The sequence below is a fragment of the Arthrobacter sp. MYb227 genome, assembly GCF_002975435.1.
GTDB lineage: Bacteria > Actinomycetota > Actinomycetes > Actinomycetales > Micrococcaceae > Paeniglutamicibacter.
Genome location: NZ_PCPT01000003.1, coordinates 281,027 through 396,369, shown reverse-complemented (window position 1 = coordinate 396,369; position 115,343 = coordinate 281,027). Strand labels below are relative to the sequence as shown.

Below are 115,343 nucleotides of genomic sequence, written 5' to 3'. Positions count from 1 at the left end.
ACAAGTGAGGCGTCGTTCTCATCACTCATCGCGTCGCCGCCGGCGGGGGCGATCACCCGCCAGGAGACGTTGCCGGTTTCCCCATGGGCACCTGCGGCAAGCTGGGTGCCGCGGTGCCCCTGGAGAATCGGCGGGGAGGCGGGGGCATCAAGAATTGAGTAGTAGATTGCTGCTACCCGCCGCTTGGTTCCAACCCCGGCGATTCCACCATCATGATCGGCATGTTGGTGTGTGATGAAAAGTGCTGCAATCTCGTTGACCCGTAGCCGCTGCAAGCACGCATCAATGTCTTGCGGTTCACGGCCCGTGTCGATGACTATGGCTCGCCCGTCACCGGTATTGATCACGATTCCATCTCCCTGCCCCACATCGCAGGCGACAATCAGCCAATCGACCCGCGGCATGGGGAACAGGGCTGTCACCGGCAGCGTGAGGCCCATCAATAGTCCGACGGTGAGCGCTTGGACACCCGAAGGTAGTTTTGCGTGCCAGGTTCCTTCGCGCCCAGGCGCATAACCGAGCGAAAAGAAGACAGCAATGAAAATCCCCCAAGCTAACGCCAATCCCACAACGCCTACCGGCCAGGGCCGCAGTGCACCAGGTAAGGCCGCGACCCACATCCCCATGCTTCCCACCCATGTGGCGGGAATTCCTCCGGCCCACAGCAGGGCCATGCCGAGCGGTGGAAGCAGAGACAGCAGTATGACAGCTGCGGTGCCAGTTATAGTGATCCACGGGATCAAGGGGGCAACCAGCAGGTTTGCCGGCACCGAGTAGAGCGAAAAGGTCGGGCTTAGGCTCACCAGTACCGGCAGGCAAGCGATCTGTGCGGCAAGCGCGATCGCTATGCCCTCGGCCAAAAATTCGGGCAGCCTGCGTTTCAGGGATACCGCTAGTTTGCGCCCAATCATGACGATACCGGCGGTTGCCAGCGCGGAGAGTTGAAATGCGGCTTCACCGGCCAGATAAGGATCTGCCACAAGCAAGATGACAACCGCCAAGCACAAGGCGGACAGGGCGTTGCGTCCGCGCGATGAATGTACGGCGAACGCGGCGATACCACCCATAACCGCCGCGCGTAGCACGCTAGGTTCGAAGCCGACAAGCATCACAAACCCTGCCAAGGCCGCGAGCCCGCAGATGAATGTTGCACTGCGCGGAACTCCGGCAAAACGCAGCAATAAGGTCACCACGCCCAGCACCATTGCACAATTTGCGCCGCTAACCGCCGAAAGATGAGAAAGGCCCGAGGCCTTCATGGCATCGCCGAGCTCCTGGCTTTGCCCGCTGCGATCCCCAAAGACCATCCCCGGAAGTAATGCGCGGCCGGGGTCTGGGAGCACCTGGGCAGCCCGAATAAAGGTGGAGCGCAGCCGGGCGTCAAGAGATGCTGGTTTCTGCTCATCAATCAGGCGCACTGGAGTTATTGCTGTGAGCCTGAACCTGTTTCGTTGCCCAACCGGCGTCGCTTGAAAACGAGCCAGTACTTCAATCGTGCTGTCCCTGAGCGGTGGTGCAACGGTGGGAGCTTTCTCCTGCGGATAATTCAGTACAACGTGGACGTTGAGCCGAACCCACGTATCCCCAACCTTGATCATTTTCAGTGTTGCCTGAGCCCTGTAGGAGATCTTCTCTTGGGCTCCTTCGGAAAACTTATCGATGACGGTTCCCTGCTGTGGGGTTTGCTCCAAGACCAGTTGCACGCGGGCAACGTCAGATTTTTGTAGCGTCGAGCTCAACTGGTTCGGAAGGAGCGTTGCACCGCTCAGCAACATGTGGACCAGGACCAGTCCGGCTGCAGCACACATCAGAGCCGGTGCAGCGAAAAGTGGAGTGCTCTGGGTGCCAAGTACTCCATGGCGTTTGCGCAGCAGGAGCATGACGGCTATCCCCGCCAGTATGAGGCAGCCAACTGCCAGTGTTGCTTGCCGGGTTTGCTCGATGCGCACACCGAGCAGTGCCGCGCTCCAAGCCCCTATCAGTGACCACAAGCCGCGCAGGTCAAGGCGTAACGGCGCTATAGATGCTTCTGAAGGCAGCACGGAGAGGGAGGTAAGCTTTTTTATTAGTGTTTTGGGGATTCGATCATGCCCCGGCAGTTTTTCAAGCACTGCCAAGAGTGCCGCCTTGGGGTTTTGCCTAAGGCTCACTTGAACTCAACCCGGTCCCGAATCTTGCCCAGGAGTGCCGGGCCGATGCCGCTTACAGCATCGAGTTCCACCACGGAAGTGAACGCTCCGTTGCTTTGCCTAAAGTCAATGATGCGCTGGGCGAGTGCCGGACCAATGCCCGGCAGCACCTGTAACGCCGTGCTGTCGGCGGTATTGATATTGATTTTTGAACCACTCGCGTCGGGTTGACCTTGCGTAGAAGCATCGGATGCTGGTGTTGTTTCAGATGCCGGTGGATCTGGGACCGCGGCTGCGGGGAGTGGGTTTTCTCCACGTTTGGGGATGCGCACCTGTTGACCATCGGTGACTTGAGCCGCAAGGTTGATGTTCTCCGGTGCTGCATTGCTGTTCAATCCCCCGGCACTGGATACTGCATCGCGAACCCGCGAACCGGGCTCCAGCTCGTAGACGCCAGGGGTCTTGACCGCACCGATGACGTGAAGAATCAACTTGTCTGTTGGTCCCGAGGCGCTGCTGCCAGATGGCTCGGTGTTGAGTTGGGTGGTCCCGGTGGCCGCTGGCTTATCTGTGAAAGAGTCTGGGGAACCTTTACCCTGGGGTGCCGCCGGTGCCGATGATAGTTCAACGCTTTGTACCTCAAGTGGTCCATCGGGCGGCGGGTTGAAGAGCAAAGAAATAGAAATCCAGCTCAGGATTCCGATGACCAGTACGATGACTGCGGACCTGCCAATAAGCACGCGCAAGCGCCCCGGCACCGGTGCCGGGATGGAAGGTGCCTCATCGTTGGCCCAGTCGTGCCTGCCCATGAATCTAGTTGAACTCACCATGGGGGTGCTTTGCTGGCGAGTGCTCAGGACTGTGGAGAACTAGGCGTGCTGTGCGGAGAAGCCGGGCTGATTCAACGTAATTTCATACACATGCTGTTGCCAAGCGTGGTTCAAAATAGTAGCCAATGGCATGGCACCAAGAATCACACACCAGTAAAGTGCGCTTAGCTGTGTGGCGAGGGAGTCTCGGGTTCAGACAGGGACTCAGGATCAGCCACGTCGGCAGTTCCATGCTTGGCCCGCGGTTCGCGGCGGGCCGGAGCACTTCGACTTCTGGGTTCGGGCTTCACCGCTGCAGTTTTGGGAGTTGGTTTTGGATCTACGGGTGGTGGTGGCGGGGTACCGCCGGATATCGCAACGGCTAGTACCCCGGCACCCGTGTGTGCTCCAAGCACCGCGGGAACCGGAACGCTCAGTACCTCGGTGCGTGAAGCACCGGCGAGTTCGTGAACGATTTCTTCGGCGGCCGATTCATTCCCAAAATAGTGCACAGCAAGGCGCGCCTCGGGCCCACGCGCTTCGGCCTCGGCCCGTGCAATGGCAACCAACCGGGCCAGTGTGCGAGCGTGCGAACGGATCTTTTCGGTGGCTACGATATGTCCATCGCAGACGCTCAGGATGGGTTTGACGTTGAGCAGCGTGCCTAACATCGAGGCAACCGCGCTAATTCGCCCACCGCGGCGCAGCTGCTCAAGTGAAGGCACGGCAAAATAGACGTGATTTTTCGCTGCGTGCTGCGCCATCACGGTGAGCTCTTCGATGCTTGCTCCGGTGGCGGCCGCCTGGACAACATCCATCACCGCGAAGCCTTCGGCCAACGCGACGGTGAGTGAATCGATAACGGTAACCGGGACCGGGGATTGTTGGGCGCCGAGCCGCGCGGCATCAACGGTTCCAGACAGGGCACCGGAAAGGTGGATGGAGATGATCTGGGTGCAGCCAGCGGCGGCCAGATCCTGGTAGGCACGTAGCATTTGGCCCGGTGCCGGACGTGAAGTGCGTACGGCTTTGCCCATCGCCAGCCCCAGGGCTAGTTCGGTGGGTACATCGTCGGTGCCCTCGGAGAAAATCTGGGTATCGATCATCACTGGCATGGGTACCACACGCAAATAGTGTGCGTGCTCTTTGACCCAAGCTTCGGGAAGCGCGGCAGCGGAGTCAGTGACAACACCGATGGGTGCGGGAAGAACCGTTTCTGAGGGTTCGGCGCGTTCGATGCGCTGACGCAGTTTGCCCACCCAGGCCCCCGGGCGTTTGGGCCAGGGGGCCTGGGTGGGCAACTGGTCGGCGTTCATAGTGCTAGGTTACAGGCTCACTAGGAAGCCGGTACCACGTTCACCAATTTCGGGGCACGCACGATGACCTTGTTGATCGCCGCGCCGTCGAGGAAACGGATGACCGATTCGTTGGCTAGTGCCAGGGCTTCAAGGTCTTCGGCGGTAATGTCTACCGGTACCTCGAGGCGAGCACGGACCTTGCCCTTGATCTGCACTACCGCGGTGATTGTATCTTCCACCAGCAGCGCCTCGTCAACTACCGGCCAACCGGCGTTGGCGATGGCTGGCTCATGACCAAGTGCTGCCCACATGTCTTCTGCCGTGTAGGGGGCGAAGAGCGAGAGGATGATTGCGGTTGCCTCGGCGGCCTCGCGAACGGCTGGATCCGCGGCGCCAGCGCCGGAGTCGATCACCTTGCGGGTCGCGTTGACAAGTTCCATGGCCTTGGCGATGACGACGTTGAACTTGCCGCCTTCGAGCAGGTTCGCCGCCTCATGAACCGTCTTGTGGGTCACGTGGCGCAGGGCTTTGTCTCCGGCGGCCGGATCCACGCCGGGCTCCGAGGTGACATCCTGAGCCACGCGCCAGGCGCGAGCCAAGAACTTCTGCGAACCACCCGGGGAAACATCCGCCCAGTCAACATCGTCTTCCGGAGGGGAAGCGAAGATCATGGTCAGACGCACCGCGTCAACGCCGTACTTATCAAGCTGCTCGCCAAGATCCACGCCGTTACCCAACGACTTGCTCATGGCCTTACCGCCATTGAGCACCTGGCCCTGGTTCAACAGGGCGCTGAACGGCTCCTGCACATCGATCAGGCCCAGGTCATAGATGACCTTGGTGAAGAAGCGCGAGTAGAGCAGGTGCAGGATCGCATGCTCAACGCCACCGACGTACTGGCCCACCGGCATCCAATCGCGCACGGCCTTGGGGTCAAACGGACCCTCGGTGAAGTGCGGGGAGACGAAGCGCAGGAAGTACCAGGAGGAATCCACGAAGGTGTCCATGGTGTCGGTATCGCGCTTGGCAGGTGCCGCACACTTCGGGCACGGCACGTTGACCCAGTCGCTGGCCGCTGCCAACGGGGAAGTGCCCTTGGGCGCCAATTCTTCGCCACGCAGGTTATCGGGCAGGCGCACCGGCAGCTGATCATCCGGAACCGGGACTTCACCACAGGATTCGCAGTGGATGATCGGGATCGGGGTGCCCCAGAAACGCTGGCGGCTCAGCAGCCAGTCACGCAGGCGGAAGTTGACGAACTTCTCGCCGGTTCCGGCAGCCTCAACAATTTCAATGGCCCGGGCAATGCCCGCTTCCTTGGGCAGGCCGTCGAGCTCACCGGAGTTGACCAGAGTGCCTTCTCCGGCGGTCGCGACACCGCTGATTGCCGGGTCTTCCTCGCCGGTGTCAAGCACCACGCGGATCGGCAGATCAAAGGTGCGTGCAAAGTCAAGGTCGCGCTGGTCGTGCGCGGGCACGGCCATGATGGCACCGGTGCCGTATTCGGCCAGCACGTAGTCGGCGGCCCAGACCGGCAGCTTCGCCCCGTTGAGCGGGTTGATCGCGTAACGGCCGGTGAACACCCCTGTCTTTTCGCGCTCGGTCGCCTGGCGTTCGATCTCCGACAGCGCCTTGACTTGTTCCTGGTAGTCCTCCAGGGCCTGACGGTGCTCGTCGGTGACCAGTTCGTTGGCCAGCTCGGCATCGGCAGCGACAACAAAGAACGTTGCCCCATGCAGGGTGTCCGGGCGGGTGGTGAAGACCGTGGTCTTGTGCGCTTCTAAGGTGTCGGTGGCTTCGATGATGAAGTCAACGTGGGCGCCCTCGGAGCGGCCAATCCAGTTTTTCTGCATGGCAAGCACGCGCTCGGGCCAGTGCCCGTGCAGCTCTTCCATGTCATCGAGCAGGCGATCTGCGTAGTCGGTGATCTTGAAGTACCACTGGTTCAGCGACTTCTTGGTCACCAGGGTGCCGCAACGTTCACAGGCACCGTTGACTACCTGTTCGTTGGCCAGCACGGTCTGGTCCTTCGGGCACCAGTTCACCGGGTGGTTCTTGCGGTAGGCAAGGCCCTTTTCGTAGAAGCGGGTGAACAGCCACTGGGTCCAGCGGTAGTATTCCGGGTCCGAGGTGTGCAGGCGGCGATCCCAGTCGGCGGAGATCGCGTAGCGCTTGAAGCTGGCGGCCTGAGTGTCGATGTTCTTGTACGTCCACTCTTTGGGGTGCACGTTGTTCTTGATAGCTGCGTTCTCGGCCGGCAGGCCAAAGGAGTCCCAGCCGATCGGGTGCATGACGTCGTAGCCCTGCTGGCGCCAGAAACGTGAGACGACATCTCCCATGGCGAAGGCTTCGGCGTGACCCATGTGTAGGTCGCCGGAGGGGTACGGGAACATGTCTAGGACGTAGCGGCGTTCCTTGCTGCCATCATCTGTGGGGGTGAAGACACCTAGCTCGTCCCACACCGGGGCCCACTTGGCTTCCATCTCCTGGAAGCTGTAGGCCGCTGCGGTGGACTCGTGGTCCGCGGTTTCGGTGCCGGTAGGCTCAGTGCTCACTATCGTGTTCGCCTTCTTATTCATCGTGCGCGTATGTTGGAACGTTGTTGGGCATGCTGTGGTGGTGCGAATGCGTCAAATTCATTATTTTGAGCCAAGTCGTGACACACAAAAGCCCCTTGCATGCAAGGGGCTGGCCGTACGGGTGTAAATCCCATACGGCTAGGTTAGCAAAAGCTCAACGTTCATGTTTTACAGTGTATCGCAATGCAAATACATTGCCCCACTTGATCATGCGGCCCCCGGAGACGATAGCTGATGTTTAGATGGAGAATCGACCCGAAGAAACCCGAAATGCTTTGCGGATCCGGCAAGAAGGCGTTCACGGGGACAGCTGAGGTATTCCAGTCAACGGCTACCATTCCCTGATGGGTTTGCCGAGAAATGGTTCAGGCGCGATCGTAGGTGAGAACGCGAACGCCCGAGTCGAGCAATGTCTCTGCAACCGGCTGGAACATATGGGGCTGGAAGGGGCCGTTGAAGAGAGGTATTCCAGATCCGATGATGGACCGGTTCTGTTTCAGTACGAGTCGGTCGATTTCTGGCAGCAGGGAGTGGGCCAGTTTGCCGCCTCCCACCAGCCACAGGTCTTTGCCTTCCTCGGCTTTAAGTGCGCGGACGCGTTTCTGTGCGTTATCACGGACAATCTCGATAACCGGGTTCTGACTTTTTAGTGTGGTTGAAAAAACGAGGTGGCGAAGGTGTGGGTACGCGTCGGTCATTCCAGCTGCAAGCCCGATCTCGTACGACACTCGTCCTTCCAAGACGGTGTCGAATACCTTGTGGGGGCCATCGATGCCCATCGCGGTACGTGCAGGCCCGGGGAGCGTTTCGGGGTACTGTCCGATGATGAATTCGATGACATCGGGCGTGAGCGGAAAGTAGTCCGCACCGCTTGGATCGTCGCCGTTCGGGCCAGCGATATAGCCGTCAAGTGTTGTAGCCACGTAATACACGAGTTTTCGCATGGTTATCCATTCGTGAGATGACGAGCGTGCCACCACAAGCATGCCAAGAGCGTCGAGCCGAGGTCAATGAAAACATGAATAAACGATCATTGTGGATGGCATTCTAAATACTTTATGCACCTTTCGCAGCCGGAACGTCACGGAAACTGACAGCCGCTGAGACTTGCCCAAGTCATGGATGCATCACTGAAGCTCAAGCGGATAGGAGTCACCCTTCTGCCCCACGCGCAGCAATGGCATATCCGGTGCTTGTAATTCACGAGGTGCGTGGGTGACTACCGTTTCCGCCGAAAACATCGTCCAGAAGAGCAATGAACGGCCACCGTACGGCACACATCGAATCAAGGGGCCACGGCGCGGGCACTGCTGGTGCCCACGACCAATAGATCAAGGTGTTGAGAAAAATAGTCGCCTGTAGTGGAAGCCGCAGACTCGGATCCACTACAGGCTGGAGGCATAGCTATGGGTTGCCTAGCGTACGTCCTCATCAACCCAGTCGAAGGTGCGGGTCACTGCCTTCTTCCACAATCGCATTTGGCGTTCGCGCTCGGCCGGTTCCATGGTTGGTTCCCAACGTTTGTCTTCGGACCAATTAGCACCCAGCTCCCCCAGATCCTTCCAGAACCCCACGGCAAGACCCGCGGCGTAGGCGGCACCCAGTGCCGTGGTCTCGGTGACCCTCGGGCGAATCACCGGAACACCCAACAGATCGGCCTGGAATTGCATCAGCGCATCGTTGGCAACCATCCCGCCATCGACTTTCAGCTCGGTCAGGGGCACCATGGCATCGGCGTTGACCGCATCGAGTACTTCGCGGGTTTGGAAGGCGGTTGCTTCAAGTGCGGCACGGGCAATGTGGTGCTTGTTGGCAAACCGTGTCAGCCCGACGATGGCACCTCGGGCGTCGGAACGCCAATAGGGTGCAAAGAGTCCGGAGAATGCCGGGACTATATAGACCCCGCCGTTATCGCTGACTTCCGCCGCAAGCGCCTCGACCTCGGGAGCCGTGGCAATCATGCCGATGTTATCGCGCAACCACTGGATCAGTGATCCGGCCACCGCGATTGATCCCTCAAGTGCATACACCGGGTCCGCGTCGCCGAGCTTGTAGCCCAATGTGGTCAGTAGCCCATTACTGGAGCGCACAATTTCGGTTCCGGTGTTAAAGATCAGGAAGCAGCCGGTGCCGTAAGTATTTTTGGCATCCCCGGCGCCAAAGGCGGCCTGGCCGAAGGTTGCTGCCTGCTGATCCCCGAGGATCCCAGAAATGGGTACCTCGCGCAGAAGCTGGGAGGAGTGCACATGTCCGTAGATTTCGGAGGACGACTTGATGGCCGGCAACATGGATGCAGGGACACCGAAGTCGGCGAGGATTTGTGCATCCCAGTCAAGGGTTTCTAGGTCCATGAATAGGGTGCGCGAGGCGTTTGTGACATCGGTGATGTGCACGCCGCCATCGGTTCCTCCGGTCAGATTCCAGGTGACCCAGGTGTCGGTATTGCCAAAGAGTAATTCTCCGGCTTCGGCTGCCTCGCGGGCGCCTTCCACGTTATCGAGGATCCACTTGATTTTGGTGCCGGAGAAGTAAGGGGCCAGCGGTAGTCCGACGCGCTGCTTGTAGCGGTCGATTCCTCCGTGCCCGGCAAGCTCGTCAACCATGTGCTGAGTGCGGGTGTCTTGCCAGACAATGGCGTTGTAGATTGGCATCCCGGTGCGTTTGTTCCACACCACCGTTGTTTCGCGCTGGTTGGTGATGCCCACCGCGACGATGTCGTGCCGGGTGAGGCTGGCACCGGCAAGGGCCACGGCGATGACCTCGCGGACGTTGTTCCAGATTTCGTTGGCATCGTGTTCAACCCAGCCGGCCTGCGGGAAAATCTGTTGGTGTTCCATTTGGCCGGTGGACACGATGGTGCCGTCGTGGTCAAAGACGATGGCACGGGAGCTAGTAGTTCCCTGATCGATGGCGATGATGTACTTGGACATGTGCGTTGGTCCCTTTCAACGACGAGCCGGATCCGACCCTGCCTGGTGTATGCCTGCCCCGGAGCCGAGGCCATTCTCGGTGCTGGGTAGGTGAACTACTATGTGGAAACTCTATAAGAGTGTGTAGCGAAGCTGCGTTATTGCTTGTTATGGGGGTGTTAGAACATGGCCATGGCGCCGAGTCCACCGAGGGTGCCACCGGTGAGTGGACCGAGTACCGGAACCCACGCGTAGGACCAATCGCTGGACCCCTTGTTCTTGATCGGTAGTAATGCATGAATGATTCTGGGGCCAAGATCTCGGGCCGGGTTGATCGCATACCCGGTGGGTCCACCCAGTGAGGCGCCAATGCCCACCACGAGCAGAGCCACGGCCAGCGGTCCAAGTCCATGCGGTGTGGTGCCAAATCCGGCGATGACGAGCACCAGCACGAACGTTGCGATAATTTCGGTCAGTAGGTTCCATCCGTAGTGGCGGATCGCCGGGCCGGTTGAGAAGACCGCAAGTTTCAGTGCCGGGTCTTGCTCGGCATCAAAGTGTTGTTTGTAGGTCAGATAGCACAGCAGCGCGCCGAGCATAGCGCCGATGAATTGGGCACCAAAATAGCCGAGGAGCACAGCAAGACTTTTTGCCACTCCCGGGGCGAACTCGGCGGCATCTGCATTGACGAAAATGCCGAGGGAAACCGCGGGGTTTAGGTGGGCCCCGGAGGCCGCGGCCACCCAGACACCGGCGAATACCGCCAAGCCCCAGCCGAAGTTGATCATGAGGGTACCGCCACCGTTCCCCTTGGTCTTGGCCAGCAGGACGTTTGCAACTACACCCCCACCCATCAGGATCATGAGCATGGTGCCCAATATTTCGGCGGTGAAAACCTGCACTGTCATGGAACGTGTTCTTTCGTATGTGAGATACGGAGGGAAAACCTTGTTCTGCCCCCCCACGGGGCAGCGGACCAGCCGCGGGTCGAGACGCATAGCTGAGGCGGCAGAGGCACAAAACTATTTTTTGGCGCACGCTAGCCACAATGATTTTCGAGAAGATGTGAGTGATGATGCTAAGAGCATGAGCACAGGTACTGGCACAGAACTGCTGCTCGCGGTCCGTGACCCGCGTAGCCGGGCTTGCTAGGCGGTGCGAGTCACCGGTTGGTGGGTGCGCCAGCTACCCTCAGGCGTGCCTGATGCCCCCACCAACTAGCGGAAGGCATTAGGCATGTGCCTGGGCAAAGCGCACACCATGTTCCTGCTCCAATACGCGGGTGCATTCGGTGATCTGTTCTTGGATCATTACCTGATCCCAGCCCAGCGCTGGTGCAAGAATTTCAGCGCAGACAGCCATGAGTTCCTGGGTGACAAGCCCCCGGAATGCCAGCGAGGTGCGTCGAATGAACACGTCAACCAGCGTGCCAAGCTGTTCGTGGGCCGCCAAGTAAAGCAATTCCGCTGCCGAAAGTTCGCTGCTCTGCTCGAGCACCGGATCATTGTCGCCCATGATTGCCAACACATCATCGGCGCGGCTACCATAACGCTCAAGTAGCACCTCAAGACGATCGCGGCTTGCCCGATCCGTCCTGGCCGCAAGCCATGCATTTTGTTCCTTGAGGCTGTTCGGGTAGTTTTTACCCCCACCGATTGCTACGCCGCGGGTGCTCTTTTCTTGGGTAACACCCAACTCGCCGAGTACCTGCTGGCCCAAGGTTTCGGCCAACGCGCGGAAAGTAGTCCACTTGCCACCGACAAGCGAGAGCATGGTGGTGTCGCTGGCCAGCTCGGTGCGCTCCACCCGGTAGTCGCGTGAGACAAAGCCGGGGGCCGTGTCATCATGCCGTGGTAGCGGGCGAACACCGGAGAACTTGTACACAATCTGTTCTTCGGTCACCGTAATGCGGGGGAAGACATGGTGGATGAGGTCAAAGAAGTAGCTGATCTCCTCATCGGTGCATCGCGCGGGGACATTCATATCCGCGTTGATATCTGTGGTGCCAACCAGCACGCGATCTCCCATGGGGTAGATCAGGACGATGCGACCATCTGAATGCTCAAAGAAAATTTCCCGCCCCGCACACGCGGCAAGCAGTTCCGGGTGATCCAACACGATGTGACTGCCCTTGGTCCCACCCATGAAATGGCTCGGGGTGCCGATTGCCTGGTTGGTCAGATCCACCCAAGCACCTGTTGCATTAACAATCACCTCGGCAGCAAAAGTGAATTCCTCACCCGTGAGCTCATCACGTAGGCGTGCACCGGAAGCATCATGGCCCACCAGGGAGACATAGTTACTGGCGCGAGCCGCAGCATGTGACTCAAGCCCATCACGGAGCACATCGAGGGTGAGCCGCTCGGGGTTGTGGACCGAGGCATCAAAGTAGGTTGCCGTGTATTTCACATCATCGCGTAGCTGCGGCAACTCGGCCAGCGAGGCCTTGGCCCCACGGAACTTGTGCCACGGAGTGTTGCGCGTCGAGCTTCCGGCACCGGCAAAGATGTCATAGAGCACCAACCCGGCCTTGATCAGCACGGCACCACGCTCGGTGGGCTTACCCGACTTATGTGTCAAAAAGCGTATGGGGGCAGACAAGATCCCGGAGAAGGTAGAAAAGATTGGGATTGTCGTCTGCAACGGCTTGACGTAGTGCGGGGCAATCTCCAGCAGCGAGTTACGTTCCTGCACCGATTCGTGCACCAAGCGGAATTCACCGTTCTCCAGATAACGGATACCGCCATGGATCATATGCGAGGAAGCACCCGAGGCGCCCTGACAATAGTCCCCGCGTTCAACGAGGGCCACATCAACGCCCTGCATGGCAAGGTAGCGGAAGGTGGCTACACCGTTAATTCCACCACCGACAATGAGCACCTTGGCTCCGGGGCGTTCGCGCAAGGCAGCGAGTTGTGAACGATGATCGGTTGCGGCTTCCACTGTGAGGCCCTTCCATGGTGCTTAGATACGTGCTTCAAACTTCATCGGTATCCGGTTACGATGCGACACCATCAACCCTTCACAAGGCAGGAAGCGCTTGATCCTGCCAAGCCTCCAAGGGAGGAAGGCGCATCGCACCGGATACGAGTTAGTCTGGTCAGTGCAGCACACTCCCGTCAACCTAAATGCACATATGTGCACGAAAGGCCGTTTCGGTATATGAAACAGCACCTAACCACCGACTTTTCCACCACCCCCGGTGCAAAAAACGTGCATACCAAACCCCCCGCCGGAACAATCAGCCACGCGGTTCCCCGCGAACGCGACGCACTACGTGCCGCCCAGCTCTACTACCTCCAACACCTCACCATGGAAGCCATCTCCAAGGAGCTCGCCGTCTCGCGCTCCACGGTCTCGCGCCTGCTCGCCCACGCCAGGCGCACCGGCCTGGTCACCATCGAAATCAACGCGGTAGGTGCCAAAACCCCGGTACTCATCCAAGAACTCGAACGTATCTTCGAAATCAATGTGACGGTAGTACCCACCGATGGATCCCTCGGAGAACACGAAATCCTCGACCGCGTCGCCTCGCACGCCGCCCACGTCCTTTCAAACCTCGTCTCCTCCGGCATGACGGTCGGCATCGCCTGGGGATCGACAATCCAAGCACTCTCCAACGCACTACCCCGCAAACCCACCCACGACACAGTCATCGTCCAACTCAACGGCGCAGCAAACCCACAAACCACGGGACTCACCTACGCCTCGGACATCCTCAAACGATTCGGCACCGCCTTTACCGCCCGCGTCGAACAATTCCCGGTCCCCGCCTTCTTCGACCAAGCCAGCACCCGCGAAGCCATGTGGCGCGAAGGCTCGGTCCAACGCGTGCTCAAAATCCAGGAGGGCATGGGACTGGCGGTCTTCAGCCTCGGCACCACCGCCGCCGCAGTCCCCTCCCAGGTCCACCGCGGCGGCTACCTCACCACCACGGAAGACCAGGCCCTCCGCGCCCACGGAGTCGTCGGAGACGTAGCAACCCGCTTCTTCGACGCCCTGGGCAATGACGAAGGCATCGAAATCAACGAACGAGCCACCGGCCCATCCCTGCACAGCCTGCGAGCAATCCCCCGGCGCCTGTGCATCGTCTCGGGCCGCGGTAAACTCAGCGCCCTACGCGCGGCGCTCGCCGGAGGGCTGATCACCGACCTGGTCCTCGATGAGGGAACCGCACTTGATCTGCTCAATTCCCCCGGCTAAGACTTCTACCCCCTCGCCTGCGCATCCTCTTGTAGAGCGTGCCACTAGGCTAGATACATGCACGCCCAGCCCTTTGCGCCCACCCGCCCAGCTCTTCGCAGTACTCATCAGATTCACGGTTCTACCGTGCAATGTTGGACATACCTTGCCCAGCAACCCAGTCGCGGAGTCATCCTGGCCGTGCATGGGTTCCGCGGGGATCATCACGGGCTGATTCGCCTCATCGAAGAACTGCCTGCCTACACGGTGATCGTTCCGGATCTTCCCGGTTTTGGCACCTCGACACCCTTTGGTGCCGCGGCAGCGCTGCATGACGCTTCAGTACCTCTTGACGAGGGCATCCCGGCACATGACGCGGTGGGTTACGGCCAGGTCATTGCCGCGTTACGCGAAGACCTGGGGCTGGATGAGCAGACCATTTTGCTGGGCCACTCATTTGGTTCAATCGTCGCCTCGGACTACTTAGCCAAGTATCCCGCTCATTTTTCGCAATTGGTGCTGATCAACCCCATCTGCGAGCCGGCACTTGAAGGTGACCAAGCGCTGATGTCCAAGGCAGCTGGCCTGTACTACTGGGCCGGTGCCATCCTGCCCAAAAAACTAGGTGAGGGCCTGTTGCGCTCACGCCTGATCACCGATATCACCTCGCTGGCAATGCTCAAATCTAAGGACCCGGCGATGCGCCACTATGTCTTTGATCAGCACCGGCGGTATTTCTCGGGCTTCACCTCGCGTGCCACGTTACGCGAGGCCTACGGTGCCTCAATCACCCAGACGGTGCGCGATGTCGCGGCACGTATCAATAACCCGACGTTGCTGGTGGTGGGCGAAAAGGATGAGCTGGGCTCGATTCCGGCACAAAAGGCGCTTGCCCGCAGCTTCCCACGCGGTCTCATGCGGGTCATTGCCGATGTCGGACACCTGATTCACTACGAGAAAGCCCCCGAGGCCGCCGCGCTGATCAACGAATTCCTGACCACCGAGAACCCGTGGAAACCCAAGGGAATGCCCCGGATTCTCCATACTCGGCCCTCACAAAATCTGGGCGACTAGAGGTCCTTAGAGGACCTCAATGAAAGGTGCCGCGGCATGGCGCAACGTCATGGCGTTGCGGACGGAATCTTCAACAACACCCAAGATTTCCAACGACTGGTAAAACTCTTGATCGTGCTCGGCAAGTCGATGCAGCTCGGTCATGCGTTCACGCATTTTGGCTTCAATATCGGTGATTGTCGAAGCGGTCCAAGCGGGTACTACCCACGCTCCCCACAATAATCCGCCCCCGTGCTCGAAGACCGCTCGAGTCAGCTCGGGAGCCGAGTACACGAGCGTTTGTAGCTGCATATTGTTCACGTAGCTACACAACAACTGTGGTTCGTCCTGGTCCAACCTGTCCGCGGCATAATCCGGCCAGTCAAAGTCAATCGCCAACACATCTGGGTACTGCTTCGGTCGCTCAGGAGCAGACTTGTGATGGCTGGTGAACCTCACAAGCCTACTAATGACGTTTGTGTAAGACCGCGTACGCACAGGAGCCCACGTAGCGCTTGGATCTGCTGCTGGATTCTCCATAAACACAGTGTAAACCGCCGGGAGGTGCTCTTGAGCCCCAAGGATCTTTGAGCTATCCGGTGGTGCCGCGCCGCCGCACATTTCAGCGGACTAGAGGATCCCGTCCGGGTCGATGCGAATCGCGAGGATCGGCTCCTTGGCGGCGCTGAAGGTGGCACGCACGCTACGTAGTTTCTTGGTCACCATCGAGCCATCGGCATAGGAATAGAACAGTAGCCAACGGTGCTCGGCATCATCTTCCAGCACCGGACCATGCACACGGACCTGATCACCAAAGTTCAGCGCCTCGATAAACTTATCGGCGGTCACCGCCGGACCCTGAATCAACGCGGTACGCACCGCGGGAGGCAACTGCAATTCCCGGCGTTCGGCAAGCTCTGCATCGGCATATACCCCCGCATCAAAACGAATCAGCGCACGAGCTGGCTCACTTGGATCTCCGGCCAACACCACGGTACCGCCGCCGGGAACTCCCGGAGCACCCTGAGTACCGCGCGCCAAAGAGGCGGCGCCCATCCAACGGTTGAGTACCTCTTCGCCGGTGCGTAACGCCTCACGAGAAAGCATCCGGTCCCCATCGAGCAGCAGCACCGCCGCATACCCATGCTCGGCCACCGGTTCGGCCCCCGGGGTGGCGACGATCAACGCCGGAATATCCGGCACCTCGAAAATCGGTTTGGCGCCGGTGGCAGCAACAACGTTCACATTCGGGAAGGCACGGCCAAGCTCCTCTACGGTCCTATCGGCACCAATACTCGCGGCACGCAAACGCATGAAACCGCATTCGGTGCAGGACCAGCCGGCTGCAACCTTGCCACACCAGCCACAGGAAGGAGCCTCACGCGCGTCCTTGAGCGCCAGCGGACCTGTGCACTCTTGGCAGCGTGCCGAGGTGCGGCAACGTTCGCAACGTAGCGCCGGCATAAAGCCGGTGCGTGCCACCTGAACCAGCACCGGACCGTGTTGCAGCGCTTTTTTTGCCTCGCGCCAAGCAGCCGCCGGGAGCCTGGCGGCGTGAAGGAGCGGGTCACGGTTTTGCTCAAACTCATCGCTTGCGGCAATCACGCGCGGGGCATGAGCACGCAAGAGAACGCGGTTTGCCTTCAGCTCGGTGGCCCAATGACTACGAATCAACCGTTGGGCCTCGGCACTGCGCCCCGGTGCTGCCACCAGCATGCCGACCTTTTCCACCTCGCTGCGTAGTAGTAAAACCTCGCGGGCATGGTGGTAGGGGGCGCGCGGTTCGGCATGTGAGGCATCGGCATCGTCCCAAATCATTGCCAAGCCCAGATTTTTGACCGGAGCAAATGCTGCATTTCGGGTGCCAACCACCAATTGCGCGTGCCCGCGGGCGGCCTTGAGGAAGTTCCGGTAGCGCGGGGTTTGCCCGTCCTCGGCGCTGAGCCGCACATAACCGCCGGTGCCCAAGCGTGCATCGAGCAGCGTGCACAGCCGGCTCAGATCACGTGAATCTGGAACCACGATCAATGCCCCGCGACCGGATTCCATAGTTGCAAGCGCCGCCTCAAGCAGCAACGCCGGCCAATGGCCCGGCCGGTTGGGAATCGCACTGAGTACCGCGCGCGGAGAGTTACCGGCGGCTAATTCCGCGGCAAAATGTGCGCCACCCTCGTATTCGGCAAGCGAGGGGCTGTGTAGCGCGTCAAGCTGTTCGGGCCCACCAACACCGGAAATTGAAGACTGCTCGCCCCGCGCGGCCGGCTGGCTGGCACCGGGTTCCTGGGCGGGTTGTGTCAGAGGTGATTCGTGCTCACCGACTGGCTCTATCGGGGTCTTATGTGTGGCCTGAGCGGTTGCGTGATGGCGCTGCTTGCTCTCTTCAAACACTTCTTTTTCGACCCGAGCCATGCGTGGGGGGACCGCGGCCCGCAAGACGTCCCACAAGGTTCCGGCGTAGCGTTCGGCCACCGCGCGTGCGGTGGCAAGTACCGGGGCACTGAGTACCACTTCGGGTGAAACTACGGCGCGCAATGGCTGCAATTTGATCCCCGGCTCACCATGTTCCAGGCGTTCGGTGATGAATCCCAGAAGTTCTTGCCCCGCAAAGCGGACCTTGACCCGCACCCCGGGGTGCGCATCCGCATCGAGCTGGACCGGCACTAGATAGTCAAAGGGTCTATCCAGATGCGGTATTGATGATTCGATCACGACGCGGGCCACCGGTAGGTGGGCAGCCATGTGTGGGATGCCGGGCAGCTCGGTACTCAGATCGAATCCTGCCAGCAACGAAGGCTGATTGATCTGGTTCACGGTGCTTGTACATCCCCTTCCAAGGACTTGGTATTCTTCTTCACTCAGATTCTGACACGCGGCACCGACCAATGGGCAACACCCTGGGGGCCATGCACCGCCAAAAGTGCTGCGGATACGGCCGTGGCCTCCAATCACGCTTGCTTTACCAGCGTGAGTGGAGGCCACCAAAACGTACGTCACAAGGGTGCAGCAAACACCTCAACCGCGTCCCAAGGGGACGCGGCAGCTCACGCACTGTGTATTAGGCGCCGAAGTAGGCCTTCAGTGCGTCAACACGGTCAAGTGCTTCCCAGGTGAAATCGGCATCTTCGCGACCAAAGTGGCCGTGCGCAGCGGTCTTCTGGTAAATAGGGCGCAAGAGGTCGAGGTCTTCAATGATGCCCAGCGGACGCAGGTCGAAGACCTCATTGATGGCGGCGGTGATCTTCACCGGGTCAACATTCTCGGTGCCGAAGGTCTCCACATACAGTCCCACCGGACGAGCAACACCGATGGCGTAGGCAACCTGGACCTCGACGCGGCGAGCAAGACCGGCAGCCACAACGTTTTTGGCAACCCAACGCATGGCGTAGGCAGCCGAACGGTCAACCTTGGACGGATCCTTGCCGGAGAATGCGCCGCCGCCGTGGCGGGCAAAACCGCCGTAGGTATCAACGATGATCTTGCGGCCGGTGAGGCCTGCGTCGCCGACCGGGCCACCGATAATGAACGGGCCCGACGGGTTCAAGATGATACGCGTGTTGGTGGTATCCAGCGGGGCGTTGGCCAGCACCGGGGTGACCACGTGCTCCAGCAGCCCGTCCTTGAGGTCTTCAAGGGAGAATTCGGCCGCATGCTGGGAGGAAACCACGATGGTCTCCACCGAAACGGGGGTGTCTCCGTCGTAGCCGACGGTGACTTGGGTCTTGCCGTCCGGGCGCAGCAATTCCAGCAGGCCGGACTTGCGGACCTGGGTGAGCCGCTCGGAGAGGCGGTGCGCCAGGTGGATCGGGGTGGGCATGAGGGTTTCGGTCTCGTCCGAGGCGTAACCGAACATCAATCCCTGGTCCCCGGCGCCCTGCGCGTCGCGCGGGTCAACGGCGGTGCCCTCGCGGACCTCCAGTGAGTTGAAGACGCCGTCGGAGATCTCCTGGGACTGCTGTCCGATGGACACCGAAACGCCACAGCGGGCACCGTCAAAGCCGTTGGCTGAGGAGTCATAGCCGATGTCCAGGATGGTGCGGCGCACGATCTCCGGGATCTCGACGTACCCGTTGGTTGTCACCTCGCCGGCAACATGCACCAGACCGGTGGTGGTGAGGGTTTCCACGGCGACACGCGAGTTGGGGTCTTGGGCCAACATGGCGTCGAGGATGGCATCGGAGATCTGATCACAAATCTTATCCGGATGGCCCTCCGTAACCGATTCGGAGGTGAAGAGGCGCAGCTGCGAGGATTCTAAAGTCACCTTGCTACTGTACCGTCAACTTGTCTCGCTGGCAGAGTCGCGACCCGAATCCGGATGGGTTGGATGAAGTGCGTATGAAGCGTTCGTGACGCGGGCGCTCATCCCCTATGACATTTCACGACGCAAGATGACGTGGCGGCAGTGCGTGTTTGCACCGCCGCCGCCGCGTGGCTTGCGGGACTTAGCGAGTCAGCGCCGCGATGACCGCGTCGATGACGGCGCGTGCAGCGTCGTCCTTGGAACCTGCAGCATGCACCGGGGCGCTGCCATCGGCAGCCAAGATGGTGATGGAATTCTCATCGGTGCCGAAGGTGAGGTTCTCCCCCACCTCGTTGACGACCAGCAGTTCGCAGCCCTTGCGGGCGAGCTTGGCGGCACCATAGTCAAGCACGCTATGTTCCGCGTCCCCGGTTTCGGCGGCAAATCCAACAATGAGTTGTGGAAGCGTGCCGGAGTCACCCTCGGTGGCGCGCTCGGCGACCAGCATGGCAAGAATATCCGGGTTGCGGACCAGGGTGATGACCGGGTCGGCATGCTCGTCTGACTTTTTGATCTTGGAGTCGAGGTATTCTGCCGGGCGGAAATCTGCAACCGCCGCGCTCATGATCAGCACATCTGCCCCGTGTGCCGCTTGATTGACGGCGACCTGGAGTTCGCGGGCCGTGGAGGCATGGCTCAGCTCGACACCCGCCGGTGCCGGTTGATCCATGTGGGCGGCGATGAAACGCACCTGGGCACCTTGGGCCAGCGCGGCCTTGGCCAAGGCGATGCCCTGCCGACCCGAGGAACGGTTGCCCAAAAAACGCACCGGGTCTAGCGGTTCGCGGGTGCCACCTGCGGAAATCGCGATGATCTTGCCAGCCAGCGGAAGCGCCGTGTCGAAGGAGCTACCCTCTGAGGCAGCCGCATCGTTCAAATAGGTGGAGGCCAGCGCAAAGATCTCTGCTGGCTCCGGCAGTCGCCCAGCGCCGGAATCCTTACCGGTCAGTCGGCCGACGGCCGGATCGATGACGTGCACGCCGCGTGCGCGCAGCGTTGCAACGTTGGCTTGGGTTGCCGGGTGCTCCCACATTTCGGTGTGCATGGCAGGTGCCATGAGAACCGGTGCGTGAGTTGCCAGCAGCGTGCCGGTGAGTAAATCGTTGGCCATCCCGGCGGCGGCGCGGGCCATCACATCGGCGGTGGCAGGAACGATGAGCACCAGGTCCGCTTCCTGGCCCAAGCGCACGTGGTTCACGGTGTCTACCGCCTCAAAGACGGAGGTGCGCACCGGGTTGCCGCTCAGTGCCTCCCAGGTGGCGAGCCCCACGAATTCTAGGGACGCCTCGGTGGGGATGACATCGACGTGATGCCCGGCCTCTTTAAACAGCCGTAGCAGCAAAGCTGCCTTGTAGACGGCGATCCCTGCGGATACACCAAGAACAATGCGCTTCACTGCTACCACCGATACTCTTCTTCGGAGCCGGCCAGCCCCCTTGCGGGCTCAGGCCCCCCGTTTAGTTGGATGGGCCTGGGCTAGCCCGGGGTTACTGCCTAGCGGAGTATTACTCTGCTACTTCTTCGATCTTCGTGACGTTGAGCAGGCCTTCGTTGATTTCGCGCAGGGCGATGGAAAGCGGCTTCTCATTCAGGCGAGTGTCAACCAGCGGGCCAACGTACTCGAAGAGGCCCTCGTGCAGTTGGGCGTAGTAGGCGTTGATCTGGCGTGCGCGCTTGGCGGAGTTGATCACCAAGGCGTACTTCGAATCGGTGGTGGTCAGCAGCGAGTCGATGGACGGGCTGATGATGCCTTCAAGGTTCGTGTTCACGAAGCCTCCAAATTAACTAGACGGTGGATCATTCGGGGGGGGTGCTGGCAAGATCTTTGCGTCGCCACTGGCACATGCTTCTAACACATACTCCTGTGGCGCACAAAAATCCCGCCGGCAAAAAACTTCTAGTGCTCGTGCGGGGTCAAACCCATGAGGGTAACCAGCTCGTTAGCCGCGCGCGAAATCTCGTCGTTGACGATGGTCACGTCAAATTCGGATTCGGCAGCAAGTTCTAGTTTAGCGGTTTCTAGCCGACGCTGCTGCTCCTCGGGTGTTTCGGTACCTCGTCCGATGAGTCGGCGCACTAATTCATCCCAGCTTGGTGGGGCCAGGAACACGAATTTTGCCTCGGGAAGATTCTCTTTGACCTGGCGGGCACCCTGCAGGTCAATTTCCAGCAGCACACGCTTTCCGGCGGCTACGGCCTCTGCAACCTTGGTGCGGATCGTGCCGTAGCTGTTCTGCCCGTGCACGACCGCCCACTCAAGCATTTGCCCGCTTTCGACAAGTTCACCGAACTTCTCGGGACCGACAAAGAAGTAGTGAACACCATCAACCTCGCCCGGGCGAGGATTGCGCGTGGTCGCGGAAACCGAGAGCCACACCTCCGGGTAATTGTCTCGAATGAAGGTCGAGATCGTTCCCTTACCGACCGCCGTGGGACCGGCAAGGACTGTGACCGAAGGATGGGCACTATGCGTCATGGTGTGCTTCATTACTCTTTCAATTTGGGAGGCGATTGCTGGAAATGTTCCACCAACGCGATGCGCTGTTTGCGCCCCAGTCCGCGCAGACGGCGGCTGGGTGAGATCCCTAGTCTATCGATAAGGGTGTGTGCACGGATTTCACCGACACCCGGAACCGACTCCAACAGGTCCATCACGCGTAGTCGTCCGATGGCCTCGTCGTCGGGTACTAGGTCTAGGACTTCGGTGATGCTGAGCTTGCCGGAGCCAAATTGGTTCTTGATCTCGGCCCGGCGTGTGCGTGCAGCCAATGCCTTTGCCCGTGCCCGGATACGATCCTCGTCTGAGAGTTCTCGCAGTACCATGCTCTTGCCGCCGTTCATCTGTAGGTTTCAGCACTAGGGCAGTACGCCCTGAACTGAAGATAACCAAATCTAGCCTATGATGCAATGGGTTTTCGGCCTGTGGCTACCACAAACACAAAAAAATAGCTGAAATCAGACGCGCCCGAGTGCGGGTGAGGTCCAATTGTTGGAAACCTCACGATTTTGGGTGTTCTCCCCGCACCGACCTGCATCGATGTGAACTTGGGGTAAAAATCCGTTGAACCGTTACCGCACCGAGCGAAAACATGCGGAAAACCGGGGAAGTTTGTGCATCTGGCACTGCGCTAATCAGCACTTGCGCAATGGTTCGCACCACCACGTTATAGCCCTAGCGGTAGCCGGGGGGTGAGCAAGCTCGCATCCCTTTCGGCCGCTGGTTTTCCCGCTCAGCTGAACCATGAATTTCCTGTGAATACGTGGCTGGGAAGTGAAAGCATGTATTGCAGGCCTCCGTAGTGGCCCGCCGGTAGTTCATGGAGGAGCATGCGCATGAGCCCGCGACACGCGGGACGGTGTTTTGGTGCGCCGGCGGGGTGCGAATCTTGCACCGAACTTAAAATAGCTGTGCGTCGGCAGTGATCCTGTTTTCACAGAGTCACTGCCGACGCACACATTGCACACCTGGCAGCTGGAGCCCGAGGCAGCAGCTGCCAATCGGCGCCTAGATCAGCGAGTCACGGGTGCGCAGTGCTGCATTGAGCAACGCCTTGGCATCCGGACCGGCCTTGAGGATATCGCGGCTTGAGGTGCCTAGCACCTGCGGCCAAAACGCCCCAAAGGCAGCCTTCATCTCAGCACCGGTTGCACCCTGGGCACCAAGACCCGGAGCCAAAATGGGAGCTGCGGAAGCTGCAAGATCAATACCCAGATCTTCAAGCGCCGCACCAACCGTGGCACCAATGACCAACCCGGTGGAGCCAAACGGCACCCCGGGAAGGTTCTCGGCAGCATTATCCGCACCAACAGCGGTGATAATGCGCTTGGCAACCGACTGATCGCCACCCACATGCTGAACCGCCTTACCCTCGGGGTTGGAGGTCAACCCGAGCACGAACACACCGCGGCCGGTGGCAGCGGCAAGCTCAAGCGCCGGACGCAGCGACTCGTAGCCCAGGTAGGGGCTCAGCGTGACAGCATCGGCGGCCAACGGGCTGCCCTCCCCCAGCCAGGCATCGGCGTAGGCGGCCATGGTTGAACCAATGTCTCCACGCTTGGCATCGGCAATGCTCAACAGGTTTGCAGCAGCCATGGCGGCAAGAGTTTCCTCAAGCACTGCTAGTCCGCGTGAACCGTGACGTTCATAGAGTGCAACCTGCGGCTTGAGCGCGGCAACCTGCCCGGCCATTGCCTCAACGACGGTGAGCGAGAAGCTGCGCAGCCCCGCCACGTCATCATTCAAACCCCACGCGGTCAGCAACCCGGGGTGCGGGTCGATGCCAACACACAGCGGACCGTGGGCGGCCATGGCCGAAGCCAGGCGCTGCCCGAAGGCGGCGCGCTGGCTCGGCGTGGTGCTGGTGTTGCTAGGCATTTGCTGCATCCCGTGCTGCGGTTGCTGCAATAAGCGTTTCGGCGTGCTCCTGCAGGGAAGTGACATCCCATTCGAAGTGACGCATGGCATCGATCGCTTGGATCGCTGCACCGAATTCGGCAACGGTGGTGATGATCGGGGTGCCCACCGAAACGGCTGCGGCACGAATCTCATAACCATCGCCGCGTGATTCGCCACCCGAGGGGGTGTTGAGGATCAACGCGATTTCACCGTCGGTGATCAGCTCGGCAATATTGCGTTCGCCTTCGAGCTCGCCCTCGTGGACCTTGCGGACCACGGTGGAGGGGATGCCGTTGCGGCGCAGCACCTCGGCGGTGCCACCGGTTGAGAGGATCTCGAACCCGATGTCTGCCAGGTGCTTGACCGGGATCACGATCGAGCGCTTATCGCTATTGGCCACCGAGACAAAGACCTTGCCGGACGTTGGTAGCGGCGAGTTCGCCGCGGCCTGGGACTTGGCGAAGGCGGTATCGAAGTACTTATCGATGCCCATGACCTCACCGGTGGAGCGCATTTCCGGGCCGAGCAGCGAGTCAACGACCTTGCCCTCCGGGGTGCGGAAGCGAGCGAAGGGAAGCACTGCTTCCTTCACCGAGACCGGTGCACCCTCGGGAAGGTTAGCGCCGTCCCCGGTTTCCGGCAGGATGTGGTGAACCGTGCGCAGGTGCTCGATCGACACGCCAACACCGATCATGGCCGCGGCCTTGGCCAGCTGCACGCCGGTGGCCTTGGACGTGAATGGAACCGTGCGGCTGGCGCGCGGGTTCGCCTCGATCACGTAGAGGATATCTGAGGCAAGCGCGAACTGGATATTGATCAGTCCGCGTACGCCAACGCCCTCGGCGATGGCACGGGTTGCCTCGACCACACGGTCGCGCACGTCCTTGCCCAGAGTGATCGGAGGCAGCACACAGGCGGAGTCACCCGAGTGAATGCCTGCCTCTTCGATGTGCTCCATGATGCCGCCGACATACAAATCCTTGCCGTCGAAGAGTGCATCGACATCAATTTCGATGGCATCTTCCAAGAAGCGGTCAACCAGCACCGGGTGATCCTCGGTGATCTCGGTGGCGTTGGCGATGTAACGAGCCAGGTTTGCCTCGTCGTACACGATCTCCATGCCGCGGCCGCCCAAAACGTAGCTCGGGCGCACCAGGACCGGGTATCCGATCTCATCGGCGATCTTCTTGGCCTCGTCGAAGGACACCGCGGTGCCGTTCTTCGGGGCGATCAGGCCGCCGGCATCCAGCACGCGCTGGAAGGCGCCGCGGTGCTCGGCCAAATCGATGGCCTCCGGGGAGGTGCCGAGGATCGGCACACCGGCATCGGCTAGTTCCTGCGCGAGCTTCAGCGGGGTCTGCCCGCCAAGCTGTACGAACACACCAAGCACGCCGCCGGTGGATTCCTCGGCGTGGATGACCTCCAGCACGTCTTCGAGCGTCAGTGGCTCAAAGTACAGGCGGGTTGAGACGTCGTAGTCCGTGGAGACGGTTTCCGGGTTGCAGTTGACCATGACGGTCTCGTAGCCGGCCTTGCGCAGCGCCATGGTGGCGTGCACACAGGAGTAGTCGAACTCAATGCCCTGGCCGATGCGGTTTGGGCCCGAGCCCAGGATGATGACCGATGGCTTTTCGTGCAGCGCGACCTCGGTCTCCTCATCGTAGGAGGAGTAGTGGTACGGGGTGAAGGCCTCGAACTCGGCGGCGCAGGTATCAACGGTCTTGAAGACCGGTCGGATGCCCAGCGCGTGGCGAATCCCGCGCACTACCGCTTCTGACTTGTGGGTCAGCTTGGCGATCTGCACATCGGAGAAACCGTGGCGCTTGGCTTCGCGCAGGACTTCTTCGTTAAGGTCCGGGTTGGAGCGGATCATTTCGGCTGTCTCGTTGATCAGCTGAAGCTGGTCAAGGTACCACGGGTCGATGGCTGTCTTCTCGAAGACCTGCTCGATTGACGCGCCACCGAGCAGTGCGCGCTGTACGTTGTACAGACGCTCGGTGGAGCCCTTGACCGAGTCCTCCAGCAGGCCCTCGATCTCGAAGTCCATCGGCTTGTTGAACTCGATTTCGGATCCCTTTTGCTCGAGTGAGCGCAGGGCCTTCTGGAATGCCTCGGTGAAGTTACGGCCAATGGCCATGGCCTCGCCGACAGACTTCATGGTGGTGGTCAGTGTGGCATCGGCGGCCGGGAACTTCTCAAAGGCGAAGCGCGGGACCTTGACAACCACGTAGTCAAGTGCCGGCTCAAAGGCCGCCGGGGTCTTGAGCGTAATGTCGTTCGGGATTTCATCAAGCGTGTAGCCCAGTGAAAGCTTGGTGGCGATCTTCGCGATGGCAAAGCCGGTGGCCTTGGAGGCCAGCGCCGAGGAACGCGAAACACGTGGGTTCATTTCGATGACCACGATGCGGCCGGTGTCCGGCTCGATGGCGAACTGGATGTTGCAACCGCCGGTGGCGACGCCTACCTCACGGATGACCGCGATGGAGATGTCGCGCAGCTTCTGGTATTCGCGGTCGGTCAACGTCATGGCCGGGGCCACGGTGATCGAATCTCCCGTGTGTACACCGACCGGGTCAAAGTTCTCAATGGAGCAGATGACCACGACGTTGTCGTTCTTATCGCGCATCATTTCCAGCTCGTACTCCTTCCAGCCAAGGATTGACTCCTCCAGGAGTACCTCGGTGGTCGGTGAGTACTGCAGACCCTGACCGGCAATGCGGGTCAGGTCCTCGGCGTTGTACGCCATACCGGAGCCCAGACCACCCATGGTGAAGGACGGGCGCACCACGACGGGGTACTTCAGGTCCTCAACGGCGGCGAAGGCCTCGTCCATGGTGTGTACGATGTGTGAGCGAGCCGATTCGGCGCCACAACGCTCCACGACGCCCTTGAACTTCTCACGATCTTCACCAAGCTCGATGGCAGCGATGTTCGCGCCGATGAGCTCGACGTTGTACTTTTCAAGTACGCCGGCCTTATCCAGGGCGATGGCGGTGTTCAGTGCGGTCTGTCCGCCCAGGGTCGGCAGGATGGCATCCGGGCGTTCCTTGGCGATGATCTTTTCCACGACCTCCGGGGTGATCGGCTCGACGTAGGTGGCGTCGGCGAACTCCGGGTCGGTCATGATGGTGGCCGGGTTGGAGTTGACCAGGATGACTCGCAGGCCTTCTTCACGCAGGACGCGCAGCGCCTGGGTGCCCGAGTAGTCGAATTCGGCTGCCTGACCAATGACGATCGGGCCGGAGCCGATGACCAGTACCGATTTGAGGTCTTCGCGCTTGGGCATTTACTTCTCTTCCTGGGTGGAGGCGGTGGCGGCGTTCTTGGCCGCACGCATATTGGTGATGAAACGATCGAAGAGGTGGGACGCGTCGTGCGGTCCGGAGGCTGCCTCGGGGTGGTACTGCACGGAGAACGCCGGAAGATCCAGGCAGTTCAGGCCCTCAACGACGCCGTCATTCAGGGAGATGTGCGATACCTCGACGCGGCCAAAGCGCTCCAGCGGAGCATTTGCTGCGCCTTCGCGGGGAGCATCGACGGCGAAGCCGTGGTTCTGGCTGGTGATTTCCACCTTGCCGGTGGCCTTGTCCATGACCGGCTGGTTGATGCCGCGGTGGCCAAAGCGCAGCTTGTAGGTGCCATAACCCAGGGCACGGCCCAGGATCTGGTTACCAAAGCAGATGCCGAAGTACGGGATCTTCGCATCCAGCACCTGGCGGACCAGTTCTACCTGCACGTTCGCGGTGGCCGGGTCGCCGGGGCCGTTGGAGAAGAAGACTCCCTGTGCACCGGTTGCCACAACCTCTTCGAAGGTCGCGTTGTACGGCAGCACGTGCACGCGCACGCCGCGTTCGGCAAAGCGCTGCGGGGTCATCATCTTGATGCCCAAATCGATCGCGGCCACGGAGAGTTCAACCTCGCCGGTGAACCCGTGATCCGCCGGCTCGACGGTGTAGGCCTCCTGGGTGGAGACCAGCTCGGAGAGGTTTAGTCCCTCCATCGATGGCTGCGCGTTGACCTGCTCAATAAGCTCGGTCACCGGGGTCGCGGCGGCGGCACCGGAGAAGATTCCTGCCTTCATGGCGCCACGATCGCGCAGGTGGCGGGTCAGCGCACGGGTATCGATCTGCTGGATGCCGACCACCTCGCCGTTGATGAGTTCCTCATCGAGGGTGCGCTGGGTGCGCCAGTTTGAGGGGCGGCGTGCGGCATCGCGCACCACATAGCCGGCGGCCCAGATGCGGGTCGATTCGGCATCCTCATCGTTGACACCGGTATTACCAATGTGTGGGAAGGTCTGCACAATGATCTGCTTGGCGTATGACGGGTCGGTGAGGGTTTCCTGGTAGCCGGACATACCGGTGGAGAAGACTGCCTCGCCAAAGGTGGTGCCGATGGCACCGTAGCTGCGGCCGCGGAAAACTCGTCCGTCTTCTAGCACCAAGAGTGCTGGCTCGGTCCTGAGTACTGCTGTCACTGGTTTTCCTTATCCTCGGCGGGTGGTAAATCTTCGGTGCTGCTTGTAGTGCTAGATCCGTGGCTCATCATCGCACTGATGGCGGAAACAAGCTGCGGTAATTCGTGGTGGTAGCGCGGGCGGAAGCCGGTATCGACTAGTTTTTCATCAAGCGCCCAGGTGATGACCAGTAGCCCGTCTTTTTCGACGAACTTTCCGGCCATTCCGCTGCTGCGACCCACTGCGCTCAGTGCCACGGTGGAGATGAACAGATCTGCTGCCCCGTGGCGTGCGAAAAGCACTCCCGCATCGTGAACCAGCAGCGTGGCATTACAACGAATGCCTAACTGGTGTGCGGCGATGCGATCGAGCCAATCTCCTGCGGTGGTGGTGCTCACGTACTGCCCCTCGGACGGGGGAATAAGCTGAGCGCCCAAGTTCTCCGGCGTGGCCGGTGGTGCGGGAACAGTTGACTGCCGGCGCAACCGATTGCGCCAGCCCAGCAGAATGAGCCCAATGCACACCACGATGACGGCGATGGTGATCAGGATGGCACCGGTGTATTCACCCATGCTTAGGCCGTCTCGGTGATGCGCGGTGTGGCAAGTTCACCATCGCGCACCGTGAGGTGGCCGTGGAAGAACACGTGAGTAACCTTGCCCGGCAATTCCAGACCCTTGAACGGAGAATTACGTCCCTTGGTGGCCATCGCCAACGGGTCAACAACCCAGCGCGCGTCGGCATCAACCAGGGTGATGTTTGCCGGTTCGCCCACCGCAAGTGCGCGGCCCTGATCTTCCACCCGGCCAATGGCAGCCGGAGTGGTGGAGGTGACGCGGGCGAAGTCGGCCCAGCTGATCAGCCCCGTTTCGATCATTGTATGCTGCACTACCGAGAGCGCGGTTTCCAGCCCGGTCATGCCCATGGCCGCTGCGGCCCACTCGCATTCCTTGTCCTCGGACGGGTGCGGTGCGTGGTCGGTGCCGATAATGTCGATGGTGCCATCGGCCAGGCCAGCGCGCAATGCCATGACGTCTGTTTCCGTGCGTAGCGGCGGGTTTACCTTGAAGACCGGGTCATAGCTCTTGACCAGTTCATCGGTCAGCAGCAGGTGGTGCGGGGTGACCTCGGCTGTCACATTCACGCCGCGGGACTTGGCCCAGCGGATGATCTCCACCGAGCCGGCGGTGGAAACGTGGCAGATGTGCAGGCGGGAGCCGACGTGTTCGGCCAGCAGTACGTCGCGGGCGATGATCGATTCCTCGGCGACCGCCGGCCAACCGGGCAGACCCAGCACCGCGGAAACTTCGCCCTCGTTCATCTGGGCGCCCTCGGTGAGCCGTGGTTCCTGGGCGTGCTGGGCCACGACGCCGTCAAACGCCTTCACGTATTCCAGCGCGCGGCGCATGATCAGCGGATCAAAAACGCAGATTCCGTCATCGGAGAAGACCCGGACCGCCGCGCGGGAATCGGCCATGGCGCCGATTTCGGACATCTGTGCGCCCTTCAGTCCCACGGTGACGGCACCCACGGGGCGCACATCTACCCAGCCCGAGCGTTTGCCCAGTGACCAGACCTGCTCCACCACGCCGGCGGTATCTGCCACCGGGTTGGAGTTGGCCATGGCATGAACTGCCGTGAAGCCACCCTTGGCCGCGGCACGGGTGCCGGTTTCTACGGTTTCTGCATCTTCGCGGCCCGGTTCGCGCAGGTGGGTGTGTAGGTCAACGAGGCCCGGCAGGGCAATTTGGCCGGCGGCGTCAATAATTGTGGCATCGGCTGCTGCCGGGTGGGCACCCGCGTCGGCACCCAGGGCCACGATGACCCCATCATTGATCAAAATATCTGCTGTATCGGCACCCAAGGGTTTGGCATTGCGGATCAGGTAGCTGGTGTTAGTGCTCATCGTTGACTCCCGTTTGTCGAAGGTTCTTAGAGGCCGGCGGGACGCTGCTGGTCCCCCGATAGCAGTAGATAGAGGACGGCCATGCGCACCGCAACACCGTTGGAAACCTGTTCAAGCACGGTGGAGCGTGGCGAATCGGCGGCGGCCGAGGAAATTTCCAGCCCGCGGTTCATCGGACCGGGGTGCATGATGATGGTGTGGCTCTGGCCCTGGGCATCGAGTGCTGCAAGCCGTGCATCGTCAAAGCCCCAGAGCCGGGAGTATTCACGGGTGTTGGGGAAGAACGAATCGTGCATCCGTTCGCCCTGCACGCGCAGCATCATCACCGCGTCGATGCCCCCGGCCAGGGTTGCATCAAGGTCGTAGCTGATGGTGCACGGCCAGACATTCGATCCGTGCGGCAGCAGCGTCGGCGGGGCGACCATTGTCACCTCGGCACCCAGGGTGCGCAACAGCCAGAGGTTGGAGCGGGCCACCCGGGAGTGCAGGATATCTCCGACGATGGCGACCTTCATGCCGGCCAGATCCGATCCCAGTGAGGTGTGATCGTGGATCTTTGACCAGTGGGTGCGCAGCGTGAACGCATCGAGCAGTGCCTGGGTTGGATGTTCGTGGGTGCCATCCCCGGCATTGACCACCGGGGCATCGATCCAGTCGGTGGCCGCAAGACGGGCCGGGGCACCGGAGGCACCGTGCCGGATGACCACCGCGTCGGCACCGATGGCCTGCAGGGTTTGGGCGGTGTCCTTCAGCGATTCACCCTTCGAGACCGAGGATCCCTTGGCGGAGAAATTGATGACATCGGCGCTCAAACGCTTGGCGGCCGCCTCAAAGGAGATCCGGGTGCGGGTGGAATCCTCAAAGAAGAGGTTGACTACTGTGCGACCACGCAGGGCCGGAAGCTTTTTGACCTCGCGGGTGCCAACTGCCGCCATTTCCTCGGCAATATCAAGGATGCGGATGGCGTCGGCGCGCGAAAGGTCCAGGGTGGAGAGTAGATGTTTCATGGCTTAGCCCTCAATGATGACTTCGTTGTTGTTTTCGCCGTCGATTTCAGCCACGTGCACGCGCACCTTTTCGGTGGTCGCGGTGGGAAGATTTTTGCCGACGTGATCGGCGCGAATGGGAAGTTCGCGATGTCCGCGGTCAACCAGGACGGCCAGGCGCACGATGCGGGGGCGACCAAAGTCGGCGATCGCATCGAGGGCGGCGCGGATGGTGCGTCCGGAATAGAGCACGTCGTCAACCAGCACCACGACCTTGCCGTCGATGCCGCTGGCGGGCAGACGCGTGGGCTGTGGGGTGCGGGTGGTTGAATGACGTAGATCATCGCGGTACATGGTGATATCCAGCTGACCGACGATGGATGCCGGGTCAAGGCCGGGTTCGGTGGCGGCGATACGCTGCGCCAAGCGCTGAGCCAGAGGGAATCCGCGGGAGGGAATGCCCAAGAGGACCAGGTCCTTGGTGCCCTTGTTCGCCTCGATGATTTCGTGGGCGATGCGGGTCAATACGCGTTCGATGTCCTCATTCGAGAGAACAATCCGGGCAGTCTTGGGCGCTAAGTTCGGTGCCGCGGTGGCGTCGTTACTCATGATGCGGCCTCCTTCCCCGCCTCACTGGACGGAATTTAAAGGTTGCTGACTCATTGGTGTGGGTCTTGCTACTCCATCAAAATTAGCACAGGGACCAAGCCACGTAGTCTTATGTGCATGAGCGTTACCTCACACCAGCCTGCCTCCTCCCCCGAACCATCCCCGCGCGACCCCTGGACCGGGACTGTTTCGGGGCCTCCGGGGTCCCCTGGCGGCCCCGGAAACCTGAGTAAACCGGCGCGTATCTCCCCGCTGGCGCTTGCCGCGCTGGTCTTTTGTACCGTGCTGCTGGCCGGGGTGGCGATCTTCCTGGCCAGCATCTTTGGGCCATCGACTCTCATCTGGCTAGGGTTCTTGGCCATGGTGCCGCTGGGACTATGCCTGGTGGGGTTACGTTGGGTTGATCGGTGGGATCCGGAACCGCGCAGCATGTTGGCCCTGGCGCTACTCTGGGGAGCCGGCGCCTCGGTGGCCGGGGCGTTGCTGGTGGGTGACACATTCACCGAACTCTTCTTCGAACCCGCCGGGGTCATGGACTTGGACCTCTTTGGGGCGGTGATTCAGGCACCGATCGTTGAGGAACTGACCAAGGGGGCCGGGGTACTGCTGGTGTTCTGGCTCAACCGTGCGCACTTTGATGGGCCCATCGACGGGATTGTCTATGGCGGGATGGTCGGTGCGGGCTTCGCCTTCACGGAGAACATCTTGTACTTCGGTTCCAGCTATGCCGAGGCCGGTGCCGCAGGAGATTTGGCCGCGGTCTTTGTGCTGCGCGGGCTCTTCTCCCCCTTTGCACACGTGATGTTCACCGCCTGGACCGGTTTTGCGCTGGGGCTTTGTGCTGTACGCGGGAATCGTCGCAGCTGGCCGGTGTACCTGCTGCTAGGGATTGTGCCGGCAATGTTCGGCCACTTCTTATGGAACGGCGGGGTGGGGATCTTCTTCGACTCGTTCCTGAGCTTCTACTTCTTGCTGCAGGTTCCGCTCTTTGTAGCATCCATTGTTGCCGTGGTGTTGCTGCAACGCGCAGAACTTCGACTTACCGCGCTGCGGCTTGCCGAGTATCAGCGTGCCGGGTGGTTTACCGAGGCAGAGGTTGCCATGTTTGGTACCCCGGCCGGTCGCAAGGCGGCCAAACATTGGGCCGCGGCTCAGGGGCGGGCAACTGCCATGAAGCAGTTCACGCGCACCGCGATGGATCTTGTCAGTGTGCGTCAAAGGATTGCCGCAGGGCATGGGGATGGACGTGATATTGCCCGGGAACAAGCGTTGTTGCATCAATCCTTCAGACAGCGTGCGCAAATGCTTGCGGGGCTTTAGGGTTCGCTGGCGCTTTAGAGCTCAGGGAAAGGCACGAATGATGTGCTTCTGGAAGCTGGCCAGCAGGCTTTGGCGCAGGGATTTTGCATGCTTGAACTCTGCGGTGTCGATCTCGGTGTGACGCCCGAGCTCATCGATGAGGCAGATGCATCCGCATTCGCGCACCCCCACAAGCCTGATAGTTGCCAAGTCGATGAATAGCGTTTTGTTTGGTTTCTTCTTCATCAAGTGGGTAGCAGTGAGGGTGAGTTTTTCCTTGGCGCTCCGATGCGCCCAGGAGACATGCTCGTCGGCACCCTCAAGGTGGAACACCGTGACGGTGCGCCCGTCCTGAGCGGGAGTGCGCTGCCAGATGGAGAAGTTATCGCGTTCCAAGCCCAGCGCTGCCGCCTTCTTGGGGCCGACCTTGGCATTATCGTCGTACGCCACCAACACGGTGGGCAACGCACGAGCCAGCACATCGGTCAACTGGTTGGATAAGTCGATGAGCGAGGTGTGCAGCATGTGGCTGCCAATGCTTTGCCTCTCCGGTCTCCGGCGCCCGGCCAAGTGATCTGCGGTGTAGTGATCGAGGTAGCTCGCCGCTCTGGGCTCATCGAACGCTAGATTGGCGGCCAGCACCGTGCGAGCAAAAGCTATCGAGTTGGTGCTAAACCCGTGCTCCGCGATGCGTCGGAATTCCAACACGCTGGCTTTGAGTACCGGCAGCGTATTCTCCGGTAGCGGATCAAGCACCAGATCGACGTGGCAGAAAGAGTCAACGGCATTGCTGTTTTCGAAACGTGTGACGGTGCCGGTGGGGTGCGTTGGTGCGGCGGACACGTGCACGTTGCGCAACGGATAGATCAGCTGCTCCACCGAATAAATGAGCCCATCGGTGGTGCGTAAGCTTTGCACCAGCTCATACTCCAGGGCAGCCGCCAGCAATGCGGCATAGCTGCCAGGAACCAGTAGGGATAGCGCGACGCCCTCCAACGGGGAGGCGATCAGCGTGGGGTTCTGTCGCGTTGGGACATGGGTGGGGCGGGGAAGCGGTGTTCCCGAGGGCAACTGAACATTGAGCTTGGCGGGTGGCCGTGCACTGAATGAGAGGGCCGCATGCCCGGTATGCAGCCACGTCCTAGCCCACGAGGTGGCCTCATCGTGCGTCAGGGCCTGCAGCGTTGGCGCATGTAGGTGGGCCAATCCCGGACCTTGGGCGCCAAACCGGTAGGTGAGCATCCCGGAGGTAAACTCCGTGTAGGCGTGTGGATTCTCGGCCTTGATGATCATCTTGGCCAGCGTAAAATCCCGCCGAGAAAGCTGCGCAAAGTTGCTGATGGTGTGGGCCAAGGCCTCGAAATAGGCCGCCACGTCCGTTGGGGAACCGGTTGCATGAAATTGCATGGATTCGTGATCAACCACTGCCCCGTGCGGTAGCGGGAAATGTTCCAGAGCACCCAGAATCATGTGTTCCACCAGGTGCGTCACGCCCAATAGTTCCATTGGTTCGTCCTGGGTGCCGACGGCAAAGCTGAGTGTTCCGGTGCAGATTTGTTCTGCGGCAGCGGACCCCGGGGCTCCACCGTTATCAATGGTGTGAAGCGGGATGCCCCGGTGGTCCGTGGTGATGATCGTTGCGCCACTACTGGCCGGTGTGCTGCTCATGAAAGATGATTCTTGCAGATGAAGCTGGCCTAAGGTGCCCCGGGGGTGTGTCTAGCAGCGCGTGTTGAAGCGTGGATGAGGTGAGGACCAAGAGCGTGGGCGCGGTAGAAATGAAGAACACCGTTCGGTGTGTCATACCGATGACACACCGAACGGTGTTGAAGTTTCCTGTTGAAGTTTCCTGCTGAAGTTTCCTGCACACGGTGGCCGAAGAGCTGGCCGAAGAACTAGCCGAAGAGCTGGCCCACCTTCGAGAGTGTGGTGATGACCCCGTAAAGCAGCGGGATTCCGACCAACGCCCAGCCGAAAATTACCTTTCCGGTGGCCAGTGTGGTGGGCACATCGTACGGATCAACGTTGGTGACCCGAGCTGCGGAATTTCCCTGCACGCCGGCGCCGGCATGGTGAGTTTGATCGGACATTTAAGCCTCCTGGGTGGCGCTGGTGAGTGCTGCTTCGGGTTCGTGATACTTGGAAGCCACCGGCTTGATCAGGGTGGTGGCGATGAATCCAATGATCAGCAACACCACCATGGTCAGCAGCACCGGCAGATAGTTTGAGGCCATCATCGTGCCGGGCTTGCCCTGCATATCAAGTAGCCCATTGACGATCAACGGTCCGGCAATACCCGCGGCAGACCATGCCGTGAGCAGTCGGCCGTGAATGGCGCCAACCTGGTAGGTGCCAAAGAGGTCCCTGAGGTAGGCCGGGGCCGTGGAGAAGGAGCCACCGTAGAAGCTGATGATCACCACGGCCATTGCCACGAAGAGCAGCATTGAGCTGCCGCCAAAGAATGCCAGCACCGTGTAGAACAGTGCGCCGACGCCCAGATAGACCATGTAGATGCGTTTGCGGCCGATGATGTCCGAGGTGCTTGACCAGATAAAGCGGCCGGCCATATTGCCGATCGAGAGCATTCCGACAAAGCCCGCGGCCACCGCGGCGTTGACCGCCGAATTACCATCGGCACCGCGGAAGAAGTCCTGAATCATCGGCGATGCCTGTTCCAGGATGCCGATGCCGGCGGTGACGTTCAGGAAGAGTGCCGCCCAGATCAGCCAGAAGGAACGGGTCTTGATGGCATTGGCCGCCGAGACGTGTGCGGTGGTGACCATGGCATCGACCTTGGTAGTGCTCGGGTTCCAGCCGCGTGGCTTCCAGCTGGCCGCGGGGACGCGAATATTAGCGACGCCGTACATCATCACAGCGAAGTAGAGGATCCCGAGGGTGAGGAAGAGTTTACCGACCGAGGAGCCCGAGGCAATCCAGTCGGCGCCATTGATCGCCGGGTTGAAGCCGTCGAAAAACTTCAGCAAGGCCGTGGACATCGGTGAGGCGATCAGTGCGCCGCCGCCAAAGCCCATGATCGCCATGCCGGTGGCCATGCCCGGGCGGTCCGGGAACCACTTCATCAGCGTGGAGACCGGGGAAATGTAGCCGATGCCCAGCCCGATACCGCCAATGACTCCGTAGCCAAGGTAGACCAGCCAGAGCTGCGAGGTGAAAATTCCTGCGGCGCCCACCAGGAAGCCGACACCCCAGAAGCTGGCAGCGACAAACATCGACTTGCGTGGACCGCTGCGTTCAACCCAGGTGCCCATGATCGCCGCGGAGAGTCCAAGCATCACGATGGCGATGGAAAAGATCACCCCGATGGCGGTCTGCGAGACCTCAAAGTGACCGATGAGTGCTGATTTGTAGACGCTGGTGGCGTACGCCTGACCAATGCACAGGTGCACTGCCAGGGCCGCCGGGGGAATGAGCCAGCGATTGAAGCCCGGAGGGGCGATGGAGGCGGAGCGGTCGAGCCAATTCAACGGTTTCTCCTCAGTGTCGATTTTTATGCCGAAAGTGATACCAGAAACAGTGACCAGTTAGTAAGCGGCGCTCGTGAAGGAACGTGTGATGAAACCGGCAACTGCACCCAAGCACACACTGTGCCACAGCTGACGATGAGGTTGTATCCCCCCGCGCCGGAATGTATTCACATTCCGGTTGCTGCGCCATAGTGTGGCGGATCGGCCGCCTGGGGGACGGCAAGGGATTTATGTTCGGAGTTTGGGAGGGGCATGGGGTTGGCGAGCCGCTAAATGTGGGCAAAGCAAAGCCGGTCGGTGATCCCACCTGAAGTGGGCTCACCGACCGGCTCCAGAAGCAGTGCCGCGTGCGGCTAGCTTCGGTATTCAAACATTGTGGCTAGGCCAGCAGCGTCGGCTTCATTTGCTGAATGCGTCCGAGCAGACCATTGACGAATTCGGGTGATTCATCGGTGGATAGCTCACGGACCAAGACAACTGCCTCCGCGACCGCTACACCATCGGGCACATCATCGTTGAACAGCAATTCCCAGACGCCAATGCGCAGGGCGGTGCGGTCAACGGTGGGCATGCGTTCTAGGGTCCAGCCCTTGGAGTAGGAGGAAAGGATCTCATCGATCCGATCCAGCTCGCCCATGACACCCTCGATGAGGGTGACGGTGTACTCATTGATCGTGATGTCAGTTGCTTCACGACGTAAACGCATGGCGGCCAGCGGCGAGACATCGCGCTGTTCGGCTTCGAAAAGAATGTCCAGTGCCCTGCGGCGGGCCTTGGCGCGGGCGCTCACTAGGAGACACGCCCCAGGTACTCACCGGTGCGGGTGTCGACCTTGACCTTGGTGTTCTGGTTGACGAACAGCGGCACCTGGATTTCCTTGCCGGTTTCCAGGGTTGCTGGCTTGGTGCCGGCCGAGGAGCGGTCGCCCTGCAGGCCCGGCTCGGTGTAGGTGATTTCCAGGGTGACCGATGGTGGGAGTTCCACGTACAGCGGTGCGCCCTCGTGCATGGCGATTGTCACGTTCTGGTTTTCAAGCATGAAACCGGCCGAATCGCCGACAACTGTGCCCGAAACGGTGAGCTGATCGTAGTCGGATAGATCCATGAAGACGAAGTCTTCGCCATCCTGGTACAGGTACTGGTAGTCGCGGCGGTCAACCGTTGCCGTTTCAATCTTTGCACCGGCGTTGTAAGTCTTTTCCAAGACACGGCCGGTGAGCACGTTGCGCATCTTGGTGCGCACGAATGCGCCACCCTTACCCGGCTTGACGTGCTGGAACTCGACGATGCTCCAGAGCTGGCCCTCAATCTTGATGACCTGCCCGTTTTTAATATCGGTGGTTGATGCCACGATCTACTCTTTTCCCGTATGCGCCCAATGCTGGCACGGCATTACTGCCGCGGCGGGCGGAGCCGCAAAATTGCGGCCGCCCGGGCGTGTTATCAAAAATCCAAGATCCAGTTTAGCGCACGTATCACTACGTGGACCCACTTTGCTTGGTGATCTAGCGGACGTAAGCCCCCCGGGCGCACAATGTTCTTGAGCCCGGGTGGCCGATGCATCGGCTAGAAAGTTTAGTTGCTCTCCGTGAGAGCCGTGCGGAATCTGTCCACACGGCTCTCACGGATCAAAGTTTTACGTCTACCACAAGGATAGTGCTTGTGTAGCTACTTTACTTATCGATGTTGCCCGGCCGGGCTTCGTCAACCAGTGGAAGTTCGGCAGTGGTCGGTGCCAAGGTTGCGATGCGTGCACTCAGCGCCTCGAGGCATCGACGTGAGGAATCGATCAACCGATCATCGGTGCCCTGAGCAATACGCAGGTCAAGGGCCTTGCGGAAGCGAGTTGCCGCGGCGCGCAGGTCACCGCTTTCCACGTAGGCCATGCCCAGGTGCTGCTGCAAGATCGCCTCGTGCGTGGTGCCGTTGAACTCGGTGAGCATGGCACGCAGGCGGTTTGCCGCACGCTTGGGATCTCCCGCGGCGCGAGTCAACGAGGTGTCAAGCACGCGCATGGCGAAGTTCTGCGGCTCATTGAAGCGAGTCTCGGCAATAAGTTCGCCTGCTGCACGCAGCTGACGGCGGGCCAAAAGGACCACTACCTGATCGGTTGCCGTGCCATTTGCAAGTGTTTCGTCGGCCAATGCTTCATCGGTAATGAGCTGGCTCATGGTGTGCAGGTCAAAACTCACACCCGGAATACCGGTTTCAATATTGTGTGTTGCCTTGCCCGGGATGCCTGCCGCGGGGATCTGCAACAACGCCTGAGTATGTGTGAGGCTACCGGTGCTGGCATGCTGTGCGGTGTCCGGTTGCTGGGTTTCCGTCGCGGCCTGACCGGATTCGTGCGATGAAGTGGTGATGTTCTGTGTCATTTCCTGGGCGATCATTCGGCAATCTCCTGGTAGGCGGCGAACAAGAGGGAAGTATCTGGGACATCGAGCATGCGTGGGCTGCCAATATCATCGAGCACTACAAAGCGCAGTAGGTCTCCGCGGGTCTTCTTATCGCGGCGCATGCCATCGAGCAGTGACTTCCAGCGATCTCCACGGTAGCTGGTGGGTAGTCCGAGGGACTTCAGGATTGAAATGTGGCGGTCTGCAACCTCATCACTGGTGCGGCCCACGCTGCGGCCCAGTTCTGCGGCAAAGGCCAAGCCGATGGATACTGCTGCGCCGTGCCGCATGGAGTAGCGTTCGGCCAACTCGATCGAGTGGGCCAGGGTGTGACCGTAATTCAGGAATTCACGCTGACCGTTTTCACGCAGGTCCGCCGAGACGACCTTTGCCTTGACCGCGATGGCACGCTCGATGAGCTCGCGCAGGCGGGCCGAACCGGGGGTAATAGCATCGGCGGTGTCTTCTTCAATGAGTTCAAGAATGCGTTCATCGGCAATGAAGCCGCACTTGACGACCTCGGCCATGCCGGTGACAAGTTCATTCTTGGGAAGCGTGGAAAGTGCATCGAGATCAACTAGGACCCCGGCCGGTGGGTGGAAGGCACCGACGAGGTTCTTGCCCTCGGCAGTGTTGATTCCGGTCTTGCCACCGACTGAGGCATCGACCATGCCCAACAGCGAGGTGGGGATGTGGATGACCTTCACGCCGCGCAACCAGGTTGCTGCAACAAATCCTGCGAGGTCGGTGACGGCTCCGCCACCCACTGCCACGATGGCATCGGAGCGGGTGAAGTCGTTCTGTCCCAGCACCTGCCAGCAGAAAGCGGCAACCTGAATGTGCTTGCCCTCTTCCGCATCGGGAATTTCAGCGGAGAACGATGCGTAACCGGCTGCGGTCAAATCTTCCTTGACGGTATCCCCGGTGGTGCGCAGGGCACGGGGGTGGATGACCATGACGCGCTTGACGCGTTCGCCAAGCAGGGCTGGTAGCTGCGCGAGCAGACCGTTGCCGACGATGACATCGTAATTCTCGGCCGGGGCCGATCCTGTGACGTGGATCGTTGTGGGCGCGGGGTTCATCGTTGGTCCTCCAAGTGCTGCGTAGCGCACATAAACCTTAGGCCCGCGTACGAGCGAAGGGTCCGGTGCGTGATTGAAAACGCGTCTCCCAAATCCGGGTGACTTTTAGCCGTTGAGCCCGGGAGTTTTCCGGGTCACCGGCTTTAAGCCTACGCGTTTGGGCACGCTAAAGGGTGTTTCAGTGTCCGGCATCACGGTAGGCGGTGATGATTGCCTCCGCGATTTCGGCGGGGTTTTGGGTGCGCACATCGAGCGTGAGATCGGCACAGCCCTCATAAATATGGGTACGCGTTGTGAAAATGTTCTGCCAGGTTTCTAACGGCGAGGGTTCCTGGGTTGTATCGTCCGGGGCACCGGCAAGTAGCGGGCGCACCACATCTCCGGCAATGCGTTTGGCAACGGTTTGCGCGTCAATGTACAGGTACACGGTGAACCCTGTGGCAAGGAGCTCACGGTTGTGCGGGGCGAGTACCGCTCCCCCGCCGCTGGCAATGACCAGCGGCGGAGTTGCTTCACGACTATCGCCTGCGGCGGCCGCCTGCCGCAACGCTTCGGACTCGAAGGCACGGAAAGCTGGCTCGCCACCTGCGGCGAAAATCTCCTTGATGGTTCCATGTTCTTGAACCACCAACTCATCGGTATCGATCATGGTTGTCCCAAGTTGCCGGGCCAATTGTGCGCCAACAGCGGATTTGCCGCTGGCCATGGGCCCGATCAAAAAGATCGTACGGCTCATGAACGACGTACCGAGTCCAGGGATTCGGGGATCGCATCTAGATAGGTAGTGAGGTTGCGTTTGACCTCGGTGACCGAATCGCCACCGAACTTCTCCAGCATGGCCTGGGCCAATACCAGGGCAACCATGGCCTCGGCGACAACGCCGGCGGCAGGAACGGCACAAACATCCGAACGCTGGTGGTGTGCGGTGGTGCCTTCGCCGGTGGCCGTATCAATGGTGCGCAGGGCGCGCGGGACCGTAGCAATCGGCTTCATGGCCGCACGCACGCGCAGCACATCGCCAATGCTCATGCCGCCCTCGATGCCACCTGCCTTATTGCCGGAGCGATCGATCACGCCGTCCTGCCCGCGCACGATCTCATCGTGCGCCGCCGAACCACGGCGGGATGCGGTGAGGAAACCGTCGCCGACCTCAACACCCTTGATGGCCTGGATGCCCATCAGCGCACCGGCTAGGCGCGCGTCAAGACGGCGGTCCCAGTGCACGTAGGAACCAAGTCCCGGGGGCAGGTTGTAGGCCAGCACCTCGACGATGCCACCGAGAGTTTCGCCCTCCTTGTGGGCCGCGTCGACCTCGGTGACCATGGCGGAGGACGTCTGTGCATCAAAGCAGCGCAGTGGATCTGCATCGAGGGCCACGACGTCGGAGGCCCGTGGCAGGGCAGAGCCTTCCGGGGAAGAAACTGTACCCACCGAGACGGTGTGTGAGACAAGCTCTACGCCAAGTTCGGCCAAGAAATTAGCCGCAACCGAACCCAGTGCCACGCGGGCAGCAGTTTCGCGGGCCGAAGCACGCTCCAGCACCGGGCGCGCATCGTCAAAACCATACTTCTGCATGCCGGTGAAGTCCGCGTGTCCGGGACGCGGGCGGGTCAATGGCGCATTGCGTGCCATCGAGGCCAGCTCTTCGGGATCAACTTCATCGGGGTTCATGACCTTTGACCACTTGGGCCATTCGGTGTTGCCGACCTCGATGGCCACCGGGCCACCCTGGGTGAGCCCGTGGCGGACGCCGCCGATGAAGGAGACCTCATCCTGCTCAAACTTCATGCGGGCGCCACGGCCATAACCGAGGCGGCGGCGTGCAAGAGCATCGCGCACATCCTGTGAGGAGATGGAAATGCCCGCGGGCAGTCCCTCAATAATTCCAACTAATGCGGGGCCGTGTGATTCGCCCGCCGTCAACCAACGCAACATGCACTCCATCCTGCCATGGACTAGGAGCCCGAAGAGGGCCTAGGTACGCCTACTGCGTCGCACATCACATTTGTGACGTGCTCCCAGTCGGCATCTTGAATTCGTGAAAAAAGTTTGACCTGTTCCAGACCCTGATGCACTAACATGCTCAGGCCGGAGACGACGGAGCCGCCTGCGGTTTCCCACGCGGTGGCCAAGGCCGATGGCCAGGGGTCGTAGGCAACATCCAAGAGGATCGCCCCGGGTTTAATGCTGGTCATCGCGGCCGCGGAGCTCCGGGGCGTCGAAGCCGCAGGCAGGCCCAAGGGATCCAGCCAGGTATCTGCAGCGCGCGGGGGCAACGTGGAAATCAAGGCATCGCAGTGCGTCAGGACCGGTGCCCCCTCGGTATAGGGAAGTACATTGAGCACCAGCCCCAGGGTCTGGGCCAAGGCGATCACCTCGGTGGCGCGCTGCGGGTTGCGCACCAGCAGCTCGACGCGGGATGCACCAAGCAGGGCGCACGCTTCAAGGGCGGCAAGCGCGGTATTGCCGTTGCCCAGGATGCCAAGCAACGGGCCTGGTTCCCCCGGGGTGGGGCGCGGTAGGGCCAGGGCACGCACGATGCCGTCGATATCGGTATTTTCCGCGGCCAAGCGCACCCCAGTGGAACTATGGTGCACCATGATGGTGTTTAGTGCGCCGAGCCGTTTGACCCGCTCGGAGGGCTCGTCAATGTAGGGAATCAACGCGTCCTTCATCGGCATGGTCACCGAGACACCGACCCAGCCGGGCTCGGTGCGTAGCCGCTGTGCGAAGTCAGCGGCCTGCTCCGGAAGGATATCGATTGCCGTGTAATCGATGGGTACATTCAGTTCCTTGTAGGCTGCGGCGTGCAGCAACGGGGAACGGGAATGGCCCACCGGGTGCCCGAGCACGGCTGCGCGGGCATCGGAGGGTACTACGTACTGTGTCACTTACATACATCCGTATTCGCCGCGCACCAGGCGCGGAATTCGTTCTGATTCACCAGGTGCTCACGGTAGGTTTTCGCGAACTTGGTTTCACCAGTATTGGTGTTCACCGTGACCCAGTAGTAATAATCGTTGGCCGTGGGGTTTGCTGCTGCCTTGAGTGCCGAATCGCCCGGGGAGCCAATCGGTGTTGGCGGCAGGCCCTTATGCACGTAGGAGTTGTACGGGTTACCCGCATCAACCTTTTCCGCCTTGGAAATCTGCAGCGTGTAGCGATTGAGCCCATAAATAACCGTCGAGTCGACCTGAAGCAGACCATTTGTCTCCGTGTTATTGGGGTGCAAACGGTTTTCCAGTGCTCCAGCAACCACCGCATAATCATTCGGGCGGGCTTCCGCCTGCAGGATTGAAGCGATTTTCAGTGCGCGGTAACCTTCTGTCGGATCGGTAATCCCCTGATCCTTCAGCGATTTTTGGGTTGCATCGACCATCATTTGAAGCACGGTCTTGGCATCGGCATCGATGGGGAAACGGTACTCCCCCGGGTGCAGATAGCCTTCGAGGTTTTTCGCCTCGGATTTAATCCCGAAGGTCTTGGGCTCGTTGGCAAGTTTTTGCAGGTCCTTCAGCGGCAGACCTGAACTCTTAGCGATTTCTTCAAGCACCGCTGGCATACGGACGTTTTGTTTGATGGCCACGTAGCCGACCTTTGGCGCACCATCACCAATCAGGATGGTTGCCGCGTCTAGGGCTGGCATTTGTTTGCGCAGATCGTAGGTGCCCGGGTGGATTTCACGGTTATCGGTTTCTACGAGTTGCACGGCCTCGGAAAAGAGTTTTTCGCTGGCAACGATGTCCTGGGCCACGAGGTTTTTACCGATCTGGTTGGTTCCCCAACCGGATTTAACCTCAAAAGTTACGGCATCGCCGCCGGGGCTCGGGTAGTCCGCGGGATTGAGTTTGGCTAAAACGCCCTGCAAGATCAGCACCACTGCGACGATGACCGCAATAAAGCCCACGATGACCGCTGCCATGACTCCGTTGCGGCGACGTTTGCGTGTTTTGCGTGCCGAAGCGAACTGGGCATCATCGGGAGTGGGGCCGGCGATAAAGAGGTTTTCGCGTGCCTGCGGATCTACCGGATCTGCAGCATCGTGCGCATAGTAGGCATCTTCAAAGTATTCGTGTTCGGCCTCAACGTCGGTGTGGGTCTGCTCCGTAGCGTATTGCTGGGCGGCTTCCTGGGCGAGTGCATCGGGGCCTTGGAATGTTTCGAAGGCCTCAGTGGCCGGGTCAAGTTCTGCTGGGTAGGGCTCGGGAAGTTCCTGTGGGTTGCCTCCAGCGGGTATAGCCTCCCTGGTGTCCTGAGTGAGCGCCTCGGGACTCGGCTGTGAAGCCGGGGCTGAGTTTGGGCTTGGTGCGACGCTCGCGGTGGTTTCCGCACTGGATACCTGCGGCCGGGATGTAATGCCGATGGGATGCGTGAGGATGTCGTTGAAGCTCATCGACTCGTGGTCGCGTGCATCCCAACCATCTGGCGCTCGCATGGCAGCGGAAGGCGCAGTATTTCTTGGTTCTGCTTGGGCCAGAGCATCGTGATGGATTTGCTTTTCTGGCTGCTGCACCGGCGGCTGGATTGGCTGTACCGGCTGGACCACGTGGGGCGGCGCAGTAGGAAGCTGCTGCCGAACCGGATCATCCGAGGACAGCTGATCCGTGGTTGGAGTGCTAGTCGAAGTCTTAAAGTGATCTTCGGGCGTGGCATTTTGGTCAAAAGGTGCTGCGGAAGAAGTCGGGGCAACGTTTCGTGTGGCGCTATCGGGACTTGTGACAGATTCCTTGATCGAGGATACCTGGGTCGTGGGCTGCGCTGTGTGTGAATCAGCGGTTGCTGAAGCAGGAGTTAGCGCACTTGACGACGACGCGGCACGTGCCGCACGGCGTGGCCCAACAGCATTTGCCCGAAGTGTCTCACGCACACGTTCGGCAGCGGCACGCTGAGCTTCCATGGCTTCCCGACGTGCACGCAGGGCTCCTTCACTGCTGGCACGCTGCGCCGCGGCGAAGGAACGACTGCGCTTTTCGCGAGTCGCTAATTCTTCCGGCGTTGGTACAGGTGCCGATGCGGCAGTACCGGAGGCTGCCGATTGCACAGCGTCGGGGGCGAGGTGTTCGAGCTGGCTAGCACTAGCTTGTGGCTCACCGGCGGCTTCTTCTGGCGTTGCGGACGAGGGCGCGGAAGCTGCGGTTAACGATGAGGACGCCGAGGCAGCCGAATCGGCAGAATCACTACCCGGAAGTGGCGCCTCCAAGCCTTGAGCCAGAGCTTCGGCTCTGCGGCGTGCCTCGCGTGCGGCACGACGAGGTGAGACCTCATGGTCCTTGCGCGTGGAATCGATAGACGATTCGTTAGTCATGCGGTGTTCTCCCTTGCCCGTAAGGCAACGTAGTAGCCGGGGGACGACGAAGGCCCACCTGTGAAGCTTATCTGCAACGTGAAGTGAATCTCAGAAGATTCTAAGTGTTCGAGCAGATCATTTGTAGCACGATTGCTGCCGCCTTGGGGGTCTTTGGCGACAGCCTTGCGAGTCCTAGAATACATCGCCAGACTTGCGATTACCCGGAGTAACTAGCTCACCGGGGGCATGTTGACCGTGCCGTCGCATTTCGAGCACTTGTTGGAGTATCTCTACCGCGGCGGCCTGATCAACGACCGCACGATGCTTGCGTCCATCCAAACCTGCTTGATGTAGGGAACGGTGGGCACTGACAGTTGTCAACCGTTCATCGACCAGTCGCACCTGGATGTGCTCCTGACCGGCGGTCACTAGTTGATTAGCCAATTCATCGGCATAATCCCGGGCCATCTGCGTTGAGGCGGTTTCACCACCGGACATGGACCGAGGGAGCCCAACAAATATTTGCTTAACATCGCGCTCGATACCGAGCTTGAGCAGCACAAAGATGTCGCTGTTCTTCTTGATATCGCGTTTAAGCGTCTTCACCGGGGTGGCAAGCAGGCCATCGGGATCGGACGCCGCGACGCCGACGCGGGCCATGCCCACGTCGACGCCCAGCATGACCCCGCGGGTGGGGTATGTTTCCGAAGTTATGACAGCTCCTGGATCGCGGCGCTCATGGCCTGCAACGCTGCGGGGATCTGTGTGGCATCCTGGCCACCGCCCTGCGCAACATCGTCCTTGCCGCCGCCGCCGCCGCCAAGAATCTTGGCTGCGGTGCGAACCAAGGCTCCCGCCTTCACGCCCTTGGCGCGTGCCGCATCGTTGGTGGCCACAAGCACCAACGGACGGCCATTAGACACGCCGGTTAGGGCGACGGTGGAGGCCTCCGAACCCAAACGATCACGCAGATCCAAGGCCAGGGTGCGCAGCGCCTCGGCGCTTGGAACCTCACCGGTATCGTGTGCCAGCACGCGAACTCCGTTGAGGTCTTGGGCCTTGGCTACCAGGGAGCCGGCCTGAGCCGCAAGCTGTGCCGTACGTAGCTTCTCAATCTCGCGTTCGGCCTGCTTGAGCTTGGCAACGGTTTCGCTAATGCGCTCATTGAGCTGAGCGGCCGGAACCTTGAACATTGAGGAAAGCTCCGAGACCAGGGTGCGCTCGGCGGCGCCGTGGCGGAACGCCTCCATGCCGACCAGTGCCTCCACGCGGCGGTTACCCGAACCAACGGAGGCTTCGCCCAACAAGGTCAGCGAACCGATCTGCGCGGTGTTGCCCACGTGGGTGCCACCGCAGAGTTCACGGCTCCATTCCCCGTTGATCTCCACCATGCGTACTGTATTTCCGTACTTTTCGCCGAAGAGGCTCATGGCTCCGGCGGCCTGCGCCTCGGCCAGCGGCATCACGTTGGTGAGCACCTGATGGTTATTGCGGATGGAGAGGTTTACTACCTCTTCGATCTCGTTGCGGGCAGCAGCGGAAAGTGCCTCGGACCAGGAGAAGTCAAAGCGCAGGTAGCCGGCCTTGTTGTAGGAACCGGACTGCAGCGCATCCGGGCCAAGAATCTCATGCAACGCGGCGTGCACTAGGTGGGTTGCCGAGTGTGCTTGTTCGCCGGAGAGACGGCGGGTGCGATCGACCTCGGCCAGCACCGTGGCGTTGGCCGGTAATTCGCCCTCGCGGACGATGGCCTGGTGCACGTTGAGTCCACGGATTGGGGACTGCACATCGAGCACCTCAAGCACGAAACCGTCACCGGTGATCAAACCAACATCGCCCGCCTGGCCACCTGCCTCGGCGTAGAACGGGGTAGCGTTGAGCACCAGTTCGATCTGCTGGCCCTGTTCGGCGACCTCAACCAATGCACCGTTGTGCACGATGCCGCGCACGGTAGATTCGCTGGTCAGCTCGTCGTAGCCGGTGAAGATGACATCTCCGGCATCGTGCAGCTGGGTGAAGACGGTTAGGTCGGCGTGGCCGGCCTTCTTGGCCTTGGCGTCCTTCTGGGCGCGGGTGCGCTGCTCGTTCATCAGGGTACGGAACTGGGTCTCATCGACAGCGAGGCCCGCCTCGGCGGCGATCTCCAAGGTCAAATCGATCGGGAAGCCGTAGGTGTCGTGCAGTGCGAAGGCGTCTTCACCGGAAAGTGCTGCACCCTTGGCCTTTGAAGCCTTCAGTGCATCTTCCAAGCGGGTGGTGCCCGAGGCAATAGTGCGCAGGAACGCGCGTTCCTCGGCGTAGGCGATGCGCGAGATGCGTGCGAAGTCGGTTTCGACGATCGGGTAGACGCCCTTCATGGCGTCGCGGGACTCGGGAAGCAGCTCCGGAAGGACGGCAGTTTCCACGCCCATCAGGCGCATGGCACGCACGGCGCGACGGATTAGTCGGCGCAGCACATAGCCGCGGCCCTCATTGCCCGGGGAAACGCCATCGGAAATCAGCATCAGCGAGGAGCGGATGTGGTCCGCAACCATGCGCATGCGCACATCATTTGCGTGGTTTGGATCGGCTGGGTCCTCGGTGGAGGTGTAGGCCTTGCCGGCAAGCTCCGCTGCTTTGTCGAGTACCGGACGGACCTGGTCGGTCTCGTACATGTTCTCGACACCCTGCAGGATCATGGCAAGGCGCTCAAGGCCCAGGCCGGTATCGATATTCTTCTTGGGCAGTTCGCCTAGGATTTCGAAGCTGTCCTTGCCGGTGCCCTCGCCACGCTGGTACTGCATGAACACGAGGTTCCAGATTTCGATGTAGCGGGTGTCGTCGGCCTCCGGGCCGCCCTCGATGCCGTACTCCGGGCCGCGGTCGTAGAAGATCTCCGAGCAGGGGCCGGCCGGGCCGGGCTGGCCGGTGGACCAGTAGTTGTCCTCCATGCCCATCTTCTGAATGCGTTCGGCCGGGATACCGATCTTGTCGCGCCAGATTTCCAGTGCTTCGGTGTCCTCGTGGAAGACGGTGATCCACAGGCGCTGTGGGTCAAGGCCGTAGCCGCCGTCTTCAAGGGAACTGGTCAGCAGCTCCCAGGCGTAGGAAATGGCGCCTTCCTTGAAATAGTCGCCGAAGGAGAAGTTGCCGGCCATCTGGAAGAAGGTGCCGTGTCGTACGGTCTTACCGACTTCTTCGATATCACCGGTGCGAATGCACTTCTGCACCGAGGTGGCGCGGGTGTAGGGGGCCTCTTCGCGGGCTGTCAGGTACGGGATGAACGGCACCATACCTGCAACTGTGAACAAGAGTGAGGGGTCTGAGGAGACCAAGGAGGCGCTGGGAACCGCGGTGTGGCCCTTTGACTCAAAGTAGTCGACCCACCGGCGTGCAATTTCCTGCGATTTCATAATTCCTCTTTTGGTCCCTTCGTGCTTACGGGGTAGTGCTGGTGCCTAGTTAGATGCGTAGATCTGCTAATTCACGTATTGGGTGTGTGACACCGTGAACAAGTTTAGTTGTGGTTTTGGCCGTTTGCCTCATCCAAGCCCAAGGCTTGGCGTAATTCTGTTTCGCGTTCGTTCATTCCGCTGCGGAATGCGTCGGCAACTTCATGCAATGAATCGGTGAGGCGACCTACCGTGCGGTTCAATCCCTCGGGTCCAGCGAGTGCCTTGGCTTCGCCGAGTTTGCGGGCTGCCAGGACGCCGACACCGATACCGATGCCGACCCAGAATAGCTTTTTCATCTGCGCTTCTACTTTCAGTGTTCAGTACCAGCCGCGTGTGGTGGCTGAGGAATCGGGTTTTTGGGTGCACTCTTCGAGTTTGCTCAAGAGTTTTAACAGCTTGTAGGAACCTTTAGTTCCCAGTGCCTTCTGCTTTGCCTGCCACTCATCGCCGTGGCTATCTGCGTGCCCGTGTCTGTGCGTGGTGCCGCAGTTTGCTGTGGCTAGAGAAAACTCACAGCGCAACGATGCATCATGCCGTGCTCATAGGCACGGGACAAACCGGTGGTTAGCGGCTGCGACGACCCTTGCCTGTGGTCTTGGTGCCCATGGCTGCCTTGACACCGGAGGTGAAAGCGGCGACCTTGATCAGTGGCTTGCCAAGTGTTGCCGCGGTGAGCGAAGAAAGAGCACTGATGTTGGCTGAGGCATCGGACACATTATTGGTGATTCCCTCGACCTTGCGCAACTGATCGTTGGTGGTAGCAACGGTGGTGGTGACCTCCGAGAGCAACGGCGTGGTGCCATCGGAAACGTCGCGAACCGCTGCACGCAGCTCATCAAAAACCTTGCCGAGCTTCCAGATCGGAATGGCGAGCAATGCAACAAGTACTGCAAATACCCCCGCTGCGATGAGTCCGGCGATATCCGACCCTGTCATGTGCTTTTCCTCTGCCGTTGGTGACGTGTGCGTTTCCACCTTACCGAATGGCGGGCACAAGCACAGAACTGGCCAGCTACGCGGTAGCTCCGATGAGTATCTTGGGCGTGTCGCACCGACACGATGCAAGTACTGGAGAAGACATGGAAAAGCACGAAGCCCGTGACCAATTTGGTCACGGGCTTCGTGTTGCACTGCCTTATTCGGGTGAGCTAAAAGCTCATCGAATTTAGCGTGCGTAGTATTCGACCACGAGGTTCTCTTCGCAGGTTACAGGAACCTCGGAGCGCTTCGGGCGACGAACAAGCTTGGCCTGAAGGGCTTCAAGCTTGACGTCAAGGTAGGCAGGAACTGCCGGAAGAACGTCGCGGTGAGCACCAGCGGCGGCAATCTGGAACGGGCCCATCTTTTCGCTACGCTCGTGAACGTGGATCAGCTGACCCTCGGTCACGCGGTACGACGGACGGTCAACACGTGCGCCGTTAACCATGATGTGGCGGTGAACCACAAGCTGGCGAGCCTGGGCGATGGTGCGGGCGAAGCCTGCACGCAGTACCAGGGCGTCAAGACGCATTTCCAAGAGCTCAACCAGGTTTTCACCGGTCTGGCCAGCGGTGCGCTTGGCTTCTTCGAAGGCACGGGTCATCTGTGCTTCGCGGATGCCGTACTGCGCGCGCAAACGCTGCTTTTCGCGCAAGCGTACTGCGTAGTCGCTGTCCTGCTTCTTGCGGGCACGGCCGTGCTGGCCCGGACCGTAGGGACGACGCTCCATGTACTTTTCAGCTTTAGGAGTCAGAGCAAGGCCGAGGGCTCGCGAGAGGCGAACCTTACGGCGGGCACGAGTGTTGTTAGCCACGAGTGTCCTTTTCTTTTTAGAGCGACTGTTATCTGGTCTGGCCTCCATGATGGAGAGTTGAGGGAAGCCGCATCCCTGGTCACTGCAACCCTTATTCCTCGCACCTTGGAACCCTGAAGTTCTTTGGTGAGTAGATAAGAGCTTGCCAGCCAAAGATCAATCCTACCAGCGTGAACTAATCGTTGGCGAACGTTGGGTGCTGGCAGTTTCAGTGAAACGGCACACACCGGGTATTAGCGGGCCGGTTCAATGATTTTCTCGACAAAACGTAGGCTGCCACGTGTGATCACACTATTTTCTGGAACGGAATTTGGCACGGATAATGCCACGGATGCGTTCTAGGCGCTCCCCAATCATGCGTTCGGCCCCGTTTGTAGTGGGCCGGTAGTAATCAACGCCCTGCAAATCATCTGGCGCATATTGCTGGGTGGCAATCGAGTGTGGGGAATCGTGCGAGTAAATGTAGCCCTTGCCATGTCCCAGTGCCGAGGCTCCCGCATAGTGTGCATCGCGCAGATGATTGGGCACGCCACGGCCTTTGCCGGCGCGTACGTCGGCAACCGCCTCGTTGATGCCGTTGTAGGCAGCATTTGATTTTGGTGCCGTTGCCACATGAACTACGGCATGGCCCAGGATGATGCGGGCTTCTGGCATGCCAATAAGTTGGACCGCTTGGGCGGCTGCGACTGCTGTTTGTAGAGCGGTGGGATCGGCCATGCCGATGTCTTCGGAAGCGCTGATCATGATGCGACGGCCAATGAAACGGGGGTCTTCGCCGGCCTCGAGCATTTTGGCTAGATAGTGCAGTGCCGCGTCAACATCGGATCCACGAATTGATTTAATGAAGGCGCTGATGATGTCGTAGTGCTGATCCCCGGCCTTGTCATAGCGTTGTACCGCGGCATCCATGGCACGCTCGGTGTGCTCCAGAGTGATACGAATCCGGGTGTCCTGAGGGGAATCCGGGCTGTCCGGCTCTTCCGCGCCGTCGGAAGGTGCTTGCCGCGTGTCATCATCATCGAGCATGTCCGTGTCGTCTGACTCGGCAGTGTTTTGCTCGGATTCGTGGGCTGCCTTAGCCGCAGCATCGGCACTCCAGGCCACTCCAGCAGCTGCTTCAAGCGCGGTCAGTGAACGTCGAGCATCTCCCCCGGCCATGCGAATGAGGTGGTCTAGCGCTTCGGGCCCCAAAACCAGCTCATCGTTGAATCCACGGGAGTCTTCAAGTGCCCGAGTGAGCAAGCTTTTGATGTCTGATTCATCAAGTGGACGCAGGGTGAGCAGCAGAGAACGGGAAAGTAGCGGGGAGACCACGGAGAACGACGGGTTTTCGGTGGTGGCGGCGACCAGCACTACCCAGCGGTTTTCTACTCCAGGCAGCAGTGCATCCTGCTGGGCCTTATTGAAGCGGTGAATTTCATCCAGGAAGAGCACTGTGGTGAAGCCGCGTAGGTCGCGGTCTTCGAGTGCCTGGTCCATGACGCGTCGTACGTCCTTGACCCCGGCGGTGATGGCACTAAGTTCAACAAAGCGGCGCCCTGGGGCACGGGCAATTACGTGCGCGATGGTGGTTTTTCCGGTACCGGGAGGTCCCCACAGAATGATGCTTGAGGGACCGGAGGGGCCAGGCCCATCGATGCCGGCGAGCTGGCGCAGCGGGGAGCCGGGCTTAAGCAGATGCTGTTGGCCGACCAGTTCTTCTACACTGCGTGGGCGCATGCGTACGGCTAGGGGTGCGCGGGGTCGCACATATTCGTTATTGTCGTTTTCCTCGTCGTCACCCAAGGCGCTGAGCAGATCGTTCACTCCCCCAGCCTAGTTCAGCAAGGCTAGATGTTTAGTCCGCAGCTGTTTTGAACGCTGGTTTGCCATGAAACTGTGGGTATGCGCAGGGCAGCCCCGCGGGCACGCTTGGGGGCGCGTCACCCGCGGGGCTGCTGGGGAAGAAATCTGATTGTTCTGTACTGGTGGCTGAGCTAGATCACTCGTCGAAGAGCGGAGGTGTGTAACCGGAGGTCAGAAGCTCCGGGTGCCAGTAGAGGTTTCGTTCTGGATCTCCTCGTGGGCGGCCGGCCCGAGCTACTAGGTAGGGCACACCGTCGATCATCTTCATGGTAATCAGCCCGGCATGAACCTGCAGATGATGGTATTCACAGATTAAAATGCCGTTGTCAACGTTGGTTTCTCCACCTTCGGACCATGGCTTCACATGGTGGGCTTCACTGGTTGCTGCCGAGCGATGGCATCCGGGCACGGTACAGCCACGGTCACGAATGGCTAGCGCTTTTCGTTGCGCCTTACTAAATCCTCGAGAGGTGCGTCCCAGATCTAGTAGCTCACCCTTAGTGCCAAGCACGGCCGGAATAATATCTGCGTTGCAGGCCATGCGTCTGACATTGGCTGCCGATATTGGCATTCCATGAGCGGTAATACCCGCCTTATCGAGCCGTCCCAAGAGGCTCAGGTAATCGATGGTGACATTGATTGTCGCGTGTAGCCCACCGGTTTCACTGAAAACGCCGTCGGTGCCGTTGAATGATTCAGCGTTGATTGCTGCTCCACAGAGCCAAATGATCACATCGAGTAGTAACTGGGCCTTAGTACGAGGGTCTTCGTCTGGAAGCGGTAATGGATCCGGTGGCATTCCAGTATCAAGTTGGCTTTGTGGGATCTGATCGTCGGGAAGCATCGGGTCGAAGCTCCAGTCTGGTGCCGGTGTTCCTACCGGCGTGTAGGTGGGTGTACCCGATGCTGTGGCTGCAAACGGTGATTTGGCGGTCGTGTCTTCTTTCTCAGGCGTCCTTGTGGACTCCGAGAATGGTGGACGCTTAGTGGAACGTGGGTTGATCACCACATCGCCGAGTGTTTGTAGAACTTCCGAGAATTGCGGGGAACAGCGCAAGAGGTACTCATCGCTTCCGTCCCGAAATCCTCTGAAATGGATTCCACGCCTAGCCAGGATTTCTTCCTCGGTCATGGGAGAGCCATCACTTGCAAGTACACCCTTCCAATCCCGGAAAGTCTTTGCGCAATCGCTCGGCTCACTATTCCTTGCCTGATGAGCCAGCGAATTTTCAATGGCTGTGCTCAGCTCCTGTGCATCGGTGCGATCTGCGAAACGTGGTTTGATTCCTTCGAGTTGCCCTGCGAGATTCGCAAGGTTTCCAACATCAGCGCTTCCATCTGCCGCTGCCTGGGCAAGAACCGGATAACTGGGACTATTGGATGCTTCTACTGCGGGGTCTGTATTTTCATGGGGTGTGGGAGCAACCAGCAGGTGGGCACCGGTGAGCCGGCGTTTGGCTTCATACGCTGAAATATGAAGGTGACCTTGGATGAATGCCTGCGGATTCCGGTACGGGGACATGCCCTTGCACAGCTGTTCGGCGGGTGCCTGGACGCTACCGTGGGCCAGTGGCGCGGGATCTTCAACCAACTCGTCGATTTGTTGAGCTACCACCGGATCCAGCCGGTGTACTTGGGAAAGCTCCGCCTGATGCGTCACCACTAGTTGCGCGTAGTTGATCGTCCGCTCGGCCTTTTCGAGTAGACCCATGAAAATTGCGCTGCCGGCAGCATCTAGAGAGGCCTCTTGCAGGTGTTCTGAGATTGCACGCACGCTGAGCACTGTTGAAGCCAGTTGGCTCAGCAGTCCAGAGACGGAAACAGTATCCGCCATATCGGTGTTCGTTTGCGTGCTCATGGAATTAGTGTGCTCTTTGGCGAGATGCAAAAAAGCAGAAAAACGAAATTGTGGGGGAAAGTGGATTTACGCTGTGGCGCTGTGTGGGGAACAGGACCAAGACCTTGGATAAAGTGTGAAAAGTGCAGGTAGCTGCGGAATCTCTGTAAAGTCGTTTGCTGAAGAGTTCGGCCATTGTGTCTTGGCACGGTGGCCAGTTATCGGTTGAAATTCCCTGTGGTCTTGACACATGTGTGTTCGGAGCGCGGCTGTAGCTAGAGAATTAAAAGGATGTCATGAAGGCAGTAGTGCAGGTTGTATCGCGGGCTTCGGTTGAAGTTGAGGGCGAGATCGTCGGAAAGATCGACGGACCAGGTCTTGTTGTACTCCTGGGGGTGACACATGAGGATACTCCCGCGTTGGCGGCAAAGCTTGCAGCCAAAATCTGGCGGTTGCGCATGCTTGAGCGTGAGAAATCGTGTGAGGATCTTTCTGCCCCGTTGCTGGTGATCAGCCAGTTCACGCTTTATGGCGATGTACGCAAGGGGCGCCGTCCGGGATGGACCAAGGCCGCTCCGGGAGCGGTGAGCGAACCGCTCTACGAGGAATTCATGACGCAATTGCGTGCCTTGGGTGCTCATGTGGAGTCGGGCGTTTTTGGGGCAATGATGGAAGTTTCGTTGGTGAACTCCGGTCCCTACACGTTGATTATTGATACCGACGAGCTTCCGGGCTAAGCAGTCGGTTGCCCGGCCGAGTACGGGTCAGTCATCGTCGGTGGTAGCCAGAATCCTGGCGTCCGCCTTGCGCTCACGTTGACGTTCATTGGTTTCGGCCCTGATCTGGGTTGGACGCAAAGTAAAGACGGTCAGGGCCACGAGGCCTAGCCAAATTACCGCTTGGATGACGAGCCAGGTAGTGATTGGTCCCTCGAACAAGACTGAGATGATATTGAAGCCGAAGAATGCAACAACAACGCTGAAGCCAACACGCCGTAGCAAGACCCCACGTTTAACCGGGGTGCGCAGGGTTGCAGCAAGTTGCGCGGCGAATACCTCAACGTTTCCGAACTCGTCCGAGGCTCCCCCATCGCTGGATTCACGGCGATGAGCCTGGGCTTCGGCCAGTGCAATTTGTGCTTGAGTACGAGTGAACAGGTAGCGGCCGCGCAAGAGGTTTGATGCGTGGTTGAAATAGCGTTCATCGTCCCACTCAGCATCGTCGATCAGCTCTCGTGCTTTCTCGTCGGGTAGCTTCAGCCCGATGGCCACCAAGATAAGGCCAACAAGGGGCATGACCCAGTTTGGGGGACCTGCAGCATCAAAATCTCCCAACGCCACCATGAGCCCACTGCTGCCGGCAAACCCGAGCAGCACAGCACCCCAAATGGCTAGTGCGATGCGAAGCCGGCCACGGGTGCGTAGCAACCAGCCCCAGAATGCAATACCCATAAGTACTGTGATCGAGACGAAAAGCAGAATAACTGGCCCCGCGTAGCTCTCATTCATCCAGCCGTCGCTGAACCCCGTCCAGATCCCCAGTAGAAGTAGCAACATTCCCAAACTTGCCAGTACGGTTCGTACCGCCCCATTAAACGTGTTGAAGATTAGTGCACCCTCTAAGACCTGAGGTGCAGCACGGTGGCGTTTGCCGGTCTTTCGCCCGTAGGCGTATGGTTCCCCGAAGAGTGCCGCGGCGTCTTGTCCGCTAGCGGTCATGCTTTCGCGGACAAGCGCCAAGTCCTTACTGATTGCCTCGACGGGAGCATCGGCGAAGACCATGGCCGCAGCAGCGGTTTCAGCCCATTCTCGTTGGGAATCGAGCCAGAGTTCCAGCTCCGCGTCCCAGAGAACTTTCTTGCGTTGCTTTTCACTCATGAGAGGTCCTTTTCAAAGTCGTTGGTCGGTATATTGCTGTGTGTAGGTCCTGCTGATACTTCAGATTCTTGATGGCTGCCGAATTATTGGCGCAGCACCGAGTCTTTAAAGAACGACCAGAGTTCGCGCTGTGCGGCTAAGTGGCCACGTCCGGTACCGGTGAGTGTGTAGACCTTGCGTCCTGGTGCCCCATCCCCTTCTTCCCAGAAGCTGTCCAACAGTCCCGCGGCTTCGAGCTTGAGTAGCGCCGGGTACAAGGTTGATCCCTTGATGGGTGAGAAGCCACGGGACTCCAACATTTGAGCTATCGCGTAACCGTGGTTAGGTCCCGCCTCGATCGCGTCCAACAAACTCATGGGCAACACTGCTCGCTGCCAGCTACCTGGATACTGCTTCTCCTCGATCATGCGTGGCACTCCCCCGGTAGTTGTGTGCGAGTGGCAGAGCTATTCCCGTCATATTTGGGTGGTTCTGTTGCCGAAAAGACCCTCACGTCGTGGCCTTTCTTTGGTGGTGAGTATGCTTGCCTGACGTACGCGGCGAAAAAGCGAACTAAGTCAAAAATTTATCTAGATAATAAATTGTAGCAAGGATATCCACATGTTTAAAGTGGGAATTAAATCGGGCTACTTTTGGTGAATTTCGATCCTTCGTCATGGTGTGTGCTCCTGAACCAGCTCACGAAAACAGGTCCTGCTGCAGCGTCCAGGCCCTAGGCACCCCAAATTAGCCGCACTTCCGCGTGTTTTAGGGCTAGCTAATCCCCCGGCAGATCCTGCTAGTGCGCTTAGGACGCTTCTGAGGGCACGCAAATACCGCTGAGCGCAGCTCCTGGATCCAGCTGACCGGTTAGGTAATGGCTTAAACAACAACAGGCGGGGAAGAAACAAGCCGATCCTTGAATGGATCTACTGCTCCTCCCCCGCCTGCGCGGGTTCAAACTAGTTACTACAAGTTAGAACGTGTGCCTGCTGGCGAAGACTACTTCTCTTCACCGGACTCGTTGGTTTCGGCCTTCTTGACCGCCGGCTTGGCATCCACGCCGGCTTCCTTACGCTGCTGCGGAGTGATCGGTGCAGGAGCAGCGGTGAGCGGATCGAAGCCGCCACCGGTCTTCGGGAAGGCGATGACGTCGCGGATCGAGTCCGAACCGGTGAGCAGCTGCAGCACGCGGTCCCAACCCAGTGCGATGCCGCCGTGCGGAGGAGCGCCGTACTTGAAGCCCTCGAGCAGGAAGCCAAACTTCTCCTGCGCGGCCTCGTCGTCGATGCCCATCATCTTGAAGACACGCTTCTGCAAATCGGCCTGGTGAATACGGATCGAGCCGCCACCGATTTCGTTGCCGTTGCACACGATGTCGTAGGCGTAGGCCAGGGCCGACTCCGGATCGGTGTCGAAGGTGTCCATGAACTCTGGCTTCGGGGAGGTGAACGCGTGGTGTACCGCGGTCCAGGCGCCGGTGCCAACTGCCACGTCGCCCGAGGCAACAGCCGCTGCTGCAGGCTCGAACATCGGGGCGTCGACGACCCAGACGAAGGCCCAGTCGCCTTCCTTGATCAAGCCGGTTCGGTGACCGATTTCAACACGAGCTGCACCCAACAAGGCGCGGGCCTCGTTCTTGTTGCCTGCTGCGAAGAAGATGCAGTCGCCCGGCTTGGCGCCGGTGGCTTCGGCCAGGCCGGCACGCTCAACATCGGTAAGGTTCTTGGCGACCGGACCGGTGAGCTCGCCATCTTCCTTGTAGAGCACGTAGGCAAGACCCTTGGCGCCGCGCTGCTTGGCAAATTCCTGCCACGCGTCAAGCTGACGACGCGGCTGGGATGCGCCACCTGGCATGACAACGGCACCAACGTGCGGGGCCTTGAAGACACCGAAGTTGGTGTCCTTGAAGAACTCGGTCAAGTCGCTCAGCTCAAGGCCGAAGCGCAGATCCGGCTTATCCGAACCGTACTTGGCCATCGCCTCATGGTAGGTAATGCGTGCGATGGGGGTCGAGATCTCAACGTCGATGAGCTTCCAGATGTCCTTGACCAGGGCTTCGCCCAGCGCAATGATGTCATCCTGCTCGACGAACGATGCCTCGATGTCCAGCTGGGTGAATTCCGGCTGACGGTCCGCACGGAAGTCCTCATCGCGGTAGCAGCGAGCGATCTGGTAGTACTTCTCAAAGCCACCGACCTGCAGCAGCTGCTTGAAAAGCTGTGGGGACTGTGGAAGTGCGTACCAGGAACCCGGTGACAGACGTGCCGGAACCAAGAAGTCGCGGGCGCCTTCCGGGGTGGAACGGGTCAACGTCGGGGTTTCAATTTCAATGTAGCCCTGATCGTGCAACAGGTTGCGCGCGATACGGTTTGCCTCGGAACGCAGACGGATGTTGCGGTTCGGGGTGGGGCGACGCAGATCAAGGTAGCGGTGGCGCAGACGCGCTTCCTCGCCGACCTCAACGTGCTCATCGACTTGGAAAGGCAACGGATCGGAGGTGTTAAGAACCACTACCTCATCGGCAAGGACCTCGATTTCACCGGTGGGAAGTGCCGGGTTTTCGTTGCCCTCGGGGCGACGCTCAACCTTGCCGGTAATCTGCAGCACGAATTCGTTGCGCAGCGGGTGGAAGTCTTCCTCATCGCGCACCACGACCTGCGCGAAGCCCGAGGCATCACGCAAATCAAGGAAGGCGACTCCACCGTGGTCGCGGCGGCGGGCCACCCAACCGGTGAGGGTGACTGTTTCTCCGATGTTCTCGGCGGTGAGGGTGCCGATCTGATGAGTGCGTAGCACTGCATTCCTTTCCAAAAAGGGTGCGAATTGCGCATATATCCCCGTCATTTCGCGCGCAGGTGGCGCAAAAAAGTACGAGGTGCGAAAAGTGAAGAATCTATGAGCGAGTTTACCGGCATGATTGCACCAATAAACCCTAAAAGTGCATTAGGTGTGCGCCGAGTCACGAAAGGATGGTTCACATGCCCATCCTTTCGTGACTCGCGGTACTTCGAAGTTAAGCCTCAAGGAGCGTTTCTGCTGACGAGATCAGGTTGTGCAGATCTTCCCCGGCCGGCGTCCAGCTAGCCGGATCGGCAACTTCCTGGGCTCCGGAACGAATGTCCTTGACCTCGTGGGTACCTTCTTCGGTGGTGAACCAGACAAACGGAATGCCACGCTTATCCGCGTATTTGATCTGTTTACCGAATTTCTCTGCCTTGGCGGCAACCTCGCAGGCAATACCGCGGGCACGCAACGCCGCTGCAACATCCTGAGCATCGTTCCACGAGTCATCGTTGGCCAAGGTGACAAGCACGGCCGAGGGAACCTGACGCGCAGCAACGGCCGTCTCTTCGGCGAGCATGCGTGAAACCAGACGAGTCACACCGATGGACAGGCCAACACCGGGGTAGTTCTTCTTGCCCTTGGATGCCAAGGACTCATAGCGTCCGCCGGAGCAGATCGAACCCAGAGACTCGTGACCCACAAGTACGGTTTCATAGACGGTGCCGGTGTAGTAATCCAGTCCGCGAGCGATCGAAAGATCCGCAACAACCTTACCCGGGGCACGGCGTACCGCTGCCTCGATGACTTGGGTCAGTTCGGCCAAGCCCTCTTCCATCAACGGGTGGGTGACACCCAGTGCGCGGACCTGCTCCACGAAAGAAACATCCGCGGTGCAGATTTGTGCCAGTGCCAAGGCGGCGGCGGCCTGCTCATCTGTGGCGCCGAGTTCGGTCTTGAGCAATTCGGTTACCTTGTCGGCACCGATCTTTTCCAGCTTGTCAATCGAGCGCAGCACCCCGGCGGTGTCTTCTAGCCCCAGCCCCAGGTAGAAGCCTTCGGCAAGTTTGCGGTTGTTGACGCGCAGGCGGAAGTCCCCGATGGGAAGTGCAGAGAGAGCCTCGGCAATGACCAATGCGAGTTCCACATCGTAACGGAACGGTAGTTCACCGTCTCCCACCACGTCGATGTCGGCCTGGGTGAACTCGCGGAAGCGGCCGTCCTGCGGGCGTTCACCACGCCAAACCTTCTGCATCTGGTAGCGGCGGAAGGGGAAAGGCAGGTGCCCAGCGTTTTCGACAACGTAACGAGCGAAAGGCACCGTCAAGTCGAAGTGCAGGGCCAACGCGTTTGGATCGTCTTTGGCGGTCTCTTCGGCCGCGAGGCGGGAAAGTCCGTAAACTTCCTTGTCGATTTCGCCCTTGCGCAGTAACTGGCCGACGGTTTCCACGGCGCGGGTCTCAATATTTGCGAAACCATGCAACTCGAAGATCCGACGCAGCGTGTCTAGTACATGCTGCTCCACCGCGCGCTCCTGTGGGAGCCATTCGGGGAAACCGGATATTGAGGCCTTGCGTGCCATGAAGTATGTACTCCTTGAGTCTTTGGGGATGGTAGAAACCAAAATGGTTACCAAGAATCGGCCGGTTCCACCCGCTCATAGCGGGGCTTACGTGGCCGGTCTTGGGAACAAGCAACCTTATAAGTCTAATCGCCAACTCGATGCGCCGAGGGCGAAACCTAGGGATCAGTTACTTCAATTTTGCTCTAGGAGTACCAACGGGCGCACCAACGCGGGTAAAGTGGCGGTGACAGTTGAGTCCCGGCGTACATTCCGGGGCCGATCCTTAGCGAAAGAGTTTCAGCGGTGACCACCAGTCAGCAATCCGACGACAATCTCCAGCCAGCAGTTGTGGCCGAAGAGCAGCAGCAAGTAGAGACCCCGGCAACGCCGGCGGCTCAGGAGGCTGCGCAGGCAGCGCCGAGTGAAGAAGTAGCTCCCGTAGCAGCCGAAGAAGTACCTGCTACCGAAGCCAAGCCTGTTCCGGCCCCAGCTCCAAGCCCCGTAGCGCCTGCTGTTCCACGCCCGGGTGCCAAGGGCGCTCAGGCCAAGACCAAGGCGCCGGTTCAAGCTCCGCCGACGTTCACCACCCCGTTGGAGGAAGCAGCTAAGTTTGGCCGCGTTTCCGAAGATGGCCACGTGTTCTTGATCGTTGCTGGCGCCGAACACCCCGTGGGTCAGTACCCGGATGCCACGGCCGAGGAAGCGCTCGCTTACTTTGTGCGCAAGCACGACGAGGTTGTCTCTGCTCTGATGCTGCTCGAACAGCGCGTTGCAGCCCTTGCTCCAAGCTCTGACATGAATAAGACCCTTGACACCTTGAGCGCCACGGTTGCTGAACGTGCCATGGTTGGTGATATCCCAGCGCTTGAGTCCCGTATTGAAGCAGCACGCGAGGCAGTTGCCGACCTCATCGTCACCGAACGCAAGGTCAACGAGGAACTGCGCGCCACCGAGCTTGTGGCCCGCGAGGCCATCGTGACCGAGGCCGAAGAACTCGCGGCCTTGGACCCAACCACGGTTCAGTGGAAGCAGGGTTCAAACCGCATGAACGATCTGTTCGATGCGTGGAAGAACGCCCAGAAGTCCGGTGTCCGTTTGGGTCGTACCACCGAAGATGCACTCTGGAAGCGCTTCCGCGGTGCCCGCACCACCTTTGACCGTCACCGTCGTGCGTACTTCTCCCAGCTTGATGCAACAAATGCTGATGCCAAGAAGACCAAAGAATCCTTGATTGCTCGCGCCGAAGAGCTTTCCTCGTCGACCGACTGGGGTGTCACTGCCGGTGAGTACCGCCGTTTGATGGATGAGTGGAAGGGCTCCAAGCGCGCCTCTCGTAAGGATGATGACGCCTTGTGGGCACGCTTCCGTGCAGCCCAGGATGTATTCTTCGAAGCTCGTGCAGCAGAAAACGCAGCAATCGACGAGGAATACTCGGCGAACCTTGTGGTCAAGGAGGAGCTGTTGGTTGAAGCCAAGGCCCTGCTACCAATCAAGGATCTTGCTACAGCCAAGAAGCTGCTCGAGTCAATTCGTGACCGCTGGGAAGCTGCTGGCAAGGTTCCACGCAATGACATGCAGCGCGTCGAGTCTTCGCTGCGTCAGGTCGAGGATGCTGTTCGTTCGGCAGAGGATGACCAGTGGCGTCGTTCAAACCCGGAGACCAAGGCACGTTCCAACTCCATGCTGACTCAGCTTGAGGATGCCATTGCCGGTCTTGAAGATGATCTTGCTAAGGCTCAGGCCAAGGGCGTAGAGAAGAAGATCAAGGCAGCCCAGGAAGCTCTGGATGCTCGTCGCTTGTGGCTCGAAACCCTGCAGAAGTCGGCAGCCGACTTCCAGTAATCCAGCCCTTAGGCTGAGCCTGCAACATCTTAGCTAAAGAACGCAACAAAAAGGTGTGGTCCCGTTCAATCCTCGTGTCAGAGGAACGAACGGGACCACACCTTTTTGCACAAACTAGTGGTTCAAGAAGTTATCCACAGATTTTTGGTTAACAGCCTCGGCAGCTACTTAAGCTGTAAGAGTTGGTGGATGGAAAAGCTATCGAACCAGTACCGGCAAAGTGCTCCCCCACAATCAGCGGATATTGCACAGCACCTTGTCATAGTCGGTGAGCCGTTTACCCGCAACGAGCTGCAGGCATTGCGTCTGCGTGGATTATTACGTGAGGTACTCCCCGGTGCGTATCTTCCGGGTTCCATTGCCGATGAAGGGGCCACCCGGGCCAAGGTTGCAGCAGGAGTTGCGGGAAGCTACCTCAATGAAGATAGTGCACTGTGTAAGCGAACGGCCGCCTGGATCTACGGGTGTGCCCCAAGTCCAACCGAGATTGAAATAGTCGTCCCGCGCTATCACCGGCCCTGCCCACCCACTTCGCGGATGATTCTGCGCATGAGTGAGGGACCAACCGGTGAAGAACACATTAGCCGGCTCGGTGGCGTCAAGGTGACCTCACCGTTGCGAACTGCACTGGATATTGCTTTCAGTTCCCAACTCGAGCAGGCAGCACAAATTCTAGAGGCCATTGATGCCTCGGCAAAGCTGAATTGCAGCTTTACCAAGATAGAACATCAGATTGCATTGGCGGCTCGCAGACCCGGGCGGATTAGGGCTCTTGCCTTGGTGCGCCGGCTTATAGCTGAAAAGCCAGCACACCAAGATCGAGAAGATGTCCGTGGCTACGAGCGGCGGTGCCCACCGGTGGTGCGGTAGACATCGTAGACGCCATCGATCCGTCGTACGGCGTTGAGCACGTGGTTCAGGTATTTCGGATCTCCCATTTCAAAGGCGAAGCGGGAGAACGCAACTCGGTCCTTTGAGGTGTTCACGCTGGCGGCCAAGATATTCACGTGATTATCCGAAAGTACCTTGGTGACATCCGAGAGCAGGGATTTGCGGTCCAACGCTTCAACCTGAATTTCCACCAAGAACACACTAGATTTGGTGGGAGCCCATTGAACCGCCACCACCCGATCCGGTTGAAGTTCAAGTTGTTTGAGGTTCACGCAATCGGCACGATGCACCGATACTCCTGCACCGCGTGTGACAAATCCCTTGATCGGATCCGGAGGTACAGGTGTGCAACAGCGGGCAAGCTTTGCAAGGACTTCCCCGGCACCCTGAACTACAACACCCGCATCGGAATCGGCGAGTCGACCCGGAACAGCGTAGATCGGAGTCGACTCGAGGGCTGCTTCAACGGTGTTTGCTTCGCCGCCAACCATCGCGGTGAGGTGTTCGATGACATTTTGTGCAGAAACATGCCCATCCCCCACTGCCGCATAAAGTGCAGCAATATCGTGGTGACGTAATTCTTGGGCAACAGCGGAGAGCACATCATGGGTCATGAGCTTCTGCAGCGGAAGATTGTTCTTCCGCAGCGCCTTGGTCAGCTGCTCTTTACCCTTTTCAATTGATTCTTCGCGGCGTTCCTTGGTGAACCATTGACGGATTTTATTTCTGGCCCGTGGGGATTTGACGAAGCCTGCCCAGTCTTGGCTGGGGCCGGCTCCTTCTGCCTTGGAGGTAAAGACTTCTACCAAGTCCCCGTGATGAAGTTCGGAGTTCAATGGCACCAATTTGCCATTGACCCGGGCACCGATAGTACGGTGTCCCACATCGGTGTGGACAGCATAGGCAAAATCAATCGGGGTGGAACCCACTGGTAGGGACATGATCTGTCCCTTGGGGGTAAAGACAAATACCTCTGCGGAGTTGATCTCATAGCGCAGCGAGTCAAGGAACTCGTTGGAGTCGCTGGTCTCGTTTTGCCAGTCCATGAGGCTTCGCAGCCAGTCCATCGACTGCCCGTCTTTTGCCTCAACAGCATTCACGGTTCCGCCGTGCTTGTACTGGAAGTGTGCGGCAACGCCGAATTCTGCGCGCACATGCATGTCATGGGTGCGGATCTGAATTTCTACCGGTTTACCCTCGGGACCAATAACCGTGGTGTGAAGCGACTGGTAGAGGTTGAATTTGGGCAAGGCAATATAATCCTTGAAACGCCCAGGTAGCGGTGTCCAGCGCGCGTGCATGAGGCCGAGCGCGGCGTAGCAATCCCTGACCGAATCGACAAGGACGCGCACGCCCATCAGGTCATGAATATCGTCAAAGTCTTTGCCACGCACGATCATTTTTTGATAGATCGAATAGTAGTGCTTGGGTCGCCCGCTAATTGTTGCCTTAAGCTTGGCTGTGGCTAGATCTTCACCAATAGCCGCTCGCACGGTGCTCAGGTATTTTTCACGTTCGGGTGTTCGTTCACCAACCATGCGAACGATTTCTTCATACACCTTGGGGTGTAGCGCGGCGAAGGACAGATCTTCAAGCTCCCACTTGACGGTGTTCATACCCAGCCGGTGGGCCAGCGGAGCAAAAATTTCTAGGGTTTCGCGAGCCTTCTTAGCACTGGACTCGGGGGAAACATAACGCCACGTTCGAGCATTGTGAAGCCGGTCAGCAAGTTTGATCAGCAGTACCCGGATGTCCTTGGACATGGCGATGACCATTTTACGCACGGTCTCGGCCTGGGCAGCCTCACCGAATTTGACCTTGTCAAGCTTGGTGACGCCATCGACAAGCTTGGCGATCTCTTCGCCGAAGTCGCTGGTCAGCTGCGCCAGTGAGTAGTCGGTGTCCTCGACGGTGTCGTGTAATAGCGCCGCGGCAAGGATTGCCCCGGTCATACCCATTTCGGCAAGAATCGTGGCAACTGCCACCGGGTGAGTGATGTAGGGATCCCCACTCTTGCGCTTTTGGCCCTCATGGTGATGCTCGGCAACTTCATAAGCCCGAATCAGCAGGTCAAGGTCTGCCTTGGGGTGCTGTGCCCGTACCGTGCGCAGCAGGGGTTCAAGAGTCGGCGGCTGGGCAGTTGCGCCTCTTCCAGCCAGACGGACAAGGCGGGAAATCGTTCCGCGCTTGGGTGGTGGACCCGGGGTCCCCGGCATCGTGACACTCTGGTTATCAGCCATGAAAAGTGTCTCCTCTCGAAATTGATGCGATTTTTGGGTTGACCAGTCATCGCGCGCTGCGCAGTTACCTCAGCTAAGCATTTATCCCCGAGGGGTGAATACCGATGAAACTACGTCTAATGCAAGGTTATAGCACTCGAGCATAAAGCAAGACGGCGAGGAGCTGGACGTTACGTCCAATTCCCCGCCGTGAGCATATTTTGATTTAGGCGCTTTGGCGCTGCAGTTCAATTTTCTTATTGTGTGCAAGCACATCGGCATCCTTGTGGCGAAGCCACGCGTACAGCGGAGCCTGGACAAAGACCGTGGCAAGGGTGCCAACGATGATACCGACGAACAATGCCAGAGACAGATCCTTCAGCGTACCCGCACCCAGCAGGTACGAACCGATGAAGAGGATCGAGGCAACGGGCAACACAGCAACCACCGAAGTGTTGATCGAACGAACAAGTGTCTGGTTAATACCCAGGTTCACAAGTTCTGAGAAACTGCGCTTATGTTGATCAACGAAGCCCGCGGTATTTTCACGGATCTTATCGAAGACCACCACCGTGTCATAGAGCGAGTAGCTAAGAATTGTCAGGAAGCCGATAATCGCCGATGGGGTCACTTCGAATCCGGACAACGCGTAGATACCCGCGGTAATGATGACAACCGTGAGCAGACCGATGATTGCGGCCAATGACATCTTCCAGGTACGGAAGTACAGGGCCATGAGCAGGGCCACCAGCACCACAAAAACAATCAGACCAATGAACGCCTGCTTAGAGACGTCCTGTCCCCAGGTGGGACCCACGAATGTCGAGGTCACATCGGCCTTGGAGACGCCGTAGGCGCTGGCCAGTGCCTCTGCGATCTGCAGGGTCTGATCATCGGTGAGCTTGTCGGTCTGGATGCGCATGGTGTTTGCAGCAATGTTTGTCACACGCGGGTGATGATCAGAAGCAATTGCCAGCACTGCATTCTCACCAACGGCCACGTCGGTGTGTTCCACTGACGAGACTGTAAATTCGGAGCCACCACGGAAATCAATTCCGAGGTTGAACCCACCCTTGACGATCGGGACGAGGATCGAGAGGACTACGAGTAGACCTGCGATGGCGAACCAGAGGTTGTGCTTGCCCACGAATGGGTAGGAGCGCTTACCTGTGTAGAGCTCATTGCCCCATGTAGCGAGATTAGCCATTTGATGAATCCTTCTGCGCGCTGTCGTCGTGCTTGGTGGCTCCCGAATGGGCAGCTGCCTGACGTCGTTCGGCGATTGTCTGACGTCGTTCGGCTTCCTTCGCGGCACTTGCATTCTTCTTGCCGCGAGCCGATTCGGCTTCGGTGCTGAAGCTGCGAATCTTTCCTGCGCCCTGGTAAAGCGGGACAACACCAAGCAGCGACGGGTCAAGACCCGAGAAGCGGTGTCCCTCGCCGAAGAACTTAGTCTTGGAAAGTAGCTGCAAGATTGGGTGGGTGAAGAGGTACACCACAACGATGTCAACGATTGCCGTGAGACCAAGGGTGAAGGCGAATCCACGAACGTTGCCGACGGCAACCACGTAGAGGACTACCGCAGCAAGAATATTCACTGCCTTCGCAGCAAGAATCGTGCGTTTAGCGCGCTTCCAGCCCATTTCAACGGCCGAGGGCAACGGACGGCCATCACGCAGTTCATCACGAATACGTTCGAAGTACACGATGAAGGAGTCGGCAATCAGACCAATTGAAACAATCAGACCCGCCACACCGGCAAGCGAGAGTCGGTAGTTCATACTCCAACCGAGCAGAACAATTGCAAGGTAGGTCAGCACACCGGAGGCGATCAACGAAAGTATCGTGACAAAGCCAAGCATCCGGTACTGGAAGATCGAGTAAATGGCCACCAAGAGCAGACCAATTAGACCTGCGATCAGACCGCCCTTGAGCTGATCGGCACCTAACGTAGCGGAGATCTGCTGTTCGGACTGGATATCGAAGCTAATGGGCAGTGCACCGAACTTCAGCTGATCGGCAAGTGCCTTTGAAGATTCTTCGGTGAAGTTACCGGAAATTTCTGCTCGACCATCGGCAATCACCGCATTGGTGGTAGGGGCCGAGATAACAGTTCCATCCAAAACAATGGCGAACTGGTTCTGTACGCCAGGCAACGAGATCAGTCGCTGAGTCACCTCGGCGAACTGCTTGGTTCCTTCGGGGTTGAAGACCAAGTTAACGACCCACTGACCGGTAACCACACCCTGCTGACCGCGGCCCATGGCAGAGGTTGCATCTGCAATGTTTGCACCGGGTACTTCAAGGGGACCGAGAATGTATTTCAAGCCCACACCGGGGCTGCAAGAAATCATTGGCTTATCGGCCGGGTGAACGGTGTCCGCGCCCTTGCCTTCTTCGGTCGGGCAATCATAGGCCTCAAATTGTTTGAAGAGCTCCGGAGTGATCCAGTTGGTATCCGAAGCATTCTTTGGTGCCTCGGTTGGCTTCGGCAGATCCGCTTCCGGGGTCAGCTGATCCTGAGGAGTTGCCTCATAAGCGCCGGCAACGATGACCGGGCGGAACTCCATATTGGCCGAGGCCTGGATGAGCTGTCGAGTGCGAGCATCTGGAACACCTGGCATGGAGACTACGACGTTACGACCCGATTGGGTGGTGATTTCTGCTTCCGAGACACCGGAACCATTCACCCGCTGGCGAATGATTTCCACTGCTTGATCGAGCTGTTCCTGAGTAGCGGCACCGCTACCTCCCTGCACACGTGGTGCAAGGATCATTTGTGTGCCACCTTCCAGGTCGAGGGCAAGTTTCGGGGCAAAAGTCGTCTTCGATCCGATCACTCCTCCAATGAGGACGAGTGCTGAGACTAGGAAGATAACGCCGAGCCATAGCAGGGCTTTGCGAGCCTGCTTGATCGGACCAGTAGTTGACATCGTGAGGCTTTCTGATTGTTGCGTCCGCTACGAGGCGCGAACGAAGACTCCGCGTAAAACCCGGGGTAGGAGACCTGTTGGTTTCTCTCAGTGCCCCGGGCCGCTTGGTGAAAATCGGTGTAATTCAGAGTGCTCACCCAATGCGAGTTGCATTGGTTTTCTTCCTCCACACCATTCACATAAATTGTTTGTAGGGCTTAGGCCTTCGGGCCGTTGTCCTCATTGTTGAGGCGACGCAGAGTTTCCTCGGCGGTTTCGTTGGCCAGCTCGGTTGTTTCGGCGCTCTCGGCCGAGGCCGGAGTCAACGATGAAATATCGTTTGGAACTTCGACAACCGGGGCAGCTGTCTCCGGAGGAACAACTTTGGCAACCGTCTGCGAGTGAACTGTGACGTTGCTACCTGGGGAAACCTCGAGAACGATCTTGTTCTCTTCGGTATTGATGCTCACAATGCGACCGAAAAGTCCGAACTGGGTCATGACCTCGGCACCGGGCGCCAGGTTTGAACGAATCTCTTCCTGAGCCTTGGCAGCCTTCTTACGGCCACGCATCATCATGAAGATCAGCAGACCAAAAGCTGCAAGCATGATCAACATGGTGGGGTCGAATGGGGCCTTGCCGGCTGCGGCCTGGGCCAAAACGTAATCGGTCACGAGTAAATACCTGTTTCTAAGTCATTGTCATCGGCGTGCATCTCTAAGCGTGATTACAGCCGGTGGGCCTAACCATCCTATCCTGCCAAAACGTAGAAACTGTGACCAAGCCCAACATTTGCACTGCGAATATCCTATGAATTCTCCATGCAAGTGACCGCGATTTGCTATAGCTAGGGGTTACTGCTCGTCTTCGTCATCGAGTTCATTAGCGGCCTGACCGGCGAACATTGCCTCGGCAGGCATACGAAGGCCCAGATGATCCCAGGCGGCAGCCGTGGCAATGCGGCCACGCGGAGTGCGACCCAACAGGCCCTCGCGAACCAAGAATGGTTCGGCAACTGTCTCCACAGTTTCGGTTTCTTCGCCCACGGCGATGGCAAGTGTTGAAAGGCCCACCGGTCCCCCACCGAACTTGGTGCACAATGCGAGCAGCACCGAGCGGTCCAAACGATCTAGGCCACGGGCATCAACTTCATACATATCCAAGGCAGCTGAGGCGGCGCGAGCATCAATGTTTTCGAGCTTATTCACCAGCGCCCAGTCTCGCACGCGACGCAATAGGCGGTTGGCAATTCGTGGGGTGCCGCGGGAACGGGAGGCGATTTCGTAAAACGCTGCCGAATTGACCTTCAGCGAGAGCATCATTGCCGAGCGGCGCAGGACAAGTTCGAGTTCTTCGACGCTGTAGAACTCGAGGTGGCCGGTAAATCCAAAGCGATCGCGCAGTGGTCCTGGCAAAAGTCCGGCGCGTGTGGTGGCGCCAACGAGCGTGAAGGGTGGAAGCTCCAACGGAATCGCGGTGGCTCCGGCTCCCTTACCGACGATGATGTCGACGCGGAAGTCTTCCATCGCCATGTAGAGCATTTCCTCGGCCGGACGGCTCATCCTGTGGATCTCATCGAGGAAGAGCACCTCGCCCTCGGTCAGCGAGGAAAGAATCGCGGCAAGATCTCCCGCGTGCTGGATTGCGGGACCCGAGCTAATGCGCAATGGGGCGTTCATTTCCGCTGCAATGATCATCGACAGCGTGGTCTTACCCAGACCCGGGGGGCCCGAGAGTAGCACGTGATCTGCAGTGCGTTCGCGGATCTTGGAGGCTTCCAGAACGAGTCCAAGCTGTTGGCGCACACGCGCCTGACCTACAAAGTCGTCAAGGTTCTTGGGGCGCAGTGCTGCCTCGAGGACGCGTTCCTCGGGCTCGGAGCCCGCATTGGTCAGGGTGCCTGAATCGTTCATGGTGATTTCTCCTAGACTCGGGTGCCGCGACCGAGTGAACGCAAGACTGCGCGCAGAATTTCGGGAACAATACCGCCGGCGATAATTGCCGGATCGGACTTCTCAAGGGCGGTCAGTGCCTTGTTTGCGTCCTTTTCGGTCCATCCAAGTCCGGTGAGCGCTTCAATAACCTGCGGCTCCCAGGACGGGGCAGCAACGGTTCCGGTAGTTGTGGGAGCACCCGTGGGGGTCAGCTTGCCGGAGAGTTCAAGAACAATGCGTTGAGCTCCCTTGGGGCCAATACCCGAAACCTTGGTGAAGGCCTTGGTGTCTTTGGTGCTTGCTGCCACCCGGACATCTTCCGGTGTGTGTACCGAAAGGATGGCCAGGCCCGTGCGTGGTCCAATGCCCGATACACCGGTGAGGATCTCAAAGACCTCACGCTCATCCCCGCTGGCAAATCCGTAAAGAGTCATGGAGTCTTCGCGGACGACCATTGAGGTGTGCACCAAGGCTTCACGTCCCACATGAAGCGTGCCAAGGGTTTGCGGTGTGGCCTGGATCAGCATCCCAAAGCCACCGACCTCGATGATTGCACTGTTCAGGTTGACCTGCGCTGTCACTCCCCTGAGCGTACTGATCATCTGTGCCGTCCTCCGAATTTTGTGGGGCTAGTCGAACACCAAAGCTCGACTATGCGAATATATCTACGAACAGCTTACCGCGTTTTATGGTCCGTTCGTGGCTTTGATCGCTTGAGGGTGCCGTGAGAGAAGCTGCAGGCGCCCACCTTCACAGTTCCCCCACGTGCGCTGCTACTTAGCGGGCTTTGACGCTGCGCGCTTTGGCCTCGGCGGCAACCCAGGCTCGCTGGGCCGGGGTGAGCCCGGAAGTTCCACTGCGGGGTGAGGAAGCCGAGGCGGCAGCACCAGCGGCACCGAATGCGGCACCACGCCACCCATGGGTAATGGCAAGGGCCGCGGCATCGGCAGCATCGGCGGGTGAAGGCGGTGCATCAAGACGTAAGATCTTGGCAACCATTTTTCCTACTGCCAGCTTATTTGCTGTACCAGAACCCGTAACCGCGGCCTTAACCTCGGTGGGAGTGTGTAACGCCACGGGAATTTCGCGGCGCGCGGCTGCAACAATGACAATTCCCGAGGCTTGAGCGGTGCCCATCACGGTGCTGACATTGAGCTGAGAAAAAACACGTTCGAGGGCAACAACATCGGGTTTATGCTGATCAAGCCAGGCATCTATGCCATCAGCGATGACCAGCAAACGCTGATCAAGTGGCGTGCCGGACTCGGTGCCGATGACCATGACATCGATGAGTGTTGCACGCCGATTAGGTTCGACGTCGACCACGGCCAACCCACAACGGGTCAGTCCGGGGTCGACGCCGACCACTCGTAGAGCCAAAGTGGATTAGTCCTCTTCGAGTTCTGCCATGACCTCGGCGCTGATATCAGCGTTCGAGTAGACGTTCTGCACGTCGTCAAGCTCTTCAAGCGCATCTGCTAGCTTCAGGAACTTGCGAGCCGATGCCGCGTCCAGATCCACATGCATTGAGGGTACGAATTCGACTTCGTCGGTTTCGTAGTCGATGCCGGCTTCTTCAAGCGCCGCTACAACTGCGCGCAGGTCGGTTGGCTCGCAGTGAATTTCGAAGGTGTCTCCGGCCTCCTTGATCTCATCGGCACCGGCGTCAAGGACGACCATGAGCAGATCATCTTCGGTAAGTTCACCCTTGGGCAGCGAGATGACGCCCTGACGAGCAAACATGTAGGCAACCGACCCGGGGTCAGCAACGGTGCCACCGTTGCGGGTGATGGCCAAGCGCGTCTCGGAAGCGGCACGGTTCTTGTTGTCGGTCAAGCACTCAACAAGCAGGGCCGAGCCCTGTGGGCCGCGAGCTTCATAAATGATTTCGGTGTAGTCGATGACTTCACCGGTCAGACCGGCACCACGCTTGATGGCGCGATCAATGTTGTCGTTAGGAACCGAAGTTTTCTTGGCCTTGGATACCGCAACTTCCAGGCCTGGGTTTCCCGCGAGATCTGCGCCGCCTGCGCGAGCCGCAACTTCGATGTTCTTGATCAGCTTGGCGAACGCCTTGGCGCGCTTGGAATCAAGAGCAGCTTTTTTGTGTTTGGTGGTTGCCCATTTGGAGTGGCCGGCCATGCTTTACGCATCTCCTCTAATGATGTGGATGAATAATTCGTGAATGCGGCGCTCACCGCTCACCTCTGGGTGGAATGAGGTCGCCAGCAGATTTCCCGAACGTACTGCAACAATTCTAGCTACCTGTTGGGCTTCTGTACTCACCGGCGTGTTGCTAGCCGGAATTGAAGCAAGGATTTCTACCGATTCGCCAACGCTTTCGACCCATGGTGCCCGAATAAATACACCGCACAGCGGTGCAACTTCAAGGCCCCGAGCCTGGCTGGGGATCTTTTCGAGCCCACGCACCACCAAGTCAACTTCGAAGGAATCTATCTGACGACCGAAGGCATTACGGCGCACCACCATCTCAATCCCGCCAAAACTCTGCTGCGGGTTGCCCTTAAGATCGCAGGTGGGATCGGCAATAGTGTCAGCAAGCATGATCATTCCGGCGCAGGACCCATAGACGGGAAAACCGTCTGCGATTTTGTCCTTAAGCGGTTCGGCAATCCCGTACATGCGCGAAAGTTTATCGATGACAGTTGATTCGCCACCGGGAATGATCAAGCCATCAAGGTTTTCGAGTTCCTGCGGCTTTTTGATGGGTATGGGAACCATGCCCAAATCATCGAGTGCTTGCAAATGCTCGCGCACATCGCCCTGCAGGGCTAGTACTCCTATTCGTGACACAGTGGTGTCGCTTTCTCGTACGTGTTGAGAGAATAATTTTCTGGCTTCGCTTCAGCCGCCGTGCAAGCTTAAACCCGTGAGGTGCCGGTCACTGAGAAAATGACGCGGCGCGTCGCACAAGGAATTCGCTACCGATCCTTCTCAGATCCTCATGGCTGGGGCAGAGTCCAGATCTTCGCCCCGTCATTGTCCGCTCCAAAAGCATTGACGGTGTCGGTGGTGCGTTTCAGGGACGCGGTATCCGCCTGTTTGTTAAGGCAATACCCCTCGGTTGCGGGCAAGGCGCACCAGCGTAGTGGCGCATTGGTCATGGTGTGTGGAGCCCAGCGCAGTTCTCCGGGTTCCCACCCTTCCTTGGTACGCACAAATTGCATGTTTACCGTGACGCCTTCACGGTTGAGTACGGTTTTGGTTGCGTGCTTGGCGACGGAATTGCCAAGACCGTAAACAATCCAGGTGCCCTTGTATTTCTCGATGGGTAGCACCGAGTGGGTGTGGTGGGAATAGATGAAATCGAATTCACCGCTGGCAGCTAAATCTCGGTAGAGCTTCTTCTGCCCGGTGGTTGGCCTGTTGGTGTATTCGGCACCATCGTGGATTGCGACTATGACAATTTCTGCCCCGGCAGCCCGTGCCGTCTTCGCGCGTTTGATCAGTGTTGCCGCATCAATTTTGTCATCGACGCGCCACGGTACATCCTCACGCATGCCATTCAATCCGTAGGTTCCGGCAATCACCGCAACTTTGGCGCTTCCCACCTGGGTGATCAAGGGCTTTGCTGCTTCCGCGGCGCTGGCATAGGACCCCGTGGCGAGCAAGTCCGCTTCCTTGAGCGCTTCAAGTGTTCGCAGCACGCCCTTCACACCGGCATCCATGGTGTGGTTACTTGCCGTGGTGCAACCGTCGTAACCAACGGCTTTGAGTGCGGGAATAATTTCTTGCGGAACCGTGAACATGGGGTAGCCCTGGTAGGGGCCATCCTTGGGTGCTAATGGTGTTTCTAAATTGCACAGTGAGAGGTCCGCCTGTGCCAGATATGGTGCTATGCCCGCGAGCTGGGGTGTGAAATCGAAGGAACCTTTGCCGTCCCGTTCGGCCTGCTCCCACAAGGCCGGGTGCAGCAAAATATCTCCGGCAACGGCGACCTCGATACACTCCTCCCCCGGGCAGCTTTCGTTTTCACCCTTGGGGCGTTCGGTCTCCGAAGAGTTACCTGTGGAGTTACTTGTGGTTGGTGCTGGCGGTGTTGAGGAAGGTTGTGGTGCACCGGTAGGGCTCTGGCTGGCGGGGTGAACCGATGAATCGGCAGCTGGGGTTGAAACGATTGTTGCTTCAGCTGGTGGCTGATTCGGTGCCGTGGTGCAGCTTGCAAGGATCACCGATAGCGCGGCAAGTGGCAGGATCGCAAGGGACTTTCGGGCAAGGACACCAAGGGCAGAAGGTTCAAGCATGTTAGAAAGCCTAACCTTGCCCGGCGTGTGGCGGCGCGGGATACACCTCGGCGCCCGAGCATATGACAAGCTTGGTGACATGCAGAATCCGTTGCTTCAGCCAAGCTCCTTGCCGTTTGAATTTCCTGATTTCCCTGCCATAACCGCAGCCCACTATCTTGAGGCTGTCGATCTGGGGATTTCGCAGCATGCCCAAGAACTGCGCGAGATTGTTACCAGCCAGGATGCACCAACGTTTGAAAACACCTTTGTGTCATTTGAACGTAGCGGCCAGCTGCTCCGCCGTGCCGCAATGGCCTACGGAACCGTGTTCTCGGCTCATGGAACCGATGACCTACGTGAAATAGATCCACGGCTTCAGTCCCTGTATAACGCACACCTTGACGCCATTTACCTGGACCAGGAACTTTTTGAGCGACTTGTGTCATTTGATGCCGCCGAACTAACGGGTGAAGATGCTCGGCTGGTCTCCGAGACACTTCGCACCTTCCGTGCGGCCGGTGCCGAACTCGACGAAGCAGCTAAATCTACGCTGCGCGAGCTCAACGGTAAGATCACCGATCTTTCCAGCGAGTATTCACGCAAACTGCTCGGTGCCATGAATGAGGCGGCAGTTTTCTTTGACAATGCCGAGGAGCTGGCTGGCCTGAGTGCCGGCGAGCTTGCCTCTGCTGCCATTGCAGCACGCGAGGCCGGTCATGCCTCGGGTTACCTTTTGACATTGGTGCTTCCAACATCTCAGCCGCTGCTGGCGACACTAGAAATAAGTGATTCTCGCCGTCGTCTTTTCACCGCATCGGTAACCCGCGGTCAGGAAGGCGAAAACCGCACCCTAGATTTGGCAGCCCAGATGGCTGCTTTGCGCGCCGAACGCGCCAAGCTTTTGGGCCATGCTACACATGCTGACGTGGTACTTGAAGGTGCAACAGCTCCCTCACTGAGCGCAGTGCGCGAACGACTTGCTCAGATGATTCCCGCTGCGGTACAGAACGCGCGCGCAGAGGCAGCCGAATTGGCCAAGATCTCCGGTTCATCAATCGAGCCATGGGATTGGGCTTACTACTCCGCGGCCGTGGCCAAGGAACGCTACACGCTGGATCACGGTGTGCTTCGCGCATATTTTGAACTCGACACGGTATTGACCGACGGCGTCTTCGCTGCGGCACACCGCTTGTATGGCTTGAGATTCACCGAACGCACGGATCTGCCGCTCTACCACCCGGATGTTCGTATCTGGGATGTTTTTAATGAGGATGGCAGCCAGTTGGGGCTGTTCCTGGGAGATTTCTTTGCCCGACCCACCAAGGCCGGTGGTGCCTGGATGAACTCTATCCGTGAATCGGTGGGGCTCTTTGGTGAACGTCCGGTGGTTACCAATACCCTGAACATTCCCAAACCTGCCGCCGGTGAACCCGCGCTTGCCAGCCTTGATGAAGTCAACACGCTATTCCACGAATTTGGCCATGCCTTGCACGGACTTTTCTCCGCCGGTGTTTACTCATCACTTGCCGGTACCTCGGTTCCCCGTGACTTTGTCGAATATCCTTCACAGGTCAATGAAATGTGGGCGTTGCACTCAGATATTCTGCCCGGCTACGCAAAGCACTTTGAGACCGGTGCTGCATTGCCCGATGGCACCGCACAAAAGCTTGAGGATGCTGCGCTGTGGGGTGAAGGATTCGCCACCACCGAATACCTCACCGCTGCGATGCTCGATCTGGCCTGGCATTCGCTACCCGCCGGACACCTTGTTGAAGATCCCCTGGCGTTTGAGGAGCAGGTACTCACCGATGCCGGGCTCATCCCGGATCTTGTACCTTCGCGCTACCGCAGTGGCTACTTCAAACATATCTTTGATGGCGGCTACTCGGCCGGGTACTACTCCTACATTTGGTCCGAGGTACTCGACGCTGACACCGTCGAGTGGTTCACCGAAAACGGCGGACTACGACGTGAAAATGGAGATCGTTTCCGCTCGGAGCTACTCTCGCGCGGGAACACCCGCGATCCCTTGGAATCGTATGTTGCGTTCCGTGGTCGCGCAGCACGCATCGAACCACTACTTGCCCGTCGCGGATTGGCCAAGGACTAACTCCTCAATGACAACCATTAGTTTTGCCCAGGAAACACTGACTCACTGGCATCAAGCCATGGCCATGGCCACGGGCGGCAAGATCTTTACAACTCACGAATGTTCCTGGGCCTGGCAACCGGCACGCGGACGCTTGATCCTCTTGTTCCCACTCCATGCCAAGGATGCAGGCATTCGCCCTGGCTTGGCCGAGGGTGCACGTTTGGGTGCCCGTAGGGTTGAGGCATGGGTCAATTCCGGTGCTCCCGCCGATGCCCTTACTGATGTAGGTTTCACGGATGCCGCGCAGATCAGCTGGCATGCTGGAGAATTGCTCAGCCCCGTTGAATCGTGGGATGGCAGGGTTCGCTTGGGCTCCGATATTCCCGAGGCCGGCGGCGCCGATGCCAAGGAACTTCACGTGGCAAACTTGTGGCGTGATCCTTCCCGCGCGGGGCTGAGCGCCGGGCATTCGGCGTTACGACGCATTGAACAAGCAACCGCCAGAACGCTTGACGGCGATTTGGTCGGACGTGCCTTTGCGCAGCAGGCATTTGGTGGCCAATTGGCGATCCATGGTCTTGCTGTGGGTGCCGCCCACCGCCGTCAGGGTGTCGGCTCTGCACTATTGCATGGGCTTGCCCGTGGCATGGTCAATCCGTTGGGGCTCGACGAGCAATCACATGTTGAGCTGATTGCCGCGGCTTCACCTACCTCTGCAGAATTCTTTGAGGCAAACGGGATGCGTCTATTGGGCCGCGGCAGACACATGATCTTGCGCTAGATCTTTTTGAAGGTACTTAGTAGATGGGCGCCAACGAGACCCGATTCTTCAACACCAAGGCCCGCGGCTACCTCATGATGAGAAGTGGCTGCGGTTGAACCGTAAAACACGTGAGGTTCCGTCACCTAGTTGGTGACGGAACCTCACGTGTTTTTAGGACCTAGTTACTGCTTACCAGCCGCGCTCGGACAGGCGGTGCGGTGCCGGGATGTCTGCAACGTTGATGCCGACCATTGCTTCGCCCAGACCGCGGGAGATCTTGGCCAGCTCGTCAGGGTCGTTGTAGAAGGTGGTGGCCTTCACGACGGCTGCGGCTCGCTGTGCCGGGTTGCCGGACTTGAAGATACCCGAGCCAACGAAGACGCCGTCGGCGCCCAGCTGCATCATCATTGCTGCATCGGCAGGGGTAGCAATACCACCGGCGGTGAAGAGCACGACCGGGAGCTTGCCGGTGGCTGCAATTTCCTTAACAAGTTCGTACGGTGCCTGCAGTTCCTTGGCGGCTACGTACAGCTCGTCCTTGGGAAGTGCCGCGAGCTTGGCGATTTCGGCGCGGATCTTGCGCATGTGACCTGTGGCGTTGGAAACGTCGCCGGTGCCTGCCTCGCCCTTGGAGCGGATCATTGCCGCACCCTCGTTGATGCGACGCAGCGCCTCGCCGAGGTTGGTGGCACCGCAGACGAAGGGAACCTTGAACGGCCATTTGTCAATGTGGTGCTCGTAGTCGGCCGGGGAAAGGACCTCGGATTCGTCGATGTAATCAACACCGAGGGACTGCAGGATCTGTGCCTCAACAAAGTGACCTATTCGGGCCTTGGCCATCACCGGGATGGAAACGGCGGCGATGATGCTGTCAATCATGTCCGGGTCGCTGGCACGCGACACGCCACCCTGGGCGCGGATATCGGCAGGGACGCGTTCCAGTGCCATAACCGCTACGGCACCCGCATCTTCTGCGATGCGGGCCTGTTCGGCGGTGACAACATCCATGATGACGCCGCCCTTGAGCATGTCGGCCATGCCTCGCTTAACACGATCGCTACCTACGGTAGTTGCGGGGGTCGAGACGCCTTCGTTTTCAGACACCTTGGGTTTCCTTTCAATAAGCTGATGCAGTACGGAAATCATCGTAGGACTGTTACGTAACAAAACCCTCAGGTATGTCGTCACAAACCAAATCTAGTAGATTGCGCACCTAGTTCCTGGTGGGTTTCCAGCTGAGATCGCATGGTTTTAGCAATTAGGCGCGCGACCAGCCCCTCACCTGATTCCCACAGTGCCTCATTGCGCTCCCCCGAGGTAGCATCTGTGCCCAGCCCGGAGGTCAAGTACCCGCCCCAATCCCAGTGAAACCTGCGCGCCAACAATTCCAAGTTCCTACGATTACGCAACTGCACCGCGCTCGGGCGCGCAGGAAAGCTGCCCATGACTAATGCACCGGCAGGAAACCCACGAGTCGTTACCGCTTCCAAGGTGAGGGCCGTATGATTTAGCGTTCCCAAATCCGGCCTAGTGACCAGCAGAACCCTGGCTTGGCAGGCGAGAGCCAAATCGGCAATGGTTTCACCGACCTCGGTTAACTCCACCAGCAACCCACCTGCACCCTCGATAATCACCGCATCATAGTCCCGCGCTAAGGACTCGATATGACGTAAGTGTGTGTCAAGAGTTGGTAGTTGCGCTGCCAAGATGGCTCCACCTTCTTCTTGCGCCGCATCGATTGGCGCCATCGGATGTTTCAAGCGGATTCCCTCAAAAACACCAAGAGGCTGTGGGTCGCCCAACCAACTAGCAATCTGCTGCACATCCCCATGTTCTTTACCAGTTACTCCGGTCTGCGTGGGTTTGTAGATGGCAACACGCTGATTATGTTTCAAGAGTCCGGCGGCAAGCACCGCTGCTACAACACTTTTTCCGACGTCGGTGTCTGTACCGGTAATGACCCAGATCATCGGGGTTCACCAACGTAGACCGATTTTCCTTCGTGGCCCGTGGCGCGGGTGCGCACCTCATGGGGCGCTTGGAAGGACAGTAGGTGGTTCCAGCGTGGATCTCGGTCTACCAGTTCGATGCCCGGCAGTGCCCTCGCGGTGGCCTTGAGTACCAGCTCGGTTTCCATGCGGGCCAACCCAGCACCCAAACAACGGTGAATCCCAAATCCGAAGGCCAGGGAATCATCAAAAGCAGACCCCTGAATTCCACCCGAGAGCCGGAGCACCAGCTCTTCTCCTGAACCGAAAGGCTCGCCATTCACCACCACATCCGTGGCGGTAATACGGCGCCACGTGGGTACCGAGGACGCGGTGGCCAGCACTTGCTTCACCACCTTACCTGCGGTGCGCTCGTCGGTTTCCGGGTCTGCGCAAGGTTCCCAGTGTCCATCACGCAGAGCACTAAAAAGCGCGCTTTGAATCAGCATGGTGGTGGTTTCTTGTCCCGCAATGGCCAAGAAATATCCCAACGAGATGATCTTGGGTTTTTCGATTCCCGCTTCATGCAGCGCTGCATAGAGGTTACCGTCGTTGCGTTGCACCGATTTGTTGACTGCTTTAACCAGCCAGCTAAAGAATTCGGCGGCGCTTGCCGCCAGCACCAATTGTCTGGGCTCATCGGGCCAACCCCAAAAAAGTTCAAGCGAGTCTTGACTCCAGCGTTTGAGTAGATCAGTGGGTGGGACCGGGATCCCGGTAAGGTTGTGCATGATTTCGGCAGGAATGATTGCCGCGATCGTCTCGGCCAGATCCACGTTTTCGCCGGCCAGGTAGGCACCACGGAGCGGTTCACAAAGTTCAGCCACCCGACGCAAGATCACTTCTTGCTGTCCACGGACCTTGCCCGGACTAAAAAATCCTGCAACAACGCGCCGCACCCGCATATGGGCAGCCCCGGTGGCACTGGCCAAGACCGGGGGTAAGGCAAAACGTGCGGCTGCCAAGATCCGTAAGGCGGCGGGGCTCAGGGTAACTGCGGTGCTCAGCGCATTGGCCGGAGTGAAGTCGGTGGCCTTGGCCAAGATCTGCCGCACCAGCGCGGTGTCTTCAATGCTGCGATAACGCTGGTTAATGGCCCTCGGGTAGGCGGCGGTGAGCGGGCCGGCAAGCGGGGCGCTAGCCACGGCAGGTGCCGTGGCAAAGGGGCAGTTCATGATTCTACTTCCACAATAGTTTGGGCGATGGTGCGCATAGCAGCTACCACTTCCTCTGGCGAATGTTGGGCATGTGCGCTCATGCGTAACCGCGATATTCCATCGGGCACGCTCGGGGGCCTGAAACATGCCACGGCAATGCCCCGAGCTCGTAGTTGTGCGCTGACCCGCAACGCCTTTTCGGGACTGTGCATGCGTAGGGACTGGACAGCTCCGGCACCGGGCTCAATCCGGTTTAGCAATGACTCGTATTCGGCTAAGCCGGCGCACATGAGTCGCGCATTTTCATGGAGTCTAGCGATCCGTTCCGGGCTCGCCAGGTCTAGTGCCGCGTGTGCAGCGGCGGCGGCCGGCGGTGCCAGAGCCGTATCAAAGAGGAAGGTGCGGGCGGTATTGGCTAGGTGATTTCGTAATAGCGAGGCGCGCGCACCGCCAAACAGTACCGCGCCACCCTGGGAGCCAAGGGATTTAGACAGCGTTGCGGTGATAATCACCGAGGAGTCTTTTGCCAATCCGGCGGCGCGCGTTGCCGAACCACGGTGGGTCGCACCGAACGAATGGGCCTCATCGATGACCAACTGGGCCCCATAGTCGGCACATGTCTGGGCAAATTCTCGTAGCGGAGCAGAGTCTCCTAGCACCGAATAAATCGATTCGATCACCACCACCACGCGCGGCTTGAAGTCATCCGACGTCAAATTTTCGTCCAGGAGACGTTTAAGATCCGGCACGGAATTGTGCGCGCTGATTTTCACTTGGGCACCGGAAATCCTGGCCCCATCGATCAAACTTGCATGAGCATGCGCGTCAAGAATCATCAGGCTGCCGGGCCCGCCCAGGGCGCCTAGAATGCCAAGGTTTGCTGTGTATCCGCTGGAAAATACCAGTGCTTGATCCCTGTCGGTGTAGGAACAGAGGGCTTCTTCAAGATCTCGGTGTACCGGCATGGTCCCGGTAGCCACGCGGGAGGCTGCTGCCCCGGCTCCATAGATACCGGCGGCCGTCGCCGCGGCGTCCTGCACCAGTGGGTGCCGGCTCAGCCCCAAGTAGTCGTTGGAAGCAAGGTCAAAGAGCGCGGTGCGTGAGGTGTCGTTGCGTTCTAGGTTACGGGATACCCGTACCGCGGCACGGGAGCTAAACCACCGTTCCCAGGCACCTGGCTTTGGGGCGGTATGTGTTGCGACCTCCGAAGATCTCACGTCCGGTAGCCGCTTTGCGGTTTTTGGGTTAGCCATGGATCTGCCTCACCGCCTCCACTAATGCAGTACCCAGCGTAGCTATATCTGCTTCGGTGCATTCGTAGGGCGGCATTACATAGACCAGATTCCTAAAGGGACGCACCCAGGCACCATGCTGCACCGCTACACGCGTCACCTCATCCACCAATACTTTCTCGTGTAATTGGATGACTCCTACCCCGCCCAGCACGCGTATTTCACGCACCTGAGGCATGGCGGCCGCGGGCGCCAAGGCGGTGCGTAACCGCCGCTGCAGCGCAGCAACCTTGATGTTCCAGGATGCCGCGTCATCGCGTGGATCGTTTCCGCCACTAAGTAGCTCAAGTGAGGCGATGGCCACCGCGCAGGCCAGCGGGTTACCCATGAAAGTGGGCCCATGTAACAGCACCGCGGCACCGGTTTCGCTCCCAGAGCTCAGGCCACGGACCACCAGCGGGCTGCAGAGCATAGCGGCCAATGAGATATAACCCCCGGTCAGAGCCTTGCCCACACACATGATGTCCGGGGTAATCTGTGCCCATTCAACGGCAAAAAGCTTTCCGGTGCGACCAAATCCGGTGGCTATCTCATCGGCAATTAACAACATGCCGTGCTCTGTGGCAAGTTCGCGCAGGATACGCAGAACCCGCGGTGGATACATGTGCATCCCTCCGGCGCCTTGCAGAATGGGTTCGCAAATAATTCCGGCAAGCTCTTGTGCGTGCTGCGCGCTAATCCTGCGGGCCGCGCTTTCCCATTGCGCTAACTGCTCATGGTCATAATCCCAGAAACCGGCCTCGGTGTAACGTGCGGGAGGCGGTTTGGGTAGGAATACCTGTTCGGTGCCCCATGGTTTAAACGTCGCGTGCATGCCGTCCTCGGGATCGCACACCGCCATGGTGGCGAAGGTGTCCCCGTGGTAGCCACCGCGTAATGCCAGGAACTTTTGCCGCTGACCCTGCCCACGAGCTCCTTGATACTGCAAGGTGAGCTTCAGAGCCACCTCGACGCTAATGGATCCCGAGTCGGCAAGAAATACATGGCTCAGGTCTCCCGGAGCCATGGCCACCAGTCTTTCGGCCAGCTCTATGGCGGGGGCGGTGCGTGAGCCCACCAAACATCACATGACTGAAGTTTTCGATTTGCGCGTGTGCCGCGGCATCGAGTTGCGGGTGTCGGTAGCCGTGAACCGCCGACCACCACGAGGCCATGCCATCGATGACCTCATGCGTGGTGCCCTGAGAATCTTTAAGCAAAAGCTTGGTTCCTTGGGCACTCGTTACCGCGTAGCGTGCCCCCTCCTGCAGGCTCGCGTAGGGATGCCAGAGTAATCCGGCATCGCGTTGGAGTAAATCAGGGGTGCCGGTGCTCATGAGTTGGGACTTTCGTCGGTTCCGGCACCCCGGCGGCGCAGCACCGGTTCGCTGGCAATTGGACCACAGCCGGAGGCTGAACTGCTGCATCCGCTGGCACAGGCGCTAGCACAGCCGGAAGCTGCTGGCCCCGGAGCTTGGGTGGGCGTGGGGTGTAGTCGTGCGGCAAGTTCGGCCGGATCAACGCCTTCCTGGCCGAGCACCACGTATCCTGCGTCGGCAATCATTTCTAGGTCACGGCGGGCGTCTTGGCCTTCGGAGGTCAGGTAGTCGCCCAAGAACAGGGAGTTGGCCACAGCCAGTGCTGTGGACTGCAGCGATCGCAGGTGCATTTCCCGTCCCCCGGCCATGCGGAGCTCGGTGGCTGGGGCGGCCAGACGGACCAGCACCAAGATGCGCAGGCAGGCCATGGGCGTGAGCTTCCAAGTTCCCGCCAACGGAGTGCCATCAAATGGCATGAGGAAGTTTACCGGGATTGAATCAACCTCTAGGTCACGTAGTGCAAAGACTGCTTCAACCAATTGCTCGTTATTTTCCCCCATGCCCACTATCAGCCCCGAGCAGGGTGAGAGTCCGGCCTCTTTGGCGTGCCCCACGGTGTTAACGCGATCCGCGAAGCTGTGGGTCGAGCAGATTTCCGGGTAGAGGGATTTTGCGGTGTTGAGGTTGTGGTTGTAGGCATCGGCCCCGGCGGACTTAAGCCGAGAGGCTTGCCCCTCTTTGAGGATTCCGAGGCAAGCGCATACCTCAATCTGTGGGTGCTCTTCCTTGAGCTGGCTGACCATGGTGGCCACGCGGTCAACGTCTCTGTCGCTGGGCCCCTTGCCGGAGGCAACCATGCAGACGCGTGATGCTCCGCCGGTGATTCCGAGTCCAGCTTGGCGCACAGCTTCGGCGGGCTTGAGCCAGGTGTATTTGAGGATCTCGGCCTCGGAGCCCAAGCGTTGTGAGCAGTAGGTGCAGTCCTCTGGGCACAGTCCAGATTTGAGGTTGACCAAGTAGTTGACCTTGACAGTGTTTCCAAAATGCTTGCGCCGTAGTTCGCCGGCGGCTGCAACGAGTTCAAGGGTCCGGGCATCGGTGGTAGCCAGCACCTGCAGTGCTTCGGATTCGGTGAGCCGATGACCCGCAGCAATGAGTGCAACGAGTGCTCGTGGGTTTTCCACACTGGATTCTGCGCTTTCTATGCGTGCTTCGTGTTCTTCGGTAAGCCCCAATGACATGGCTACGCCTTCCTAGATGTCGGTGATTTGAAGAGAGCTCGTGGAGGTGCGCGTTTGCCGCCAATCTCACAAAGCATCAGTATTGAACGGTGTTCAAGTTTTCTTTGAACTCACCATACACCCAGATCACCCACAACTTGAACAGTGTTCAGCTCGGTGATATTCAACGACTATCACGCCACTGAAGAACCATAGCCCCCAGTTAACCGGCAAAGAAGCACCCCTAAACGCACAAAGGAGCGTGCGCGGATCATATGAACCCCTTACACGCCCCACGCTTTAGCCGACTGCCGCACGCGCCTCTTCAAGGCGCGTGCGGCAGTCGCAAAATCTTAGCTCAGAAGTAATCTGCCGATTCCATAGGCGGCACAGGCCCACAAGACACTGCTAAACGTTCCTAAAATGAACTGCTCGGCCGCCGCGTGCTGTTTCAATTCCGCAAAGCGGCCCAACCCCTTGACCGCCAAGACCACAGCCAACCCTTCGGGCCAGGACGCCCACAGCGTGGAAGCAATGGCAATACGCTCCAAGATGCCAATCCACATGCCACCGCGGAGCAGACTTTCTTCCGCCGTGCCGACGGAACGATTCGCACCACGGGAGGGGCGGCGAGCTGCGAGTGCGAAAACCACTTCTGTCACCGGACCACCGCCAAGCGCCGCAACCAAGACACTGAGCACCACCACGAAACCTTGGTGCAGGAAACTCGGCTCAATTTCGGCCGGTGAGATTACTGTAAAAATTGCAGCTAGCGCCAAGAGGGCTGCAAGCATGGTGCCAGCGACCGGAACTCCAAACCATGTTGTGGATCCCGTTTTGAGAAAATACCTAGGCGTCGCCATTACTGGTATGAGCAATAGCATCGCTATTGAGTACACAAACATTTATTTGTTACCCTCCACGATTCGCGAATATTCCTCAAGGGCTTGGGCCGCATACGTGGCTAATTTCTCAGTTTCGTGCCACAGCCCCGAAGCCAACCGCTGCGATACTGCCTGCTGCGATATTCCGAGCTTCACGGCAATCTCATACTGAGTCATTCCTTCTACCACGAGCCTGCCAGCTTCCGCCGACGATTCGGATCGCCGTGATTCAAGAATCGAAATCAGCTGCAACTCGGCCTCAATCCTCCCGGCCTCATTACCGGGGCCAGATACGGCAATGGCCCCACCAGATTTTTTCGCTCGGTCTACGGCATCACGAGCATTTTCAAAGGCAAGCCCACGTCCCGCGCGGGTCTGCTCGGGCAAGGGAGATTCAACCGCGCCTATGCCAATACCCACACTCCAATCCCCTGTTGCGGCGACGGCAAGAGCAATCCGCGCGGCAGTTACTCCGTCGCCCAACACACCCTGAACCTCATCCCCCGCGGTTCGCTCAAATCCACGCATCACACGATAGCTCCGACTAAGCCATTGCAATAAGGATTCAACCTTGTCCGGATTGGTGCGGGATTTTCGTTGGTCTATCGTCATCACGATCATGACACAAGCCTATGTAGTTGTTTTCCATTACACAAGGTATGTGACTTGTTTTTATAAATACAAGGTTAGAGCCTTGTTGCTTGGAGCTGAGGTCAAACTTCTAGAAGATATCTGACGTACTGCGCCGATCTCCCGATAACGTCCATTCCAAGCATGATCCGAAAAACGGTCATGGCCACCAAGCCTAACGCTCGATGACCACAACCGATGAAACATTATTAAATTAGTAGCGATCTAGTCGCCTAGTCGATCTCCAACCAGCCGGCAGCAAGATCATTTCTAATCTCGCTCAAGGTTGCCGGGATTGCCTTGGTCTGGGCGATGATCGGGAAAAAGTTCCCGTCGCCGGCCCACCGCGGCACCACATGCTGATGCAAGTGCGCGGCAATACCTGCTCCCCCGGTGACACCTTGGTTCATGCCAAGGTTGAAACCCGTGGCACGCGAGACATGACGCAAAACGCGCATTGACTTCTGTGCCAAGGCTCCCATCTCAGCAGTTTCTTCCTCGGTAATGTCGGTGTAATCCGGCACATGACGATACGGACACACCAAAATATGGCCCGGGTTGTAAGGAAAAAGATTCAAAATCACGTAGGCGGTCTTACCCCGATGCAGGATCAAAGACTCTTCATCGGTACGGGTAGGCCCCACACAAAATGGGCAACTTTCCTCGCCCTTGACCTGGTCTTGGCCACCCTTGATATAGGCCATCCGGTAAGGAGTCCACAGGCGCTGGAACGAATCCGGAACACCGGCGAGTTCAAATTCGTCGGTAATCGAATCATCTTGCGGATACTGCATGCCCATGGACTCCTTGTTCGGTGGCTTAGCTATACAGCGCGTGGTTAGTTGCTGTTATCGCGGGTCTTGATGGCGGTGAGGATGCGTTCCACGGCCTCGTCGACCGGGACCTGGTTGTCCTGGCTACCATCACGGAAACGGAAGGAAACAGCATTTGCATCAGCGTCCTCGCCACCGGCAATAAGCACAAATGGAATCTTGTCCTTCGAGGCGGTACGAATCTTCTTCGGGAAGCGATCCGAGGAGTCCTCGAGTTCCACACGAACACCCTGAGCCTTGAGCTTGGCGACAACCTCACCGAGGTAATCGTTGAAGGCTTCGGCAACCGGGATAGCACGGACCTGGACGGGGGAAAGCCATGCCGGGAAGGCACCTGCATAGTGCTCGGTGAGCACGCCCAGGAAGCGTTCGATCGAGCCGAACTTCGCCGCGTGAATCATCACCGGTTCCTGGCGGGTTCCATCCGCAGCCTGGTATTCAAGTCCGAAGCGTGCAGGCTGGTTGAAGTCGTACTGCACGGTGCCCATCTGCCAGGTACGGCCGATCGCATCCTTGGCCTGAACGGAGATCTTCGGACCGTAGTATGCGGCACCGCCCGGGTCTGCAACCAAATCGACACCGGATTCGGTGGCAACCTTCTCCAACACCGCGGTGGCTTCTTCCCACTGCTCCGCCGAGCCAATGAACTTATCACTGTCATCGCGGGTGGAGAGTTCTAGGTAGAAGTCGTTGAGTCCAAAGTCCTTCAACAGCGAAAGCATAAAGTCCAGCAGGTGCTTGACCTCGCCCGGAGCCTGTTCCTTGGTGACGTAGGAGTGCGAATCGTCCTGGGCAAAACCACGCACGCGGGTCAGGCCGTGAACAACGCCGGATTTCTCGTAGCGGTACACGTGACCGAATTCGAACAGGCGCAGCGGCAGCTCGCGGTAGGAACGTCCACGACCACGGAAGATCAGGTTGTGCATCGGGCAGTTCATGGCCTTCAGGCGGTATTCCTGGCCCGGCTTGGTGATATTGCCGTCTTCGTCGCGTTCCTCATCGATATGAAGCGGCGGGAACATGGTATCGGCATAGTACGGCAGGTGACCGGAGGTGTGGAAAAGCCCATCCTTGGAGATGTGCGGGGTTCCAACGTACTGGAAACCTTCTTCGATATGGCGATCGCGAACGTAGTCTTCCATCTCACGCTTGATCACACCACCCTTGGGGTGGAAGATCGGCAGACCGGAACCCAGCTCGTCAGGGAAGGAAAACAGGTCCAACTCGACGCCGAGCTTGCGGTGATCGCGGCGCTCGGCCTCGGCAATACGCTCCTGGTAAGCCTTCAGCGCTTCCTTGGTAGGCCAAGCGGTACCGTAGATGCGCTGCAGCTGCTTGTTCTTTTCGCTACCCAACCAGTAAGCGGCAGAGGTACGGGTCAGAGCAAAAGCATTGGAGATCAGCTTGGTGTTGGCCAGGTGCGGACCACGGCACAGATCGCACCAGATAACTTCACCGCTCTTACGATCAACGTTGTCGTAGATGGTGATTTCGCCGGCGCCAACTTCTACGTTTACGCCTTCACCGGCAGAATCTGCGGTGCTTGCCTTGTTCAGCAGCTCAAGTTTGTACGGCTCGTTGGCCATGGCAATCTTGGCTTCGTCTTCGGTCACGACGCGGCGGGCGAACTTCTGGTTCTGGTTGACGATCTTGAGCATCATCTTCTCGAGGGTCTTCAGATCCTCGGGAGTGAATGGCTCGGCAACATCGAAGTCGAAATAGAAACCATCGGTGATGTACGGGCCGATGCCAAGCTTGGCATCGGGGCGCAACTGCTGCACGGCCTGGGCCATGACGTGTGCGGTGGAGTGACGGAGCACCTCGAGGCCTGCGGGCGAGTCGATGGTGACACGTTCGACGGCGGTTCCCGCTTCAAGTGGGTGGGACAGATCGCGCAGCACGCCATCAACGTGCATCACCACGACCTCGCGTTCATCGAAGTACAGCTCGGCACCGGTAGTGCCGGCATTCACCTCGCGTGCTTCCCCATCGACGGTCAGTGTAATTTGCTCAAGCACTACGGCTCCTCGTTTCGTCTACGGCTTCAGGGTTTGTGGCGTACGGTGGCCACAACCAGCCAACATCCAGCTTAACCGACACCCTGCGCTACCAAGCAATTCGCATGCTCATGTCATCGGTTCCATGTACCGCCAATCAGGCAGGTGGGATAGCATTTTCGGTTTTTCCTCACGTTCGAAGATCTTTGTGCAAAGTGATTTCATGAGTATTTGAGGTCTTTTTCATCAATAATCTAAGTAGCAACACGGGTAACAGCACCCACCACTTCGAATTTCATGGGATGAGGAGCAGGGTCAAAACCAAGTTTTACTGGACGAGCTACCTACCGATTTTTTCGGCACTTCTTCTGCCTCACGTCAGGAAATCTTCCTCACACAGCAAGAAGGCATCTCCTTATCCATAGTTGCGTACCTAAGACCTTGGATAAGAAACACGGCTTCTTGATGAAAGAACGTTTTTATGCGCCACTAGTCGTGGGGATGCGCTTGGAACCTCATTCGAGTTTCATGCTCCTACTCTGTTGATTAACAGCAACCGGTACTAGCATCTAGTCATGGAACCCCGTGTGAATCTCAGCAAGTCCGATCCTGCTGCATACGCTGCGCTGTTGGCCATGAACAAGGCCGCCAGCGAGGCCGCCGAGCGGGCAGGAATCGACCCCAAGCTCTGCGAGCTGCTCAAGGTGCGCGCCTCGCAGCTCAACGGCTGCACATACTGCCTGCGCATGCATACACGCGATGCCCTGAAACTCGGTGAAACGACCGACCGCCTCGCCTTGGTGACGGCCTGGGCAGACTCCGAATACTTCACCGCTGTGGAGCGCGCCGCGTTGGCCCTGTGCGAATCGATCACTATGGTTTCCGTTGACCACGTCCCGCACGGGGTCTACACCATGGCTCGGGCGGTGCTCTCCGACGAACAGATCTCTGCTGTTGCCTGGCTCAGTGCTGCAATCAACATGTTTAATCGCATCGCGATCACCTCGCGTTATCCGGTTAAGCCTTGATCGGTCCCCTGTGTTTGTAAATAGGTGATGACCGCCAGAACCCTGCGATGATCCGCCGGTGTTACTGGTAAATCGAGCTTAGATAGGATGTTTCCGACGTGTGTTTCAACTGTGCGTTCGGTGAGCCACAAACGTTGGGCAATCCCCAGATTGGTGCGTCCCTCCGCCATAAACGCAAGTACTTCATGTTCACGGGGAGTGAGCAGTTCCAAGGCTCGCTGGGTACGCGCGGCCCCGATCAGTTCAAGCACCAGTTCTGGGTCTAGCGCTGTGCCACCTTCACGGATGTGGTTCAGCGTGCCCAAAAATTCGTTGACATCAAGTACCCGATCTTTGAGCTGATAAGCAAAATAACCACCGGGTACCAAGCGTGCGGTGTGAGTCGTTTCAATGCGTTGGGATAGCAGCACAATCCCCAACCGAGGAAACTCCCGGCGTAACTCAAGTGCTGCCCGTGCCCCATCATCGGTCATCTCAGGTGGCATTCGAACATCACAAATCAGCACATCGGGAACGAGCTTTCTGGTTTCTCTCACTGCTTCTTGGGCATCACCGACGGCGGCTACGATTTGGTGCCCGGCATCCGTCAATAAATTTGCGAGCCCTTCACGGAACAGCGCAGAATCTTCGGCAATCACCAAGCGCATGGGAGCACCGCCTCGATCAGGGTGCCAGCACTTTTGCTACTTCGCACCTTCAGTGAGCCTCCCAGTGCATCGACTCTGTCGCTCAGGCCGGAGAGTCCCCCACCCGGGGTGTGTTTGGCTCCGCCACAGCCATCGTCGCTCACTTGTAATTGAACTGCTTCGTCTCGTCTTGCCAGCTGAACAATGATGTGTTCGGCGCCAGAATGCTTAATTGCGTTGTGTACTGCTTCCGAGGCAACGAAGTAGGCAGTGGCCCCCACAAGTTCCGGAAGACGGGCAAAAGATCCTTCGATCTGTACCGACACCGGCGTCGGTGATCTGCCGCTAAGTTGCCGCAGTGCTGCTTCAAGCCCTTCGTCCAGTGCGCTGGGACGAATCCCGTGGGCGATCTGCCTCAATTCGGCAACCGCCGTCCCGATTTCTGCAACAGCACTATCAAGTTGTTTCGCAATCTCACCTCCGGTTGCTGGCAGCTGGCGTTGCATGAGTCTAAGCTTCATTCCCAATGCGACCAGGCGCTGTTGAGCACCGTCGTGCAAGTCCCGTTCCAGGCGTTTGCGTTCATGGTGAGAGGCAAGCACTAGGCGTGCGCGGCTCGCTTCAATTTCGGCAAGTGCAATGGAAAGTTCCATGTGCTGCCTGCCCATTTCAACCAGCAACGCCATCGCTTCCAGGCTTTCTTTATTAAATACCCGTCCGCGTCCGAGACCTGGCACCACTATGCCTATAGCTCTCTGGGCCAAGAAGACCTTAACTCCGTCGCCCGCCGCCACGGAGTTCCCGCGTGGATCTCGAAACCCACTGCCAACGGAAGCGGCGTATCCGATTTTTAATGTGGGATCGCTGGTAGCGGTACGAAGAGTATTTTCCAGATCTGTGGGTTGAGCGTCGTTGGAGTAGACCTTGTTTTCAAAAATTCTCAGTGAATCGATGAGCTGTTCGTGTTCGGCATAGACGATGCGGCCAATCAATCGTTGGAGTCGTGGCCTCAGCGCTGAAAGTATCAAGGATCCGAAGGCGGTACAGGCAACCAGTACGGTAAAGCTCGATTCCGTTGTACTCCCGGGCAAACGCAGAACTACCACCGCAAGCAGTATGACAAGGGCAAGGTTCACGAATACACCCAAAGCTACAACCAACACACGGCCAGCATCATAAAGATCCTCGCGAAGTATCGCTACCGAAATAGTTGCGGGAATGAATAGATACATGGCAACAAGGCCAATTACCACAATTGATTCGTTGCCGAAAACAAGGTATCCGGCCCAGCACAGGAGCAAAGTGGCTGGCACACTCAAGCCAGCAAGCACTAACCAACGAATCTGGTTCCTGATTATGGGATCGACGTGTCTGAATCGCCGCACCAGATGCACCACACTGAAAACCAACATTGCTAGGAACACCGGTAGGAGTAACACTGCCACAAGTTCTGTCCCCGGCACAGGTTCTAAGACACGGTGCTGTTCCTGAAATGAATCCGTATAGGGCATCGGACTCAAAGCAACCAGAACCGCAAAAAGTACCACCACCAAACAAAGCCCTTGCCCCAACCTCCGCGCAGTTTTATCCGCAAAACGGCCTTCAGGGAAAACTAAAAGCATCAGTGCCCATGGCAAATAGAGCAGCATCCACGCTCCCTGCATGAATGCGATCAATAGACTGCTAATTGGGAGCTGCGTAGATTCGCGTGCCGCGGCAAGATATGTGTCGCTGCAACCAACGGCAAATATCAGTAGCCCGGCGGCACTTAGCAGTGCTCCAACTCCTTGCTGCGGGAGTCTTCTGGTGATCAGGTATCCAAGAATCAGGGAAGGTAAGGACATGATGATGCATACTAAAAACCAGCCACGCGCGAAGCCGTCCACTCCCGTGTTCAATGCCCAGATGGCTATTGCCAGCAACACCATCACTGGCAGAAACACTGCATTTGATACGACACGGGCCCAACCCATGTCAACAGCTTAAACCCGGATCGATGCCCATGCTCTACGTGCCAGCACTGATTATTCTTGGGTATTCACCACGATTCTTCTTCTCTTCTCGAGGCACATCCTGATGTTGTTGGCGGGATCATCCGATACCGCCGGAGACAGGAAGGAAAAGTCATGACACGCATGAATGATGTGCGCAGCGAAACTCCGCCACTGGTGGCGGGACGGGATATGCGTACCTTCTGGCGGGTTACCGCCGCTGCGGTAATCACTCTTGGCCCGTTTGGCATCCTCATGATTCGGGCCATCATGCCGTATTGGACCACAGATTCTCCGGATGCAATCGTTTCCCAATCGCTTGCGAATCAGGGAACCTTGGACCTTATGGTGTGGTCCGGAATCGTCTTTGCTCCGATGCTATTACTCAGTGTCCTCGCCATCTCCTATGTAGCTAGGCGAGGCTCACCGTTGTTGGCAATGCTCGGTGGTGGGCTTGGCTTTGTTGGGTGGAGCATGGGTGCAACCACCGTGAACATGGACTATTTGGTCTCTCAACTTGGTGCCAGCGGGTTTGATCATCAGAGCATTACGGATATTGGTGATGCTCTGCAGAACAGTACATTTGCCGCAGTGGGTGGGATCATTTGGCTCATCGGACATATCGTGGGCATGATCCTCACGGGTATCGCGTTGGGCCGGGCTAAAATCCTGAACTGGTGGGTTGCAGGTGCCCTGATGGTTTCCCAACCGTTCCATTTCATTGCCGCCGTGGTTGTGCCTAGCCGGTTACTCGATGTCACCATGGGGTGGGGTCTAACCACAGTTGCGAGCGTCTTCGTAAGCATCGCACTTCTCAAGATGAGCAATGACGAATGGGATTTGGGGCCATTTCACCACCAAAAAGCTCTTCACCAATAGTTATTGATGTGGGCTCCCCACATGCCTCCTATTTAGGTTAGGCATGCGAGGAGTCCCCCCTCTTTGGTTTTTCGAGAACCCCTTGGCGCTAGTGCCAAGGGGTTCGTTTTCAAGGGGAGACCTCATGACAAACGCTTTCTCTGCGGGCGCGTCGCCGTCCAACACTCCACGTTTCACTCATTGAACGACGCGTTCCGAGCTGCCTCAGAAAAAATTTAGTAATTCTTCTGAGGCAGCCGATCTCACTGAGCATCTTTTAGTCGACCCAAGAAAGCGAGAGTTTAAGACCCAGCACGCTGAGTACCGCAAGTACAGAAACCAGTGACGGGTTCCCTCTCTGCGTTTCCATTGATCGAACCGTACGTTCAGATACTTGGGCCAGTTCGGCTAGCTGCATTTGAGTCAGCCCAATTTTCTTACGCCTAGTTCGAATGCTGGTGGCCAGCGTTGCACCGTTTTTCATCCACTTATCCCTCTATACGGCAGTATCCTGCCGACTTGTAACTTGTAGCATGCCCCACCAAGGTGCCTATCGGCAAGATATTGCCGAAACACACCTTGCTTTAGAGGGACTCATGCTCGAGCAAAGCCCTACCGGCAATATATAGCCGATGGGTTTCAGAGAGAATCAGTGTTTGTGAATCAGCCATTGGGCCGCTGAGGGATGTATTGCACCGCCCACTTGTTCCCATCAGGATCGGCAAAGTACACGAAACTCCCCCAGTCCAAAACCTCGACGTCACTGACTTCCACACCGTTGGCCTTCAGCTGGTCGTGGGCCGCTTGGATGTCGCTGACAACCATTTGCATGCTAGGAGCAGTTCCCGGTTCGGCTTCGGTAAGCCCTTCCCCAATGCAGATCGAGCAGGCCGACCCAGGCGGAGTCAGTTGAACAAAACGGATTGAATCGCTGGGCCGTTCGTCAAAGTCGGCATTGAAGCCAGCCTTGTTCACATAGAAATCTTTGGCACGATCCACATCGGACACGGGGACAAATACTAGTTCTAGTTTCCAGTCCATGGGGTTCACGCTAGACCCGCGCCCAGAGCCGTGTAAAGAGTTCCGAAACTATCGATTTACCTCCGATGGGTGTTCACGTCCTGCTAGCCGTGAACACCCATCGGAGGAGAACTGCTGAGGTAGCTCTCGTGCTACTCGGGCATCAAATCCCGGGCACGGAACCGCCAGAAACCAGATATCGCCAAAAGCACCGCAATGATTGATAGCACGATGATGGGCAGCAAGACAAAGTCTTCGGCCGGAAGCCGAGGAACCGCCCCAAAGGGTGTGAGCTTAATGACGTCATCGGACAATGAGAAAAGCCCACCGAACATTGCTGCCATCAGCGACAAACCGTAAATAATCCATGTCAGCCCCGTGCTCAGGCGTGGGGCAAAACCTTGCAGGAAGAGCAATACCCCAAGCACCAGCAGGACCGCCGGCCAATAGGCAAAGCTGGCAGCCATCATGGATCCTCCGGTAGCAGCGCCTTGTGAGGAGACACCGGTGAGGTATCCACCGAGCAGCAGCATCACTACCGACCCCAGCGCTGCAACCAACACGTGGGCCCCGAGCCAGTTAAAGCGTGAAAGGGAACCAGCGAGTTGGGTTTCCAGCCGTCCGCTTTCCTCCTCGCTGCGCGCAGCGGCTAGGCATTGGATGGCGAAGGCCCCGGCGAGCAGTCCATTGAAGAGAACAAAGATTCCCATCACGCCATCGAGCATGCTGTGTCCGCTACCCACAAATGACTTGGCAAATGGATTACTGGGATCGAGCACGGCAGTCATGGCCTTCGCGACACCGCCAAAGAACAGCCCGGCGATGACGGCCCCAACCAGCCAACCAATCAATGATGATCGCTGCAAGCGCAGCACCAAGCCCAGCGGATGAGAAATGAATCTTGATGATGTTGCCGGTCCCTTGCGCTCTGCCAAGATCCCTGCGCCAAGATCCCTGCGACTTTCAAGGCGCAAGGCCAGCATGCAGCCAAGCACCGCCAAACCCAAGAGGGCCAGCAGGGGAAGCCAATTATTTTCCCCAAAGGAACGCATATTCTGCGCCCACCCAATGGGTGAATACCAGCTCAACGCGCTAGGCGTGGTGCTAGTTGCCTGTAGATCTGCACCAGCCCTGAGAAAGTAGAAGAGCGCAATGATCGCAACTCCCAAGGAGTTTGCTCCCCTACTGGTGGTGGCAAGCTGATTGCAGATGGCAGATATTCCCACAAAGGCAATCCCGATACCGGCAATCGAGGCGCCCATCACCCAAGAGCCACTGGTAGGCAGGGCCAGCGAGAGGCAAAGCAGGGAAATCAGTAGCCCGGTGACCACGCTCAGCGTTCCAGCCACCAGATAGTTGGCCACCGAATAGGCATGCCGACCCAGAGCCGCGGAACGCAGTAGCTCGGTTCGTCCGGCCTCCTCATCGGCGCGACCATTGCGTGTGACCAAGAAAATCGAGGCAAAGCCCAAAGCCACTGCCAAGGTCATCCAAATTTTGATGACCAAGATTCCGCCCAAGGAGCCGGCCGCATAGGGCAGCCCGGTCATTGCTGCTACCGCTGGTGTGTTGGCAACCTGTGAGTAGGCGTCTCGGGCGGCCTGAGTGGGAAATGCTTGCTGTTGGGAGTCATAGACCACCGGAATCATCACCGCCAACACCGCTGCCCATATGGTTAGGCGCAACCAATTGCGATGCATGATGAACCGTACAGCGGTTCCAAGTCCGGCCAAGGTTCCTGCCGAACTCCGCTGCATCGGTAACAAGTGGCCTTGAATTGTTGTGGCACTCATCGTGCACCGGCCGGGTGGATATGGTGGGTGTGGTGCCCACTCTTGGACATTGGTGATTCGGTCGGCAGACCACCGTAGTGACGCAGGAAAAGATCTTCGAGCGATGGTGGTGCGGAAACCAAGGAACGCGGCGAGTATTCTGCAAGTGCCCGTAGCACCTGGGCAAGGTCTTCGGAGCCCACGGTAAAGGTTGCCTTAGATCCCTCAAATACCAGGTCACTAACCCCCGGAACCGAGGCCAGTGCCGAGGCGTCCCCGTCAAGTACTGCCGAAACTGTGGTGCGATGTAGATGACGTAGTTCGTCCAAACGCCCGGCTTCCACCGCAACGCCTTCACGAATAATGGTGACGGTGTCACAGAGCTTCTCAACCTCGGCGAAGATGTGGCTGGAGAGCAGCACGGACCGGCCCTGCTCCTTGACCTCACGGATACAGGAGGTAAAAACCTGTTCCATCAGTGGGTCAAGGCCGGAGGTTGGTTCATCGAGCAGCAACAGCTCCGCGTCGGAGGCAAGCGCCGCAACCAAGGCAACCTTTTGACGGTTTCCCTTCGAATAGCTGCGGGCCTTCTTGGTGGGGTCAAGATCAAAGCGTTCAAGTAGTTCATCACGCTTTGCACTGTTCACTCCCCCACGCAGCGCTGAAAGAATGCCGATGGCTTGCCCTCCGGTGAGATTAGGCCACAGGGCTACCTCTCCGGGAACGTAGGCGATGCGGCGGTGTAGGGCGACCGCGTCATCCCATGGATCGCCGCCAAGCATTTTGACGGTTCCCGAATCCGCGCGCAACAAGCCGAGCAAGATACGGATCGTTGTTGACTTGCCCGATCCATTAGGACCGAGAAAGCCTGCCACCTGACCGGTTTCCACCTCTAGATCCAAACCAGCCAGGGCCGCGGTGTTTCCGAAGTTCTTGTGCAACTCGGTGACCGAAATGGCCTGGGTGTTGGTGGACATGGTGTTCTCCTTACCGTTTCATGGTTTCTCCCGCGAGGCCCGCGGGCGGGTTTTTAGTTGTAGCCATATAGGCCACATATTCATCGAGGTACTCGTGGGTGGTGAAGAGACCCTCGGTATATAGCTCGAGTGTTGGAAGCATGGATTCGGCGTAGAAACGATCCCTGACGGCCCCGAAGTCATCAAGTGGTACTTCCTGTCCCAGCGCGAAGCTCACCACTAACAGACCTAGAGCCTGTTGAACGAGGAACCGGGTTCGGGCTTCCTCATCGCGGCTGGGTACCACCAGACCACGAGCCACCGCCTCGCGAGAGAATACGGTGGCCTCACGGATCATGTTTTCAACGAATTCTCGACCAGCCGTGCCGCCTTCACGCACCGAGCGCAGAATGTAGACGATCAGGATGCCACCCTCACGGGAAGCAGGAAGTTGGGCGAAGAGTTGTTGTGGTGCCGCTGCCAGACTTTCGGTTTTTAGGTTCTTATAGCGTTCGAGCACCGTTGCATCGCATTCGGCGCGTAGTGCTTCTTTGGAGCCAAAGTGGTGACGTACCAATCCCGCGCTGACTCCGGCACGTGTTGCTATGGCACGCAGGGATTCGGCGAATCCGTGAGCGGCAAAGCTTTCAATGGCGGCGTCCCGTAGCCGGGCGCGTCCGGTAAGATCCTCCCGCGCTGTACTCATGTATAGGACGCTACTCGCGTGTATAGCCATGGGCAATAGGTCAAAAGTCCCGAATTTTCGTGGGCTCACGGCAGGGGGCTCAACGCGAGGAGAAACCTTCCTAAATTTCCAATGGGAACACCGCGTTTTCTTGCTCGGGTGCTAACGAGTCGGGGTTTTTCTGGCTGATCGGATTTTGCGGATGATCCACAAAACTAGCTGATGTATCCCTGCCCCAAAAGCCGCGTTCACGGCACCCAGAAGCACAGCACCCAAGATGAGCCCCCAACTAAAGGTTTCGTCATTTGCGATGACGCTCATGGCTCCAATCGCAAAGCCCCAGAACAACCCGCCGCCGATGATTGCAGCTATCCACCAGCGGCCAAAGAGAATCCCGAGCACGATCATTGTAGGAATCATCGATGCAACGCCCCGCTCCCAGAGTGGCCCTTAGATACTTTCAGTATCGCACCAGCGGGGAGCACCACCTATGGATATTTGCACGTCACACCACATCCGCTGAAGTGGACTTGGATACCTGCGTTTACTACGTTGACGCACTTGCACACCATGGTGCGTCTGGGGCCAGCAACAGATTCCGGTTCCTCAGTACCTTGCGCGCCTGAGCCAGAGCTCAGAAAATTCGTATCCAGGTTAGATGCACTCATGGGCTAAAGTCCTGTTTCTTACCTGGCCGAACGTCCAATGCTTCCATCTTTGGCAGTGGCTTTGGTGCTCGCACGGTTTGGATGGCTGCCTGGGCCGGGTGCAACAGAGATGATTTTTTGATCTTCACGCTTCATCTGTGTTCGAGGCGAACTGCCACGCGAGGATACTTCGCCCAGGCTCTGCCACTGGTCATCATATGGATTGACCGTTACGCCTCGTGGGCCCTTGCACCGCGGCCTCCGAATAAGCATCTGCGGAGCCAAGACATGAGCCTCGAAATTCCGTTCTCCAGCTCAATCGTCAAATAGTGCACCCACAACATGTTCATAGCTACCTCCACTGATCCATTTCAAACATGCAACATTCTTCGTGAGTGACGGCTGAGATTTGCACCCTTAAGTCAACCGATTGGGTAGAAGATACTTCACTTTAACGTATCTGAAAGAAACAACTCCACGAGACAAATTTTGATTCGAGAACGTCGTACCACTGAATGGGATCGGTCCCCATGATGCCCAGGGCGTACCACTAGTGTCCTAGTCATTTGTCGTTCATCTACGAGAGGGAGATCTTGCATGTCCGACGCAAAAATTACACAAATCTCAGCCAAAGACATCGACGCCTGGGATTTTGAAGTCGACGTCGTGGTGGCCGGCTACGGGATCGCCGGAGTGAGCGCCGCGATTGAAGCTGCGCGGGCAGGCGCTGAGGTGCTAGTGCTCGAGCGTTCGGCTGGATCGGGAGGAGCCGCGTCGATGTCCGGCGGGTTCATTTACCTCGGTGGTGGCACACCGTTACAAAAAGCTCTGGGTTTCCACGACACCACGGAAAACATGAAGGCCTTTATGAAAGCGGCGCTCGGTCCCGGAACCGACGAACAGAAGATCGAGGTCTACTGCGATGAAAGCGTGGATCATTACAACTGGCTTGTCGACGCTGGTGTTACTTTCAAAGAATCCTATTGGGATCAGCCCGGCTGGGAGCCCCCATATGACGACGGGCTAATGTACTCTGGTGGCGAAAACGCGGCACCGTTTAGCTCTTCAATTCCTCCTGCACCGCGAGGTCATGTGCCTCAGATGTCGGAAAAGAAAACCGGCGAGCAAGGTGGGGGCTATATGCTCATGAAGCCCTTGGTCGAGACCGCCGAAAAGTTGGGCGTCCACGCAGAATACGATATCCGCGTTCAAAGCCTCATCATTGATGCCGAAGGCCGGGTCGTGGGCGTCGCATCCAAGCGATATGGCAAGGACGTGTACGTTAAGGCACGTAGGGGCGTGGTTCTAGCCATGGGTAGCTTCGCCTACAACGAAGAGATGGTGCGTGCGAATGCTCCTCGAATCCTAGGACGCCCAGCAGCATCGATTGAGGCACACGACGGCAAAGCCATTCAAATGGCTCAGTCACTAGGTGCGGAAACCGCTCACATGGATGCAACCGAGGTCGCATTCTTCTGCGATCCACAATTATTGGTGCGTGGAGTTCTCATTAATGCTCGCGGGCAACGCTACATTACCGAGGACACCTACGCCGGACGAATCGGTCAGGCTACGTTATTTCATCAAGATAATCAGGCTTTCCTGATCATCGATGAAGCAGCATTCGAAGAAGCATCCAAGAGTGAATCTTCGACCCCGGAATTACTATTGCAACCGACATGGGTTGGAGAGACAGTCGAAGATTTGGAATCTGAAATTGGGCTTCCGGCCGGAACTTTACAATCCACCGTCGATTTGTATAATCGCTACGCCGCCGAAGGCTCGGACCCGCTACTGGGCAAGAATCCTCGGTGGGTCAAGCCGTTAGGAACTCCCATCGCGGCCATTGACCTGCGTGGCCGTACCGGTGGCTTCACCCTTGGCGGGTTGAGGACGGATACCGACTCCCGAGTGTTACATGTTTCTGGCAAGCCCATTCCAGGCCTATTTGCCGCGGGACGTTGCACTTCGGGCGTATGTGCCGGAGGCTACGCCAGTGGAACGAGCCTAGGTGATGGCAGCTTCTTCGGCCGTCGTGCAGGCATTAGCGCAGCGCGGGAGAACAATGACGTGCTGGTATCCGTAGCAGTACAACGCAATAGCAACTAGATCTGGCCTGCGATTCAGGTTCGGTGGTCACGCCTACCGATATGACCACCGAACCTGAAACCAATATTTTCCCCCCTGCCAGGAATTTTTAGCTAACCGGGTTCGATCTATAACCCTAAACATCTGTGGCTTACTGTGAAATGTCGCAAACGACCGGTCATGGCCGATAGCTCGCTCCGTTCTTTCACGCTTGCCAACCCCAGTGCGTATTCTTCAGCGTGATATTTCTCCAGTACAGCTAAAAGGCCTTGCACAAGTGCTTGACCTGCTCAGGCTCCCAGATGCCCGCGGGCATCAAGATCTTCGGCTGCCATGAGTTCGGCCAGCGACATACCCGTTTCTATCTTGGGCGCGGTGGATGAAGCGCCAAATTCAATATTGCGAGTCCTTGTCGGGTCACTGAGATAACCGGGGGCAGGAAGTACTGATTTTTCCGATAGGTCCCAGGCCGCCAACGCTTGCAGGCTAATCCCCCGCGGCCCGGTGCGCCGGGTCAGCCCGTGGATCAGCAATAACCGGGTGGAGAAAAGCAACGGGCTGCAGCGCTGCTGGGCCTCGTGGAAGAACGTGGCATCCACGCACCCTGTGCCGTCATCAACGGAAATGAAAACCACTCGACGCCCACCACGCATGGGCGGAGTTTGCGTGGCAACCCGCACCCCGGCCACCAGAACCTCGGTTCCATTGCGCATTGCCAGTAGATCTTCGGCATGCGACACCCCAAGCGTTGCCAAGAGCGGCGCATAGGATTGCATCAGGTGTGCGCTGACATCCACGCTGAGCAAATCAAGCTCGGTGCGCACCACCTCATCCAACGGAGTTTGCGGCGCACCCACCTGCATCATCGAAATATCCAGGTCCCCCAGCGGCAAGGCCAATTGTCCGGGCAGTGGCCGATAGCGTTGTGGAATCGGCTTGCGTGTTCGTCCACGTAGGTGCTCCATCAAATCCGCCCGATTGCCGCGCCCGGCCTTGGCCTGTAGCGAGTCAAAAGCACCGAGTGCCGCAAAGTTATTCAGCGAGGTTCGGCTCAGCCCGGATCGATCACGCACATCGGCAATCGATGCGTAGGGTTGCCCCGCCAACACCCTGGTGATTTCTCGTTCCGAAACCCCGCGGATCCCGCGCAGGGCAAGCCGAATCCCGAAGCGTCCGGGCAATGCCGCACCCACTGCCCGCGGTACCACCGGCATCCGAGCAGGAGGAAGTAACCCATCAAGCTTCTCAACCCGGTAGCTGGCATCCGAGCGGTTGATATCCAGCGGCAGGATCGCAATTCCCATGCGTCTTGCCTCGGCTACAAGTAAACGCTTGGGATACATGCCCGGATCGTGTTCCCAGATCCCGGCCAAGAACGCCTCCGGGTGGTGTGCCTTCAGCCAGGCCGAATGGTAGGTGGGCACGGCAAAGGCTGCCCCGTGGGCCTTACAGAAACCAAAGGACCCAAACGCGGCAAGAGTCCCCCAGACCTCGTCAATGACTTCGAGACTGTACTGACGATCATGTGCCGCGGCTCTAAAGAATGCTTCAACCTCGGGTTCGGACCTACTTCCCAGCAGGCGGCGATACACATCGGCCTTGGCCAGCGTGCAGCCGGTCATAATGCTGAAGATCCGTAGCACCTGTTCGTGAAAGACCGTGACTCCGTGGGTCTCGGCGAGCGCTGGTGCGAGGTTGCGGTGAGGGTATTTTTCGGGTGCGAATCCGTGGCGGTGTTCTAGGTAGGGGGCGACCATGTTGGATTTCATGGGTCCGGGGCGGAAGAGGGAGATGTCGATGATGAGGTCGTTGAATTCGGTGGGGGCGAGTTTGCCGATGAGTTCGCGTTGTCCGGGTGATTCGATTTGGAAGCAGCCCAGGGTGTGGGTGGATTGGATGAGGTTGTAGGTTGGTTCGTCGTCTAGTGGGACGAGGCTTAGGTCGATGGTTCCGTTGGGTGAAATGTAGCTGGGGATCTGTCCTGAGTGTTTGTTTAGGTGTCCGCCTGCCGTGGCAACGGCTTGGGCGTTGGGGTGGATGCGTTGGATTTCGGAAAGTGTGTGGCTGATGGCCGATTGCATGCGTACCCCGAGGATGTCGAGTTTGATCAGTCCCATGGGGTCCATGTCGTGTTTGTCGTATTGGCTCATGGGGAGGTTGATGCCGCTGGGCTGGACGGGGGTGCGGTCTAGGAGTGTGTTGTCAGAGAGGATGACGCCGCAGGGGTGCATGGAGATGTGGCGTGGGAGTCGATCGAGGCGTTCGGTGAGGTCTACGAGTAGGTCTAGTTGTTTTTCTGTGCCGAGGCGTTGGGCGAAGGGTGCGAGTTCTGGTTTTTCTTCTAGGGCTTGGCGGAAGGTGGCGGCGGAGAAGCGCCAGAGTTGTTTGGCGATTGAATCGATGTCTGTCTCTTCCATGCCGAGGGCGGTGCCTGCGTCGCGTACTGCTCCGCGGGCGCGGTAGCCGTTTTGCATGCTCATGAGGCTGACGCGTTCTTTTCCGAAGCGGGTGAAGATGTGTTGGTAGATGTCGTGGCGTCTGGCTGATTCGACGTCGATGTCTATGTCGGGGAGGGTTTTGCGGTCGCGGGAGAGGAAGCGTTCGAAGAGTAGGTCGTGGGCTAGGGGGTTTACTTGGCTGATACCGGTGAGGTAGTTGACCAAGGATGAGGCGCCGGAGCCGCGGGCCGCGGAGCGTATTCCCATTTTTGTGATCATGTCACTGACTTCTGCGACCGTGAGGAAGTAAGTGGCGAAGCCGAGGTCTGTGATGGTAGCTAGCTCTTCCCCTAGGCGGTGGCGTAATACCGGGTCGTTGGCTTGATCGGGTAGTAGTCGGGTGATGCCTGCTTCTGCGCGGTTGGCGAGTTCTGTGTTGGGATCTCCGGTGATGCCGATGATGTGGGCTTCGGGGACTACGGGTATTGACCATCCGGTGTCTTGGATGGGGTCTAGGCGTGCCCAGTCGGCGAGCGCTGCGGTATTACGTAGCAGTGTGGTGGCAAGGGCTGGGTTGGTTGCGTCCCTGGAGAGTTCTTGGGCGAGGTTGTGCATCTCCGTTGTGGTTTTGAGCCAGCCTTGTCCGTTGGGTTGGATGTCATGGAGGGTTTCGAGGGAGCTGAGTGCGCGTGCGGAGTCTAGGACGTCTGCGGTGGCGGCTCCGTCTGGGTCTGCGTAGCGTACGGCGTTGGTGAGGACGGGGGTGATGTTTAGTGTTTGGGCACAGCGGAGCATACGGATTGCGTGTGAGGTGCTCAGGCGTTGGCCTGGGGTGTTGAGGTGGGTGACGATCTCTACATACAGCGTTTCCGCTCCTAGCTGGGCACGCCAAGCGTGAAGGAGGTTTCGTGCGTGGGTGTAGTTGCGGTGAGCGGTTGCTTGGCCCACGTTGGAGTTGGGTCCAAGCAGGATGGCCAGCTGGGGTTCACCATTTGCATCTAGGGCATGTGTTTTGAGTTCGTTGAGCATGATGCCTACGTGCCCCTTGGCGACTCCTGTAAGGGTTTGTGGTTGGTGTGCCGCTGTGATGAGTTTGCATAGCGCTTTATAACCATTCCCCTGACTATGTCCCTTGGCGAGTATGGTGATCCGTCCGCTCACGTGTAGGGGTGCGGGGTGAGTGTGCGGGTTTGGCTGTTCGGTGGCAGGTTCGAGGACGGCTAGGTCCACCCCTAGGATTGGATCTATTCCATGTTTGATGCAGGCCTTGAGGTGTTTGATACTTCCGTAGAGTCCGTCGCGGTCGGTGATGGCTAGTGCGTCGGCTCCGTCGGCGAGCGCTGCTTGGACGAGGATTTCGGGCCAGGAGACTCCGTAGTGTGCGCTGAAGGCGGAGGTGACGTTCAGGTGGGTAAAGCTCATGAGCGTTTATCCCCCTTGGTGATGGTGTGCCTTCCACTCCCCGCGTGGTGGCATTTTGTGGGGGCTTCGGTTCGAAGTGAGTACCGTGTTGGCGTTTTTCGAAGCGGTTCGTCCGTGTGCCGGCGGGGCTAAACCCATCATATTAGAATGCGCGTTCGAATCAACTTGGTTTAGAAGATGTTTTCGAATCATTTGCATTCCGTACAAGGATTTGGGTCTCTGGTCAGGGGTTATACGGTTCCCATGAGTTGAGTCACGATTATTTATCGTGCATTTTCGAGCCGCTCGAGTGCCACGAGGTAGGCCTCGGTGTAACTGGGGAATTGCGCCACCTGATCGCGTAGCGTGGCCAACGGGATTTGGCCCCTAATGGCAAGAGCCGCATAGTGGATCCATTCGGCGGCCTGTGGTGCCATGGCCCAGGCTCCGATCATGACCTGACGTTGGACGTCGATGAGTATGCCCAGATCTCCTCTCGGATTTTCTTCATAGGTCCCGGGGCGGGCAATGGCTTCGGGAATGTTGACGGTGAGGTATTCGCTCTCAATGTTGAGCGTGTCCGCTTGTTCACGGGTTAGCCCAACGGCCGCGATTTCTGGATTGCTGAAGACTACTCTGGGGATTCCTCCATAGTTGGCTTTCCGCTCTTTGCCCAGGATGCAATCGGCCACGACGCGTGCCTGGTATTTGGCTACATGGGTGAAGGGCATGATTCCCGTGACGTCCCCGATGCCCCACAGCCCGTCGGCCGCCCAGCAATGCTCATCGACCTGCATGTTGCCCTTGTCATCCAGCAACCCTCCGGCCCGTGCGATACCCATAGAGTCGGTGCGTGGGCGGCGTCCGGTAGCGAAAATGGTCGCGTCAACGCTTAGCTCGCTTCCATCATGCAGTTTGAGGACATTTACTTCCCCGCTACGCCGCGCACTGATAATCGAGGTATTGGTGCGCACATCTATGCCGGCTTCACACAAGTAGCCTTCGGCGAGCGCAGCAGCTTCGGGCTCTTCACGCCCCAGCAGTCTTGCGCTTCTGTTGAGCAGCGTGACTTGGACGCCAAATCCGCTAAGGAAGCTCGCGGTCTCCAGCGCCACGGCGCTACCGCCAATGATTGCCACGGATGCCGGCAATGCTTTGAGGGTATAGACCTCACGGTTACCCCAGAGGGTGATTTGGTCACTGCCGGGGAATTCTGGAATCAGCGGCACTGTACCCGTGGCGACAATAATGTGGTGACTAAGGTATCGGATACCGCTCGCACTCACCGTTCCGGGGCCGGCAATGCTTGCGTTGGCGCGAACGATGGTTGCCCCGCGATCCTCATATCCCTTGAACTGGGCGCTGTCATCGAGGTGACGGGCCATGTAGTCGCGATATTCGCGCGCCTTATCCCAATCCAGCGTTATGGCTCCAACCCCCGCGGCTCGGGCAGCTTCGGTGCGTAGCTCGGGGCCACGCAAGACGGTTTTTGAGGGGATGCATGCCCAATAGGCACATTCCCCGCCAATGAGCTCGGATTCAAACATCACTACTTTTTTGCCTGCGCTCAGCAGTCTGTCGGCAACCACTTCGCCGCCGGGTCCCAGACCAATGATTGCCGCATCAAAGATCTCTTGCATCTCATCGACTCCTAAACCTTTGTGAGCCGCAGGTTCTTGGGCTCTGCGTTTAGCGTTGCATTTCCTTACCCGTTCGACCAGAGGTTGGGCTCAAGCACTTTCCTGATAGGCGTCATAGATTCGAATCATGCGCCACCTCCCGGTCTCGACCTGACGAGAAACCTCGAAGGTGCGCAGGGGTCCAACGCCGGCGAGTTTTACCTGCAATTGCCAGACCTCGTAGTCAACAAGCCCCGGTCCGCGACCGCGCTCCGCACGCAGCTCCTCGTTCCACCAGTTACGGCGCTGGAACCAACGCACGGGCTCAGCCGCCAACCTGTACTCTCGCCCCTGCCACCGCATGCGTAGCGGAACCCCCGCAGGTGTGCAGTCAACTTCGATCGACTGAGTAAAAATTCCCACACATCACCTCTCACTCGCCCAGCGTCCTTTCGCAACCGATTCCGCCCGAAATAAGTTTCGGAAAGATGGTGCACGTGAGGCCCGGTGGCGTACTCAACCATTTTACTAGAACGTACGTTCTATACAAGTGAGATTAGAACATATCTACGACACTTGGGTGTGGTGAGGCTATTTTTGACGACTTCTAGGGCATAGACTCATAATCATGAGCAGCACAAACTCACCAATGATCACAGCTTTAACCCTTGGCGTGGCAGATATCGAACATTCTTACGATTTCTACGTCACCGGACTGGGGTTCCGTGAAATCTACTACGCCCAAGGAGAGATTCTCTTTCTCCAAGCGGGCCACGGACTCATGCTCTCACTATGGAACATCACCTCGATGCCCAGCGAATACGGAGATATTGGGCATGGGCCACAGGCACCCCCGCTTTCTTTGGGGCACAACACCGAAAGCGTTGCACAAGTAGAAGCGCTCTACGCCCGAGCCATGGCCGCAGGAGCAACCTCCATTGGCGCGCCAACCACCAGGGAATGGGGTGGCACCAGTGCTTGTGTTGCAGACCCGGATGGGTTCCGCTGGGATTTCGTGCATAACCCAAGCTTCACCATCGATGACACCGGCCTTATTACCGGCGTCTAACCTCAAGACACTCACCACAGAAGGGAAACTTTGTCCCAGCCATGCACATCTCAAGCCTTCCCATCCGCCGCATTGCCGAACGGACCATGAATCCGGCAGTTCGAGACCAATGGCCAAATACCATGGCCCCGGTTCGGCAACTGCTAGATGAAGGATTGGAGCCGGGAACCGCAACGGTTTTAGTGGGCGAAAATGGTTCCGGAAAATCAACGCTGGTCGAGGCAATTGCCGTCAGTTACGGCTTATCCCCCGAGGGCGGGTCAACCGGTGCGCAACACAGCACCCGGGTGACCGAATCAGGACTTGATGAAAACCTCCAGATCCTTCGAAATTCTGGTGCAAGCCGGCGCGGATACTTCTTGCGCGCCGAAACCATGCACGGACTCTACACCTATCTTGAGCAAAACCCCGGGCGGGGCCCCGAACCAATCTTTCACGATATGAGCCATGGCGAATCGTTCCTTGAACTGATCATTGATCGTTTCAAAGAAGGCGGTCTGTGGGTCCTTGACGAGCCGGAATCAGCGCTCTCCTTCTCCGGCTGCCTAGCACTTGTCGGAATCCTCAAAGACCTCATGGCTACCGGGGACTCTCAAGTAATTCTCTCCACACACTCGCCGCTGCTGGCTGCGCTACCCGGTGCCACCATTTACGAGGTGGGGCCCTGGGGCTTGCGGGACACTGAGTGGGAAGATCTAGATCTAGTGTCCCATTGGCGTTCATTCATGAACGTTCCAGAACGCTACCTTCGGCATCTCTAAAGGTGCTGTTTCTAGCGTAGGCCGCTAGTCGGACGGATTTTAGGCAGAGTCCAGCACACTAGCTACCTCCTATCGATTAAGAACAGCGGAAGTTAGTCAGTCTTCTTCTTCGTCCCCCTCAAGATCAGGGTCGTAGTCCGGTGGCACCGCGCCACCCTCACTGCCCCACTTTGAGCTTTGAACATCGCTGACTGCGCGTTCATCGGTATTGTGTGTCAGGTGGTGATGCGGGTGTTCGGGCTGATCCTTCTTCTCTTCACTCATAGTGCCAACGCTAGACCTTTTCATCACATTTCGGCAGGGCTAGTGGAACCAGCTAATGCACCGTGCCCCCGGTACAACTATGCCGTTTCCCACACCGTCCACCTGTGGCGCAAACCCCAGAATCTTTGCTACGGTGATCCCATGCGCATCGATTCCCGATTTATCTACCCCCGGCTGATTGCCAGTCGTGGGTACAGATTCATGCGCACCTAGCATTCGCTGTCTCCACTGCTGTCGGCCGGGGGTATCCCCCATTCAACGACACTGACCTACCCGGAGACACCATGACTACCCACAGCTATCTCAACGCCGATGAACTTCACGAAGCTTTAAGCATTCGAGATCTCAGCAATCCGGCCCACGGCCCACATGCAATGCAAGAACTCCTGCACAGCGTCACCCAGGCACTGCAACAAACCTGGAACTGTACCGCACGGATCCTGCGCAACCCACCAATCGTCTCGGTAAGCGATAACTACGATCACCTGCGTTATGAATCCACTGACGTGACCCGCGCTCGCCGGTACACCCGCTATGCAAGTCCCACCACCATGCTGCGCAGCCACACCTCGGCAGAAATCCCCGCGGCACTCAAAAGCTATACGGGACGCGCCGAAGTTGATGAACTGCTCGTGATCCCCGGTTTGGTTTACCGCCGCGACGTGGTCGACAGTACCCACGTGGGAGAGCCCCACCAAGTAGACCTTTGGCGACTTCGCTCCACACCGGATTCAACACCCCAGGATCTAGCGGAAATGATTGCTTGTCTGGTTGAGGCGGTATTGCCCGGGGCACGTTACAAGACCACCCCGGCAGTGCACCCGTACACGATCCACGGACAACAAATCGATGTATTACACGATGGTCAATGGTTAGAACTTGCCGAATGCGGGCTCATCCACCCAAGGGTTCTTGAACTGGCCGGATTAGATCCACGGCAGTATTCGGGTCTTGCCTTAGGCATGGGAATGGACAGGGCACTGATGCTACGTAAGTCCATCCCGGATATTCGTTATTTGCGGGCCACCGGCGAGCGCAGTGCCCAGCAGATGTTGGATCTTGAACCGTGGAAGCCGGTTTCCTTGTTGCCTGCGGCGCGCCGCGATATTTCGGTGGTGATCAACGCGTCCGAGGATGAAGAAACCCTGGGCGATGTGGTGCGTGGCGCGCTGGGCGAAGATGCTGATCTTCTCGAGTCCGTCCAGCTTCTGTCACGTATCTCGTATGCGGATCTTCCACCCAGTGCCAGGGAACGGTTAGGGCTTGGGTTGGATCAGGATAATGCGTTGATTCGCCTGACGATTCGTCCGCTTGAAAGCACGCTGACCTCAAGCCAGGCCAATGAGTTGCGAAACCAAATTTATGTTGCGGTGCACAGTGGTCCGTATGCGGAGATGATCTAGCGCCAAAGGATTATGGAAGCTTGTTTCCCGTTTGTTCGGCAGCGTCGGATGCGACGGTGCCGAACAAGTGGGAAACCCGTGTCTTCTCCCCTACGTTATGGATCTAGTGACTCAACTCGATGAGTTGGGCACCTGCAGCAGCGATCTACAGACGATCCTTCCTTAACTGCCGACTCCGTGGTCACCTAGGCCGTGTACCGCCAATGGTCAACGCTTTGCCGGGAAGCTCGCCGAATTCTGGCACTGCTACCCTTCCAGAAATCTCGGACAGATTTTCGGTGGCGAGCACCGAGCACGGTTGTCTGATCGCCCTTTCGGCTGGGGGTGGTGATCTGCGAGGAAGCAATCATGTATGAGATTTCTACAGCAAACCGGGTTTAGGAATGGTTATGTGCCTCAATCAAGCTGCCATTTGAGCCCAAGTAGATCAAAGACGCCGCACATCTCGTGGTGAACTTCGTTTTCTTCCTGGATCTCCCTAAGTAGCGGGGAGAGCTTGGTGTCCGGCGATCGTTCGAAAATTGCCCACAATTTCAGGTCATCTCCGTGCCAAGAGGTAAAGGCGAGGCATCCAGATCCGTGCTCTCAAACACTCACACTGCAGCGCACTGCACGATCTAACCTAACGCCGTGAACGCGCGAGCCGCGGCCAAAACCTTCGGAGCTACATCGTCCAGCAGCCCTTCTCTCAACAGCCGTGCAGGCGGGACATCGTCTAGCTGCGGGTTCATACCTTGAAACCAAGCTTGGACGGTGTTTCTGGCATCATGTTCAGCAAGCAGGGCCGCAACGTGGTAGGTGTAGCGCAGGCGTTTCATGACCTCGGCAGAGGGCGTCCTTTCACCGTCGGCCCATTGGCGCATAGCACGGGTTTCCTTGACGGACCCGATGTAGGCCACGAGCTTGGCTCCAAGGATGTCCCGGAGGTGCGTGACTAATGAGACCTCGTCCAGACGGACGGAATCCTGATAGGCCTGTAGACCTCCCCGGGCCCCTGCATCGGTTTTCACACCTCATTTTCCCTGATCGCCTATTCCAATCAATGGTTGATTCACAGGCGAAATCACCGGCAAGTTCACATATTCTGAGTACAGCCGTGCGTCAGGGCCACGGACGACAGCATGGCCGGATTCCCTTACCTGTTGGCTGTACGCTCCCAGCTGGGTTACCGAATGGCCGAGCACCTTCCGAAACCGATGTCAGGAACTCAAGTCGCGGCGCCTCAGACGCCAAGTACCGTGGCGCACAGTTGACCGAGCTGCATGCCATGGGCAGCAAACGGACGGTGGACTGTTCGACAGAGTTCGCCGGAACCCTCAAAGGACACTTACCCGGCGTTCAGTGCGCAAGCATGGCCAGGGCGTAACAGGGAAAACGGTTCCTTCGCCCCTACTAGGGAGCTGGAGGAACCGTTACCTAACGCAAATGCGCTTAGCCCTCATGCAGGCACAGCACGTTGCCGTCTGGATCCTTGAACCAGGCTGCCTTCTCAGATTCCAGAACGGCGATATGGTCGGTGGTCTTCAGACCCGGCAGGTCGTAGTCCTCGAACACCACACCTTGCTTAGCAAGGTCACTGATCATCGAGGCAAGATCCTTGACTTCGAAACTCGCGGTGGTGTGCATAGAGGGCGTTGCTGCCGGATCCTTCAGGAGCTCTAGGGAACCGGATCCGGCGAGGGTGAAGACCAAATTTCCACTTGCGGCTTCTCCTTGGAAGGGAAGACCAAGGGATTCTTCGTAGAACTTCCGTGAGCGCTCGCCGTCGGTCACGGGAATGATGGTTGTTAGTGGGCTAGCTGAGAGAGACATGGGAGGTGCCATTCTCGAGAGGGAGTAGAACCCTTCAATTTTACTTCCGCACCCGGGGGAAAGAGCCTTTCGTTGACATATTCCAAGACATAGACTGGGTGCGAAACCATCCAGTGCAAGGACCAAATCCTATGAGCATCCCCCAGCCGCCGGAACGTCCATACCCACCGGCCGAACCCGATAGATTGCCGCCAAGTCATCCGGACCCTACGCATGAACCGGATCCTGAACCCGAACCGATGCGACCGATGCCGGATCCGAACACTCCGTATCCCCCGGCACAGCCCGATCCGACGGTTCCGTATCCACCCATACGGTAAGACGACACACCAGAGGTGTGGTTCATAGCGTTGGGGGTGCCTTGCTTTTTGGCAAGGCACCCCCAACATAGCTATTACTGAATTGTGGCTGGCTTCTGGCTTAGGCCTGCTGTGAAAGTCTGATCATGTTGCCCGAGGGGTCACGGAAGGCGCAGTCGCGTGGGCCCCAAGGCTGTTCGATCGGTTCTTGGAGCACCTCGGCCCCGGTGGCACGCACCTTTTCAAAGACTCCGTCCAGGTCATCGGTGCTAAAGACGGTCATGGGCATCACGCCCTTGGTGAGTAACTCTTGGATCAGGTCCCCGTCTGCCGGCGAGCGCCCAGCGTGTGGATCCGAGAGTACGATTTCGAGTCCCGGTTGGGTGCTGGTACCCAGGGTAACCCAGCGATGTTCTCCGGATTCGACGTTGCTCTTGACTTCTAAGCCCAATCCGTTGCTGTAGAAGACGAGGGCTGCGTCGATGTCGTTGACGGTGATGTGTGAGTACTGCAAGGAAATGTTCATATCCCAACACTAAGCCGCAGTGCTTGCGGTGTGCTTCTTGAATCCTGCTCAACTTCCCATCACCGCACACCCTTGCAAGCGGGCTGCGGGTAGCACTGTTACCGGAAGCTCAATAAGCTGGCATTTTGGTGTGTTGAGGCCGAGTGACGGTCTTGGCAATACAAGCGGGCATGGCTTCAACCGCCGGGTGTTCCCGTAACCGATAGGCACTGGGGTTTTCGCCGGTGATCTGGGTGAAGCTTGTACTGAAGGATCCCAGCGAGGTACAACCAACTTCCATGCATGAATCGGTGACGCTGACCCCGGCACGTAGTAAGGCCATAGATCGTTCGATACGCCTGGTCATCAAGTACGCATAGGGGCTTTGACCGTAGGCGGCCTTGAACTGTCGTGAGAAATGTGCCGGGGACATGAGTGCCTTAGCTGCCATGGTTGGCACATCAAGCGGCTTGGCAAATTCCTTGTCGATCAGATCTTTGGCTCGGCGCAGTGCGGTGAGTGCGTCGAGCTCGTGTTGTTTCATGGTTTCGACAGTAGCAGTGCCCGGCCCAGCAGTGGGTCTTCGGTTCTCTGCTTACTTGACATCGGTGCGTCCCACTACTTTGGGGTCTTGGGCTTCCCCGTTGCGCCGTGTTAGCTCTAGCGAATCGTTCTCCCGCGTTTTCATACTTGGATTGATTGTCCCGCAGCCTGCTGAGCGACCTGCTTGAGCATCGTGGTCGCCTTGAACCGTGCTGGCTTCGCTGCGCAAAAATACGTTTTCGGGAACAGGCTCGGTATATACGTATTTCCCTCCGCGCAGGGCCGAGGCAAGCGCCGCGATCAAACAGACAATAATCGCAAAACCAAAGGCAACGCTAAGGCCTTGGGCGAATGGGCCGGAAATCAGCGTTGGGAAAAATCCCCTGCCCGTGAGGTAGGAAGCATCTGCCGGCGGAAGTGATTGCAGGGTACTGGGTCCCAACAAAGATTGAACTGGGTTGTAGCCAAGCAGGGAAGCAAAGAGCACCGAGACCGGTGGAAGACCTGCCACGCGGGAAGCGTCCGCGGCACTCACTCCGTGAGCGGTGAGCCCGGCGCTGAGAGTCTGCGGCAGGGTGGCGGCAAGTCCGGTGATCATCAGGGAGAAGAACACCCCAATGGAGAGCACCATTGCAGAGTTTTGGAAGGTAGTGCTCATCCCGGCACCAACTCCACGCCGGTTTGGCGGCAGGCTGTTCATGATTCCTGCCCTGTTGGGAGCGGCGAATAGCCCCATGCCCAAGCCGTTTGTCAGCAGTGCTAGGGCAAAGGCCCAATATTCGAAGTCAACGGGAAGTAGTAATAGCCACCAGAAGCTCAGCGCCGCAACCAGCATGCCACCGGTGGCGAGTGTTCTGGCTCCGTGTTTATCCGAAAGCCATCCGGAGAGTGGTCCTGCCACCAAGAATCCTGCGGTAAGCGGCAACATGTAAATACCTGCCCACAGCGGGGTGGAGACAAAGTCGTATCCGTGGCGCGGCAACCAGATACCTTGAAGCCAGATGATCAACACAAACATCAATCCGCCACGGCCAATGCCCGAAAGTAGACTGGCTAGGTTTCCTGCGCTAAATGCCCTGATTCTAAAAAGTTTGAGGTGGAACATGGGGTCGGTGACGCGGTTTTCAACAATGCAGAAGAGAACAAGCATCAAGAAACCACCGATCAGTGCGCCAAGGACCCACGGGTTGCTCCACCCCATGGTGTGCTTATCGTAGGGCTGGATTCCGTAGGTGATTCCTACGAGGACCGCGATCAGTCCGATCGCGAAGGTGATGTTTCCCAGCCAGTCCAGTTTTGCGGGTTGACGTATCCCTGTATCGTGCAATTTCAGGTAGGCCCAAACGGTTCCAAAGAGTCCAACCGGTACCGATACCAAGAACACCAAACGCCAGTCAATGGGGCCCAGCAGCCCGCCTATGATCAGCCCCAAGAATGATCCGGCAATACCTGCCACTTGGTTCAGTCCTAGGGCGAGTCCGCGCTGTGTGACGGCAAAGACGTCGGTGATGATTGCCGTGGAGTTTGCCATGAGCATGGCACCGCCCACGCCTTGGAAGATACGCATGATGATCATCCACAACACACCGGCGGTTCCCTGCATCCAGGTCAGGGCAAGGGCTATGGAGAAAATTGTGAATATCGCAAGGCCTGCGTTATACATTCGCACGCGGCCAAACATGTCCCCGAGACGCCCGAAGCTGACCACCAGCACCGCTGTGACAACCATGTACCCCATGATGAGCCACAACAAGAGGCTGGTGTTTCCCGGTTCGAGTGGGTTGATCCCAACCCCACGGAAAATATCAGGCAGGGCGATGAGAAGAATTGAGGCATTGATGCTTGCCATCAGGACACCGAGGGTGGTGTTCGATAAGACAATCCACTTATAGTGTGGTGCGGCGATTGCCTGATCGATATGGGCTTGCCGTTGTACGGTGATAGCACGTGCCTTTTGCAGCATCACGGCCATCAGCCTCCCTTCCCGGACATGCCGGGATAGATGCCTAAATGGTTGCTTCTAACAACCAATTATAGTCGTGTGGCACCATGCGGGAGGTTCCACGCGAGGCGCTTTTTCGATGCATAGCTCCTGCACAGAAAACGCCATTGAAACACCAAAAGAACGCTATGAAGCTACGCCAGTGCCCACCGATTCTTGCTCAATCACGTGGTCTTCAAGTGCATCAGTTTTCCGCGCCCCGGTCCGGGTGGCACCAATTCCGGCCACAATCACCAACGCAATGCCTATCATGGCGGCCGTGCGTGGAACCTGATGCAGAATCAAGAACCCCACCAACATCGCGATTGCCGGTTCCAAGCACATCAAGGTGCCAAATGCAGCAGTCGTCAAACGTTGCAACGAGAGAATCTCCAAGCTGAACGGAATCACCGGTAAGAGCAATGCCAATCCAAATCCAACAAGCAATGTTCGCAGATCTATCTGAGCAATGGTTGCCGGACCTACCACCAATGTTGCAACGATTGCAGCAACCGGCATTGAAATGCCCAGGGCACCGATCCCATCCACCGCATCCCCGGCACGCTGCGTCAACAACACATAAACAGCCCAACAAACGGCAGCACCCAAAGCAAAGAGCACACCGGTTAGATCCGCGGTTCCATTCCAGGGCTCGGTCAGCCCCAGTACACCAGCAAAGGCAACAACAGCCCACCAGCGCCCGGCACCACGGCCCTGGAATACTGCCACCGCCAGCGGGCCAAGGAATTCAAGGGCGCTCGCCGTCCCCAAGGGAAGGGTTTGAATAGCCATCATAAACCCAAGGGTCATCCCTGCTGTCGCCACACCAAGAAGCGCACAGATTCCCAAGGTGGCCTTGCTAAAGCGCTGTTTCCAGGGTCGTGCGATCGCAAGAATTATGACGGCTGCCCAGGCTAGGCGCAACCAACCAACTCCCTCCGGACCAATGCTGCCGGCCATGGTTGCCGAGACGGCAAGCCCCAGCTGTACGCAACCCATGGCGGCAAACGCCATGAGGGAACCAATGCCGGCGGAGTTCTTGGTGGATGTTGGTGCGATGCTCATAATTCTCAAGTTGACACCATGTCCTTCATTCACGTCCACGC

Annotated in this window: 97 protein-coding genes (1 of these 97 cut by a window edge); 14 read left to right on the top strand and 83 right to left on the bottom strand. The window is 58.4% G+C overall.

Annotation, left to right across the window (positions count from 1 at the left end):
* The 8 genes from CQ018_RS09350 to CQ018_RS09315 all read right to left on the bottom strand — a co-directional run.
* Positions 1-2,150, bottom strand: partial view of a DNA internalization-related competence protein ComEC/Rec2 gene (locus CQ018_RS09350; RefSeq protein ID WP_105549712.1) — the 5' portion only. 373 nt of this gene lie to the left of the window's left edge; only the first 2,150 of its 2,523 coding nucleotides appear in the window; its start codon is at positions 2,148-2,150; its stop codon lies off the left edge, out of view.
* The gene (locus CQ018_RS09345; protein WP_219844038.1) at positions 2,147-2,938 is read right to left on the bottom strand and encodes a ComEA family DNA-binding protein; all 792 of its coding nucleotides are present in this window, start codon (positions 2,936-2,938) and stop codon (positions 2,147-2,149) included. The genes CQ018_RS09350 and CQ018_RS09345 overlap by 4 nt, the downstream gene beginning before the upstream one ends.
* Positions 2,939-3,123: 185 nt before the next feature.
* The gene (locus CQ018_RS09340; protein WP_105549710.1) at positions 3,124-4,254 is read right to left on the bottom strand and encodes a DegV family protein; all 1,131 of its coding nucleotides are present in this window, start codon (positions 4,252-4,254) and stop codon (positions 3,124-3,126) included.
* A 20-nt stretch (positions 4,255-4,274) separates the two neighbouring features.
* Positions 4,275-6,791: a leucine--tRNA ligase gene (leuS, locus tag CQ018_RS09335; protein WP_105549709.1), complete on the bottom strand. Its 2,517-nt coding sequence runs from the start codon at positions 6,789-6,791 to the stop codon at positions 4,275-4,277.
* A gap of 389 nt (positions 6,792-7,180) precedes the next feature.
* Positions 7,181-7,738, bottom strand: coding sequence for a dihydrofolate reductase family protein (locus CQ018_RS09330; RefSeq protein ID WP_258142497.1), 558 nt, complete (start codon positions 7,736-7,738; stop codon positions 7,181-7,183).
* Between the two features lie 492 nt (positions 7,739-8,230).
* Positions 8,231-9,745, bottom strand: coding sequence for a glycerol kinase GlpK (gene glpK / locus CQ018_RS09325; protein WP_105549707.1), 1,515 nt, complete (start codon positions 9,743-9,745; stop codon positions 8,231-8,233).
* A 158-nt stretch (positions 9,746-9,903) separates the two neighbouring features.
* Positions 9,904-10,632, bottom strand: coding sequence for an MIP/aquaporin family protein (locus tag CQ018_RS09320; protein ID WP_105549706.1), 729 nt, complete (start codon positions 10,630-10,632; stop codon positions 9,904-9,906).
* A 322-nt stretch (positions 10,633-10,954) separates the two neighbouring features.
* Positions 10,955-12,667, bottom strand: a complete 1,713-nt coding sequence (locus CQ018_RS09315; RefSeq protein ID WP_105549705.1) for a glycerol-3-phosphate dehydrogenase/oxidase — start codon at positions 12,665-12,667, stop codon at positions 10,955-10,957.
* A gap of 219 nt (positions 12,668-12,886) precedes the next feature.
* Between CQ018_RS09315 and CQ018_RS09310 the strand changes: the two genes are divergently transcribed.
* Positions 12,887-13,927 carry a sugar-binding transcriptional regulator gene (locus tag CQ018_RS09310; protein ID WP_146111867.1) on the top strand — a complete coding sequence of 347 codons (1,041 nt, stop codon included), beginning with the start codon at positions 12,887-12,889 and terminating at the stop codon, positions 13,925-13,927.
* Positions 13,928-13,984: 57 nt separating this feature from the next.
* Positions 13,985-14,980: an alpha/beta fold hydrolase gene (locus tag CQ018_RS09305; RefSeq protein ID WP_105549704.1), complete on the top strand. Its 996-nt coding sequence runs from the start codon at positions 13,985-13,987 to the stop codon at positions 14,978-14,980.
* Positions 14,981-14,986: 6 nt separating this feature from the next.
* Here CQ018_RS09305 and CQ018_RS09300 read toward each other — a convergent pair whose 3' ends face one another.
* The 14 genes from CQ018_RS09300 to pyrR all read right to left on the bottom strand — a co-directional run bounded on the left by CQ018_RS09300 (position 14,987) and on the right by pyrR (position 31,612).
* Complete coding sequence (locus CQ018_RS09300; RefSeq protein ID WP_146111866.1) at positions 14,987-15,499, bottom strand: hypothetical protein; 513 nt, start codon at positions 15,497-15,499, stop codon at positions 14,987-14,989.
* A 90-nt stretch (positions 15,500-15,589) separates the two neighbouring features.
* Complete coding sequence (locus CQ018_RS09295; protein ID WP_105549702.1) at positions 15,590-17,770, bottom strand: primosomal protein PriA; 2,181 nt, start codon at positions 17,768-17,770, stop codon at positions 15,590-15,592.
* Positions 17,771-18,014: 244 nt separating this feature from the next.
* Entirely contained in the window at positions 18,015-19,220 is a 1,206-nt protein-coding gene (metK, locus tag CQ018_RS09290; protein ID WP_105549701.1) for a methionine adenosyltransferase, read from the bottom strand.
* A 181-nt stretch (positions 19,221-19,401) separates the two neighbouring features.
* Complete coding sequence (gene coaBC / locus CQ018_RS09285) at positions 19,402-20,655, bottom strand: bifunctional phosphopantothenoylcysteine decarboxylase/phosphopantothenate--cysteine ligase CoaBC (protein WP_105549833.1); 1,254 nt, start codon at positions 20,653-20,655, stop codon at positions 19,402-19,404.
* A gap of 109 nt (positions 20,656-20,764) precedes the next feature.
* Entirely contained in the window at positions 20,765-21,028 is a 264-nt protein-coding gene (gene rpoZ / locus CQ018_RS09280; RefSeq protein WP_105549700.1) for a DNA-directed RNA polymerase subunit omega, read from the bottom strand.
* A 128-nt stretch (positions 21,029-21,156) separates the two neighbouring features.
* On the bottom strand, positions 21,157-21,735 hold the full coding sequence (gmk, locus tag CQ018_RS09275; RefSeq protein ID WP_105549832.1) for a guanylate kinase: 579 nt from the start codon (positions 21,733-21,735) through the stop codon (positions 21,157-21,159).
* Between the two features lie 11 nt (positions 21,736-21,746).
* Positions 21,747-22,082 carry an integration host factor, actinobacterial type gene (gene mihF / locus CQ018_RS09270; protein ID WP_105549831.1) on the bottom strand — a complete coding sequence of 112 codons (336 nt, stop codon included), beginning with the start codon at positions 22,080-22,082 and terminating at the stop codon, positions 21,747-21,749.
* Positions 22,083-22,764: 682 nt separating this feature from the next.
* Positions 22,765-23,634, bottom strand: coding sequence for an orotidine-5'-phosphate decarboxylase (gene pyrF, locus CQ018_RS09265; protein ID WP_105549699.1), 870 nt, complete (start codon positions 23,632-23,634; stop codon positions 22,765-22,767).
* Positions 23,627-26,941, bottom strand: a complete 3,315-nt coding sequence (carB, locus tag CQ018_RS09260; protein WP_105549698.1) for a carbamoyl-phosphate synthase large subunit — start codon at positions 26,939-26,941, stop codon at positions 23,627-23,629. The genes pyrF and carB overlap by 8 nt, the downstream gene beginning before the upstream one ends.
* A complete protein-coding gene (gene carA / locus CQ018_RS09255; RefSeq protein ID WP_105549697.1) occupies positions 26,942-28,132 on the bottom strand; it encodes a glutamine-hydrolyzing carbamoyl-phosphate synthase small subunit in 1,191 nt (396 codons plus the stop codon).
* The gene (locus CQ018_RS09250) at positions 28,129-28,683 is read right to left on the bottom strand and encodes a hypothetical protein (RefSeq protein WP_105549696.1); all 555 of its coding nucleotides are present in this window, start codon (positions 28,681-28,683) and stop codon (positions 28,129-28,131) included. The genes carA and CQ018_RS09250 overlap by 4 nt, the downstream gene beginning before the upstream one ends.
* Positions 28,684-28,685: 2 nt before the next feature.
* Positions 28,686-30,017, bottom strand: coding sequence for a dihydroorotase (locus CQ018_RS09245; RefSeq protein ID WP_105549695.1), 1,332 nt, complete (start codon positions 30,015-30,017; stop codon positions 28,686-28,688).
* 26 nt (positions 30,018-30,043) lie between these two features.
* Entirely contained in the window at positions 30,044-31,024 is a 981-nt protein-coding gene (locus CQ018_RS09240; RefSeq protein ID WP_105549694.1) for an aspartate carbamoyltransferase catalytic subunit, read from the bottom strand.
* 3 nt (positions 31,025-31,027) lie between these two features.
* On the bottom strand, positions 31,028-31,612 hold the full coding sequence (gene pyrR / locus CQ018_RS09235; RefSeq protein WP_105549693.1) for a bifunctional pyr operon transcriptional regulator/uracil phosphoribosyltransferase PyrR: 585 nt from the start codon (positions 31,610-31,612) through the stop codon (positions 31,028-31,030).
* Between the two features lie 117 nt (positions 31,613-31,729).
* Between pyrR and CQ018_RS09230 the strand changes: the two genes are divergently transcribed.
* Positions 31,730-32,932: a PrsW family intramembrane metalloprotease gene (locus CQ018_RS09230; protein WP_181149816.1), complete on the top strand. Its 1,203-nt coding sequence runs from the start codon at positions 31,730-31,732 to the stop codon at positions 32,930-32,932.
* 21 nt (positions 32,933-32,953) lie between these two features.
* Here CQ018_RS09230 and CQ018_RS09225 read toward each other — a convergent pair whose 3' ends face one another.
* From CQ018_RS09225 to CQ018_RS09140, 18 genes are all read right to left on the bottom strand, one after another.
* Entirely contained in the window at positions 32,954-34,579 is a 1,626-nt protein-coding gene (locus tag CQ018_RS09225) for a hypothetical protein (protein WP_105549691.1), read from the bottom strand.
* A gap of 227 nt (positions 34,580-34,806) precedes the next feature.
* Positions 34,807-35,001: a hypothetical protein gene (locus CQ018_RS09220; RefSeq protein ID WP_105549690.1), complete on the bottom strand. Its 195-nt coding sequence runs from the start codon at positions 34,999-35,001 to the stop codon at positions 34,807-34,809.
* Positions 35,002-36,396: an OFA family MFS transporter gene (locus tag CQ018_RS09215; protein WP_105549689.1), complete on the bottom strand. Its 1,395-nt coding sequence runs from the start codon at positions 36,394-36,396 to the stop codon at positions 35,002-35,004.
* Positions 36,397-36,775: 379 nt separating this feature from the next.
* Positions 36,776-37,186, bottom strand: a complete 411-nt coding sequence (nusB, locus tag CQ018_RS09210) for a transcription antitermination factor NusB (protein WP_105549688.1) — start codon at positions 37,184-37,186, stop codon at positions 36,776-36,778.
* Positions 37,186-37,746, bottom strand: coding sequence for an elongation factor P (gene efp, locus CQ018_RS09205; RefSeq protein ID WP_105549687.1), 561 nt, complete (start codon positions 37,744-37,746; stop codon positions 37,186-37,188). The genes nusB and efp overlap by 1 nt, the downstream gene beginning before the upstream one ends.
* A 322-nt stretch (positions 37,747-38,068) precedes the next feature.
* On the bottom strand, positions 38,069-38,785 hold the full coding sequence (locus CQ018_RS09200) for a hypothetical protein (RefSeq protein WP_105549686.1): 717 nt from the start codon (positions 38,783-38,785) through the stop codon (positions 38,069-38,071).
* On the bottom strand, positions 38,782-39,873 hold the full coding sequence (gene aroB / locus CQ018_RS09195; RefSeq protein ID WP_105549685.1) for a 3-dehydroquinate synthase: 1,092 nt from the start codon (positions 39,871-39,873) through the stop codon (positions 38,782-38,784). The genes CQ018_RS09200 and aroB overlap by 4 nt, the downstream gene beginning before the upstream one ends.
* 178 nt (positions 39,874-40,051) lie before the next feature.
* Entirely contained in the window at positions 40,052-40,609 is a 558-nt protein-coding gene (locus CQ018_RS09190; RefSeq protein ID WP_105549684.1) for a shikimate kinase, read from the bottom strand.
* On the bottom strand, positions 40,606-41,808 hold the full coding sequence (aroC, locus tag CQ018_RS09185) for a chorismate synthase (protein ID WP_105549683.1): 1,203 nt from the start codon (positions 41,806-41,808) through the stop codon (positions 40,606-40,608). Before aroC ends, CQ018_RS09190 begins: the two co-directional genes overlap by 4 nt.
* Positions 41,809-41,828: 20 nt before the next feature.
* Positions 41,829-42,764, bottom strand: a complete 936-nt coding sequence (locus tag CQ018_RS09180) for a shikimate dehydrogenase (protein WP_105549682.1) — start codon at positions 42,762-42,764, stop codon at positions 41,829-41,831.
* A complete protein-coding gene (gene mltG / locus CQ018_RS09175; RefSeq protein ID WP_105549681.1) occupies positions 42,761-45,178 on the bottom strand; it encodes an endolytic transglycosylase MltG in 2,418 nt (805 codons plus the stop codon). Before mltG ends, CQ018_RS09180 begins: the two co-directional genes overlap by 4 nt.
* Positions 45,179-45,352: 174 nt before the next feature.
* Positions 45,353-45,841 carry a Holliday junction resolvase RuvX gene (gene ruvX, locus CQ018_RS09170; RefSeq protein ID WP_105549680.1) on the bottom strand — a complete coding sequence of 163 codons (489 nt, stop codon included), beginning with the start codon at positions 45,839-45,841 and terminating at the stop codon, positions 45,353-45,355.
* A 29-nt stretch (positions 45,842-45,870) separates the two neighbouring features.
* Complete coding sequence (alaS, locus tag CQ018_RS09165) at positions 45,871-48,552, bottom strand: alanine--tRNA ligase (protein ID WP_105549679.1); 2,682 nt, start codon at positions 48,550-48,552, stop codon at positions 45,871-45,873.
* 104 nt (positions 48,553-48,656) lie between these two features.
* Positions 48,657-48,890: a hypothetical protein gene (locus tag CQ018_RS09160; protein ID WP_105549678.1), complete on the bottom strand. Its 234-nt coding sequence runs from the start codon at positions 48,888-48,890 to the stop codon at positions 48,657-48,659.
* 268 nt (positions 48,891-49,158) lie between these two features.
* The gene (locus tag CQ018_RS09155) at positions 49,159-49,530 is read right to left on the bottom strand and encodes a DUF948 domain-containing protein (protein WP_105549677.1); all 372 of its coding nucleotides are present in this window, start codon (positions 49,528-49,530) and stop codon (positions 49,159-49,161) included.
* A 229-nt stretch (positions 49,531-49,759) separates the two neighbouring features.
* Positions 49,760-50,386 (bottom strand): 30S ribosomal protein S4, encoded by a 627-nt coding sequence (gene rpsD, locus CQ018_RS09150; protein WP_105549676.1) that lies wholly within the window; start codon positions 50,384-50,386, stop codon positions 49,760-49,762.
* Positions 50,387-50,677: 291 nt separating this feature from the next.
* Entirely contained in the window at positions 50,678-52,192 is a 1,515-nt protein-coding gene (locus CQ018_RS09145) for a replication-associated recombination protein A (RefSeq protein WP_374954185.1), read from the bottom strand.
* 175 nt (positions 52,193-52,367) lie between these two features.
* Positions 52,368-54,089, bottom strand: coding sequence for an HNH endonuclease signature motif containing protein (locus tag CQ018_RS09140; protein ID WP_105549675.1), 1,722 nt, complete (start codon positions 54,087-54,089; stop codon positions 52,368-52,370).
* A 275-nt stretch (positions 54,090-54,364) separates the two neighbouring features.
* Between CQ018_RS09140 and dtd the strand changes: the two genes are divergently transcribed.
* Positions 54,365-54,805 carry a D-aminoacyl-tRNA deacylase gene (gene dtd, locus CQ018_RS09135; RefSeq protein ID WP_105549674.1) on the top strand — a complete coding sequence of 147 codons (441 nt, stop codon included), beginning with the start codon at positions 54,365-54,367 and terminating at the stop codon, positions 54,803-54,805.
* A 27-nt stretch (positions 54,806-54,832) separates the two neighbouring features.
* Here dtd and CQ018_RS09130 read toward each other — a convergent pair whose 3' ends face one another.
* The 4 genes from CQ018_RS09130 to hisS form a co-directional block, all read right to left on the bottom strand.
* Complete coding sequence (locus CQ018_RS09130) at positions 54,833-55,945, bottom strand: hypothetical protein (RefSeq protein WP_105549673.1); 1,113 nt, start codon at positions 55,943-55,945, stop codon at positions 54,833-54,835.
* An 83-nt stretch (positions 55,946-56,028) separates the two neighbouring features.
* Entirely contained in the window at positions 56,029-56,352 is a 324-nt protein-coding gene (locus CQ018_RS09125; RefSeq protein ID WP_105549672.1) for a PadR family transcriptional regulator, read from the bottom strand.
* A 574-nt stretch (positions 56,353-56,926) separates the two neighbouring features.
* A complete protein-coding gene (aspS, locus tag CQ018_RS09120) occupies positions 56,927-58,723 on the bottom strand; it encodes an aspartate--tRNA ligase (RefSeq protein WP_105549671.1) in 1,797 nt (598 codons plus the stop codon).
* A 217-nt stretch (positions 58,724-58,940) separates the two neighbouring features.
* Complete coding sequence (hisS, locus tag CQ018_RS09115; RefSeq protein ID WP_105549670.1) at positions 58,941-60,290, bottom strand: histidine--tRNA ligase; 1,350 nt, start codon at positions 60,288-60,290, stop codon at positions 58,941-58,943.
* Positions 60,291-60,575: 285 nt separating this feature from the next.
* Here hisS and CQ018_RS09105 point away from each other — a divergent pair, with 285 nt between their 5' ends.
* Entirely contained in the window at positions 60,576-62,114 is a 1,539-nt protein-coding gene (locus tag CQ018_RS09105; RefSeq protein WP_105549668.1) for a DUF349 domain-containing protein, read from the top strand.
* Positions 62,115-62,303: 189 nt separating this feature from the next.
* Positions 62,304-62,984, top strand: a complete 681-nt coding sequence (locus tag CQ018_RS09100; RefSeq protein ID WP_105549667.1) for a type IV toxin-antitoxin system AbiEi family antitoxin — start codon at positions 62,304-62,306, stop codon at positions 62,982-62,984.
* Here the strand turns inward: CQ018_RS09100 and CQ018_RS09095 are convergent.
* The 10 genes from CQ018_RS09095 to CQ018_RS09050 all read right to left on the bottom strand — a co-directional run bounded on the left by CQ018_RS09095 (position 62,951) and on the right by CQ018_RS09050 (position 74,335).
* Positions 62,951-65,245, bottom strand: coding sequence for a bifunctional (p)ppGpp synthetase/guanosine-3',5'-bis(diphosphate) 3'-pyrophosphohydrolase (locus CQ018_RS09095; RefSeq protein ID WP_105549666.1), 2,295 nt, complete (start codon positions 65,243-65,245; stop codon positions 62,951-62,953). The genes CQ018_RS09100 and CQ018_RS09095 overlap by 34 nt on opposite strands.
* Before the next feature lie 205 nt (positions 65,246-65,450).
* Positions 65,451-66,431 (bottom strand): protein translocase subunit SecF, encoded by a 981-nt coding sequence (secF, locus tag CQ018_RS09090; RefSeq protein WP_105549665.1) that lies wholly within the window; start codon positions 66,429-66,431, stop codon positions 65,451-65,453.
* Positions 66,424-68,157 carry a protein translocase subunit SecD gene (secD, locus tag CQ018_RS09085; RefSeq protein ID WP_105549664.1) on the bottom strand — a complete coding sequence of 578 codons (1,734 nt, stop codon included), beginning with the start codon at positions 68,155-68,157 and terminating at the stop codon, positions 66,424-66,426. Before secD ends, secF begins: the two co-directional genes overlap by 8 nt.
* Positions 68,158-68,354: 197 nt before the next feature.
* Positions 68,355-68,810, bottom strand: a complete 456-nt coding sequence (gene yajC / locus CQ018_RS09080; protein WP_258142484.1) for a preprotein translocase subunit YajC — start codon at positions 68,808-68,810, stop codon at positions 68,355-68,357.
* Between the two features lie 180 nt (positions 68,811-68,990).
* A complete protein-coding gene (gene ruvB / locus CQ018_RS09075) occupies positions 68,991-70,049 on the bottom strand; it encodes a Holliday junction branch migration DNA helicase RuvB (RefSeq protein ID WP_105549663.1) in 1,059 nt (352 codons plus the stop codon).
* Between the two features lie 11 nt (positions 70,050-70,060).
* Positions 70,061-70,672: a Holliday junction branch migration protein RuvA gene (gene ruvA, locus CQ018_RS09070; protein ID WP_105549662.1), complete on the bottom strand. Its 612-nt coding sequence runs from the start codon at positions 70,670-70,672 to the stop codon at positions 70,061-70,063.
* A 175-nt stretch (positions 70,673-70,847) separates the two neighbouring features.
* Positions 70,848-71,450 (bottom strand): crossover junction endodeoxyribonuclease RuvC, encoded by a 603-nt coding sequence (ruvC, locus tag CQ018_RS09065; protein WP_105549661.1) that lies wholly within the window; start codon positions 71,448-71,450, stop codon positions 70,848-70,850.
* A gap of 6 nt (positions 71,451-71,456) precedes the next feature.
* Positions 71,457-72,212: a YebC/PmpR family DNA-binding transcriptional regulator gene (locus CQ018_RS09060; protein ID WP_105549660.1), complete on the bottom strand. Its 756-nt coding sequence runs from the start codon at positions 72,210-72,212 to the stop codon at positions 71,457-71,459.
* Between the two features lie 3 nt (positions 72,213-72,215).
* On the bottom strand, positions 72,216-72,884 hold the full coding sequence (gene pdxT, locus CQ018_RS09055; protein ID WP_105549659.1) for a pyridoxal 5'-phosphate synthase glutaminase subunit PdxT: 669 nt from the start codon (positions 72,882-72,884) through the stop codon (positions 72,216-72,218).
* Between the two features lie 149 nt (positions 72,885-73,033).
* On the bottom strand, positions 73,034-74,335 hold the full coding sequence (locus CQ018_RS09050) for a CapA family protein (protein WP_105549658.1): 1,302 nt from the start codon (positions 74,333-74,335) through the stop codon (positions 73,034-73,036).
* 79 nt (positions 74,336-74,414) lie between these two features.
* Between CQ018_RS09050 and CQ018_RS09045 the strand changes: the two genes are divergently transcribed.
* Both CQ018_RS09045 and CQ018_RS09040 read left to right on the top strand, forming a co-directional pair.
* Positions 74,415-76,427 (top strand): M3 family metallopeptidase, encoded by a 2,013-nt coding sequence (locus CQ018_RS09045; protein WP_105549828.1) that lies wholly within the window; start codon positions 74,415-74,417, stop codon positions 76,425-76,427.
* A 7-nt stretch (positions 76,428-76,434) separates the two neighbouring features.
* Positions 76,435-77,190, top strand: a complete 756-nt coding sequence (locus tag CQ018_RS09040) for a GNAT family N-acetyltransferase (RefSeq protein WP_105549657.1) — start codon at positions 76,435-76,437, stop codon at positions 77,188-77,190.
* A 171-nt stretch (positions 77,191-77,361) separates the two neighbouring features.
* Here the strand turns inward: CQ018_RS09040 and pdxS are convergent, their stop codons facing one another.
* The 11 genes from pdxS to thrS all read right to left on the bottom strand — a co-directional run bounded on the left by pdxS (position 77,362) and on the right by thrS (position 88,492).
* Complete coding sequence (gene pdxS / locus CQ018_RS09035; protein WP_374954184.1) at positions 77,362-78,318, bottom strand: pyridoxal 5'-phosphate synthase lyase subunit PdxS; 957 nt, start codon at positions 78,316-78,318, stop codon at positions 77,362-77,364.
* A 38-nt stretch (positions 78,319-78,356) separates the two neighbouring features.
* Positions 78,357-79,142 carry a dethiobiotin synthase gene (gene bioD / locus CQ018_RS09030; protein ID WP_105549655.1) on the bottom strand — a complete coding sequence of 262 codons (786 nt, stop codon included), beginning with the start codon at positions 79,140-79,142 and terminating at the stop codon, positions 78,357-78,359.
* Entirely contained in the window at positions 79,139-80,335 is a 1,197-nt protein-coding gene (locus tag CQ018_RS09025) for a cytochrome P450 (protein WP_181149815.1), read from the bottom strand. The genes bioD and CQ018_RS09025 overlap by 4 nt, the downstream gene beginning before the upstream one ends.
* Positions 80,332-81,570, bottom strand: coding sequence for an aminotransferase class I/II-fold pyridoxal phosphate-dependent enzyme (locus CQ018_RS09020; RefSeq protein ID WP_105549654.1), 1,239 nt, complete (start codon positions 81,568-81,570; stop codon positions 80,332-80,334). The genes CQ018_RS09025 and CQ018_RS09020 overlap by 4 nt, the downstream gene beginning before the upstream one ends.
* Entirely contained in the window at positions 81,563-82,615 is a 1,053-nt protein-coding gene (locus CQ018_RS09015) for an aminotransferase class III-fold pyridoxal phosphate-dependent enzyme (RefSeq protein WP_308729087.1), read from the bottom strand. The genes CQ018_RS09020 and CQ018_RS09015 overlap by 8 nt, the downstream gene beginning before the upstream one ends.
* Positions 82,563-82,925 carry an aminotransferase class III-fold pyridoxal phosphate-dependent enzyme gene (locus CQ018_RS20695; protein ID WP_308729085.1) on the bottom strand — a complete coding sequence of 121 codons (363 nt, stop codon included), beginning with the start codon at positions 82,923-82,925 and terminating at the stop codon, positions 82,563-82,565. The genes CQ018_RS09015 and CQ018_RS20695 overlap by 53 nt, the downstream gene beginning before the upstream one ends.
* Entirely contained in the window at positions 82,922-84,148 is a 1,227-nt protein-coding gene (gene bioB, locus CQ018_RS09010) for a biotin synthase BioB (RefSeq protein ID WP_105549653.1), read from the bottom strand. The genes CQ018_RS20695 and bioB overlap by 4 nt, the downstream gene beginning before the upstream one ends.
* A 332-nt stretch (positions 84,149-84,480) precedes the next feature.
* Entirely contained in the window at positions 84,481-84,921 is a 441-nt protein-coding gene (locus CQ018_RS20065) for a hypothetical protein (RefSeq protein WP_181149814.1), read from the bottom strand.
* 111 nt (positions 84,922-85,032) lie between these two features.
* Positions 85,033-85,632 carry a hypothetical protein gene (locus CQ018_RS09000; protein WP_105549652.1) on the bottom strand — a complete coding sequence of 200 codons (600 nt, stop codon included), beginning with the start codon at positions 85,630-85,632 and terminating at the stop codon, positions 85,033-85,035.
* 242 nt (positions 85,633-85,874) lie between these two features.
* Positions 85,875-86,441 carry an HIT domain-containing protein gene (locus tag CQ018_RS08995; protein WP_105549651.1) on the bottom strand — a complete coding sequence of 189 codons (567 nt, stop codon included), beginning with the start codon at positions 86,439-86,441 and terminating at the stop codon, positions 85,875-85,877.
* Between the two features lie 38 nt (positions 86,442-86,479).
* Entirely contained in the window at positions 86,480-88,492 is a 2,013-nt protein-coding gene (gene thrS / locus CQ018_RS08990; protein ID WP_105549650.1) for a threonine--tRNA ligase, read from the bottom strand.
* A gap of 554 nt (positions 88,493-89,046) precedes the next feature.
* Between thrS and CQ018_RS08985 the strand changes: the two genes are divergently transcribed.
* On the top strand, positions 89,047-89,499 hold the full coding sequence (locus tag CQ018_RS08985; protein ID WP_105549649.1) for a carboxymuconolactone decarboxylase family protein: 453 nt from the start codon (positions 89,047-89,049) through the stop codon (positions 89,497-89,499).
* Here the strand turns inward: CQ018_RS08985 and CQ018_RS08980 are convergent.
* Together CQ018_RS08980 and CQ018_RS08975 are read right to left on the bottom strand one after the other, a co-directional pair.
* Positions 89,481-90,146, bottom strand: coding sequence for a response regulator transcription factor (locus CQ018_RS08980; RefSeq protein WP_105549648.1), 666 nt, complete (start codon positions 90,144-90,146; stop codon positions 89,481-89,483). The two genes, CQ018_RS08985 and CQ018_RS08980, sit on opposite strands and share 19 nt — an antisense overlap.
* Positions 90,134-92,098, bottom strand: a complete 1,965-nt coding sequence (locus CQ018_RS08975) for a sensor histidine kinase (protein ID WP_105549647.1) — start codon at positions 92,096-92,098, stop codon at positions 90,134-90,136. Before CQ018_RS08975 ends, CQ018_RS08980 begins: the two co-directional genes overlap by 13 nt.
* Positions 92,099-92,251: 153 nt before the next feature.
* Here CQ018_RS08975 and CQ018_RS08970 point away from each other — a divergent pair, with 153 nt between their 5' ends.
* Positions 92,252-92,995, top strand: a complete 744-nt coding sequence (locus tag CQ018_RS08970; RefSeq protein WP_105549646.1) for a hypothetical protein — start codon at positions 92,252-92,254, stop codon at positions 92,993-92,995.
* A 256-nt stretch (positions 92,996-93,251) separates the two neighbouring features.
* Here the strand turns inward: CQ018_RS08970 and CQ018_RS08965 are convergent, their stop codons facing one another.
* The 6 genes from CQ018_RS08965 to CQ018_RS08940 all read right to left on the bottom strand — a co-directional run bounded on the left by CQ018_RS08965 (position 93,252) and on the right by CQ018_RS08940 (position 97,827).
* Positions 93,252-93,458: a helix-turn-helix domain-containing protein gene (locus tag CQ018_RS08965; RefSeq protein WP_105549645.1), complete on the bottom strand. Its 207-nt coding sequence runs from the start codon at positions 93,456-93,458 to the stop codon at positions 93,252-93,254.
* Positions 93,459-93,637: 179 nt separating this feature from the next.
* On the bottom strand, positions 93,638-94,015 hold the full coding sequence (locus tag CQ018_RS08960) for a VOC family protein (RefSeq protein ID WP_105549644.1): 378 nt from the start codon (positions 94,013-94,015) through the stop codon (positions 93,638-93,640).
* Between the two features lie 131 nt (positions 94,016-94,146).
* The gene (locus CQ018_RS08955) at positions 94,147-95,751 is read right to left on the bottom strand and encodes an ABC transporter permease (protein WP_105549643.1); all 1,605 of its coding nucleotides are present in this window, start codon (positions 95,749-95,751) and stop codon (positions 94,147-94,149) included.
* A 32-nt stretch (positions 95,752-95,783) separates the two neighbouring features.
* A complete protein-coding gene (locus CQ018_RS08950) occupies positions 95,784-96,743 on the bottom strand; it encodes an ABC transporter ATP-binding protein (RefSeq protein WP_105549642.1) in 960 nt (319 codons plus the stop codon).
* A 10-nt stretch (positions 96,744-96,753) separates the two neighbouring features.
* Positions 96,754-97,428 carry a TetR/AcrR family transcriptional regulator gene (locus CQ018_RS08945; protein ID WP_105549641.1) on the bottom strand — a complete coding sequence of 225 codons (675 nt, stop codon included), beginning with the start codon at positions 97,426-97,428 and terminating at the stop codon, positions 96,754-96,756.
* Positions 97,429-97,569: 141 nt separating this feature from the next.
* Positions 97,570-97,827 (bottom strand): hypothetical protein, encoded by a 258-nt coding sequence (locus CQ018_RS08940; protein WP_146111865.1) that lies wholly within the window; start codon positions 97,825-97,827, stop codon positions 97,570-97,572.
* An 824-nt stretch (positions 97,828-98,651) separates the two neighbouring features.
* Here CQ018_RS08940 and CQ018_RS08935 point away from each other — a divergent pair.
* Positions 98,652-100,163, top strand: coding sequence for an FAD-dependent oxidoreductase (locus CQ018_RS08935; protein ID WP_105549639.1), 1,512 nt, complete (start codon positions 98,652-98,654; stop codon positions 100,161-100,163).
* 269 nt (positions 100,164-100,432) lie between these two features.
* Here CQ018_RS08935 and CQ018_RS08930 read toward each other — a convergent pair whose 3' ends face one another.
* The 3 genes from CQ018_RS08930 to CQ018_RS08920 form a co-directional block, all read right to left on the bottom strand.
* Entirely contained in the window at positions 100,433-104,002 is a 3,570-nt protein-coding gene (locus CQ018_RS08930; protein WP_105549638.1) for a DNA polymerase III subunit alpha, read from the bottom strand.
* A gap of 263 nt (positions 104,003-104,265) precedes the next feature.
* A complete protein-coding gene (locus CQ018_RS08925) occupies positions 104,266-105,621 on the bottom strand; it encodes an NAD(P)/FAD-dependent oxidoreductase (protein WP_105549637.1) in 1,356 nt (451 codons plus the stop codon).
* Positions 105,622-105,711: 90 nt separating this feature from the next.
* A complete protein-coding gene (locus CQ018_RS08920) occupies positions 105,712-106,023 on the bottom strand; it encodes a hypothetical protein (RefSeq protein WP_105549636.1) in 312 nt (103 codons plus the stop codon).
* Between the two features lie 205 nt (positions 106,024-106,228).
* Here CQ018_RS08920 and CQ018_RS08915 point away from each other — a divergent pair, with 205 nt between their 5' ends.
* The gene (locus CQ018_RS08915; protein WP_105549635.1) at positions 106,229-106,669 is read left to right on the top strand and encodes a VOC family protein; all 441 of its coding nucleotides are present in this window, start codon (positions 106,229-106,231) and stop codon (positions 106,667-106,669) included.
* 41 nt (positions 106,670-106,710) lie between these two features.
* On the top strand, positions 106,711-107,430 hold the full coding sequence (locus tag CQ018_RS08910) for an AAA family ATPase (protein ID WP_105549634.1): 720 nt from the start codon (positions 106,711-106,713) through the stop codon (positions 107,428-107,430).
* Between the two features lie 96 nt (positions 107,431-107,526).
* Here the strand turns inward: CQ018_RS08910 and CQ018_RS20060 are convergent, their stop codons facing one another.
* Positions 107,527-107,694: a hypothetical protein gene (locus CQ018_RS20060; protein ID WP_181149813.1), complete on the bottom strand. Its 168-nt coding sequence runs from the start codon at positions 107,692-107,694 to the stop codon at positions 107,527-107,529.
* Positions 107,695-107,978: 284 nt separating this feature from the next.
* On the opposite strand from CQ018_RS20060, the gene CQ018_RS08905 reads away from it, so the two are divergent.
* Positions 107,979-109,097 (top strand): hypothetical protein, encoded by a 1,119-nt coding sequence (locus tag CQ018_RS08905; RefSeq protein ID WP_105549633.1) that lies wholly within the window; start codon positions 107,979-107,981, stop codon positions 109,095-109,097.
* 617 nt (positions 109,098-109,714) lie between these two features.
* On the opposite strand, the gene CQ018_RS08900 is transcribed toward CQ018_RS08905, so the two are convergent.
* From CQ018_RS08900 to CQ018_RS08875, 6 genes are all read right to left on the bottom strand, one after another.
* The gene (locus CQ018_RS08900) at positions 109,715-110,107 is read right to left on the bottom strand and encodes a hypothetical protein (protein ID WP_105549632.1); all 393 of its coding nucleotides are present in this window, start codon (positions 110,105-110,107) and stop codon (positions 109,715-109,717) included.
* 421 nt (positions 110,108-110,528) lie between these two features.
* Complete coding sequence (locus CQ018_RS08895; protein WP_105549631.1) at positions 110,529-110,909, bottom strand: VOC family protein; 381 nt, start codon at positions 110,907-110,909, stop codon at positions 110,529-110,531.
* 420 nt (positions 110,910-111,329) lie between these two features.
* Positions 111,330-111,734 (bottom strand): VOC family protein, encoded by a 405-nt coding sequence (locus CQ018_RS08890; protein ID WP_105549630.1) that lies wholly within the window; start codon positions 111,732-111,734, stop codon positions 111,330-111,332.
* Between the two features lie 109 nt (positions 111,735-111,843).
* Positions 111,844-112,257, bottom strand: coding sequence for a helix-turn-helix transcriptional regulator (locus tag CQ018_RS08885; RefSeq protein WP_105549629.1), 414 nt, complete (start codon positions 112,255-112,257; stop codon positions 111,844-111,846).
* A gap of 51 nt (positions 112,258-112,308) precedes the next feature.
* A complete protein-coding gene (locus CQ018_RS08880; RefSeq protein WP_105549827.1) occupies positions 112,309-114,219 on the bottom strand; it encodes an MFS transporter in 1,911 nt (636 codons plus the stop codon).
* A gap of 165 nt (positions 114,220-114,384) precedes the next feature.
* Positions 114,385-115,302 (bottom strand): DMT family transporter, encoded by a 918-nt coding sequence (locus CQ018_RS08875; protein WP_258142473.1) that lies wholly within the window; start codon positions 115,300-115,302, stop codon positions 114,385-114,387.
* Between the last annotated feature and the right edge of the window lie 41 nt (positions 115,303-115,343).

Coding starts and splice junctions, on each gene's coding strand:
- glpK (WP_105549707.1), bottom strand. CDS start 9,745: ATGTCCAAGTACATCATCGCCATCGATCAGGGAACTACTAGCTCCCGT.
- CQ018_RS08950 (WP_105549642.1), bottom strand. CDS start 96,743: ATGTCCACCAACACCCAGGCCATTTCGGTCACCGAGTTGCACAAGAAC.
- CQ018_RS08935 (WP_105549639.1), top strand. CDS start 98,652: ATGTCCGACGCAAAAATTACACAAATCTCAGCCAAAGACATCGACGCC.
- CQ018_RS09060 (WP_105549660.1), bottom strand. CDS start 72,212: ATGGCCGGCCACTCCAAATGGGCAACCACCAAACACAAAAAAGCTGCT.
- mihF (WP_105549831.1), bottom strand. CDS start 22,082: ATGGTACTGCGAGAACTCTCAGACGAGGATCGTATCCGGGCACGGGCA.
- CQ018_RS08955 (WP_105549643.1), bottom strand. CDS start 95,751: ATGCAGCGGAGTTCGGCAGGAACCTTGGCCGGACTTGGAACCGCTGTA.
- CQ018_RS20060 (WP_181149813.1), bottom strand. CDS start 107,694: ATGAGTGAAGAGAAGAAGGATCAGCCCGAACACCCGCATCACCACCTG.
- CQ018_RS09190 (WP_105549684.1), bottom strand. CDS start 40,609: ATGAGCCGTACGATCTTTTTGATCGGGCCCATGGCCAGCGGCAAATCC.
- ruvB (WP_105549663.1), bottom strand. CDS start 70,049: ATGAACGATTCAGGCACCCTGACCAATGCGGGCTCCGAGCCCGAGGAA.
- carB (WP_105549698.1), bottom strand. CDS start 26,941: ATGCCCAAGCGCGAAGACCTCAAATCGGTACTGGTCATCGGCTCCGGC.
- aroC (WP_105549683.1), bottom strand. CDS start 41,808: ATGTTGCGTTGGTTGACGGCGGGCGAATCACACGGCCCCGCATTAGTT.
- CQ018_RS08945 (WP_105549641.1), bottom strand. CDS start 97,428: ATGAGTACAGCGCGGGAGGATCTTACCGGACGCGCCCGGCTACGGGAC.
- mltG (WP_105549681.1), bottom strand. CDS start 45,178: ATGACTAACGAATCGTCTATCGATTCCACGCGCAAGGACCATGAGGTC.
- CQ018_RS09225 (WP_105549691.1), bottom strand. CDS start 34,579: ATGAGCAGCACACCGGCCAGTAGTGGCGCAACGATCATCACCACGGAC.
- CQ018_RS08910 (WP_105549634.1), top strand. CDS start 106,711: ATGCACATCTCAAGCCTTCCCATCCGCCGCATTGCCGAACGGACCATG.
- CQ018_RS08975 (WP_105549647.1), bottom strand. CDS start 92,098: ATGGGTTGGGCCCGTGTCGTATCAAATGCAGTGTTTCTGCCAGTGATG.
- alaS (WP_105549679.1), bottom strand. CDS start 48,552: ATGAAATCGCAGGAAATTGCACGCCGGTGGGTCGACTACTTTGAGTCA.
- CQ018_RS09310 (WP_146111867.1), top strand. CDS start 12,887: ATGAAACAGCACCTAACCACCGACTTTTCCACCACCCCCGGTGCAAAA.
- CQ018_RS08940 (WP_146111865.1), bottom strand. CDS start 97,827: ATGATTCCTACAATGATCGTGCTCGGGATTCTCTTTGGCCGCTGGTGG.
- gmk (WP_105549832.1), bottom strand. CDS start 21,735: ATGACGCATAGTGCCCATCCTTCGGTCACAGTCCTTGCCGGTCCCACG.
- CQ018_RS09245 (WP_105549695.1), bottom strand. CDS start 30,017: ATGAGCACTAACACCAGCTACCTGATCCGCAATGCCAAACCCTTGGGT.
- CQ018_RS09155 (WP_105549677.1), bottom strand. CDS start 49,530: ATGACAGGGTCGGATATCGCCGGACTCATCGCAGCGGGGGTATTTGCA.
- aroB (WP_105549685.1), bottom strand. CDS start 39,873: ATGAACCCCGCGCCCACAACGATCCACGTCACAGGATCGGCCCCGGCC.
- CQ018_RS09000 (WP_105549652.1), bottom strand. CDS start 85,632: ATGATCGTGATGACGATAGACCAACGAAAATCCCGCACCAATCCGGAC.
- CQ018_RS08970 (WP_105549646.1), top strand. CDS start 92,252: ATGACACGCATGAATGATGTGCGCAGCGAAACTCCGCCACTGGTGGCG.
- CQ018_RS09125 (WP_105549672.1), bottom strand. CDS start 56,352: ATGATCGAGGAGAAGCAGTATCCAGGTAGCTGGCAGCGAGCAGTGTTG.
- CQ018_RS09160 (WP_105549678.1), bottom strand. CDS start 48,890: ATGAAAAAGCTATTCTGGGTCGGCATCGGTATCGGTGTCGGCGTCCTG.
- CQ018_RS09015 (WP_308729087.1), bottom strand. CDS start 82,615: ATGGCTCCGGGAGACCTGAGCCATGTATTTCTTGCCGACTCGGGATCC.
- CQ018_RS09250 (WP_105549696.1), bottom strand. CDS start 28,683: ATGGGTGAATACACCGGTGCCATCCTGATCACCATCGCCGTCATCGTG.
- CQ018_RS08880 (WP_105549827.1), bottom strand. CDS start 114,219: ATGCTGCAAAAGGCACGTGCTATCACCGTACAACGGCAAGCCCATATC.
- ruvA (WP_105549662.1), bottom strand. CDS start 70,672: ATGATCAGTACGCTCAGGGGAGTGACAGCGCAGGTCAACCTGAACAGT.
- CQ018_RS09045 (WP_105549828.1), top strand. CDS start 74,415: ATGCAGAATCCGTTGCTTCAGCCAAGCTCCTTGCCGTTTGAATTTCCT.
- CQ018_RS08960 (WP_105549644.1), bottom strand. CDS start 94,015: ATGGACTGGAAACTAGAACTAGTATTTGTCCCCGTGTCCGATGTGGAT.
- pyrR (WP_105549693.1), bottom strand. CDS start 31,612: ATGAGTAACGACGCCACCGCGGCACCGAACTTAGCGCCCAAGACTGCC.
- CQ018_RS09305 (WP_105549704.1), top strand. CDS start 13,985: ATGCACGCCCAGCCCTTTGCGCCCACCCGCCCAGCTCTTCGCAGTACT.
- secD (WP_105549664.1), bottom strand. CDS start 68,157: ATGTCAACTACTGGTCCGATCAAGCAGGCTCGCAAAGCCCTGCTATGG.
- hisS (WP_105549670.1), bottom strand. CDS start 60,290: ATGGCACGCAAGGCCTCAATATCCGGTTTCCCCGAATGGCTCCCACAG.
- CQ018_RS08925 (WP_105549637.1), bottom strand. CDS start 105,621: ATGCAAGAGATCTTTGATGCGGCAATCATTGGTCTGGGACCCGGCGGC.
- CQ018_RS09200 (WP_105549686.1), bottom strand. CDS start 38,785: ATGATCGCCCAGGAAATGACACAGAACATCACCACTTCATCGCACGAA.
- CQ018_RS09340 (WP_105549710.1), bottom strand. CDS start 4,254: ATGAACGCCGACCAGTTGCCCACCCAGGCCCCCTGGCCCAAACGCCCG.
- CQ018_RS09240 (WP_105549694.1), bottom strand. CDS start 31,024: ATGAAACATCTACTCTCCACCCTGGACCTTTCGCGCGCCGACGCCATC.
- pyrF (WP_105549699.1), bottom strand. CDS start 23,634: ATGCCTAGCAACACCAGCACCACGCCGAGCCAGCGCGCCGCCTTCGGG.
- CQ018_RS09020 (WP_105549654.1), bottom strand. CDS start 81,570: ATGGCTAACCCAAAAACCGCAAAGCGGCTACCGGACGTGAGATCTTCG.
- CQ018_RS08930 (WP_105549638.1), bottom strand. CDS start 104,002: ATGAGCTTTACCCACCTGAACGTCACCTCCGCCTTCAGCGCACACTAC.
- CQ018_RS09140 (WP_105549675.1), bottom strand. CDS start 54,089: ATGAGCACGCAAACGAACACCGATATGGCGGATACTGTTTCCGTCTCT.
- CQ018_RS08965 (WP_105549645.1), bottom strand. CDS start 93,458: ATGAAAAACGGTGCAACGCTGGCCACCAGCATTCGAACTAGGCGTAAG.
- CQ018_RS09100 (WP_105549667.1), top strand. CDS start 62,304: ATGGAAAAGCTATCGAACCAGTACCGGCAAAGTGCTCCCCCACAATCA.
- pdxS (WP_374954184.1), bottom strand. CDS start 78,318: ATGATTTCCGTACTGCATCAGCTTATTGAAAGGAAACCCAAGGTGTCT.
- CQ018_RS09320 (WP_105549706.1), bottom strand. CDS start 10,632: ATGACAGTGCAGGTTTTCACCGCCGAAATATTGGGCACCATGCTCATG.
- CQ018_RS20065 (WP_181149814.1), bottom strand. CDS start 84,921: ATGCTTGCAGCCCTCTTGGCGCTAGCTGCAATTTTTACAGTAATCTCA.
- CQ018_RS09040 (WP_105549657.1), top strand. CDS start 76,435: ATGACAACCATTAGTTTTGCCCAGGAAACACTGACTCACTGGCATCAA.
- secF (WP_105549665.1), bottom strand. CDS start 66,431: ATGGCTAATCTCGCTACATGGGGCAATGAGCTCTACACAGGTAAGCGC.
- CQ018_RS09095 (WP_105549666.1), bottom strand. CDS start 65,245: ATGGCTGATAACCAGAGTGTCACGATGCCGGGGACCCCGGGTCCACCA.
- CQ018_RS09130 (WP_105549673.1), bottom strand. CDS start 55,945: ATGAGTGAAAAGCAACGCAAGAAAGTTCTCTGGGACGCGGAGCTGGAA.
- ruvX (WP_105549680.1), bottom strand. CDS start 45,841: ATGCTGGGCGTCGACGTGGGCATGGCCCGCGTCGGCGTCGCGGCGTCC.
- CQ018_RS08905 (WP_105549633.1), top strand. CDS start 107,979: ATGACTACCCACAGCTATCTCAACGCCGATGAACTTCACGAAGCTTTA.
- dtd (WP_105549674.1), top strand. CDS start 54,365: ATGAAGGCAGTAGTGCAGGTTGTATCGCGGGCTTCGGTTGAAGTTGAG.
- CQ018_RS08885 (WP_105549629.1), bottom strand. CDS start 112,257: ATGAAACAACACGAGCTCGACGCACTCACCGCACTGCGCCGAGCCAAA.
- CQ018_RS08915 (WP_105549635.1), top strand. CDS start 106,229: ATGAGCAGCACAAACTCACCAATGATCACAGCTTTAACCCTTGGCGTG.
- CQ018_RS09230 (WP_181149816.1), top strand. CDS start 31,730: ATGAGCGTTACCTCACACCAGCCTGCCTCCTCCCCCGAACCATCCCCG.
- CQ018_RS09345 (WP_219844038.1), bottom strand. CDS start 2,938: ATGGGCAGGCACGACTGGGCCAACGATGAGGCACCTTCCATCCCGGCA.
- CQ018_RS08890 (WP_105549630.1), bottom strand. CDS start 111,734: ATGAACATTTCCTTGCAGTACTCACACATCACCGTCAACGACATCGAC.
- CQ018_RS08980 (WP_105549648.1), bottom strand. CDS start 90,146: ATGCGCTTGGTGATTGCCGAAGATTCTGCGCTGTTCCGTGAAGGGCTC.
- CQ018_RS09300 (WP_146111866.1), bottom strand. CDS start 15,499: ATGGAGAATCCAGCAGCAGATCCAAGCGCTACGTGGGCTCCTGTGCGT.
- bioD (WP_105549655.1), bottom strand. CDS start 79,142: ATGATCTGGGTCATTACCGGTACAGACACCGACGTCGGAAAAAGTGTT.
- CQ018_RS09220 (WP_105549690.1), bottom strand. CDS start 35,001: ATGTCCGATCAAACTCACCATGCCGGCGCCGGCGTGCAGGGAAATTCC.
- CQ018_RS20695 (WP_308729085.1), bottom strand. CDS start 82,925: ATGAGCACCGGCACCCCTGATTTACTCCAACGCGATGCCGGATTACTC.
- CQ018_RS09025 (WP_181149815.1), bottom strand. CDS start 80,335: ATGAACTGCCCCTTTGCCACGGCACCTGCCGTGGCTAGCGCCCCGCTT.
- CQ018_RS09050 (WP_105549658.1), bottom strand. CDS start 74,335: ATGCTTGAACCTTCTGCCCTTGGTGTCCTTGCCCGAAAGTCCCTTGCG.
- CQ018_RS08985 (WP_105549649.1), top strand. CDS start 89,047: ATGGAACCCCGTGTGAATCTCAGCAAGTCCGATCCTGCTGCATACGCT.
- CQ018_RS08875 (WP_258142473.1), bottom strand. CDS start 115,302: ATGAGCATCGCACCAACATCCACCAAGAACTCCGCCGGCATTGGTTCC.
- CQ018_RS08895 (WP_105549631.1), bottom strand. CDS start 110,909: ATGTCTCTCTCAGCTAGCCCACTAACAACCATCATTCCCGTGACCGAC.
- bioB (WP_105549653.1), bottom strand. CDS start 84,148: ATGTCATTGGGGCTTACCGAAGAACACGAAGCACGCATAGAAAGCGCA.
- CQ018_RS08995 (WP_105549651.1), bottom strand. CDS start 86,441: ATGGGCATGCAGTATCCGCAAGATGATTCGATTACCGACGAATTTGAA.